The sequence below is a fragment of the Gammaproteobacteria bacterium genome, assembly GCA_016199745.1.
GTDB lineage: Bacteria > Pseudomonadota > Gammaproteobacteria > Acidiferrobacterales > Sulfurifustaceae > JACQFZ01.
In genome coordinates, this window is the sequence record JACQFZ010000056.1 from 57,672 (window position 1) to 173,014 (window position 115,343).

At 56.7% G+C, this 115,343-nt stretch carries 96 protein-coding genes (2 of these 96 cut by a window edge); 16 read left to right on the plus strand and 80 right to left on the minus strand.

Annotated elements, in window-relative coordinates:
• Nucleotides 1–241: the final stretch of an aminotransferase class I/II-fold pyridoxal phosphate-dependent enzyme gene (locus HY308_14960; GenBank protein ID MBI3899575.1), read on the plus strand. It extends 2,501 nt beyond the left edge of the window; the window shows 241 of its 2,742 coding nt (coding positions 2,502–2,742); its start codon lies beyond the left edge, outside the window; the stop codon is at nt 239–241.
• A 220-nt stretch (nt 242–461) separates the two neighbouring features.
• Complete coding sequence (locus HY308_14965; protein MBI3899576.1) at nt 462–1,424, plus strand: LysR family transcriptional regulator; 963 nt, start codon at nt 462–464, stop codon at nt 1,422–1,424.
• A 96-nt stretch (nt 1,425–1,520) separates the two neighbouring features.
• On the opposite strand, the gene HY308_14970 is transcribed toward HY308_14965, so the two are convergent.
• From HY308_14970 to HY308_15010, 9 genes are all read right to left on the minus strand, one after another.
• Nucleotides 1,521–1,676, minus strand: a complete 156-nt coding sequence (locus HY308_14970; GenBank protein ID MBI3899577.1) for a hypothetical protein — start codon at nt 1,674–1,676, stop codon at nt 1,521–1,523.
• Between the two features lie 138 nt (nt 1,677–1,814).
• Nucleotides 1,815–2,729, minus strand: a complete 915-nt coding sequence (locus tag HY308_14975) for a glutaminase (protein ID MBI3899578.1) — start codon at nt 2,727–2,729, stop codon at nt 1,815–1,817.
• Between the two features lie 211 nt (nt 2,730–2,940).
• A complete protein-coding gene (locus tag HY308_14980; protein MBI3899579.1) occupies nt 2,941–3,225 on the minus strand; it encodes a hypothetical protein in 285 nt (94 codons plus the stop codon).
• Nucleotides 3,226–3,303: 78 nt separating this feature from the next.
• Nucleotides 3,304–4,881: an amino acid ABC transporter permease/ATP-binding protein gene (locus HY308_14985; GenBank protein ID MBI3899580.1), complete on the minus strand. Its 1,578-nt coding sequence runs from the start codon at nt 4,879–4,881 to the stop codon at nt 3,304–3,306.
• Between the two features lie 113 nt (nt 4,882–4,994).
• Nucleotides 4,995–5,879, minus strand: coding sequence for an ABC transporter substrate-binding protein (locus HY308_14990; protein MBI3899581.1), 885 nt, complete (start codon nt 5,877–5,879; stop codon nt 4,995–4,997).
• Nucleotides 5,880–6,099: 220 nt separating this feature from the next.
• Nucleotides 6,100–6,480 carry an ectoine synthase gene (locus HY308_14995; protein ID MBI3899582.1) on the minus strand — a complete coding sequence of 127 codons (381 nt, stop codon included), beginning with the start codon at nt 6,478–6,480 and terminating at the stop codon, nt 6,100–6,102.
• A 338-nt stretch (nt 6,481–6,818) separates the two neighbouring features.
• Nucleotides 6,819–7,724, minus strand: a complete 906-nt coding sequence (locus tag HY308_15000; protein ID MBI3899583.1) for an ABC transporter substrate-binding protein — start codon at nt 7,722–7,724, stop codon at nt 6,819–6,821.
• Nucleotides 7,725–8,014: 290 nt separating this feature from the next.
• The gene (locus tag HY308_15005; GenBank protein ID MBI3899584.1) at nt 8,015–8,851 is read right to left on the minus strand and encodes an ABC transporter substrate-binding protein; all 837 of its coding nucleotides are present in this window, start codon (nt 8,849–8,851) and stop codon (nt 8,015–8,017) included.
• Nucleotides 8,852–8,936: 85 nt separating this feature from the next.
• Nucleotides 8,937–9,317, minus strand: coding sequence for an ectoine synthase (locus HY308_15010; protein MBI3899585.1), 381 nt, complete (start codon nt 9,315–9,317; stop codon nt 8,937–8,939).
• A gap of 178 nt (nt 9,318–9,495) precedes the next feature.
• Between HY308_15010 and HY308_15015 the strand changes: the two genes are divergently transcribed.
• Nucleotides 9,496–10,377 carry a LysR family transcriptional regulator gene (locus HY308_15015; protein MBI3899586.1) on the plus strand — a complete coding sequence of 294 codons (882 nt, stop codon included), beginning with the start codon at nt 9,496–9,498 and terminating at the stop codon, nt 10,375–10,377.
• A 27-nt stretch (nt 10,378–10,404) separates the two neighbouring features.
• Here HY308_15015 and HY308_15020 read toward each other — a convergent pair whose 3' ends face one another.
• A complete protein-coding gene (locus HY308_15020; GenBank protein MBI3899587.1) occupies nt 10,405–10,611 on the minus strand; it encodes a type IV toxin-antitoxin system AbiEi family antitoxin domain-containing protein in 207 nt (68 codons plus the stop codon).
• Between the two features lie 235 nt (nt 10,612–10,846).
• Nucleotides 10,847–12,304 (minus strand): IMP dehydrogenase, encoded by a 1,458-nt coding sequence (gene guaB, locus HY308_15025; GenBank protein MBI3899588.1) that lies wholly within the window; start codon nt 12,302–12,304, stop codon nt 10,847–10,849.
• A gap of 139 nt (nt 12,305–12,443) precedes the next feature.
• Between guaB and HY308_15030 the strand changes: the two genes are divergently transcribed.
• The gene (locus tag HY308_15030; GenBank protein ID MBI3899589.1) at nt 12,444–13,802 is read left to right on the plus strand and encodes an exodeoxyribonuclease VII large subunit; all 1,359 of its coding nucleotides are present in this window, start codon (nt 12,444–12,446) and stop codon (nt 13,800–13,802) included.
• A 63-nt stretch (nt 13,803–13,865) separates the two neighbouring features.
• Nucleotides 13,866–14,714 (plus strand): peptidoglycan DD-metalloendopeptidase family protein, encoded by an 849-nt coding sequence (locus HY308_15035; GenBank protein MBI3899590.1) that lies wholly within the window; start codon nt 13,866–13,868, stop codon nt 14,712–14,714.
• A 3-nt stretch (nt 14,715–14,717) separates the two neighbouring features.
• On the opposite strand, the gene HY308_15040 is transcribed toward HY308_15035, so the two are convergent.
• The 21 genes from HY308_15040 to HY308_15140 all read right to left on the minus strand — a co-directional run bounded on the left by HY308_15040 (nt 14,718) and on the right by HY308_15140 (nt 34,003).
• The gene (locus HY308_15040) at nt 14,718–16,877 is read right to left on the minus strand and encodes a serine/threonine protein kinase (GenBank protein ID MBI3899591.1); all 2,160 of its coding nucleotides are present in this window, start codon (nt 16,875–16,877) and stop codon (nt 14,718–14,720) included.
• A gap of 221 nt (nt 16,878–17,098) precedes the next feature.
• Nucleotides 17,099–18,475, minus strand: coding sequence for a ribosome biogenesis GTPase Der (gene der, locus HY308_15045; protein MBI3899592.1), 1,377 nt, complete (start codon nt 18,473–18,475; stop codon nt 17,099–17,101).
• A 34-nt stretch (nt 18,476–18,509) separates the two neighbouring features.
• Nucleotides 18,510–19,646 (minus strand): outer membrane protein assembly factor BamB, encoded by a 1,137-nt coding sequence (gene bamB / locus HY308_15050; protein ID MBI3899593.1) that lies wholly within the window; start codon nt 19,644–19,646, stop codon nt 18,510–18,512.
• On the minus strand, nt 19,643–20,278 hold the full coding sequence (locus HY308_15055) for a tetratricopeptide repeat protein (GenBank protein ID MBI3899594.1): 636 nt from the start codon (nt 20,276–20,278) through the stop codon (nt 19,643–19,645). Before HY308_15055 ends, bamB begins: the two co-directional genes overlap by 4 nt.
• 16 nt (nt 20,279–20,294) lie before the next feature.
• Nucleotides 20,295–21,563, minus strand: coding sequence for a histidine--tRNA ligase (hisS, locus tag HY308_15060; protein MBI3899595.1), 1,269 nt, complete (start codon nt 21,561–21,563; stop codon nt 20,295–20,297).
• A 31-nt stretch (nt 21,564–21,594) separates the two neighbouring features.
• Nucleotides 21,595–22,527 carry a DUF4115 domain-containing protein gene (locus HY308_15065; GenBank protein MBI3899596.1) on the minus strand — a complete coding sequence of 311 codons (933 nt, stop codon included), beginning with the start codon at nt 22,525–22,527 and terminating at the stop codon, nt 21,595–21,597.
• Nucleotides 22,528–22,533: 6 nt separating this feature from the next.
• Nucleotides 22,534–23,376 carry a type IV pilus biogenesis/stability protein PilW gene (gene pilW, locus HY308_15070; protein MBI3899597.1) on the minus strand — a complete coding sequence of 281 codons (843 nt, stop codon included), beginning with the start codon at nt 23,374–23,376 and terminating at the stop codon, nt 22,534–22,536.
• Complete coding sequence (rlmN, locus tag HY308_15075) at nt 23,291–24,397, minus strand: 23S rRNA (adenine(2503)-C(2))-methyltransferase RlmN (GenBank protein MBI3899598.1); 1,107 nt, start codon at nt 24,395–24,397, stop codon at nt 23,291–23,293. Before rlmN ends, pilW begins: the two co-directional genes overlap by 86 nt.
• A 29-nt stretch (nt 24,398–24,426) precedes the next feature.
• Nucleotides 24,427–24,858, minus strand: a complete 432-nt coding sequence (gene ndk / locus HY308_15080) for a nucleoside-diphosphate kinase (GenBank protein ID MBI3899599.1) — start codon at nt 24,856–24,858, stop codon at nt 24,427–24,429.
• Nucleotides 24,859–24,975: 117 nt separating this feature from the next.
• Nucleotides 24,976–25,296, minus strand: coding sequence for a non-heme iron oxygenase ferredoxin subunit (locus HY308_15085; GenBank protein ID MBI3899600.1), 321 nt, complete (start codon nt 25,294–25,296; stop codon nt 24,976–24,978).
• A 9-nt stretch (nt 25,297–25,305) separates the two neighbouring features.
• A complete protein-coding gene (locus HY308_15090; GenBank protein ID MBI3899601.1) occupies nt 25,306–25,656 on the minus strand; it encodes an SUF system Fe-S cluster assembly protein in 351 nt (116 codons plus the stop codon).
• 8 nt (nt 25,657–25,664) lie between these two features.
• Nucleotides 25,665–26,108, minus strand: coding sequence for an SUF system NifU family Fe-S cluster assembly protein (locus HY308_15095; GenBank protein MBI3899602.1), 444 nt, complete (start codon nt 26,106–26,108; stop codon nt 25,665–25,667).
• Nucleotides 26,105–27,373, minus strand: coding sequence for a cysteine desulfurase (locus HY308_15100; protein MBI3899603.1), 1,269 nt, complete (start codon nt 27,371–27,373; stop codon nt 26,105–26,107). Before HY308_15100 ends, HY308_15095 begins: the two co-directional genes overlap by 4 nt.
• Complete coding sequence (gene sufD / locus HY308_15105; GenBank protein ID MBI3899604.1) at nt 27,370–28,695, minus strand: Fe-S cluster assembly protein SufD; 1,326 nt, start codon at nt 28,693–28,695, stop codon at nt 27,370–27,372. The genes HY308_15100 and sufD overlap by 4 nt, the downstream gene beginning before the upstream one ends.
• The gene (gene sufC, locus HY308_15110) at nt 28,695–29,447 is read right to left on the minus strand and encodes a Fe-S cluster assembly ATPase SufC (GenBank protein MBI3899605.1); all 753 of its coding nucleotides are present in this window, start codon (nt 29,445–29,447) and stop codon (nt 28,695–28,697) included. Before sufC ends, sufD begins: the two co-directional genes overlap by 1 nt.
• Before the next feature lie 111 nt (nt 29,448–29,558).
• Entirely contained in the window at nt 29,559–31,007 is a 1,449-nt protein-coding gene (gene sufB / locus HY308_15115; GenBank protein ID MBI3899606.1) for a Fe-S cluster assembly protein SufB, read from the minus strand.
• A gap of 4 nt (nt 31,008–31,011) precedes the next feature.
• Nucleotides 31,012–31,479, minus strand: coding sequence for an SUF system Fe-S cluster assembly regulator (locus tag HY308_15120; protein ID MBI3899607.1), 468 nt, complete (start codon nt 31,477–31,479; stop codon nt 31,012–31,014).
• Nucleotides 31,480–31,568: 89 nt separating this feature from the next.
• The gene (gene iscA, locus HY308_15125) at nt 31,569–31,892 is read right to left on the minus strand and encodes an iron-sulfur cluster assembly protein IscA (protein MBI3899608.1); all 324 of its coding nucleotides are present in this window, start codon (nt 31,890–31,892) and stop codon (nt 31,569–31,571) included.
• Between the two features lie 24 nt (nt 31,893–31,916).
• Nucleotides 31,917–32,390 carry a Fe-S cluster assembly transcriptional regulator IscR gene (iscR, locus tag HY308_15130; protein MBI3899609.1) on the minus strand — a complete coding sequence of 158 codons (474 nt, stop codon included), beginning with the start codon at nt 32,388–32,390 and terminating at the stop codon, nt 31,917–31,919.
• 68 nt (nt 32,391–32,458) lie between these two features.
• Nucleotides 32,459–33,244 carry a serine O-acetyltransferase gene (gene cysE / locus HY308_15135; GenBank protein MBI3899610.1) on the minus strand — a complete coding sequence of 262 codons (786 nt, stop codon included), beginning with the start codon at nt 33,242–33,244 and terminating at the stop codon, nt 32,459–32,461.
• A 12-nt stretch (nt 33,245–33,256) separates the two neighbouring features.
• A complete protein-coding gene (locus HY308_15140; GenBank protein ID MBI3899611.1) occupies nt 33,257–34,003 on the minus strand; it encodes an RNA methyltransferase in 747 nt (248 codons plus the stop codon).
• Nucleotides 34,004–34,082: 79 nt separating this feature from the next.
• Here HY308_15140 and HY308_15145 point away from each other — a divergent pair, with 79 nt between their 5' ends.
• Nucleotides 34,083–34,889 (plus strand): inositol monophosphatase, encoded by an 807-nt coding sequence (locus HY308_15145; protein MBI3899612.1) that lies wholly within the window; start codon nt 34,083–34,085, stop codon nt 34,887–34,889.
• Here HY308_15145 and HY308_15150 read toward each other — a convergent pair.
• Together HY308_15150 and HY308_15155 are read right to left on the minus strand one after the other, a co-directional pair.
• Nucleotides 34,886–36,568, minus strand: a complete 1,683-nt coding sequence (locus tag HY308_15150; protein ID MBI3899613.1) for a hypothetical protein — start codon at nt 36,566–36,568, stop codon at nt 34,886–34,888. The two genes, HY308_15145 and HY308_15150, sit on opposite strands and share 4 nt — an antisense overlap.
• 164 nt (nt 36,569–36,732) lie before the next feature.
• On the minus strand, nt 36,733–38,388 hold the full coding sequence (locus tag HY308_15155) for a hypothetical protein (GenBank protein ID MBI3899614.1): 1,656 nt from the start codon (nt 38,386–38,388) through the stop codon (nt 36,733–36,735).
• A 709-nt stretch (nt 38,389–39,097) separates the two neighbouring features.
• Between HY308_15155 and HY308_15160 the strand changes: the two genes are divergently transcribed.
• Nucleotides 39,098–39,370 (plus strand): hypothetical protein, encoded by a 273-nt coding sequence (locus tag HY308_15160; protein ID MBI3899615.1) that lies wholly within the window; start codon nt 39,098–39,100, stop codon nt 39,368–39,370.
• A 20-nt stretch (nt 39,371–39,390) separates the two neighbouring features.
• Entirely contained in the window at nt 39,391–39,636 is a 246-nt protein-coding gene (locus HY308_15165; GenBank protein MBI3899616.1) for a hypothetical protein, read from the plus strand.
• Nucleotides 39,637–39,722: 86 nt separating this feature from the next.
• Here HY308_15165 and HY308_15170 read toward each other — a convergent pair whose 3' ends face one another.
• From HY308_15170 to HY308_15190, 5 genes are all read right to left on the minus strand, one after another.
• A complete protein-coding gene (locus HY308_15170) occupies nt 39,723–40,955 on the minus strand; it encodes a glycosyltransferase family 4 protein (protein MBI3899617.1) in 1,233 nt (410 codons plus the stop codon).
• On the minus strand, nt 40,939–42,249 hold the full coding sequence (locus HY308_15175) for a nucleotide sugar dehydrogenase (protein MBI3899618.1): 1,311 nt from the start codon (nt 42,247–42,249) through the stop codon (nt 40,939–40,941). The genes HY308_15170 and HY308_15175 overlap by 17 nt, the downstream gene beginning before the upstream one ends.
• Nucleotides 42,250–42,603: 354 nt before the next feature.
• A complete protein-coding gene (locus tag HY308_15180; GenBank protein ID MBI3899619.1) occupies nt 42,604–43,290 on the minus strand; it encodes a methyltransferase domain-containing protein in 687 nt (228 codons plus the stop codon).
• A 13-nt stretch (nt 43,291–43,303) separates the two neighbouring features.
• Nucleotides 43,304–45,349, minus strand: coding sequence for an alginate lyase family protein (locus tag HY308_15185; GenBank protein MBI3899620.1), 2,046 nt, complete (start codon nt 45,347–45,349; stop codon nt 43,304–43,306).
• 283 nt (nt 45,350–45,632) lie between these two features.
• A complete protein-coding gene (locus tag HY308_15190) occupies nt 45,633–46,454 on the minus strand; it encodes a hypothetical protein (protein ID MBI3899621.1) in 822 nt (273 codons plus the stop codon).
• A 412-nt stretch (nt 46,455–46,866) separates the two neighbouring features.
• Between HY308_15190 and HY308_15195 the strand changes: the two genes are divergently transcribed.
• Complete coding sequence (locus HY308_15195; GenBank protein ID MBI3899622.1) at nt 46,867–48,606, plus strand: hypothetical protein; 1,740 nt, start codon at nt 46,867–46,869, stop codon at nt 48,604–48,606.
• A gap of 22 nt (nt 48,607–48,628) precedes the next feature.
• On the opposite strand, the gene HY308_15200 is transcribed toward HY308_15195, so the two are convergent.
• From HY308_15200 to HY308_15265, 14 genes are all read right to left on the minus strand, one after another.
• On the minus strand, nt 48,629–49,777 hold the full coding sequence (locus HY308_15200) for a glycosyltransferase family 4 protein (GenBank protein MBI3899623.1): 1,149 nt from the start codon (nt 49,775–49,777) through the stop codon (nt 48,629–48,631).
• Nucleotides 49,777–51,072, minus strand: coding sequence for an O-antigen ligase family protein (locus HY308_15205; protein ID MBI3899624.1), 1,296 nt, complete (start codon nt 51,070–51,072; stop codon nt 49,777–49,779). The genes HY308_15200 and HY308_15205 overlap by 1 nt, the downstream gene beginning before the upstream one ends.
• A gap of 14 nt (nt 51,073–51,086) precedes the next feature.
• The gene (locus HY308_15210; GenBank protein MBI3899625.1) at nt 51,087–52,451 is read right to left on the minus strand and encodes a phenylacetate--CoA ligase family protein; all 1,365 of its coding nucleotides are present in this window, start codon (nt 52,449–52,451) and stop codon (nt 51,087–51,089) included.
• Between the two features lie 21 nt (nt 52,452–52,472).
• Nucleotides 52,473–53,783, minus strand: coding sequence for a methyltransferase domain-containing protein (locus HY308_15215; protein ID MBI3899626.1), 1,311 nt, complete (start codon nt 53,781–53,783; stop codon nt 52,473–52,475).
• Nucleotides 53,783–54,934: a glycosyltransferase gene (locus HY308_15220; protein ID MBI3899627.1), complete on the minus strand. Its 1,152-nt coding sequence runs from the start codon at nt 54,932–54,934 to the stop codon at nt 53,783–53,785. Before HY308_15220 ends, HY308_15215 begins: the two co-directional genes overlap by 1 nt.
• A 102-nt stretch (nt 54,935–55,036) precedes the next feature.
• Nucleotides 55,037–55,903 (minus strand): glycosyltransferase family 2 protein, encoded by an 867-nt coding sequence (locus tag HY308_15225; GenBank protein ID MBI3899628.1) that lies wholly within the window; start codon nt 55,901–55,903, stop codon nt 55,037–55,039.
• A gap of 2 nt (nt 55,904–55,905) precedes the next feature.
• Complete coding sequence (locus tag HY308_15230) at nt 55,906–56,826, minus strand: glycosyltransferase family 2 protein (GenBank protein ID MBI3899629.1); 921 nt, start codon at nt 56,824–56,826, stop codon at nt 55,906–55,908.
• Complete coding sequence (locus tag HY308_15235; GenBank protein MBI3899630.1) at nt 56,798–57,718, minus strand: polysaccharide deacetylase family protein; 921 nt, start codon at nt 57,716–57,718, stop codon at nt 56,798–56,800. The genes HY308_15230 and HY308_15235 overlap by 29 nt, the downstream gene beginning before the upstream one ends.
• The gene (locus HY308_15240; GenBank protein MBI3899631.1) at nt 57,711–58,946 is read right to left on the minus strand and encodes a glycosyltransferase; all 1,236 of its coding nucleotides are present in this window, start codon (nt 58,944–58,946) and stop codon (nt 57,711–57,713) included. The genes HY308_15235 and HY308_15240 overlap by 8 nt, the downstream gene beginning before the upstream one ends.
• Before the next feature lie 108 nt (nt 58,947–59,054).
• Entirely contained in the window at nt 59,055–60,011 is a 957-nt protein-coding gene (locus HY308_15245) for a glycosyltransferase (GenBank protein ID MBI3899632.1), read from the minus strand.
• Nucleotides 60,012–60,313: 302 nt separating this feature from the next.
• Nucleotides 60,314–60,871: a hypothetical protein gene (locus HY308_15250; protein ID MBI3899633.1), complete on the minus strand. Its 558-nt coding sequence runs from the start codon at nt 60,869–60,871 to the stop codon at nt 60,314–60,316.
• Nucleotides 60,844–62,340: a hypothetical protein gene (locus HY308_15255; protein ID MBI3899634.1), complete on the minus strand. Its 1,497-nt coding sequence runs from the start codon at nt 62,338–62,340 to the stop codon at nt 60,844–60,846. The genes HY308_15250 and HY308_15255 overlap by 28 nt, the downstream gene beginning before the upstream one ends.
• A 216-nt stretch (nt 62,341–62,556) precedes the next feature.
• Nucleotides 62,557–63,210, minus strand: coding sequence for an acyltransferase (locus tag HY308_15260; protein ID MBI3899635.1), 654 nt, complete (start codon nt 63,208–63,210; stop codon nt 62,557–62,559).
• 345 nt (nt 63,211–63,555) lie between these two features.
• Entirely contained in the window at nt 63,556–64,419 is an 864-nt protein-coding gene (locus tag HY308_15265) for a glycosyltransferase family 2 protein (protein MBI3899636.1), read from the minus strand.
• Nucleotides 64,420–64,548: 129 nt separating this feature from the next.
• Here HY308_15265 and HY308_15270 point away from each other — a divergent pair, with 129 nt between their 5' ends.
• Nucleotides 64,549–65,265, plus strand: coding sequence for an SDR family oxidoreductase (locus tag HY308_15270; protein MBI3899637.1), 717 nt, complete (start codon nt 64,549–64,551; stop codon nt 65,263–65,265).
• Here HY308_15270 and HY308_15275 read toward each other — a convergent pair.
• The 14 genes from HY308_15275 to HY308_15340 form a co-directional block, all read right to left on the minus strand.
• A complete protein-coding gene (locus HY308_15275; protein MBI3899638.1) occupies nt 65,209–66,582 on the minus strand; it encodes a DUF4910 domain-containing protein in 1,374 nt (457 codons plus the stop codon). The genes HY308_15270 and HY308_15275 overlap by 57 nt on opposite strands.
• Nucleotides 66,583–66,588: 6 nt before the next feature.
• Nucleotides 66,589–67,116 carry a dTDP-4-dehydrorhamnose 3,5-epimerase gene (gene rfbC, locus HY308_15280; protein ID MBI3899639.1) on the minus strand — a complete coding sequence of 176 codons (528 nt, stop codon included), beginning with the start codon at nt 67,114–67,116 and terminating at the stop codon, nt 66,589–66,591.
• Complete coding sequence (locus tag HY308_15285; GenBank protein MBI3899640.1) at nt 67,116–68,339, minus strand: class I SAM-dependent methyltransferase; 1,224 nt, start codon at nt 68,337–68,339, stop codon at nt 67,116–67,118. The genes rfbC and HY308_15285 overlap by 1 nt, the downstream gene beginning before the upstream one ends.
• A gap of 7 nt (nt 68,340–68,346) precedes the next feature.
• The gene (locus HY308_15290) at nt 68,347–69,093 is read right to left on the minus strand and encodes a polysaccharide deacetylase family protein (protein ID MBI3899641.1); all 747 of its coding nucleotides are present in this window, start codon (nt 69,091–69,093) and stop codon (nt 68,347–68,349) included.
• A gap of 77 nt (nt 69,094–69,170) precedes the next feature.
• Nucleotides 69,171–70,532 carry an ATP-binding cassette domain-containing protein gene (locus HY308_15295; GenBank protein MBI3899642.1) on the minus strand — a complete coding sequence of 454 codons (1,362 nt, stop codon included), beginning with the start codon at nt 70,530–70,532 and terminating at the stop codon, nt 69,171–69,173.
• Nucleotides 70,533–70,561: 29 nt separating this feature from the next.
• On the minus strand, nt 70,562–71,395 hold the full coding sequence (locus tag HY308_15300; protein ID MBI3899643.1) for an ABC transporter permease: 834 nt from the start codon (nt 71,393–71,395) through the stop codon (nt 70,562–70,564).
• A gap of 134 nt (nt 71,396–71,529) precedes the next feature.
• A complete protein-coding gene (locus HY308_15305; protein ID MBI3899644.1) occupies nt 71,530–72,588 on the minus strand; it encodes an SDR family oxidoreductase in 1,059 nt (352 codons plus the stop codon).
• On the minus strand, nt 72,585–73,895 hold the full coding sequence (gene lhgO, locus HY308_15310) for an L-2-hydroxyglutarate oxidase (protein MBI3899645.1): 1,311 nt from the start codon (nt 73,893–73,895) through the stop codon (nt 72,585–72,587). Before lhgO ends, HY308_15305 begins: the two co-directional genes overlap by 4 nt.
• A 7-nt stretch (nt 73,896–73,902) precedes the next feature.
• Nucleotides 73,903–74,676, minus strand: coding sequence for a glucose-1-phosphate cytidylyltransferase (gene rfbF / locus HY308_15315; protein MBI3899646.1), 774 nt, complete (start codon nt 74,674–74,676; stop codon nt 73,903–73,905).
• A gap of 74 nt (nt 74,677–74,750) precedes the next feature.
• A complete protein-coding gene (locus tag HY308_15320) occupies nt 74,751–75,659 on the minus strand; it encodes an AAA family ATPase (protein ID MBI3899647.1) in 909 nt (302 codons plus the stop codon).
• 29 nt (nt 75,660–75,688) lie between these two features.
• The gene (locus tag HY308_15325; GenBank protein MBI3899648.1) at nt 75,689–76,465 is read right to left on the minus strand and encodes a CpsD/CapB family tyrosine-protein kinase; all 777 of its coding nucleotides are present in this window, start codon (nt 76,463–76,465) and stop codon (nt 75,689–75,691) included.
• Nucleotides 76,466–76,608: 143 nt separating this feature from the next.
• Nucleotides 76,609–78,198: a hypothetical protein gene (locus HY308_15330; protein MBI3899649.1), complete on the minus strand. Its 1,590-nt coding sequence runs from the start codon at nt 78,196–78,198 to the stop codon at nt 76,609–76,611.
• Nucleotides 78,199–78,210: 12 nt separating this feature from the next.
• Complete coding sequence (locus HY308_15335) at nt 78,211–79,401, minus strand: hypothetical protein (GenBank protein ID MBI3899650.1); 1,191 nt, start codon at nt 79,399–79,401, stop codon at nt 78,211–78,213.
• An 18-nt stretch (nt 79,402–79,419) separates the two neighbouring features.
• Entirely contained in the window at nt 79,420–79,971 is a 552-nt protein-coding gene (locus HY308_15340) for a polysaccharide biosynthesis/export family protein (protein ID MBI3899651.1), read from the minus strand.
• 371 nt (nt 79,972–80,342) lie between these two features.
• Between HY308_15340 and HY308_15345 the strand changes: the two genes are divergently transcribed.
• The 4 genes from HY308_15345 to HY308_15360 all read left to right on the plus strand — a co-directional run bounded on the left by HY308_15345 (nt 80,343) and on the right by HY308_15360 (nt 89,682).
• Nucleotides 80,343–81,692 carry an undecaprenyl-phosphate glucose phosphotransferase gene (locus tag HY308_15345; GenBank protein ID MBI3899652.1) on the plus strand — a complete coding sequence of 450 codons (1,350 nt, stop codon included), beginning with the start codon at nt 80,343–80,345 and terminating at the stop codon, nt 81,690–81,692.
• A 959-nt stretch (nt 81,693–82,651) separates the two neighbouring features.
• Nucleotides 82,652–82,975: a ferredoxin family protein gene (locus HY308_15350; protein MBI3899653.1), complete on the plus strand. Its 324-nt coding sequence runs from the start codon at nt 82,652–82,654 to the stop codon at nt 82,973–82,975.
• Nucleotides 82,976–83,051: 76 nt separating this feature from the next.
• The gene (locus tag HY308_15355) at nt 83,052–85,934 is read left to right on the plus strand and encodes a PD-(D/E)XK nuclease family protein (GenBank protein MBI3899654.1); all 2,883 of its coding nucleotides are present in this window, start codon (nt 83,052–83,054) and stop codon (nt 85,932–85,934) included.
• A gap of 268 nt (nt 85,935–86,202) precedes the next feature.
• On the plus strand, nt 86,203–89,682 hold the full coding sequence (locus HY308_15360) for a UvrD-helicase domain-containing protein (GenBank protein MBI3899655.1): 3,480 nt from the start codon (nt 86,203–86,205) through the stop codon (nt 89,680–89,682).
• Between the two features lie 19 nt (nt 89,683–89,701).
• Here the strand turns inward: HY308_15360 and HY308_15365 are convergent, their stop codons facing one another.
• Both HY308_15365 and HY308_15370 read right to left on the minus strand, forming a co-directional pair.
• Entirely contained in the window at nt 89,702–90,874 is a 1,173-nt protein-coding gene (locus HY308_15365; GenBank protein MBI3899656.1) for a sensor domain-containing diguanylate cyclase, read from the minus strand.
• On the minus strand, nt 90,864–91,613 hold the full coding sequence (locus tag HY308_15370) for a thioredoxin fold domain-containing protein (protein ID MBI3899657.1): 750 nt from the start codon (nt 91,611–91,613) through the stop codon (nt 90,864–90,866). Before HY308_15370 ends, HY308_15365 begins: the two co-directional genes overlap by 11 nt.
• A gap of 305 nt (nt 91,614–91,918) precedes the next feature.
• Between HY308_15370 and HY308_15375 the strand changes: the two genes are divergently transcribed.
• Nucleotides 91,919–94,480, plus strand: coding sequence for an EAL domain-containing protein (locus HY308_15375; GenBank protein MBI3899658.1), 2,562 nt, complete (start codon nt 91,919–91,921; stop codon nt 94,478–94,480).
• Between the two features lie 55 nt (nt 94,481–94,535).
• On the opposite strand, the gene HY308_15380 is transcribed toward HY308_15375, so the two are convergent.
• The 8 genes from HY308_15380 to glgB form a co-directional block, all read right to left on the minus strand.
• Nucleotides 94,536–95,291, minus strand: coding sequence for a hypothetical protein (locus HY308_15380; protein ID MBI3899659.1), 756 nt, complete (start codon nt 95,289–95,291; stop codon nt 94,536–94,538).
• Nucleotides 95,292–95,346: 55 nt separating this feature from the next.
• Nucleotides 95,347–95,541 carry a hypothetical protein gene (locus tag HY308_15385; GenBank protein ID MBI3899660.1) on the minus strand — a complete coding sequence of 65 codons (195 nt, stop codon included), beginning with the start codon at nt 95,539–95,541 and terminating at the stop codon, nt 95,347–95,349.
• Between the two features lie 278 nt (nt 95,542–95,819).
• Nucleotides 95,820–100,919: a malto-oligosyltrehalose synthase gene (locus HY308_15390; GenBank protein MBI3899661.1), complete on the minus strand. Its 5,100-nt coding sequence runs from the start codon at nt 100,917–100,919 to the stop codon at nt 95,820–95,822.
• A 103-nt stretch (nt 100,920–101,022) separates the two neighbouring features.
• Entirely contained in the window at nt 101,023–102,837 is a 1,815-nt protein-coding gene (treZ, locus tag HY308_15395; GenBank protein ID MBI3899662.1) for a malto-oligosyltrehalose trehalohydrolase, read from the minus strand.
• A gap of 51 nt (nt 102,838–102,888) precedes the next feature.
• Entirely contained in the window at nt 102,889–105,009 is a 2,121-nt protein-coding gene (gene glgX / locus HY308_15400) for a glycogen debranching protein GlgX (protein ID MBI3899663.1), read from the minus strand.
• A gap of 66 nt (nt 105,010–105,075) precedes the next feature.
• Complete coding sequence (gene treS, locus HY308_15405; protein MBI3899664.1) at nt 105,076–108,426, minus strand: maltose alpha-D-glucosyltransferase; 3,351 nt, start codon at nt 108,424–108,426, stop codon at nt 105,076–105,078.
• Nucleotides 108,427–108,523: 97 nt separating this feature from the next.
• Nucleotides 108,524–110,539 carry an alpha-1,4-glucan--maltose-1-phosphate maltosyltransferase gene (locus tag HY308_15410; GenBank protein ID MBI3899665.1) on the minus strand — a complete coding sequence of 672 codons (2,016 nt, stop codon included), beginning with the start codon at nt 110,537–110,539 and terminating at the stop codon, nt 108,524–108,526.
• Between the two features lie 7 nt (nt 110,540–110,546).
• Nucleotides 110,547–112,475 carry a 1,4-alpha-glucan branching protein GlgB gene (glgB, locus tag HY308_15415; protein ID MBI3899666.1) on the minus strand — a complete coding sequence of 643 codons (1,929 nt, stop codon included), beginning with the start codon at nt 112,473–112,475 and terminating at the stop codon, nt 110,547–110,549.
• Between the two features lie 148 nt (nt 112,476–112,623).
• Between glgB and HY308_15420 the strand changes: the two genes are divergently transcribed.
• Nucleotides 112,624–112,974: an SPW repeat protein gene (locus HY308_15420; protein MBI3899667.1), complete on the plus strand. Its 351-nt coding sequence runs from the start codon at nt 112,624–112,626 to the stop codon at nt 112,972–112,974.
• 64 nt (nt 112,975–113,038) lie between these two features.
• On the opposite strand, the gene HY308_15425 is transcribed toward HY308_15420, so the two are convergent.
• From HY308_15425 to HY308_15435, 3 genes are all read right to left on the minus strand, one after another.
• Entirely contained in the window at nt 113,039–114,484 is a 1,446-nt protein-coding gene (locus tag HY308_15425) for a sigma-54-dependent Fis family transcriptional regulator (protein MBI3899668.1), read from the minus strand.
• Nucleotides 114,485–114,657: 173 nt separating this feature from the next.
• Nucleotides 114,658–115,164 (minus strand): DUF1772 domain-containing protein, encoded by a 507-nt coding sequence (locus tag HY308_15430; protein MBI3899669.1) that lies wholly within the window; start codon nt 115,162–115,164, stop codon nt 114,658–114,660.
• Nucleotides 115,165–115,174: 10 nt separating this feature from the next.
• Nucleotides 115,175–115,343, minus strand: the final stretch of a protein-coding gene (locus HY308_15435; protein MBI3899670.1) for an alpha/beta fold hydrolase. It continues 632 nt past the right edge of the window; only the last 169 of its 801 coding nucleotides appear in the window; the start codon falls outside the window, past its right edge — the gene reads right to left on this strand; the stop codon is at nt 115,175–115,177.

The following is a 115,343-nucleotide window of genomic DNA, read 5'->3' on the forward strand; positions in this document are numbered from 1 at the left end:
CGATGGGAGCCTGTGCCGCCACATCACGTTGACGGAGCTTGAACGGCAGGTGGCGCTGGGCGATACGCTCGTGTCAGCGGCGTTCGTGATTCCCTATCCGCCCGGTTTCCCAGTGTTGTTGCCCGGACAACTCATCAGCAAGGAGATCCTGGCGTTCATGGAAGCGCTCGATACGCGCGAAATTCACGGCTACCGCCCGGAAATCGGTTTTCGCGTGTTCACTGACGAGGCGTTGTCGTAATTGGTCCAATGACAAGGAAGTTTAATGAGCCACAACCTAACCTCATGCCTTGATGCGTTGCGGTGGGAGTGCCCTTATTGTGCGGCTTGCACTCTGCCACCCCCTTCCATATCGATCGGCAAGCGCTCGATCATGACAACAACACTGTTGGTGCCAGAAATTGTAGTCGCCGTGTGTGGTTCGTCGTTCCCACGATCGATTTGTTGATCATCTGCCACAAATGAGACACATAACTTTTCGCCAGCTTACGGTGTTTGCTTCGGTGGCTGCCAATCGCAGTTTCTCGCGTGCTGCCGAAGATTTGTGCCTCACGCAACCCGCCGTCTCGATGCAGATCAAACAACTGGAAGACCGGGTCGGTTTGCCGTTGTTCGAGAAAATGGGTAAACGCATCTATCTAACAGAAGCCGGGACCACACTGGCACGTCATGCGAACACCATTGCCCAGCAATTGCGTGTAGCAGAAGAAGACCTATCGGCACTGCGCGGGGGGCACGTTAGTCCGCTAAACATCGGCATGGTCAGCGCCGCGAAATATTTCGCGGTGCGCCTACTTGCCGATTTCTGTCGGCAATGCCCGAACATCGAACTGCGCTTGAACGTGCAAAACCGTGAACGCACGTTGGAATTGCTCGCCGACAATCAAATTGACCTCGCCATTATGGACGACACACCACAAGAAATTGACACGGTCGCCGAATCGTTCGCCGAGCATCCGTATTTCTTTATAGCCAACTACGATCACGCGTTGGTAAACAAACACCGCATATTACTGGAGACATTAAACTCAGAATTTTTCCTAGTTCGCGAACCGAAATCGGGAACGCGAATTCTCACCGATCGCTATTTTTTGGAAAATAATTTTCGACCCAAAGCAGTGTTGGAATTGGATTGCAACGAAACGATCAAGCAAGCGGTAATGGCCGGCATGGGAATCGCTTTTTTGTCGGCGTATGCGGTCGCGTTGGAGCTGCAAGTCGGTCGCCTGAGTCGGCTTAAGGTGATTGGCACACCGGTCGTTAGTGAATGGTTCGCTGTGCGTCGCACAGAAAAGCAGCTACCGCGGGTGGCGGAGACGTTCTGCCAGTTCTTGCATCAAGAAGGGAAACAGACAATGACGCATTTACTAAAAGGTAGATCGCATATCTTTAAAACCGTGTTCACTGATCAAGCGATCGGTTAATTCTTTGGCGACAAGAGAAGCTTCCGCTTAGGATTCACGATACTGCTTCGCCGCATCAAGCAATCAGTCCTTGAATGTCTGCAACAACTCGGAACTTTATTTGTGCTCCGGGTGCACGAAGTAATAACCGCGCTCGCTGCGCAGCGACAGATGGCAAGGTATAAGCAGTGTCCGTCCCGCCAATTCATGGGCGACTAGGAATCGTGGCACCAACGCCATTCCCGATCCTGCCCGCGCCGCTTCGATCAGCATGGAAAATAATTCGAAGCGCAGACCTTAAATCGACTCGAAAAGTGAGCTTGACCCGATAGATTGAATCAGGAATTGCTTGATAAGCAGATGCGCCCACATCGGGATTCCGGCGCGGTTGCGGGTAATTGACGACTGGACCTAAAAAATAGATCGTTGCGTCAGCGTGGTCAGCCATTCCAGCGCCTGCACGCCGGCTAGCGAATTGCCGCTGCGATCGAGGCCCGGGGACCATACACAAACCCCCATTTCGCCCGGCAATACTGCAACGATGCCACCGCCGATCCCGCTCTTGGCCGGCAGACCCACGCGAAAGACGAAATCGCCCGCCGCGTCGTATGTGCCACAGGTCAGCATCAACGCGCTCAAGCGTTTTGCCGAGCTGCTGTCGAGGATATGTTCTCCACTCCACGGCACGATGCCGCCGTTGGCGAGAAATGAAACGGCCCGTGCCAGGTCGACGCAATTCATTTCAATAGCGCACTGGCGACAGTAGGCGTCGATCACGGTGTCGACCGGGTTATGAAAGTTTCCGAAGCTTTTCATGAAGTGCGCCATCGCCGTATTACGATGCGCCTGTACGCGCTCCGACGATGCGACGTTCATGTTGTAATCCACCGCCGGGTTGGCGCTCAGGTGACGCAACAACTGCGCGAGCGTCATCTCCGATTGCACGAAGCGGCTGCATAGGATATCCGTGACGATCAAGGCGCCCGCATTTACGAATGGGTTGCGCGGCTTGCCGCCCTCATACTCGAGTTGCACGAGGGAATTAAACGCCGTGCCGGAAGGCTCACGTCCGACGCGATGCCACAGATCTTCGCCTAAAAGCTGAAACGCCAGTGCGCAGGCAAATAGCTTCGAGATGCTTTGAATCGAAAAGCTCTCAGCGGCATCGCCGACCTGGTACGTCTCGCCCGAAACGGTATAGAGCGCCATACCGAACTTCGTCAACGGCACGTCCGCCAGCGCGGGGATATAGTCGGCCACACGGCCTTGGTTCAGGGTCGGCGTGATATCGCGATGGATGGTATCGAGGATTTTCTGGTAGTTCACGATACGAGCGTTTCTTGTCGGCGGACGCACAGATCACGAGACGCGCCCATCATCTCCTGCATCGTGGACACAACAATGGTTGACGAACCTGAATCAAATAAGGGTTGGTACGACGGTATCGCTTTTGCGCGATATCGCCGTACTGCTCTTCGGTTGTCTTCGCCTCCGCCAGCAACCAAGCACGAACGGATTAGGTTCTCGGTTAATTCTTTCAAGAAGCGTCTTGATGCTCACCGCGACGCACCACCTGCATAGAGAAAATGGTGACTGGCCCAGCACGCAGAAGATTCATTGCAGATACAACCATCTCAGCCGCCCTTTCAAATGACACGGTTGAAGTGGGAATATCGAGAAGAAAATCCTCGCCATACACATACCCACCGTTCGTAAAATCGACTCGAAAAGTGAGCTTGACCCGATAGATTGCATCAGGAATTGCTTGATAAGCAGATGCGCCTACATCGGGATTGTAGATTTGCGCAATACTTGGATTCATTGGGTTGCTCCGGCGTGGTTGCGGGTAATTATCGAATGAGTCCGCGCGAGGTGTCGCGCACAGCCATGACTGGTGCGCTCAATACCGCGACTGTGCCAAGAAGTTGGCAATACGGGTGCCGGCCGGCGCTGCCAATAGTTCGTCGGGCGTTCCGTTAGCGACGACACGGCCCGCCTCCATCATCACCATGCGGTCGCTTACACTCAGGGCGAATCGCATCTCATGCGTCACAATGATCATCGTCATGCCTTCCTTCGCCAACATCTCGATGACTCGCAGAACCTCGCTGACGAGTTCTGGATCAAGCGCCGACGTGGGCTCATCGAACAGCATCACGCGTGGTTGCATGGCTAGCGCGCGGGCAATGGCCACGCGCTGCTGCTGACCGCCGGACAACTGGTGCGGAAACTTCATTGCATGGACCTTCATATCGACCTTTTCTAGCACGGTCAACGCCCGTGCCCTTAGTTCATCGTCATTACCCAGTGTGTGATAACAGGGCGCGAGCATGACATTTTCGAGAATGGTCTTATGCGGGAACAAATTGAAGTTCTGGAACACCATGCCGACATGTGTGACCTGCTGATGGAATTGCTCGGACAAGATGTATCCGTGGCGCGCATCTATCCACACATCGCCGTCGAGCCGAATGCAACCGCCATCGATGTCTTGAAGCGCGTTGATGGTTCGGATCAGTGTGGTCTTGCCCGAGCCTGAAGGTCCGATGATGCTGAGCACTTCGCTCGGCCCGACACTGACTGACACGTTATCGAGAACACACTTGCGCCCAAACGATTTGGACACACCTTCAACGGCGACCACCGGTCGATCCGGGGGAGCAGATCGTGGGCGCTTGCGCCTATCCGTGCCTTGCCATCCGGTCTTAGTCAGGACTACAGGTACAGACCCGTTGGCAATGGCGGGCCCATTAACAGTAGACTCGCCGGCTATAGGCATCTTCTCCATTTCCCCAGGGTTGCGCTTGGTGACGTCCAGCCAACGTTCCAAGTGGCTAACCAAATAGCTGAATACGCTGACGATGAAGACGTAGTACGCCGCCACCGCCAGCATCGTTTCAATAACTTTAAAATTACGGGTATACAGCCGCTGGCCAACCAACAAGATCTCGGCCAGTGAGATAACCGAGACAAGCGATGTCAACTTAGCGATCGTGACAAATTCATTCGCAAGCGACGGCAACGCTACACGCAACGCCTGCGGTAAAACGATGAGACGCTGGCGACCACCAAATCGAATTCCCAACGCCCGTGCAGCCTCATGCTGACCTTTGGGGATGGAAAGTAACCCACCACGATGAATCTCGGCGATGTAGGCGGTTTCACTGAGAACCATCGCGATGAGACCAGCCCAGAAAGGTTCCGATAGCAGCACCCCCATGCTCGGCAGCAGTTGCGGGAGGTTGTAGACAAAAATCAACAACACCATCAACGGCAAGCTGCGAAAGAACCAAACGTAGATCGAGGCCAAGGTACGCAAGAACCAGCGCTTCGAATCTTTGGCCAGTGCCACGAAGAAACCCAGCACAGTGCTCACCACCCAGGTAAGCACGCTTAGCCAAACTACAAGCAAAGTGGCTTCCCAAAAATCCTTGTACGAAAATAAACTCCAGACATACGACCAATCGAAGTCGACCATTGGGCTCTCTACTCGTTTGATCGAATCCTTGATCGGTTGGTAAGGAAAGGAACGTCACACCGGGACGGCCGGCGGCAACGCGTATGTTCTCGATACTATTTCGAGATAGATATTCACCGCATCATCTCGACGCATCTTGCTTTTATGGCGGCTTCATTCTCAGAGGAATGCAATTTCGACATCATCTTGAGACATCTCGTCATAGTGGCGTCTTTTTGCTTGTCAGCGTCAGCCATGACGGCGACCTCGAACTCATAAGCAGCAGGCGCGGACACGTTGTACTTCTTCAATAGCTTCTGGTAACCGCCACTCGCACGAAATTTGTTCAGCGCCGTTTGCAGCGTATCGAGAAGTTCCTTGTTCTGTTTATTCAGGCCGAGCCCGACCACTACCGGATACAGATTGCGATTGCTGCTGATGACTACGCGGCCATTTGTCTTTCGTACGGCGTCCCAGAGTACGGCCGAGTCTTCCAGTTGCACATCCACACCGCCGGACATAACTGCCTGCGTGGCCTCGGGCGATGTCGGAAACTCGCGCACATCGATGGTACCCCGCCCCACGCAACCCGTCTCTGACAACTTCTTCAGATCGGCGATCCAGGCCGCGCCCTTGATCGACGCAACTTTCTTGCCGCACAACTCCTCCGGCTCGACGGGCTTGAAGCTGCTGGTCTTGCTCACGGCGATGGAGACGCCGGTCTTCATATATGGGATGAAGTTGATCTGTAACGCACGATCCGACTTAACGTACAACGTCGAGGCGATGACATCGAACTTGTTACCTTTCACGCCGATGATCAGGTTCTCAAATCGGGTGTCCAGGACTTTCACTTTGAGTCCGGCTATTTTGGCCAATGCCGTCACCAATTCGAAATCGAAACCGGCGGGCTGCTTGTTGTCGTCGAAGTAGTTGTAGGGCGGATAGGTCAGGTCTGTACCCACTTGCAGCACACCGGGCTCAACCGTCGAGGTGGCGGCGCTCGCGGGGATGGTCATGCTTGTCAGTAAGACCAACGTGGCAATGCGGGCAATACGGCGCGCGGTGATGCTTGAATTTTCCATGGTATGTCTCCTCAGAAGTATGTGCTTCAAGAAGCATAGGTCTCCCTATCCCAAACACCGGTGAATTTTCGTGTTGAGTCCTGCGCGCACACCGATGCGGACAGAGCTTCAGCAGTAAAGCCATTGGCTTATCGATGTATAGCAGATGCCTCTCTCAGTAAGAGGAGCTCCCCTCTGCTTTCAAATTGTGTCGTTCGTGGCCTTCGATGGCGGGGCTGAAGACACTGATCAGGCGCATGTCAGTGCGCGCGCGCAAGTAGTGCCGATCGTGCTGATCGAGCGCATAGATAACACCCAGCCGGATCGGGTAACGATTGCCGGCCATGTCCTCTACTTCACCCTCTCCGGCAATGCAGTAACACGCTTCAAGATGGTTCTTGTACTCGAGCAACGATTCAGTGCCGGCTAATACGAGGGTCTCGGCGACGGCGAAGCCCATACCGTCGCCTTTGACGAGTAGCCGCCGGCTCTGGCCGTTGCCCCAGGCAACGTCCCGAACAGTGGCGGCGATTTCCTCGACAGATCGAACAATCATGGGGTGTTCCTTAACGGGTTTGTGGCCACCGCTGAGCCAACCATCACAACTCAGCTCAAGAGGTGTGATAAAAGTATGGACACAAATTTATCTCATTAAAAATGACATTTATTCGCTTAATTCGTGAGATAAATTCACTATTTGGCGTGTTGAACACGATTTATACCCAAGGGGCCTGGCAAACGCGTATATGCATACATATAGGTTGGCGGTGTTGCTCCGAGTGCCGTCAATATATTCAGCTGTTGCGGGGTATTGGTTAGGTCGTCGCAGTGAGTTTTTATTTTTGAAAAGCTGTCAAAACGGCCGACGCTAGCGCAAGTATTCTCGATACTGTTTCAAGGTACTCGCGTCATTATCTCGGCGCATCTTGCCGTCATAGTGGTTTTGCTCTCAGAGGCATGTAACTTCGACATCAACTCGACGCATCGAGTCAAAGTGGCTGCCTTTTGTTTGTCGGAACCGGCCGTCATAGCGACTTCGAACTCATAGGCAGCCGGCGCAGCCACGTTGTATTTTCTCAGCAGCTTCTGGTACTCACCGCTCGTACGAAATTTATCCAGCGCCATTTGCAGCGTATCGAACAGTTCCTTGTTCTGTTTATTCAGGCCAAGCCCCACTACAACGGGATACAAATTGCGATTGCTGCTGATGACCACTTGACCGCCGGTTTTTCGTACGGCATCCGCCAGCACGACCGAGTCTTCCAGTTGCACATCCACACTGCCGGCGATGATCGCCTGCGTGGCATCAGGAGAGGTCGGAAACTCGCGCACATCGATGGCCCCCTTTCCCAGGCAGGCAGTCTCTGACAACTTCTTCAGGTCGGCGATCCAGGCAGCATTCTTGATCGAGGCAACCGTCTTTCCACATAGATCCTCCGGCTCGATGGGTTTGAAGCTATTGGTCTTAGCCACCGCGATGGATACACCGGTCTTCATATATGGGATGAAATTAATCTGCTGCGCACGATCCGGCTTAACGTATAGCGTCGAGGCAATGACATCGAACTCCTTGTCTTTCACTCCGGTGATCAACTTCTCAAAACGGGTGTCCAGAAATTTGACTTGGAGTCCAGATATCTTGGACAACGCCTTCATGAATTCGACGTCGAAGCCGGCGGGCTGCTTGTTGTCGTCGAAATAGTTGTAAGGTGGATAGGTCAAGTCGATGCCCACTTGTAGCAGATCGTTCGTCGACGCCGCCACATTGACAGTAGTAATCGAAGTTGCGAGTAGGGTCATTGCGGAAATGCGAGCGATACGGCGCACCTTGGTGTTGGAACTCTTCATAAAGATATGCCTCCTCAGAACTCACGGCAGACGGTCAATTCAAGACGGACTACTCACCTCCTTATGGTTGACTCAACATTCCTGCGATTGAGTTCTCCAAATAACTTTCACCTCAAGGTCTGCACCGATGCTGGACACACATAAACTAAAAGGGGCGATGGCCTGCGCCATTGCCCCTTTACTACGACATCCCATCACACACAGCCACTACAACTTTCAAAAACACCTCTTCCTTGATGAGCTTACGGCGCGATGGCGGCCTGGAACTCGTGGGCAGTAGGTGCAGACACGTTGTACTTGGTTAACAGTTTTTGGTAGTCGCCGCTTGCGCGCAGCTTTTCCAGAGCCGCTTGCAGCGACTCGACCAGTTCCTTGTTCTGCTGATTCAGGCCGAGCCCGACCACTACCGGATACAGATTGCGATTGCTACTGATGACCACGCGGCCACCTGTTTTTCGCGAAGCATCCTGTAGCACAGCTGAGTCTTCGAGTTGCACATCGACACCCCCGGATATGAGTGCCTGCGTGGCTTCGGGAGAGGTCGGAAACTCACGCACATCGATGGCACCCTTGCCCACGCAAGTGGTCCCTGAAAGCTTCTTCAGATCGGCAATCCAAGCCGCGCCTTTAATCGAGGCGACCTTCTTGCCACACAGTTGCTCCGGTTCGGCGGGCTTGAAGCTGCTGGTCTTGGCCACAGCGATGGACACGCCGGTCTTCATGTATGGAATAAAGGTGACCTGTTGCGCACGATCCGGCTTGACGTACAGCGTCGAGGCGATGACGTCGAACTTGTTGCCTTTCACGCCGATGATCAGGTTCTCGAACCGAGTGTCCAAGAATTTCACCTTGAGTCCAGCCGCCTTGGATAACGCACTCATGAATTCGACATCGAAACCGGCGGGCTGCTTGTTGTCGTCGTAGTAGTTGTAAGGTGGGTAGGTCAGGTCCGTGCCCACTTGCAGCAGGTTGCCCTCGACCGTCGACGCCGCCATGCTGGCAGGAGCGATCGCACTTGCCAGTATCGCCAATACCGCAATGCGGGCGATGCGATGTACCTTGGTGCTGGAACTCTTCATGTATGTCTCCTCAACAATCGGTGAATTTTTCGTGGATGGAGTTCTGCTCGCACACCGATACGCACAGAGCTTCAGTAGGCGCGACTCAGTAAGAGGAGCTCCCCTCTGCCTTCAAATTGTGTCGCTCATGACCTTCAATTGCCGGGTTAAAAACGCTGATCAGACGCATATCAGTACGTGCGCGCAGGTAGTGCCGATCGTGCTGATCGAGCGCGTAGATGACGCCTGGCCTAATGGAGTAACGTTTGCCGGCCATGTCCTCTATCTCGCCTTCGCCGGCAATGCAGTAACACGCTTCGAGATGGTTCTTGTACTCAAGCAGCGATTCCGTGCCAGCTAATACCAGGGTCTCGGCGATGGCAAAGCCCATCCCGTCGCCCTTAACAAGCAGCCGGCGACTCTGGCCGTTGCCCCAAGCAACGTCCCGGGCAGTAGCTGCAATTTCCTCGACCGATCGAACAATCATGGGGTATTCCTTAAATGGGTGTTGTGGCTCACCAGCCAGATACCAATTCAGCTGAAGGGTGTGATAAAAAGTATGGACACAAATTTATCTCATTAAAAATGACATTTATTCGTCTAATCTATGAGATAAATTCACTGAAATTGGACTTCAACCCATCTGAGCCTGGAGAAACGACAGCATGAGCATGCCTTCATACAACGCGTTACGGGCCTTCGAGGCCGTGGCGCGTTTGGGCAATGTCGGTGCGGCGGCTGAGGAATTGCACGTCACTCAGTCGGCGATCAGTCACTTACTTCGCCAACTGGAAAGTTCGCTGGAGATGCGTTTGCTTCAGCGCAAAGGTCGCAAGGTTCAACCGACAGCTAATGGCGAACGTTTGGCGACCGGTCTATTGGAAGGATTTGCCCGTGTTCATGCCGCGGTGGACAGTGTCGCCCACCCGGTGCGAAGCAAGCGGCTAACCGTAGCATGTCTGCCGTCCGTGGCAGCACGCTGGATGGTGCCGAAGCTATCTGACTTCCGACAGGCACATCCTAATATCCAGCTGCACATTCACTACAGCAGCACGGCCTCGGCGATGAATGCCGACCTGGGCGCAGATCTGGTGATTACCTGGTTGGATAGTGATTATCACGGCAGCGGCCGAGCCTGGCGTCTGTTCGATGGCGCCACGTATCCGGTATGCAGCCCACTATACCTCGACCGATTCGGCAAAATTCGCGAACCCGCGGACTTATTGCGAGCCGAACTTCTACACGACGTAACTACCGCTAACTGGCGCGCTTGGTTTCGCACCCATGGGCTGAGTGCACCCGAGCATGAGAACGAGCCGGTGTATGAAGACTTTAACCTGATGAGCATTGCCGTACTCGCAGGCCACGGTGTCGCGCTTTCGCCGTTGGCATTGCTTAAACCGGAGCTTCAGCAAGGCATGTTGCTACGCTTGTTCGAAGCACCGGCGAACATACAACGCAGCTACTGGATAATTACGCCCGCTGAGCGGCGACCCGAGGCCGACGCGTTTGTCGAGTGGGCATTGGCGCAGGCTGCCGTGGGATAGCCTTTGCAAAACACCGGTAACATTAATCTATTCGCTGGCAAGCGCCGAGATCAGGCAAATAACGCCTTGGGGTATACGCGTCGCAACAGCAGTTAGATCGGGATTGCCAAGCTTCGGTAGATTGACAAGACGATACACACCCCTGCTAACCTTCCGGAGCCGGCCGGCATCCCGCAGTCCGTACAGAACGCGCGGATGGATGCCAAGCGCAATAGCGCGTGAGGTTCGCAGCATGCCGCCAATTGGTAACGAGGATTAATCCGCTACTTCAAGTAAAAGCTGGGATCTGTGAATCCGGTTCGATGAGGGGACAACGGTAAAACGCATGCTGGCCACACAACAACCGTCAGGCAACTATCACCAAGTGGAAGCTATACAGCGAGAAATGAAATGGATGTAGTGCAGTAACGCCTTCAGCATCGCGCCCCCAACTTTACCCTCTCCTAAGAAAGAGCCGGTCGAAAGAGCGCTACTCCCGCTGATAATTCGGCGCTTCCTTCGTCACCATCACATCATGCACATGCGACTCACGCACACCGGCATTGGTGATGCGCACAAACTTCGCCTTCGTGCGTAGCGCGTCGACGTCATTCGAGCCGGTGTAGCCCATCGCCGAGCGTAGGCCGCCGACGAGTTGGTGGATGACATTCGGCATCGAGCCTTTGTACGGGACCCGGCCTTCGACGCCCTCAGGGACGAGTTTGTCGCGTTGAGCGCCTTCTTGGAAATAACGGTCGCTCGATCCTTCGCCCATGGCGCCGAGCGAGCCCATGCCGCGATAGGTTTTGTACGAACGGCCTTGGTAAATCTCGACTTCGCCGGGCGATTCGTCGGTGCCGGCGAGCAGGCTGCCGACCATGACGGCATGAGCGCCGGCGCCGATGGCTTTGGCGATGTCACCGGAATAACGAATGCCGCCGTCGGCGATGATGCCGATATCACTGCCGGCGAGCGCTTGTGCGACTTCTGAGATGGCACTGAGTTGGGGAACGCCGACGCCGGCGACGATGCGGGTCGTGCAAATGGAACCGGGGCCGATGCCGACCTTCACGGCATCCGCACCGGCCTTCTGTAAATCGCGCGCGGCATCACCGGTGGCGATGTTGCCGCCGATGACGGGGACGTCGGGGTAATGCTTTTTAATCCAACGAACGCGATCGAGCACACCTTGCGAATGACCATGCGCGGTATCGACAACGACGACATCGACGCCGGCTTCGATCAAACGTTCGACGCGCTCTTCGGTATCGCCGCCGGTACCGACGGCAGCGCCGATGCGTAACCGGCCTTTCGCGTCTTTGACCGAGTTAGGGAATTCGGTCGACTTCTGGATGTCTTTAACGGTGATGAGGCCCTTCAGGCCGAACTTGTCGTCGACCACCAGCACTTTCTCGATGCGGTGTTCGTGCAGTAAGCGCTGGATCTCTTCACGGCGCGCGCCTTCGCGCACAGTGACCAGCTTGTTCTTCGGCGTCATGATGCGACTGACTGGCTCGTTGTAGCGCGTCTCGAACCGCAGATCGCGCGAGGTAACGATACCGACCAAATTGCCGTCGTCGGTGACCGGTACGCCGGAGATGCCGTGGGTACGGGTAAGTTCGAGCACTTCACGCACGGTGGTGTCCGGCGTGACCGTGATCGGATTGACGATGATGCCGCTTTCGAATTTTTTGACCTTGCGCACTTCGTCGGCCTGGCGTTCCGGACGCATGTTCTTATGAACGATGCCAAGGCCGCCTTCTTGCGCTAAGCAAATACCGGCGCGCGCCTCGGTGACGGTATCCATCGCCGCGGAAAGCAGCGGGATATTGAGGCGCAGCGTGCGTGTTAGGGAGGTTTTTAGCTCGACGTCGCGCGGTAATACGGTCGAATGGGCAGGGACCAGCAGGACGTCGTCGAAAGTTAACGCTTCTTGAATAATCCGCATGCGCTATTGTACGGATGGCACGGATTGTCGTAAACGGGGTGGTGCCACCAATAGCCGATTTCCGTGGTGCCATAGGGAGCGACAGTTGAGCAGAATGCCGGGCTTCTCCGCCGGCCTAATACGGATTATTTTCTACTTTATGGAATATACCGCCACCTTCCCCACCCCGCTGCGCGAGATCTACACGATTTCGCGCCTGAACCGTGAAGCGCGCGCCTTACTGGAAGGCAGCTTCCCGCCGCTTTGGATCGAAGGCGAGATCTCCAACCTGGCACGGCCCGCGTCCGGCCACGTTTACTTTTGCCTGAAGGACGCCACCGCCCAGGTCCGATGCGCGCTATTCCGCACGCAAGCGCGGCAGGCAGCGGTGCCGCCGAAGGAAGGCATGCATGTACTGGTACGTGCGCGGCTGACCTTATATGAAGGCCGGGGCGAGTATCAGCTGGTTGTCGATCATATCGAAGAAGCCGGCGAAGGCGCGCTGCGGCGGGCGTTCGAAGCGCTCAAGCTACGGCTGGCGCAGGAAGGCTTGTTCGATGTGGCGCGTAAGCGGCCGTTGCCGCGGCTACCGCGACGCATCGGCCTTATCACCTCGCCGACCGGCGCGGTGCTACACGACATCGTCACCACGTTGGGTAGACGATTTCCGGCGATTCCGGTGCTGCTTTACCCGGTGCCGGTGCAAGGCGAAGGTGCGGCCGCCCGCATCGCCGAGGCCATTCGCGTTGCCGGTACGCGCGCGGATTGCGACGTGTTGATCTTGGCGCGCGGCGGCGGCTCGCTCGAAGATTTATGGGCGTTCAACGAAGAAGTGGTCGCACGCGCCTTGGCCGCGTGTCCGATTCCGGTGGTTTGCGGCGTCGGCCACGAGACTGACGTAACGATCGCTGATTTGGCGGCGGACGTGCGCGCACCAACACCGACGGCGGCGGCCGAGCTCGTCAGCCCGGATCAACGCGCATGGGAGGAACAATTCCGCCATTTCGAACAGCGTCTGGTTCGGCGCATGCGCGATCTATTGCGCGAACGTGCGCAGAATGTCGATTGGCTGACGGCGCGGTTGGTGCATCCGCGCGCACGGCTCGAAAATCTGCGACATCGACTCGACAGTCTCACCCATCGATTGGTATCGGCGAAGTCGCTGCAATTGCACGACGTACGAGCAACGCTGCACGCTTTATCGAGCCGACTCGAACGCCAATCGCCGTTGCCACGACTGCGGGCGCGTCAGCTCCATTGTCGGCACTATGATGAGCGTTTGCGGCAGGCGTTGATTCGCCGCATGGAGCGTAGCCGCGAACGCTTAACGCATCTTGCGCGCGCACTGAACACGCTGAGCCCACTGGCAACACTCGATCGGGGCTATGCAATCGTGCGCGATGCGACCAGCGGAAAAATTTTGCGCGACGCCAGTACCGTGGAACCGGGCACCACGATTGAAGCACGATTGGTGAAAGGCGCGCTTATTTGTCGAGTTGAAGAACGGCGAGAGAAGTAGCACAACAACTGCCCTCGCCCGCTTCGCCGGGGAGGGAAATACATCTTGGTAGATTGAGCAAAAATGAAGCGATTAGCGATTGCGGTGTTCGCGCTGTTGGTCTCAACGAATGTCGTCGCGGAGTTGCCGCGGGCTGAACCGGTGCCAGGCGGTGTCGTCGTGGTGCATCTCGGATCGGCCGCCGCCGCACCGCGCGCTTACTTGGGCACGGACCGCGTTATGGTGACGCGGCATGACAACGAATGGCAGGCCGTGGTCGGTGTACCACTGACGTTAGCGCCCGGACTACACCAGCTCACCGTCAACGATAGCGACAACCAAACGCGCACGGTTGAGTTCACGATCCAAGCAAAAACTTACGGCGAGCAACATATACGGTTAAAAAACCCGCGTATGGTCGAACCGAACAACGACGACCTGCAACGCATCGAACGCGAGCAGACCGCAACCCGCGCCGCTTTTGCGCGTTGGACCGATGTGGAAACACCGCCGCTGCGTTTCGATGCACCGGCGCGCGGACGCATCAGCGGCATCTTCGGCACGCGCCGCTTCTTCAACGATCAGGAACGCCAACCGCACAGCGGCCTCGACATCGCCGGTGGCCGCGGAGCGCCGATAGTTGCGCCAGCCGACGGCACAGTGATCATGACCGGTGAGTATTTTTTCAATGGCCGGACCGTATTCATCGATCACGGCCAAGGTTTGATCAGCATGTACAACCATCTCGATCGCATCGCCGTCAACGACGGCGCGGTCGTCAAACGCGGTCAACGCATCGGCGACATCGGCGCAAGCGGCCGCGTTACCGGTCCGCATCTGCATTGGTCGCTGAGTCTTAATAGTGTGCGGGTCGATCCGGTGCTGTTTCTGTCGGACGACGCGTTGAAACAATTGGGACTACCGGGAAGATAATCGCTACGGCGTTTGCCACAAACGCACGCTCTGATCGCGCCCGCCGGAGGCGATCAGGGTGCCATCGGCGGATACCGCGACCGCCTGCACATAACCTTCGTGACCGTTCAACGTTTGCACCGGGCCGTCGGTTTCGAGATCGAACAGATAAACGCTGTTGTCGGCCGATCCAGCCACCAGCCACGCGGCATTCGGCCCGAACGCTAACGCCAATACCGAGTGATGCACGTCGGTAATGGTTCGCACCACTTTCGACTCACGCATATCCCATAAGCGAATCGTTTGCCCAGAATCGCCGGACGCGAGCCAGCGCCCATCGGGCGAGAACGCCAGCGCGAGCACGGCGTCTTTATGACCTTGTAACGTGTTCACTTCCTTGCCGGTTTGCATATTCCAAATGCGAATCACGCGATCGGCGCCAGCCGAAACCAAGCTGTCGCCGTTCGGTGTGAATGCAAGCGCGTTGACCTCGGCGCTATGCCCTTCCAACGTATGCAATCGACTGCCGGTTTTCACGTCCCAGACGTATACCATTCGATCTTTGCCAGCGGCGGCGACGGTGCTACCGTTAGCGGCAAAAGCAATACTGAACAACGGATAACCGATTCCTTCCAGCGCCCTTAGCTTCGCCGTCCGCACGTCCCACAAGCGCACTACGCCATCGACACTAGCGGCGGCCAAGGTTTTACCGTCCGCCGAATAAGCAATCGCATTGGCGGCATAGGTTTGCTTCAACGTCGTAACCAGCGAGCCGGTATCGGCCTCCCAGATGCGAATCGTTCGATCGTTACCGGCAGTCGCGAGGCGGCGTCCAATGGGGGCGAAGGCGACTGCCTGAATCCAATCACCGTGACCGGTGAGGACATAGCGCAACGTCGACGGTATTTTCCGTGGCGTCTGCGCGACGCCGGCTTTGGCAATCGGTTGCGCCGGTGCGATCGCCGCAATCGGCGGAGTCACGCTTGATGAGGACGCTGCTATTGGCAACGGCGGCGACGACGCGGCCTTTGTCGCTGTTTCATTTGTTGCCGCCGGGCTCAATGTCGGCGTTGGTGTCGGTACGGTGGGAAATTGAAAACCGGCGTTACTCAGCTGTGTTGATGCGAACCAACCACCGCCGCCCAACACCAACGCTAACAACAATAAAGCGCCTATACGTCCCAGGCTGACGCGCCGCGTCGGCTCTCGGTATTGCGCCTTGCTCGGACGCGAGCTCTTCGCATGGTCGCGCGTTACCGTCGACGTGGTGCTGGTATTGCTGCGACCGCGGCCAACGAACCGATCTTGCAACTCGCGCGCCGATTGCGGTCGATCTTTTGCATGAATCTGCATTGCCCAATCGACACATTCGAGCAAGCTCGGCTGACAGTTCTTGGCACCGGCCTGGACCGCGGACTTGAGCGGATCGACTTTGTAATCGAGCACGGCGCGGTAACGATCCAGCGCCTCGCCCGGACGTTTGCCAGTGACGCAACGGTACATCGTTGCACCGATGGCGTAGATGTCGGACCACGGACCGAGCTTGCCCTTGTCCGGATACTGCTCGATCGGCGCATAACCATGCGTCAACGCAATCTTGGTCCCGTGTGAACCATCGCTCATCGCTTGCCGAGCGGAACCGAAGTCGATCAACATCGGACTACCGTCTTGGCGCAAATAAATATTTTCGGGTTTGATGTCGAGATGCAGCAGGCCGGTCTCGTGCACCTCGTGCAAGCCATTCAGGATCGGGATAATGATGCGAAACAGTACGCGCTCATCCAACCGTTGCTGTGAGTTTTTTAAATGTTGGAACAGCGTTTGGCCTTTCTCGTACTCCATGACGGTGTACGCGGTGCCGTTCGCTTCGATGAAGCGCAATACACGGACAATATTCGGGTGCTTGAAACGCGCGAGTGCACGCGCTTCCTTCACGAAATTTTTCAGACCCCAGTGGTAATTCTTGATGGCATCGCGCGATGCGTGCGGGATAACGGTCGCGCTGTGTTTAGTACGGGTGGCGATTTCCTGCGGTAGGTATTCTTTGATTGCAACGTTCGCGCCGAGGGCGTTATCGTGCGCCAGATAGGTGATACCGAAGCCACCATGGCCCAGCACGGACTGAATGGTGTATTCCGCAACAGCCGATCCCGGCTCCAGCGCATTTTCGTGGTAGACGCTCAACCCAGCCCCTATTTAAGCCACAGCGTGTTTAACCATCCTCTGGGCGACGCGGCGGACATCCTATACCTCACCCACCCAAACGGTTCAGTCAGGGGTTAGCTCAATCTCGCCGCCCCTCCTCGGCCGGAAAGATATGCACAAATGATGCCTGTAGATGGTTTAGTCTAAAAACGAGACGGGTGCCTGCGGTCCTTTTCTTTTTATCTTCAGGCGCTAAGCGACTATCTGGGGCGGGATTTATGCCGCCGCGCGACTTTTTTCGGCTTACGGTCCCTGAACGGGTTCGCGCCCTCCTTACAGTCGATGCGCACCGGCGTACCGACGAGCTCAAATTCCTCGCGAATGACCTTTGCCAGATAGCGCCGGTAGGCCGCGGGTAGCGATTTCACCTGACTCCCATGCACCACCACCACCGGCGGATTCTTGTCAGCCTGATGGGCGAACTTGATGCGCACCCGGCGACCCTTGACGATCGGCGGGATAACGGCGGCGGTTGCCGTCTGCAACACTCGGTTGAGGCGATTGGTCGGCAGTTCACGGTGGGCCGAGGCGAACGCCTTATCGACCGAAGCAAATAATCCGCCTATTCCGCGACCGTGCAGCGCCGAGATGTAGTGCACTTCCGCAAAGTCGAGAAACGTCAGCTTGCGATCGAGCTCACGCTTGGCCCATTCCTTGGCATCGGCATCGCGCGTATCCCATTTATTAACCGCGAGAACCAGCGAGCGACCACGTTCTAAGACATAACCGGCGAGCGTTGCATCCTGCTCGCTGATACCGCTCTCGGCATCGAGCACCAAAATAATGACGTTCGCTTGGTCCAACGCCTGCAGCGTTTTAATGGCGGAAAATTTTTCGACGGTGTCGTGCACCTTTCCGCGGCGACGCACGCCGGCGGTGTCGATCAGCACATAAGATTTGCCGGCACGCTCGAGCGGCAAGGCAATGCTGTCGCGAGTCGTACCCGGCTGGTCGGAGACGATGACGCGCTCTTCGCCGAGCAAAGCATTGACCAATGTTGATTTACCGGCGTTCGGTCGGCCGACCACGGCCACCCGCGGCACATCGCTTTCGGGCGCCTCGGGCTCGAGCGGCAACAGCGCCAACACCTGCTCCATGAGGTCCGACATACCCTCGCCGTGCGACGCCGAGATCGCACAGGGCGCGCCCAGGCCCAACGCGTGGAACTCGCTGCCGGCAATATCAGGATCGAGGCCTTCGGCCTTGTTCACCGCGAGCGTGACCGGTAAACCCAGCCGACGTAATTCGTTTGCGATCTCGCGATCGAGCGGTAACACACCTTGACGCCCGTCGACCAAAAATACGATAGCGTTCGCTTCCGCCAACGCCTGCCGCACTTGCGACGCCATCAGCTCGCGCAGTAAATCGTTTTCGGCGTGCGTGCTCAACGGCTGGGCGATGCCGCCGGTATCGACGACGTAGTAGGGCCGGTCACCAACACGACCATCGCCGTACTGGCGATCGCGGGTCACGCCGGGCTCATCGGCGACAATAGCCGCGCGACTGCGCGTGAGGCGATTGAACAACGTGGATTTGCCGACGTTCGGCCGGCCAACGAGTACAACGACAGGTTTCATAGGCGCACTATTTGTTTTCGGCGCCGTCGGCGCCTTAGTTCGTCTGCGAGCGCAGCGCCGCCAACATACCGGACTGATCGGCGACGAAGAGCGTTTCGCCGTCGGTCACGGCAGGTCCGCGGATCGGTTCATGACTGATGCGATGACGCGCCACGAAGTGACCGTCGTCCGCCGCCAGCCAATGAACGTAGCCTTCGAAATCGGCGACGATGATGAAGCCATGATAGACCGCTGGCATGTTTAGTTCGCGACCACGCAGTGCTTCTTGCTTCCAAACGCTGGCACCGCTGACGCGATCGAACGCCAACACACGACCGACATCGTCGGTTAAATAAATATTTTTTCCGTCGCTGGCAAGGCCGGTATACGTCGATACATCGCGCGACCAACCGATAGCGCCGTTATGCGGATTAATCGCCGTCAGTTTGCCCTGATAGCTCGCGGCATAAATCGCGTCCGCAAACACTAATGGCGGAGCATCGACATCAACCAGGCGCTCTATTTCGTTGCGGCCGCGCGGCTGGCTGACCGCCGCTTCCCACAATGGGTGACCGTCGCGCAGCTGCAGTGCTACTAACTTGCCGTTAGCGAAGCCGGCGACAACGGAATCACCGGAGATCGCCGGCGTATCCGTACCACGTAAACTTAATGCCGGCTCGCTGCGCTCATCCAACCACTGCCGCTTGCCATCGGCGACGGCGAAACCGAATAACTTGCCATCACCGGTTTGCGCAACCACCACGTCGTTGCTCACAATCGGTGGCGCCAACACTTCGCTCGACACCGGTGCGTTCCACAATTGCTTGCCGGTCGCCTGCGCCAACGCGATCACTTGACCGCGGCGCGTGCCGACCAGTACCAAACCCTGGCCGACACCGACGCCGCTGGTCACGACCGTATTCAAATCGGTTTCCCACAAACGCTTACCGGAATCGATCGCCCACGCGCGTACCTGACCCTTCCGATCGACGGTGTAAATCACCTTGTCGCTGATGGCCGGCGTCAACGCGACCGCATCCTTGGTCTTGGCGCCGATGTCGGTCGACCAAACTTCTTTGACTTCTGCCGTCGGTTTGAAGTCGACTAGTTCGGTTGGCGGCTCGCGCACCGGTGCGGACGAACAACCGCCGATGGCGGCAACGAAAAGAGCGCCGACGAAATATTTTTTCATGGCTGCGGTTGTCCGATATCGTCGAGCTTCATGCTAAGCAGGCGATGGCTCGGTGTATCGACACCAACCTTGCTCAACGCCTCCTGATACGCCGCCCGCGCGTCGTTGTTCTTACCCTGCGCGAGCAACACGTCGCCCTTTAGTTCCAGATATTCCGCTTCAAAACCGGCGGCGCCGTCGACCTTCGCTAGCGCGAGCGCTTGATCGTATTCACCTTTAGTGAGATGCAGCCGGGCTAACCGCAGTCGCGCGGTGTGCACAACCGCCGCATCGGTGGCATTAGCCATCGCCCATTCGAGTCGCTGCTGGGCACCGGCGACGTCGTTCGTTTCAAAACTCAGACGCGCCAGCATCAACGCCGCCATGCCGGCATAGGGCGTGCCGTCATACTCCTTAACTAACTTCTCACCGTTGGCGCGGGCCGCATCGGTTTTTTTAGCTTGCATCTGCTGCACCATCTGCGCATAAAGATCAGACGCCGCCACTCGCTGGCTTTCCTTGTGCTGGCTCCAATATTTATTGCCGAACAACAACGCCAAACCAATCAGCACGCCGAGCAACAAGGCACCGCCGTAGGTCTTCCACCAAACTTTTAGTTTTTCAACTTCGTCTTGATCGGTATATGCAGCCAAGCTCTATCCCCTATCGCTATATCGTGGCTTGCGCGAAGCGCATCGCCAAATGATCGACTACTTGTGCCGGCGCAAACGTCTGCTGCCCGTCGCCACTGCCGCGCAAATCTTTTACAACGACGCGGTCGGGCGCTTCCAGCAACAACACATACCGTGCACCACTCTTGTCCGCCTGCTTGAGCTGACTTTTCAAGCTACTGTCGCCGCAATGACAGGCGACCCGCAAACCGCGATTGCGCAGACCTTCGGCCAGCCGCAAGGCATCGGCCACCGGTGCCGTTTCAAGCCGCGCCACATAAATCTGCGGCGCATCGCTAGGCACTTGGACGCCGGACTGGATGAGCAGTTCGATCAACCGCTCAACCCCAAGGGCAAAACCAAACCCCGGTGTCGGCTTGCCGCCCATCAGCTCGACCAAACCATCGTAACGTCCGCCGGCGCACACGGTCGCCTGCGCGCCGAGCCGGTCGGTGGTCCATTCGAAAACCGTACGCGTATAGTAATCGAGACCGCGCACGAGTCGCGAGTTAACCATATATTTGAGACCAGCGTCGTCGAGGAGTACCCGCAGTTGTTCAAAATGAGCGCGCGATTCGTCGTCGAGATGGTCCAGTAAGTTCGGCGCCTGTTTCAGAATTTCCTGGGTCGCGGCACTCTTGCTATCCAGCACCCGCAGCGGATTGGATTCGAGCCGCCGCTGGCTGTCTTCATCAAGCTGGTCGGTGTGGGCGCGCAAATATTGCACCAGCCGTTCGCGATAAGCGGCGCGCGCCGCCGGCGTACCGAGGGTATTGATCTCGAGCGTCAGATCGTTCAATCCCAGCGCCTGCCAAAACCGCGCCGTCAGCAAAATCAGCTCGGCATCGACGTCCGGTCCGGCCATGCCGAACGCCTCGGCGCCGATTTGGTGAAACTGGCGATAACGTCCTTTCTGCGGCCGCTCATGGCGGAACATCGGTCCCATGTACCAGAAGCGTTGTACCTGGTTGTACAACAAACCGTGCTCGATACCGGCACGTACCGTACCGGCAGTACCTTCCGGCCGCAACGTCAATCGATCGCCGTTACGATCGTCGAAGGTATACATCTCCTTCTCGACGATATCGGTATGCTCGCCAACGCCACGGGCGAACAGCTCGGTACGTTCGATGATCGGCAAACGTATTTCGCGATAGCCGTAGGCGTGCAACACCGACCGCGCCACGGCTTCGACGTGGTGCCAAAATCCTAAGACCTCCGGCAGGAGGTCGTTCATGCCGCGCACGGCCTGCAAGACCTGTTTCAAGCGAATACCAATCGGTGAAGAAATAGATGGGTTAACGACTACCTGGATCATCCAGCGTGAAACGCGCTACCGGACCGCGCTTGTGACGTTGTGCATCGTACGGTTTGCCGTTGTACTCCACTTGCACACCGTCGACGTTTCCGAGGAACACACTGATCGGTGGCACTCCTTGGACACTGACGACGCGTCCGCCACTGATCGTTTGATACAGCAGGCGGTGCTCTTCCGCATCGCGCACGTCCGCCCAAGAATCTTCCCGCACACGTAATACCACGCGTGCCAACGCAACGTTCGGGTTCGCCGGCGGTGGCGGCACTGCCGCTACTGGCGGCGGCGTAATTTTTTCCGGCGCTAGCGTAGCGGTAGTCGTCGTAGTGGTCGTCAACGGTATCTTCTCGAGCACCGGTGGCGCTGCTGGTTCTGGCGCGTTCACCGGTTCATTCGACGTCTCCGGCGGTAACACGTCCGTCGACGACGGTTGCGGCTGCGGCTCTACCGGCAAATCGGCAAACAAGTTCGACGGTGAGCTCGCCGGCGGCGGCGGCGGTGCCGGCGCGCCACGTGGTGGCGACTCTTCGCTGCCACTCCACCACAGCGCCGCTAAACCGACGACCAGTCCAACCACGACCACGGTACCGAGCTTGACCAAACTGTCGCTGCTCGTTATTTCCTTGACCGGCGCCGGCGCCACCATGTCGTTGCGTTGGGCGGCGATCGGTAACCGGTTAAAGGCATCAAGTAAACGCTCCGGCGAAACGCCGAGCAACACGGCGTAACCACGTAGGTAACCGCGCACATAGGTCGGCGCCGGCAGCTTATCGTATTCGTCGCGTTCGAGCGCCGTCAGACGCGCTAACGATAAATTGAGCGAACGTGCTACTTCCTCGATCGCTAAACCTCGATCCTCGCGTGCCTGACGCAACATCGCGCCCGGCCCTGTTCCGCTCGCAGTGTTTCGTTCCATAACGCCTCAGCCTTTCTTGTCTACCGGCTTTTGCAGTTTTAGTGCCTCGGGCGACGTCGGAAACTTCGAACGCAGCCGTAAGGCATAGCTCGCCTCGTCGTTCTTATGGCCCAGCAAGCGCTCTATTTGCACGGCGAGTATCAACGACTCCGGCGTATCTTCGGTCGCTTCTAAATAACGTTGTATGAATCCACGCGCCGCCAGCGTGCGGCCGGCGTCGAAACTAATGCGCGCCATGTGAAACAGCGACGGCGGCCGCCGCGGGTCGCTCTGCAATGCTTCACGAAAAAACGGTTCCGCCTGGGCGTACATCTTCCTGTTGGCGTAACAAAGGCCGGCGTTCTCATAAGCAATCGCCGGCGTCTTGTAGAGCGGATTGGCGACGGCACGCTTGAACAACTTCTCCGCTTCTTCGACACGACCGCGTTCGCAAAGGAAAGCACCAAAATTGTTTTGTGCCTCGGAATTGTTCTCGCGACTGTGCACCGCTTTTTGGAAATAGCGCTCGGCAGCTTCGTAGTCTTTGAAGCGCCATTGCAACAACGCCATGATGTTATTCGCCTGCGAATGATTGGGGTCGGCAGCCAACGCCTTGTCGAGACGCTCTTTGGCGAATTCGAGTTGACCACGTTGCAGAAAACTACTGGCGAGCTCGGCGTTCGTTTCCGCCAGACGCTGCTTTCTGGCGTCGTCTTCCGCCATCGATGCACAACCGACCGTAAGCGCCGCCAACAGAACGATTGTCAGTCGCGGCGCGCGCACGTTATTCCCCAGTGGCACGCGCCAGCCAACGCACACGCCGGCCGGTACGATCTTGAATACGCCCGGCCAGCTGGCCGCAGGCCGCATCGATGTCATCGCCACGCGTGCGCCGGGTAATGGTCATCAACCCGGCCTGCATGACGATATCGCGAAATGCATCGATCGCCTTCTTCGACGAGCGCTTGTAACCGGTGTGCGGAAATGGATTGAACGGAATCAAATTGACCTTCGACGGAACGTCGTGCAACAGCGCCACCAGTTCGCGGGCGTGCGTCACGGTATCGTTGACGCCGTCGAGCATCACATACTCGAACGTCACTCGCCGATGCGGATCGTTGGCGATATAACGCCGGCAAGCATCGAGCAATTCGGCGATCGGATATTTTTTATTCAGCGGGACGATCTCGGTGCGCAACTTGTCGTTCGGTGCATGCAATGAAACCGCGAGGCTGACCGACACTTCTTCACGCAGCTTATCGATCCACGGCACGAGCCCGGCGGTACTCACGGTAACGCGGCGACGCGACAGGCCATAAGACATGTCGTCGAGCAGCACGCGGATTGCCGTAAGCACGTTGTCGAAGTTGAGCAACGGTTCGCCCATGCCCATGAACACTATATTAGTGATGACACGATTGGCTTGGCCGCGCCCGCCGAGCAAACGATTCGCCTGCCACACTTGGCCGATGATCTCGGCAGCCGTCAAATCGCGATTGAAACCTTGGCTACCGGTCGAACAGAACGTGCAGTTCAAACCGCAGCCGACTTGCGAAGAAATACAGAGAGTGCCGCGTCCCTCTTCCGGAATGAACACCGTTTCGATGCAGTTGCCATCCGCCATCTCGAACAGCCATTTGCGCGTACCGTCAGCGGCCAGCTGATCGAGCTTGACGGTCGGCCCGGCGATGATCGCGGCGTCGACCAGGCTGGTACGCAAGGCTTTGCTCAGATTGGTCATGGCGTCGAAGTTGTCGACGCCATATTGATGTAGCCACTGCATGACCTGCAGGCCACGAAACGGCTTTTCACCGAGAGTGGCAAAGAAATCCTGCAAGCCCTGGCGATCCAGGCCGAGCAGATTAACCGGTGTAGGTGTATTCGGGGTCACGACACTCTCTATCTATCTGTATTACTGTATTAGCGTTTACGCGGAAAAATATCGCCGTTGTTAAAAAAATAGGCGATTTCGGTGCGCGCCGTCTCGACGGCATCGGAACCGTGAACTGCATTCTCCTCGACGCTGGTGGCGAGATCGGCACGGATGGTTCCCGGGGCCGCCTTCTTCGGATCGGTCGCGCCCATGATTTCACGATGGCGGGTAACGGCGTTTTCGCCTTCCAACACCTGCACCATGACCGGGCCGGATGTCATGAACTTCACCAGATCTTTGAAAAATGGGCGCTCTTTGTGCACCGAATAGAAACCTTCGGCCTGCTGTTGATTGAGCTGCAGCATCTTGGCCGCCACCACGCGCAGACCAGCGCGCTCGAAGCGAGCGTAGACCTCGCCAATCAAATTACGCGCTACCGCGTCGGGCTTAACAATAGAAAGAGTGCGTTCGACCGCCATGAATACTCCAGTTCTTAATGAAGAATTTGGGACAAAATGTGGAAAGAATTACAAATTTCTTAGTAATTACCGGTACATAGTGTAGCGTCTTGTTTATAGTCAAACAATCGCGCCGCCCTATTCCCAACGTGTATCACGCACCTGAATGCGACCCGCCTCGATGCGAACTGGAAAGGTCACAATCGGCTCGTAGGCCGGTGGCGCCGTCACTGCTCCCGTTTTAATACAGAAACGCGCGCCGTGCCGTGGGCAAACGATCTCGGTTCCCTCGATCGGCCCCCCGGTCAAGACGCCGCCATCGTGGGTACATACATCCTCGATGGCATAATACATACCAGCCAGATTGAAAACCGCCACCAATACACCGTCGACATCGACCACCCGATGCGTACCGGGTACCAACTCTTCGACCTGCGTCACATCCACCCAGTCCGACATGTATAAGGGCTACAACATCCCAAGCTGCAACAGCGCCGCTTCGGACATGCGCTCACGCGACCAAGGCGGATCCCATACCAGCTCGACGGCGGCATCTTTGACGCCATTGACGGCTTTCACCGCATTCTCGACGACACCGGGAAAGGTCTGCGCCACCGGACAACCGGGGGCGGTCAGCGTCATCTGCAAATGGACGTGTGCCTCGGCATCAATGCCGATGTTATAGATCAGCCCGAGGTCATAAATATTGACCGGGATCTCTGGGTCGTAAACGGTTTTGAGCGCGTCGATGATCCGCTCTTTTAGATCATCGGTCGGCTGAGTGACTGGGTCGAGCGCGCTTGTTTCATCAATTCCCATGGCGGCCCTCATTCCGTCGACACGGCGTCGACAGCATTGTCCAGCGCGGCGCGCAACGTGTGCCACGGCAAGGTCGCGCACTTTACCCGCGCCGGGTATTCGCGTACGCCTGCCAACACGCGCAGCTTACCGATTTCGGTCGGCTCACCATGCTGCGTTAATAAATCGAGCATGTCGCGAAACAACGTCTCGGCCTGCTCCACTGTTTTGCCCTTAATGCTCTCGGTCATGAGCGACGCCGATGCCGTCGAAATCGCACAGCCCGTGCCTTCGAAACCGACGTCTTGAATCACCCCGTCCTGCACGCGTAGATCGAGCTGCAATTGATCGCCGCAAAGCGGGTTGTAACCCAACGCATGCCGATTCGTCCCTTGCGGCTTCTTTTTGAAGTTCCGCGGCCGACGGTTGTGGTCGAGGATGACCTCCTCATACAGGGCACGTAAATCTGTCATGGACCAAACATCTCCTGCGCGCGGCGTATGCCTTTGACCAAGGCGTCGATATCCGCACGCGTGTTGTACATACCGAACGAAGCGCGCGCCGTCGCCGGCACACGGAAACGCTGCATCACCGGCATGGCACAGTGATGGCCGGCACGGATGGCGACGCCCTCGTTGTCGAGAATCGTGCCGATGTCATGTGGATGAATGCCATCGAGCGTGAAGCCGAGAATACCGGCCTTGTCGCGCGCCGTGCCGACGAACTTCAGGCCTTTAATATCGCGCACGGCATCGACCGCGTATGTCAGCAACTCGTGCTCGTGCGCGGCGATCGCGTCGAGTCCGATCGATGTCACATAGTCGATCGCCGCGCCGAGGGCGATACCGCCGGCGATGTGCGGCGTACCAGCCTCGAATTTATACGGCAGCTCGTTGTACTCGGACTTCTCGAACGTGACGTACTTGATCATGTCGCCGCCGCTTTGGTACGGCGGCATCGCCGTCAGATGGCGCTTCTTACCGTAGAGCACGCCGATGCCGGTCGGTCCGTACAGCTTGTGGGCCGAAAACGCGTAGAAATCGCAATCGAGTTGCTGCACATCGACCGTCATGTGCGATACCGCTTGCGCGCCGTCGACCAATACGAGCGCGCCGGCGTTATGCGCGCGCTCGATGATTTGCTTCACCGGATTGATCGTGCCCAAGGCATTGGAGCAATGGACCACGCCGACGAGACGTGTGCGCTCGCTCAGCAACTGCTCGAATGCCGACAGATCGAGCTCACCGGCGTCGCTGATCGGAATCACGCGCAACTTGGCGCCGGTCTGCTCACATAGGATCTGCCACGGAACGATGTTCGAGTGATGCTCCATGCCGGTGATGAGAATCTCATCGCCCGCGCGCAGGTTCGTCCGCCCCCAACTGCTGGCGACGAGGTTGATCGCCTCGGTCGTGCCGCGCGTAAAAATAATTTCTTGGTCGGAATCGGCATTGATGAACGTGCGCACACGGCTACGCGCCGCCTCATAAGCATCGGTCGCACGCTGACTAAGCGCGTGCACGCCGCGATGAACGTTCGAGTTGTCGCGACGATAGTAATCGGCAATCGCATCGATCACGGCGTTCGGCTTCTGCGTCGTGGCGGCGTTGTCGAGATAGATCAGCGGCTTGCCATGCACCTGCTGCTGCAACGCCGGAAATTCCGCGCGCACGCGTTCGACGTCAAAGCGATCATGCGATCGCCGCGATGTTTGTACACTCTTCGTGGCCATGCTCATATCAGCTCTATCTCCTTCAGTTGCCGTCCATGCAACAGCCGTGTCGTCAACGTCTGCTCCAATGCCTGGCGAATCGGTGCAAGCCGAAAACGGCGCAAGATATCTTCGGCGAACGCGAACGTCAGCAAATCACGCGCGGCCGCTTCGTCGAGCGCGCGCGAACGCAAATAAAACAGCTCGTCCGGATCGAGTTGACCGACGGTCGCTCCATGACCGCACTTCACGTCGTCGGCATAAATTTCAAACTCGGGCTTGGTATCCACTTCAGCGTCTTCCGACAGCAGCAGATTATTGTTCAGCTGCTGCGCATCGATGCGCTGCGCGTTCGGCTGCACGATCACCCGGCCGTTGAACACCGCACGGCTGCGCCCTTCGAGCACGCCTTTGTAGTGCTCGCGGCTAACGCCGCGCGGCTGCGCATGATCGATCAGCGTGTGATTGTCGACATGCTGGCGGCCGGCGATGACGTACAAACCATCGAGCAAGCACTCGGCGCTGTCCGCTACTACCGTCCGCAGATCATTGCGCACCAGCAATCCGCCGATATCGACGGCGTGCGATACGAACCGGCTGGTGGAATCTTGGCGCACATAGACACCACCGACATGAAATCCTTGGGCGCTCTCTTGCTGCAACCGATAGTGCTCGAGCGTCGCGCCGCGTTCGACGACGGCTTCGGTGACGGCATTGGTGAAGTAACGCGCGCCGTCGATGCCGATGTAGTGCTCGATCACCGTCACCTGACTGCCGGCTTCGGCGACGATCAAGTTATGCGGCTGTGCCAACGCGTCGTTTGTGCCGACGTACACCAGATGAATCGGCTGCTCGACCACCGTTCCGGCCGGCACATGGATGCAGGCGCCGTCTACGAGAAACGCGGTATTAAGCGCCGCCAACGGATGTTTATCGATCGGCGCGACTTGGCCGAGGTAAGCGCTCAAGCGATCGGGCGATGTCGCCAGCGCCTCGGCCAACGAGCCGGCAAATCCGTTCTTACCGAAACTCGGCGGATTGGAAAGCGCGGCGTTGTAACGTCCGTTCACGAACACCAACTGATGGGCCGTCTGCCCTGTCAGCAGCGATGCACTTAATTGTTCACGGGTTACCGTCGCCGCCAATGCCGGTTGGAATGCCTGGCGCACCACCGACGCTAAATTCGTGTACTTCCAATCTTCGTGGCGCGTCGTCGGAAAACCAATGGCATCAAAGCTCGTGCGTGCACGGTCGCGCAACGCCTGCACCCACGCATGCGCCTGCCCCGGCAATGCCGCACCGGCCATGGCCTCGAGATAAACCCGCTTGGCGTCGATCGGCGAATCCATTAAATCCTCGCCCCCGCCTCGATCCAACCATAACCGCGGCGTTCGAGCTCTTGCGCGAGCGTCTTGTCGCCGGACTTGGTAATGCGGCCCTGCGCCAACACATGCACGCGGTCGGGCACGATATAATTCAACAACCGCTGATAGTGCGTGACCAACACCGTCGCCCGATCCGGCGCGCGCAATGCATTCACGCCGTCAGCCACGGTCTTCAGCGCGTCGATATCGAGACCGGAATCGGTTTCGTCGAGCAACGCCAAGCGCGGCTCGATCACCGCCATCTGCAGGATCTCGTTGCGCTTCTTTTCGCCGCCGGAAAAACCTTCGTTGACCGAGCGGTAAAGAAGATCCTCTTTCATCTGCACGAGCTTCAACTTTTCTTTGACCAGCGTCAGGAAATCCATCGCATCGAGCTCTTCGAGCCCGCGGTGCTTACGCGCGGCATTAAGCGCGGCCTTCAGCAGGTACACATTGCTGACGCCGGGAATCTCGACCGGATACTGGAACGCCAAAAAAATTCCTTCGCGCGCCCGTTCTTCCGGGCTCAACGCCAACAAATCTTTGCCAAGATAAATAATCTCACCGTCGGTCACTTCGTAACCGTCACGACCCGCCAGCACGTACGACAGCGTGCTCTTACCGGAGCCATTCGGCCCCATGATCGCGTGCACCTCGCCGGCCTTCACCTCGAGGTCGATCCCCTTGAGGATCGGCTTGCCGTCGACGCTGACGTGCAGATTTCTTACCGATAACATCGTCACTCTCACTCCTAAATTAGGACTTGCCAGCCGTCCCTGGCGTCGCTGTATTGACTTCGTTAATCCCCGGCGCGAACACACGTTAAGTGTGTTCGCGAGTACTCCGGCTCAGCCGACAGAGCCTTCGAGACTGACGCCCAACAACTTCTGCGCCTCGACGGCGAACTCCATCGGCAATTCTTTGAACACTTCTTTACAGAAACCGTTGACCACCATCGACACCGCGTCTTCGGTCGATAAGCCACGCTGACGCAGGAAGAACAACTGGTCTTCGCTGATCTTCGAGGTCGTCGCCTCGTGCTCGACCTGCGCCGTCGGATTTTTCACTTCGATGTACGGAAACGTGTGCGCACCGCAACGGTCGCCCATGAGCAGCGAATCGCACTGTGTGTAGTTACGCGCGTTACGCGCGCTCTTTAAAACTTTCACCAAGCCGCGATATGCGTTCTGGCCGCGACCGGCGGAGATGCCCTTCGAGATGATCGTGCTGCGCGTGTTCTTGCCGATATGGATCATTTTGGTGCCGGTATCGGCCTGCTGGCGGTTGTTGGTCAGCGCCACCGAATAAAATTCACCGATCGAGTTGTCGCCTTCCAGCACCACGCTCGGATACTTCCAGGTGATCGCCGAACCGGTCTCGACCTGAGTCCAGGAAATGCGTGCGCTGTCGCCACGGCAGACGCCGCGCTTGGTGACGAAGTTATAAATTCCACCGCGTCCTTCTTCGTCGCCCGGGTACCAATTCTGCACGGTCGAATATTTGATGTGCGCACCTTTCAATGCCACCAGCTCGACCACAGCCGCGTGCAGCTGATTCTCATCGCGCATCGGCGCCGTGCAACCTTCGAGGTAACTCACGTACGCGCCCTCTTCGGCGACGATGAGCGTGCGCTCGAACTGGCCGGTCTTCGAGGCGTTGATGCGGAAATAGGTCGACAGCTCCATCGGACAACGCACACCCTTCGGAACGAAAACAAACGAACCGTCGCTGAAGACCGCGGAGTTGAGCGCGGCGTAGAAATTGTCGGTATGCGGAACCACCGAGCCGAGATATTTCTGCACGAGTTCCGGATGGTTGTGCACCGCCTCCGAGAACGAGCAGAAGATGATGCCGACTTCGGCGAGCTTGTCTTTGAACGTAGTCGCGACCGAGACGCTGTCGAACACGGCATCGACCGCAACACCGGCGAGGATCGCGCGCTCTTGCAGCGGAATGCCAAGCTTCTCGTAGGTCTCGAGCAGCTTCGGATCGACCTCGTCCAAACTCTTCGGGCCGTCCTTCTTGGTCTTCGGCGCGGAGTAATAGATGATCGACTGAAAATCGATCGGCGGATAATGGACGTGCGCCCATTCCGGGGTCTTCATCGTCAGCCAATGACGGTAGGCCTTGAGGCGCCACTCGAGCATGAACTCGGGTTCATTCTTCTTGGCTGAGATCGCACGGACGACGTCTTCGCTGAGACCCGGCGGCAACGAATCGGCGTCGAGGTCAGTGACGAAGCCGTGCTGATACTCGCGACGGATCAGATCTTCCACTTCTCGGTTCGGTGTAGCCATGACGTTAACCGTTTGAAACTACGTTGACGCGCCCGCCGGCGCGGCTGACCGGTAGACTGATAAAATTCCGCGGTGGCTCAGCCATCTCCGCCAAGGTGACACCGGCAAGCGCATGACGGACGGCGAGATTAATGCTCTGCCAATTAGTACGAATCGAACAGGACGACTCTTGCGAGCACAGCCCTTCGGAGGTACCGCACTCCGTCAGACCCACTCGGCCTTCGAGCGCATCGATAATTTCCACCACGCTGATCTCACGCGCCGGACGCGCCAAGGAATACCCCCCTTTCGCGCCCCGATGCGATACCACCAATCCTTCACGGGCTAAACGCTTCAATATCTTGCTCACCGTCGGCGCGGCGATCTGTATCTCAGTCGCGATCTCGCTGGCTGCGTGCAGCCGCGCTGATTCCCGCGCGAGGTAGGTCATTACCACCGTTCCATAGTCCGTTAATTTGCTCAGCCGCAGCATCGATCGAAGGGTCTCAAAGAATTCGGACTATTTTAGTACTGTATGCAGGCAAAGACCAACTAAATTGCTAAATCTTTCAGCGATGGGAACTAGATGCTGAAGCTCTCGCCGCAACCGCAGCGGGCTTTCTCATTGGGGTTATTGAAGCGGAAGCCTTCGCTCAACCCTTCGCGGGTGTAATCGATTTCCATGCCATCTAAAAACAAAAGATTCTTTGGATCGACGATGACTTTTACGCCGAAGCTCTCGAACACCTGTTCATCCGGCTCAATGGAGTCGGCGTAGTCCACAATATAGGTCTTACCCGAGCAACCGACCGTCTTAATGCCCAGTCGCAACCCTTCGCCTTTGCCGCGACGCGCCAAAAAATCCCGGACGCGGGTTGCTGCTTTCTCAGTTAACGTAATAGCCATTTCAATTTAAGCTCTTGCGATGTTTTATTGACGCGATAGCGCCGTAATCGGTATACGCGTCTCGCGCGCTTCTTGGCGTGACGCCACCTCTTGGACATGCGGACGCGACACTAAATCCGCCAGGGTAATTCCCGTCAGAAAGTCATGGATTCGGAAACTCAGCTCTTCCCAAAGTTGATGAGTAAGACACGGTTCATCACCCTGACAATTGCGTTCTCCACCGCAGCGCGTTGCGTCGATATTCTCGTTAATGGCCACAATGATCTGCGCCACCGAGATCTGCGACGGCGGACTCGATAAGCTGTAACCCCCGCCAGGACCACGAACGCTATCCACCAAACCACTTCGACGCAGCTTGGCGAATAATTGCTCTAAGTAAGACAGGGAAATTCCTTGCCGTTGCGCGATATCGGCAAGCGTGACCGACCCTTTTTCGTAACGCAGTGCCAGGTCTAACATCGCCGTAACCGCGTAGCGTCCTTTCGTCGTCAACTTCATCGCTTCGTCCTAGCGTCTACCTGATACCCTTAATTCTACATGCCTGATTAAATCCATCAACTATTAGCTTAGCCGGTCCTATCGTCCCAGCCGGTTTTTCCGTCGGTCTCTGGATCTTCTAGACTGGACACTTCGATCTGCGGTAGGTCCAAATTTACTTTTATGCCTGATTTTTCAAGGGTTTCGGAAAGGATCTTCATCTTCTGATCGATCAGATGTAGGTGGTCGAGCAAGCAATCGATGGCATGCGCGACGGGGTCAGCGACATGGCGCGCTTGGCCATACGCCTCGAAACCCATTTTCTTAGCCATTGCCTCACGCTGCTGCGTCTGGGCGTCAGTCGTCGCGAGGATGACGCGGCCCGGTATGCCAATCACGGTGGCATCAGCGGGCACATCTTTTACGACCACTGAATTCGAACCAACCCGGGCATTATTACCAATATGTATAGGTCCGAGGATTTTCGCGCCCGCCCCTACCACCACGTTGTTACCTAACGTCGGATGACGCTTTTCATTCCGCCAAGAGGTACCCCCCAAGGTTACGCCGTGGTACAGCGTGCAATCGTCGCCGATCTCAGCCGTCTCACCGATAACAACCCCCATACCATGATCGATAAACAAACCTCGCCCAATTTTGGCGGCGGGGTGAATTTCGACACCGGTCAGAAAACGAGTGAGCTGACCGAGGATTCGCGCCAACCAATGGAGGCGCCAGCCCCAAAGTCGATGGGCAACACGATGCAACACCAATGCGTGGATACCCGGGTACGTCGTTAATACCTCGAGCACCGAACGAGCCGCTGGATCGCGCCGAAAAACGCTTTGTATATAGCTACGTAGATTAGAAAACATAGGGTATTAGGCTCAATCCGTATTATTTATGTCAAGTTCTCGGCTCGACTGTTCCACTGCGGTTAAAATTCCACGGAGGATATTGACCTCATTACGGTCCAGCTGCGCCCGATTAAACAGGCGCCGCAACCGCCGCATGAGCAGGCGTGGATTTTCCGGGTCAATAAATTTAATGCGGGTCAGAACCTCTTCCATGTGGCGATAAAAAAGCTCGATATCTTCGATCCGTGCCGGTGGATCCGACGAAATAACGGGTGCTGTGTTTCCGCCAGTCGCCGTCCGATACACTTCGTAGGCAATGATTTGCACGGCGCAGCCGAGATTAATCGACGGATAATCTGGGTTTGTCGGGATATGCACCAACGCGTGGCAGCGGTCGAGCTCATCGTTTGTCAGCCCGGTCCGTTCTTGACCGAACATTACCGCCACCGGCCCACGTTGCGCCTCCGCCAGTAAACGAGTAGCGCAAGCTGCCGGATCCAGGAATGGCCAGCTGATGCGCCGCGAACGGGCCGATGTGCCGACGACGAAATGACAATCGCCGATCGCCTCATCAAGCCGTGCACAAACCTGCGCGCGAGCCAAGATATCGTCCGCATCGGCAGCCCGTGCTGTCGCCTCTGGGCCTGGATAATTCTCCGGTGCAACCAGACACAACTGTTCCAACCCCATATTTTTCAGCGCACGTGCGGCCGCGCCGACGTTACCGGGATGCGTCGGCCGAATGAGTACGGTGCGTATCGCTTTGAGTAATTCCATTGAAAAATCATCGCTTTTAACGTGCCGACGCAGCTTATACAATCCCGCGCTTTCGCGCCTTTACAATTCGAGACGTCCTATGCACCCGATGCTGAACACCGCGGTGAAAGCCGCACGCCGTGCCGGCAATATTATTATGCGGCACATTGATCGACTCGAACGCTTGTCGATCGAGAGTAAAGGACGTAACGACTTCGTGACCGACGTCGACCGCATGGCCGAGAACGAAATTATCGACATTTTGCGGCGCGCCTATCCGAGCCATGCCTTCCTCGCCGAAGAAAGCGGCAGTCAAACCGGCGACGACTTTTGCTGGATCATTGACCCGCTCGACGGCACCACCAATTTCTTACATGGTTATCCGCAGTTCGCCGTCTCGATTGCGCTGCAATATAAAGGTAGGCTCGAGCAAGGTGTGATCTTCGACCCCCATCGCAACGAATTGTTTACCACCAGCCGTGGTCAAGGCGCACAGATGAATGATCGGCGCATCCGCGTAAGCCACACCCACGACTTCCGCCAGGCGTTGCTCGGTACCGGCTTTCCGTTCAAGTCGGCGCAACACTTGGAGCTTTGGATCAAAGTATTTCGCAGCGTCGCCCCGGAAACTAGTGGCGTGCGCCGCGCCGGTGCGGCAGCACTGGATTTGGCGCATGTCGCTTGCGGGCGGTTCGATGGCTTTTGGGAATTCGGTCTGCGGCCGTGGGATATGGCGGCGGGGTGTCTCTTAATTGAAGAAGCCGGCGGGCTCGTCAGCGATCCGGCCGGTGGCCGCGATCACATGGCAACCGGGCTACTGATAGCCGGCAATCCGAAAATCCACCCGGAATTACTAAAGCAAATACGGCCGCATCTGCCAGCAGAGCCAATTAGCGCTTGGAATTAAGACCGAACGATGTCGGCATAAACGATTTGCTCGAACGAACCGGTGCGTTCGAGCAATCGCAACACGCTGACACGTCGCGGTTCTCCGTCTTGCTCGATCAGCTCGAGCTCATCGCCGACACGACAGGCACCGCGCGCCAACAATAATGTCGAAGGACGCCGCGCGACTTCAACCACTGGCAGTCGCAATCCCGGAAACCAATTTCCCGACGTACGTCCGGCGATGCGTACCGCCAATGGCGTAGCCACCGACGCCAACACTTCCACGCCGACTTCCAAGCTGCCGCTCTCGGGACTCTTGATCCAACGTATGACCGCAGCGCGCCAACGACCGATATCGCTCGGCTGTTGTACGCCCAGCAAATCACCAACGCGCAACGACGTAGCGGCATCGCCATAACGTGCGATCGACATGCCTTGCGGACTCACGTCGCGCAACTGCCACCGATCCACTCGATGATTTTCGTTAACGGGTGCCACATCGGCAGATGTGGTCCCTAATTCGGGCGCAATACCGTCGGCCTCGTCCAACTCAACAAACGCAACATCGGGCGCTTCGGCATCGCGTATCGGCGTTTTATTTTTCGGTAATCGCGCAGCATACATGGCAAACGGCCGCTGGCCGTTGGCGTAGAAATGGAGCGCGGCCAAACCGAGCGAAACAAAGACGGTACTGCTGCGCTGCTGGCGCGCATAACGGCGCCGCGCGCTATCACCCCAGGCACGTAGCATGCGCTGCAACAAATCGGCCCAGGTACTGTCGAGGCAATCAACGCCGAGACGAGAGGCGTCGATGTGCTCGCCCCGCTCCAGCGCACTTACCAGCTCTTGCAACGTATGCACTAATTCGCGTGCATCGAGTAGTCGCTCGGTATCACTCGATGTTGGCGCGTCGCGTGTTAACGGAACCGGCGGCGCATCGGCGGCGAGATCGATTAAAAATAACGCGCCGGCACCACGCTGTAGCGATACCGGCTGTACCCGCGCCTGCCGACCCCGCTGTAATAAAAATGCATGCACCTGTTGCGCGCCGTTGTGCGGCAATTGATACGGATTAACCAATCCCAACAGTAGCGCCTGCACATAACGTTCGCCGATTGTGGTCGATGCCGTCGTCGGATCACCTTCAAAGGTCAACGCCTCTTCTGCCAATTGCAACGATTCGGCAAGCCGATAGAGCTCGTGCATCTCGCGCCAAACACCGGGCGGACACGGCATATAAAGGAGATAAGATCGCCGCAACACCTCGCTCGAATGATGCAACGCCCGCTCGATACAGCGCGCGAATCGGGCTTTTTTACCGAACAACAAGCGCGTGCGACTTAGGTCGCGCAAACAACACTTGTAGCCGTAAGCCATCTCAATGTGGAGTTGACGAATAAACTCGGCGAGTTGGCGCTTTTTTACACTCAACGGCGGTGCCGCGTGTGCCAAATGTAAGTGCAGCCCCGCACAGACGGTGTTGACCGCCGGTTCGTACAACATCATCAACTCTAACCGCGTCTGCACCCGCAGATCGAGACGATTGATGGTATAGAGCGCTTGATAGATTTCACGGGCGGACTCGTTGCTGTTCGCCAGCGGCAATGCGTCCAGCCAAGCCTGGGCATATTTAGGATCGGTCTCGGCTACCCAGCCAGAGACACGGCGTGCAGGAACGGAGAGGACGGGACTATACACCGGTATTTTTCAAGCAAGACCCTGTTAGGCCGTTAGCAACGACTCTTTAATAAGTAGCCTAGCACACGGATTAAACAGTGCCGGATCCAGGGCGGATCCGGACGAATACGGCATGCATCCCCCGAATATTCCTTAATATATAAGGTAGAAAACGACGGTATTTATTACAGCCCGGCGCGCCGTTGTCCATGGTAGAGGCGCACTATCCGTAATCGGCCGTCGACCTTTTCTACATAAAAACTCAGGGAACCAGCAAACGTCTGTGGCTCCTCCTCGCCGGTACGTCGAACTTTGACGTCAAAGTTACCCCAGCCGTGCGCTTGGTTATCTTCCACTTCCCAATTGACGTGCCCCAGGCTGATTTGGCGTACGTCCGTTGTCCGGAAAAAAGTATCGTAGTCTTGGCGTATACCTTTGCGCGTCGTTTGATCGTTGGTACGCGCATTATCAGCGAATAAGCCGACGAACTGATCAACATCACCTGCCTCGTATACCTGCGCGAAACGACGCAATAAAATCGCCAATTCTTCTTGAGTGATATTCATCAACGCCGGCCGTGCCGAGGCCGACGCCGCCGGCTTTGTCGCGGTAGGTGCAGATAGTGCAGGCTCCTCATCCTCTGCCGGAACAGGTGCCGGTGTCGGTATTGGCGCCTCTTTAGCAACTGGTGCCACCGGCGCAACTTCGACTGGCTTTTCTATCTTGGCCACCACCGGCGGCGGGGCTACGGGGGCGGCGACCTCCGGCTTTATCTCCGGGGGTTTCACGGCGGGGACCGCCGCACGGGCGGTCTCCGCCTTGGCGGTTACCGCTTTATCCGCACTATTGGTTCCCTGCCGCACCACGGTCGACGAATGGGATTCGTCAACTTTTTCCTTGGCATTGTGCTCGCTGCTCTTCGGCGTCGACACCTCTTTCTTAGTCAACGTCGGTGGCGCTGGCGCGGGTACTTCTTGCGCCGGCGCGGCGCTCGGCAAATCAGGTGTTGCCGATACATCTGGCTCATAGGCCGTCGGCGGCGGCGCCGGCGTTGGAGCCGGCGCTTGTTCGGTAGGCGCAACCGGCGCCGGTGGCGCAGACGTCACCAACACATCCGGCCCATTTCTATGAATATAAAGGATCAGTGCAATCGCACCGACAACAAGTATGGTCGCCGTAAGCGTGATGGCTGTGGTCGAGAGCCGCTGTAGAAAGGTACCCTGAACAACCGGCGGTGACATACGCCCGGGATGCATATCGCGCTCGGGGGAAAAACGATCCGCTTGCGATACGCGCGGGCTCGATACGTCGTGCTCGTAGGTCGTAGGTTCGGTAAATGTCGGTGGCGGTGGCGGCGGTGGTGACACCCGAGCCTTCGGCTGTCTGAAAGGTTTTTCGGTGACCTTGCGCGACGATGGAGTTGTCGCTCGAGCAACGATAGCGACATCGCTCGCTTGTGCTAATTCGTTCGGCGTCCACGGATCGCTAGTGCGCTCATTCGCCACGCGCTCTTCTAACTCGGCGGCCAACTGCTCGATCGAGACTATGTCCCCATCGCCACCCTGGCCAGACGCTGTCGCTTTGGTCGCCGAACGCTTGACGATATCGTCCATACGCGCCAAATCGTCCAGCGCCATGTGCACTAACACGTCGGTGATTTCGCGCTCTGACTGCAGCGAGCCAAGCGACAACAACTTGTAGCAAACCTGATTTACGCCCGCTTCCGTTCCATCGGTAAAACGATAAATTTTTTCATACGCAGTGTTGCCGATGCGCACAGCCCATCCGAGCTCGCGCAAACGCCGCTCAACATACTCTTGGGTTTCTCCAGCAGTCATCATAAAACGTCCTTGCAACTAACCGTAATCAACTCGACGAAAGATAACATAGCGATCTACCCACATCATTGCGCCGAAGCCTGACAAATCGATAACGCTCGGGCAGCCAATACGATGACAAACTCCGCACTGTGCCTTGCTTTTTCCACTAAGCCGCTCATCCGTACCCCTACTACCTCTGTCTAAATCTCATGGAAATCCCTAATTGCAAATCCATAATCAGTTCACACCAGGTCGAGCTATCTCGATGGGTCAGCGCAAGGACGGCTTAAGACGGAGCGGAGGCAAGAGGCGTACCGCGCAAAACATTCGTATAGATCGCAACGCCCTCTTCAACTTTCACTCCACGTCTCAACAATAAAGCAATTTTGCCCCTTGCTCGACCGACACACTGACAGCTCGGTAACGGAAGTGCACTCGGCCACGAGTGCCTGATCGACCGCCCGCTTTTGGGCTTGGGAGGAATACAATGCGATTTCTTATCGCCGACTCCAGCCGCGCACTGCGTCAGCTCGCACTAGTTTTAACAACAATATTAGTGGTGGCTTGCGGTGGGGGCTCAGAAGATACGTCTTCTCCCGCATCGTCAAACAATTCCGATAGCTCGCCATCGCCGTCACCAACACAAACTCCTGCTACTACGCCGAGCCTAACCCCGGCACCAACACCTACCCCAGATCCGACACCTACGCCGGAGCCAGCACCGACGGACATGTTGCTGCAACTTAGCTGGCAACCGAACACCGATGTCATTGCCGGCTACCGCGTTTACTCCGGCCCAACGGTCGCTGGCGCCACAACACAGGAATCGGATCTCACCGTCACCGGCAATCCCAATTTCAATTCGCGTGCGCCGCTGGTTACCTATTACGCCGCGCGTGACCTCAATCTTAAGACCGGCGACACCGTTTGCTTCCGGCTACGCGCTTACAACGCCGCGAATGTGCTGTCGGCGTATTCACAAGCCACGTGCGGCACCATTTGACTGATCAGGGAGATCTCACAATGAAACGATTGACTGCACACTATCGCCTCACCGGTCGATTCAACCTTCGCCTGACGCTGTTCGCCGTCCTATCATTCGTGGCAACGCCGCTAGCGGCAGCGTTGGCGACAAATGATATCGCCGGACAACTGCGGGTGACGTCCACCACCATCGGTGCCGTCGAAGCCGTTGCCGCGATTATCGAGCCCACCCCACCGACAATGCCGGCGACAATATCACTGACCATGCAGCGCGTATCGTTGTAGTAGAACGCCGACCTCGATGAGCGCCGTACCGGCAAGCGATAAAAAATCGTTTGGCGGTCGCTCATCGGGCGAGCGGCCCGGCCGCATTACCGTGGTCGCGATCTCGCTTCCGCCGGCAACGGAAACCGGTACAACGCCTCGTAGGCACTCAGCAGTTTCGGTACTTCATACTTCCACTCAAGCTCGTTCTCAATTCGTCGGCGACCGTATGCGCCCATACGCTCGCGCTGTTCCGGTCGATCGAGCAAATAGACAATCTTCTCCGCCAAGTCGACCGCGTCGTTACCCTTAGCATATAACGATGCTTCACGCGCTGAGAACCAACCTTCGGTCAGCTCAAATTGAACGATCGGCTTACCAAGCGCCATGTATTCCATAATCTTGTTCATGGTCGATTTATCGTTCATCTCATTAGCGACGTCCGGGTTAACGCAGACATCGGCGGTGTTGAGCATCGCCAGCATTTCTGCATCGGGTACACGGCCGGTAAAGGTAACGTACTCGGCAACATTGAGCTGCTTAGCGTACGCCCGCATGTCCTCGAGCTCAGTCCCGCCACCGACCAATCCAAACTGGACGTCGTGCCGCCCCACGGTATGAACGAGGTACTGCACGGCACGCAACAGGATATCAATGCCTTCTTGCTTACCCATGACGCCGACATAACCGACCAAATACTGCCGACCACGCTTCAACGCCACCTCGGGCTCTTGAATACGCAAGCGTCGGAGATCCGGGCCACTACGCACGACATAGACATTCTCCGGCTCCATGTGACCGCGCTCGATGGCGATACGCTTATACGATTCGTTCGTAGCGATCGATACGTCGGCCGTCATGAAGGTCAACCGCTCCAGGCCGCACAACAGCCGGTAAAACAAATCCCGGCGGCCGAACTTCGCCTCGTACAACTCTGGATTGATATCGTGGTGATCAAACAAAAAGCGCTTACCAAACAACTTGAACACTAGACCAATGATAAAAATCGTATCCGGTGGGTTGCAGGCATGGATAACGTCGAAACCGCGCGCAAAGAATACACGCCAGGCCAACACGAACTGCCAGAACAACGCCACCGAGTATTCGATGGCGTAGCCGAGCGCGCCGGAAGCTTCCATCGGCAACGGGTGACGATAAATGTGGATACCATCGATAACTTCGCGCGGCGTGTCGTAACCCTTCGCACGCGGGCAAATAATCGACACGTCGTAACCCGCCGCCGCTAGTGTCGTCGCTTCCTGCCAAACACGCCGATCGAACGGTACCGGCAAGTTCTCGACAATAATGAGTACCGAGCGCCGCCTACCAACAGATGCCATCGTACCTGCCCTTATCGGCGTTTTCCGTGACCCGCACAAAATCGACCAATATTTGATCGTCACGTAGCTTTGCCGGTATTTGCCGAAACTCTGGATCGCCGTTACCGATGACAACGGTGTCGGCGAAATCGATCACCTGATCGAGCTCGTCGGTCATGAGGCGTGAGATATGCGGAATGCGATTGAGGATGTAATCGCGATTGGCACCGACTAAACCAGCAAGGCGCACATTTTTATCGTATAACCGTAAGTCATAGCCTTTACCGATTAACCGTTCGATCACTTCGACCACCGGACTTTCACGCAAATCGTCGGTACCTGCCTTGAAGCTGAACCCGAGTACGCCAATCTTGCGCTTGCCTTTATCGAGAATCATGCGCAAGCCGCGCTCGATCTGACGCTCGTTGCTCGGCAAGATGGCGTTCAAAATCGGCAAGTCGAGATCAAGCGTGCGTGCTCGATACGTCAACGCGCGCACGTCCTTCGGCAGACACGAGCCGCCGAAAGCGAAGCCGGGCTTCAGGTAATACGGCGACAAGTTCAACTTGGTGTCTTTGCAAAAAATATCCATCACCTTGTGGCCGTCGATGTTCAGCGCCTTGCAAATATTGCCGATTTCGTTGGCGAAGCCGATCTTCAACGCATGCCAAACGTTGTCGGTATACTTCACCATCTCCGCCGTTTCGATGTTCGTCTGAATCAACGGCGCGTCGATGTCGCGGTAGAGCTGCGCCACAACCTCGCCACTGCGCTCGTCGGTCGTACCAATGACAGTCTTGGGCGGATGATAAAAATCGTGTACCGCCGTCCCTTCGCGCAGGAATTCCGGGTTGATACAAACGCCGAAGTCGGTACCGGCGCGTTTGCGCGATGCCTCTTCGAGCGCCGGGATAACGACGTTGCGCATCGAACCCGGCAGCATGGTGCTGCGCACAACGACGATATGGAAGCCGCCTTTGTGCCGCAGCTCGACGCCAATTTCGTCGCATACACGCCGCACGTAGCTAAGGTCGAGGCCGCCATTGAGCTGGCTCGGCGTACCGACGCATATAATCGATAAATCGGTACCACGAATCGCCTGGGCGACATCGCTGGTAGCGCGCAGGCGCTTGTCGCGCACCGCTTGTTCAATCAAGGCGCCGATGTCTTTCTCAATAATCGGCGACCGCCCTTCGTTGATAAGCTCGACCTTTGCACGTGTCGGGTCGACGCCGATCACCTCGTGACCGTTCTTTGTAAAGCAACCGGCCGAGACCGCACCGACGTAACCTAAGCCAAAAATACTAATTCGCATGTCGCAATTCCCTTAAACGCGTTGCTGCTACTCCTCGGCGGACCTCACAACTCCATCACCCCTCGGGGCCGACATGACACCGATACTCGGCAATATCGTCATTTCGATGGAAGACCGTGGAAACAACAGAAGAGACAAGCTGCGCAACACAATGCACCAAATCTTATATTCATGACCTGCTCTAATTTTTGCTTTTTAGTAATCGACAGCATAAGGGAAAATAACGCGCGGATAGAGACGACAGAGAGTGTGGGGAAAAAACCCTACTGACCGCAAGAAACAAAGAAATACGGTGCTTGCCACCGTAATGACAAGCGCGCGGTGATAACGACTAAGGGAAACTCCTTATATAGTTCAGGATTTGATCGCCATAATTGATTTCGATAGCCCCATGAAACGCTCGCGTCGAATCTCGGCATCGGGGAACAACTCGCGCATATCACTGGTTCCGAGTAAATTCCAAGCGGGCGTAGTCCGCTTTATCCAATAGCGGTTGCTCAGCGCCAGCACTTTGAGTTGCATCGAGCGCGGCAAATAACCTACGAATGGCAACCACGTATGGCTTTCGACCGGAAACCACTTGTCCGGTGTCTGCACATAGTATTGCTTGCCGAGCCGGCGTATCTCATTAGCGAATTGGCGCTGGCGCCGATGCGCGCGCTTTTGAAATTCTTGGCCGTCGTGCATGGCCCAGACCTCCGATTTAGGCACCGTGACGTGCTCGATTACGGACGAGCAATACACGATATCGAAGAACCGATCCTCGAACGGCAACCGACCGGATTCCGGCATTTCCACCGGCACGAAACCGAAGCGTCGGTGTCCTTCCTCCAGACGTCCGAGATCGGAATCGGCGATATAGACGTTATTCGGTTGCGCGCCGGTGCCGGCCAACATCGCCGCCACCGCCGAACCGTCTTCCGAACCGATATCGAGAATACGTGTCGTCGAGCTGAGCGTGAACGCTTCGCGAAAAACGCTAGCGCGCTTAGCGCGCGCCTGCCGCCGCGCGGCCTGCACCATTGACTGTACAGCGCTCATTCCATCCTCCAATCTAAGAATTTGTTGAAAAATCCCACTCCTTGGACTCTTCAGCTCGCGGCGCCGCGAGCAAGCATTCGAGCGTAACGCTAAGGCGGACCGTGCCCGAGATCTGGTTTTGCCAAACCACTGTTGTCGTCGGTTGTTTGACGCCGAAACGGCGCGATACCCAACCTGCCGGCCGTGCATTGTCACCACGATAAAGCGTGGCAGTTACCGCGGCGTCGATAGGTGTCAGCAGCAAGCGCCGACCGTTCCGTTCGGCGATCACACGACCCTCATCGTCGAGCTGCACAGCGACGTCCTCGGCGAAATGCCAGAAGCGCTCGACCCGATGACGGCCACTGCATTCGATAATGTCGGTGAGTCGCAGACAACGGCGATGCTTCTCGAACACCAGCTCGCGTTTATGTCGTACGGGATCAGTCAGCCGACAATAACCGGTGTGGGCACCGCGCCAACGGTCGTTATCGACACCCGGCTGCCATGATTCGCAAGTGACATCAGCATGCTGGGTCCAGAGAAAACTGCCGCCGATTACCGATTGATCGGCACCGTCGATGCGCACGGTGTTATGCGCCGCCGTGCCACGAAAGTAATCGCGCCACTTGCGTTCGGTATGGTAAGCGTAGGTCCCCGGATCGATCAGAAACTCATTGCCGCCGATCGATAACGTGAACGCCAGCGCATCGGCATGACCATGCGCAGCAATACGCTGATAGCCAAGCGGTCCAGCGTCGGCAACGATGCGTACCTCTTCCGCCGTGTCGAAATCGCTGCCAAGAACGTAATAGCCGCCCTCCGGGAACGCCCGCGGCAAGGTACTCGCCGGCGATGTCGCCGGCACGCGCCTAAATGTCTGCGCGCCCTCCTCACCGAGCAGCCAGCGACTTTTGTCGTCGAACGTACCCGCCTTTGTTTTGAAGTCGCCTCGCTCGAACAACGAGGCGCCGGTCGCCAACAGCGAACGATAGGGACAGAACTCCGACACTTGCGGCAACGCCGTCACGTAGCCGTCATCGGCGTCGCCGATCATGGGCACATTGCCGCCAACGTCCATCAGTGCCGCAACGAATTCGAGCATGGTTTCCAATCGCTGCCAGTACTCGATCGGAAAATCGTCGCCGTTCTTGCGCCCAGCTAAACCAGCGAGCAGCTGGAAATCGAAAACGAATTGCTGATAGGAAATCGCCTGCTCGCGGTTCACACCGTCGGCACCGTTTTGCTGCAGCGTCTCACGCAGCAACTCACGACGCGCCGCAGCGCGCCACTCCGGCGTCTGCCGCCAAAACGGCCAAGTGGTCGCGCCGATATACAGGCCGGCGGCTTCGCCGATCAAATGATTGTTGGCCGATGAAAAGCGTGAAAAGTGGCCGCGAATAAAATGCTGATGGCGATAAATCGCCTGCAGCCATCGTTGCTCGAACGCCTGCCATTCCGGCTGCCGTTCCCGCTCCGGCGGCGAACCGATGAGTTGCCATGCCAAGCTCCAGTTAATCAACCGGATCGCTAACTCCAACGAGCTAGTCCAATTAGGGCCGCGCAAATACGGACACTGGGCAAACCAAGAATCGAGCTGGCGCTGCAAGCCTCGCAAATACCGCGGATCGGCCGTCAGGCGATAAGCCTGCGCCAACGTCACGAGGTGCAAATGCCGGTTCGGCTCCCAAAGATATTTGATATCGCCAACCTGCAGCTCATCGCGATAATCGAGCGTTTTTCCGAATGCCAGCGGCGCGACCCGATGACTCTTGGGATCACGATTCCACTCCGGCACGTCGCGATAAGTGTATTCACAATCGAAAACCGTCAGATGACCGGCAAGTATCCGATCGGCCGCGGCAACATAACGATCTGGCACAACCACGGCATCGACCGCCATAAACGCCGATACCGGGCGAATCTCGGGCGCTGGTACCGACTGCGCCGTCGCCACGCCGATCTGTTGCACCTGTGCACTGAGTTTTTGTTGCAGACGATAAGCGACTTCAGGCACAGACATACAGCGCAAGCGATTCCAATACCAGCCGACCGAACCTGCGGACGCGCCGGTACTCATCGCTCGCTCCATGCGCATCGCGCGCATAAGAACGCGGAAGATTTTAGCTCCATTGAATCAGCGGCACTCCTTACCGCACCCCCGCCTTTATTTTTATTAACGACTGTTTTAGTTGACGTAACATCGCGGCGAATCCATCGCCTCGACCATTTAGTTTTAATCATCGATTGCTATCGACTCCGCTGGAGTGTGGAACACGCTGTTTCGTTTGTCCATCGTCGACCACGAGTGGCATATGACTATTGCAGGTATGGCAACCATTGCCATGCAAGCAACGATGTCATTAGCTCGCTGGCTCATACAGCATGCAGAAGTGAAAGCCGAACCGGCCGATCACTTTCAAGCGCAAATCGGCCGTGCGCGCGAGCTGCGAGAAATGGCGCACTGACCGTTCCCAACCGGAGAACCGGAGACGTCGCTCGTTCAACAGACGTTTGCGCTTCGAACTGAACAGCAAATGCCGCACATACTTGCCAAGTCCCAGCGCCGTTGCTGAGCACATTAAATACGGTACACGATGCCGCCGAACAAGCTTCAACAAGCGCAACAATTGCGTGTCGTCCAGTGCGTATTCCATGCCCCAGCTCATCAGCAGATCGAAGCCGGCGAATGGAGCGGCTCCCTCGTCGATCGCAAGCACATTGAGCGCACTCTTCTCGATCCCGGCAAGCACCGACAATCGTGAACAACGATCGATCACATACGGATCAAGATCGGTGGCTACGTAACGCTTTTGCGGATATAACCGATGCAACACATAAGCCTGCGACATGTCACCGCAGCCAATTTCAAAAATGGAACGGTAACGATTGAAATCAAATACACGCGCGAGCGATATTGCGGCAACAACATTCATTCCTTCCGAGCTGAAGATGTAGCGCAGGTAGTTGTCGTCACTGTCGAACTGCGTACCGTCGGTGCCGAACGATGCTAATCCTTGACGACGAGTACGCGACCAATCATCGGCGGTATAAATCCCCTCACCCATGCCAACGACATTCGGATCATCCGAATAGCCAGGCGTTTTTAGGCTTGCTAACCAACCTGTCCATGGCTCGAGCTCACCTGCCAGCCGCTTGGCCAGCAGAATGGATGAGTGGCTCATAAACGACCACCCGTCGAGCTGTCATAGCGCGACATCCGCCGTTGTTGCATTATCGAATCTCCGATGTTCATATCGCGGTGATAATTAACGACCATCTATCCGCGCGGCGCAGCATACCGCTAAACCGGAAAATTAAATCGACGGACGGAACAGGGTGAAACATCCCTACTATTAACGAAGGAATATAAGTTTTGCGGCGACCGCACTTCCGTACCACTCACCCATCCATCGGGAAGGTGTATGGATTGCGTTTACGCAAGAATGTGCGGCTTAATTAGAAAAAACGGGAATGCTGTCGGACTATCGACCCGCTTATCGACTCAGCGATCGCTAATGTCTGACTTTCGTTGAAGCTATCCAGCCGCCAACCATAATCTGTCGGTAACTACGTCCAAATTGGGAAACCCACGGAATGCGTTTTCTCCGATGCACTACTGCTCTACTGCTTGCGTTCGGCGCCTCTTTTAGCGAAGCGGCCGATCAAAACGGCTACGTTGCGAAGTACGAATGCCGCGCCGGCGGCGCCTTTTGTAATGTCGATATCCAAGCGCTCACTAGCGCGGCTTGCCAACAAACTGTTACGACTGCCGATAGTAATTGGGACAAAATCACCCGCAATACCGGCAGCCGTTATTTCTGTATCGAAGCCGGCGATCATCGCGCCAAAGGTCCATTGGTGCTGAATTTCTCCGGTACAGCGACTGAACGCAAGGTGCTACGTTACTATCGCTCCGGCGACGACAACAACGAGCCATGGGCACAAGGCAGCACGCAGGCGAAGCTCATTCGCCTCGAGCTTAAAGATGCCCGCTATTGGCTCGTCCATCGCTTGACCGTTGCCGGCACTGAAATTGGCCCATCGGTGCAAACCGCGAAGGGCACAAACACCACCAATAACATTTTCAATCGCATTCTGGCCGAAGGCGGCGGTGGCGGTACCTGGGGCATCATCCGCCTCGGCGATCTGTCGAACAATTCCAATGTGCTTCAAAACTCGGTGGTGCGTAACGGTCACGTCGAACCCGGCGATGATGCCGGCTGCGTCGATATTCAAGGTGCATCCAACCTTTGGGTGGTCAACAACGAAATCTATAACTGCACGAAACAAATTTCGGTCGAGGAAAACGCGCCGGTACCGGGTGGTGTCATCGAGAACAACGACGTTTATTTAACGACGTCGTTCTATACCGACTGCCACGGCAACGACAACCCGAACGGCCCCTGCTCCAAAGCGGAAAATGGCATAGCGTTCAAGGCCGGCTCGCAGACGTCGACGCAGCCGGTGCTGGTAGTGCAGAACCGCATCTGGGGTCTGCGACCATCTGACACAGCCGCGTGCTGCGGCGGTGGCGCCGAGGGTCAGAGTATCTCCATGAGCGTAGGCGGCCCCGCTGGCGGCACACCGGGTACCGACTGGATGGTGATTCAAAACAACATCATTATGGACGCGCAGCACGGCATTACCGGCACTGGCTACGGTACGGCGACGCGTAACAACAACGTCAGCATCGTCGGTAACGTGCTGTACAAATTCAGGCGATATAATCCCTCGTTCGGCTCCGGCGCATTCTTGTTCGAGAACTTCTCTAAGACCGAGGTCTACTTGAACACGATCATCGATGCCACCGGTCCGCAAGGCTGGTCGTCGGTCGGACCTGAAGAGAGCAACGACTTGCGTTGTAACGCCATCGTTGCCAGCAATGCTAAGTCCGGCGCTTATAGCACCACGACCCAAGTCAATAACAACGCGTACTACGGTACACCTACCAGCGGCGAAAGCTCACTCGTATCGCTTACCGTCAAAACGGCAACCGGTGGTACTGCCTACCAAGCGGGAGATATTGTGCGCACCGCTGCGGCCAGTACCTGCACCGCGACGACCAACTCAGCTTGCTATCTCTACAAGGTGGTGACGGCGGGAACGAGTGCAGGGTCGACACCGGCTTATTGCACGAGCCTAGGCTGCACAATGACCGACGGCAGTGTCCGTCTGCAGGCGATCCGCGGCCCATACGAGTTCAAACGCCGGCTCCGCACCGGACCGGAGAGCTTCGTGATTCCGTATGCACGGGTCCATTCAGATGCAACCGAAGCCTTCGCCTGCCCAGCGACCTATGCCACCCGCACCGGCATTGGTATCGCCGACGACTGAGTGAGTCAGCTCGAACTAACCGCTACTCCCGCCTGGTATCACCCAGCGCGGGAGTCGCGTTTCTGATGTCCTTCAACGGATTCGTCAACTCCCGATACAACACTTCCACCTGCGGCAACACGATGTCCGCCGCATATCGTTGGCGTATGCGCAGGCGCGCCGCCTGCCCCATTCGCCCCCGCCGCAAAGGATCGTGCAGCAGCTGTCGCAACGCGCGCGTGAGCCCTTCCACATCGCCGGGCTGAATTAACAACCCCTGCACGCCGTCGTCGACCACTTCCGGAATACCACCGACACGACTGGCAACGACCGGCAAGCCGGCAGCCATCGCTTCCAACAACCCCATCGGCATCCCTTCGATATAAGAAGGTAACGCCCATATCGATGCCTCGGCTAACACGGCAACTTTTGCGTCGCCACTTACCCAGCCGCACAGCTCGATACGATCGCCGACGCCCTTGTCGACGGCATAACGTTGCAACGGCGCTGTTTCGCCATCGCCGACAAAGCGAAGCCGTAGCAATGGAAACTCGTTTGCAAGCACAGCGACGGCGTCGATAAGATCATAAATCCCCTTGTCACGATCGAACCGACCGAGAAATAAAACGACATTTTCCGGGTGGCGACGACGGTCGATCGCTAACAGCGGTTGCGCATTGACCGGATTAGCGATCACCGAAACGTTCGGATTTATGGTGACCCGCACTAACCGCCGGCGCCACTCTTCGGTCAACACAATAATGTGCGACACACGATCCAGCACGAAGCGAATGGCACGTTGACGCGGAGGCGGAGAACGTTCGAAGAAATCGATGAAGCCACCGCCGTGCAAATGGAACAGAATCGGCCGGCGAGCAACGTAAGCGAGCGCGATAAAGACCGACTTGCGCCAAAAGCTGGCGTTGGACGCGGAATGCACGTGTACCAACAACACCCGACGGCGCAGCAACAACCCGACGAAGCGCCCAAGCGCGGTCGCAGCGGTCAGCGCCTTTTGTCGAGCATTACCGTCCTGATGTGTCGGCAAATGCACCAGTGGCCAGCGTTCCGTTAGACCGGCGGCGGTGTAACTGTTGAGTACAGCAGCGATACCGCCCCTCGTGTGCGGTGAGGTGCCGAGCATGACGATGCGCCGTTTCCCGTGCACGGCCATAGCTGGCGTCGACGACATTAAGCGTTCAGCTTGGCGCGCGGGCGCACCGGCCGGATGACCAACGGCGATCGCGGCGGTGGCGGTGGCGGCGATTCCGGTATCGGCTCCACGCTCGGCTCTGTGCGGGTACGACGCATCTCGATGAACGCCATCATCATGTAATACGTCTGGCAAACGGCAATGCGATAAATGTAACTGTTACTGACAAACATCATAATGCTAGCTGCGATAAACACGGCCAAGAAGAAATAGCGCTCTTTATCCGCAACGCGCAAAATTGCTCGCAAGATCAGCACCTGCAACGTGCCATAAATAAGAAAGCCGATAATGCCGGTCTGCATCAATAGATCGAGCCAATCGTTATGGCTATCCAGCACTTCGTTCTCGCGCACGTGCATGGTCTGCGACTTGTTGCCGATACCGACGCCGGCGATCTTCTTATCGAGTGGCAAACCGAGAAAGATTTCAAAATTATGGTGCCAATATTGCGGACGACCGGACCCAAGCTCGCTGGTTTCGATCTTGCCCTGTTGCAGCAGGATGATATCGGGCAGCAATGCCGGCAACCATTTGGGCAGAAGCAATACGGCAATGACCGCGCCAGCGGCGCCCCCGAGAATCAAAAGGCGACGGTTGACGAAGAACAGATAAATCAGCGAAAAAATAATCAGTCCCAATATCGCCGACCGCGTTTGGCTCATATAAAGGCAGAAAAGCGCCAGTGCGCCAATACCCAGTAGCGCTACATTCTTGATGCCATAGGCCCGAATCGACGCCGCTTTCTCCCGCAACATAGAGCGGTAAAGCACGAGCACGAACAAAAAAAACACCATGCTATGGCCGAGACTGTGCGAGCCATAGTACGCACCAGACCAGCGCGAAACACCGGTCCAGAAACTGACATAATCGACGCCCCTGCCGGTGAGGATGAGCACCGTGCTAGCGATGATAGGCACGGCGAAACCCACGACCATCCATAGCAACATCGACTGATAGTCGTCACGACGAGTGATAACGTTTTTTACGATCGAGTAGGAAAACAACGGGATCAGCAGCTTGGCAACATCCCGAATGCGCGCCTCTTCAACGTACGCGAGATAGCACGTCAGGCACCAAACGGCAAACGCGACTATCAATAGATCGACGGAACTGAGCGAAAGCGTACGTCGATTGGCAGCCGTCGTTAGAAACACGACCGCTAACAATACGAACAGCCCTATTCCCGCCAAGTCGAATAGATTCTGCTGGCCGTATTCGATCGACGCGATCGGCCGCAACAATGCGACGATTTTGACTAAAAATAATTCCATCATCCCGTCATCCTCGATTACACAGTACAGATGACAGCGCGAAATTTGCCGTTCGCGCCGCGCGGGATGGCATCGACCATTTCGATGTTGATGCGCATCGATTCACCCAACCGAGCCTTAGCATTGGTAATTAATTTGTTCTGCTCGGCCACCGGCATTTTATTGAGCGGCACCACCTTCACCGTTACCTCGCCGAGGCTCGATTGGACTAACTGCGCCTCGACAATTCCTTGTATGCCTTTGAAGATATGATCGATCCGACCAATGGCACGACCATCGGCGGTCTTCAGGTAATCATCGGCGCGGCCGAGCACGCGCTTTATGCGCGGCAACCGGCGTCCGCAGGCACAAGCCGACGCCTCAAGCTCGACCTCCACCGTGTCGCGCGTGCGATAACGAATCAATGGCATCAATAAATTGTTGAAGCCGGTACCGACGAGCTCGTAGCGGCCATTTTCTGTGGGCACGAGCTCGGTCCAGGCATAGTCGCTGGCGAGATGGTAATTTCCTACCTCGCACGTCTGGATCAGTGCGACTCGCTCACCGTTGCCGTAATGGTCGTACACACGGCAACGCAAGCACTGCTCGATCAACGTACGATCCGCCTCGGTCAAATTCTCCGAGCTGGTGACGACCGCACGCAGCCGGCGACCACCATAGGATCGCCCGGTCGCTTGCAAAAATCGGGCTAAGTAAGCGATCGATGACGGGTACGCCTGGATTAATACTGGATCGAACTGCTCGAGCGCCGCGATATACGACAACGCCGTACTCTCGCGCAGGTGATACGACGACATCATCAACATGTTCTCGGCCGCGTTCTCGCGCCAGAACGGACCCTCGCTCTGCTTGAACGGCACCACCATATCGCCGCGAATCCAAGCGCGCCGATCGCCCACGCGAAATCCGGCCCACAGCAGCTGCCGCCAAACGAAGGCGTTTTCACGGATGACGGCACCGGGGTTTTGCAAAAGACACAACGGCGATCCGGTCGATCCACTGGTATTGATTTTTATCCCAGGGAACAATGTGTTCTTCGCTAACAGCTCTTTGCCTTCCCTAACCACGGTCGCTTTATCGAGCCATGGAATGGCAGACAGATCCTCGATAGTGCTCAAGGCACGTTCATCCAGACCGAGCTCGGCGAATCGACGACGATAAAACGGAACGTGCCGCACCGCATGGCACAAGATCTCCCGCAATTTCTGCTGCTGCAATTGCTGCAACTGCAGCGGGTTATACCATTGACTCTCGCTAATCTCCGCCAGCACACGTTGAAAGCGTGAACCTTCGCGCATCAGCATTCGCGCCCGCGCCCGTACCGATATCAGTCCTTCTTGCAGCCACAGCGGGCTTTGTTTGTATAACGCAGTGGTAAACATGGCTAACGACGCACGCTCAAATTAAACGAACCGTTCCGGCGCATCGACCAGCACGAACTGCCGTGCGAGCTCGGCGAACCGCTCCGGCTGCGACTGCTGTAACTCACGGACACCGTTGCCCGGCCAACCGGCGCCGTTCAACGTTATCGATTCCGGCAGGTAATCGGTCGAAAAGTGCCCGGCACTGACTACCGGCGAACGCTTCTGCAGATGAGCACCGCCATTCGTCGCGGTCGTTCGGTAAATCGGATTGACGATCGGGTTTTTCATGCGCGCTACCTGGCGATTCCACAGGCTGTCGTAACGGCGGAATACCGCCGCGTCATGGCTCGCTACTAACGATAAACCCGGCACCGGCCGGTTCAACTCGGCACTGGTGTATTCGCGCGCTAGATCGAGATTGCCGTTCTCGACGAATTCTTTAACCATCACGTCTTCCGGTACTAATCGATGCGGCACACCGTCGAACAAGCGGCGGTAACCGTCCGGCGTCAACGACTTGCCGAAACTCTGCGGTGACAACTTGCTGTGCAGATGCGCCAATACAAGGACAGCTTCGTGACGCGCCACGCGCCGGAATTCCTGCGTCAATGCCAATTTCGAATCCATGCAGTGCACTGCATCGGACGAGAACACCGAGGCAAAATAGCTCGACGAGAACGGCAGCGGATAATCGCCATCGAGGCAAACGAACGACGCCTCGCTGGCGAAGAATTTTCGCGCCATGTACAAGCAAAAGAACGAATGATCGGCACAAACGATCTGCCGCGCCGGTACGATGCGCGAGATCAAGAACGCGCCGTGGCCCATGCCGCAACCGAAATCCAACAGCGGTCCGTCGGTCTTCAACACGTTCAACAGCGGATACACCGGTAAGAACGTCGGCATGGAAAACCGATACACCTGCCAGTCGGCCCACAAACCGGTTTTGATGCGCGCCGCCATTGTTGCCAACGGCTCGTTACCTTCGGCAGTGATACGCTGGAGTCGACGTTTGGGCGCCATGAGCAAGCCGGCCGCCGGACTGAAACCGGTGCGATAAGCCGCACGAAACAGTTGGTTCACTGCCACCGCCGTCTTCTCCGGGTACGGCAGCTCTAGCGCCGTCGAGGTGGCATCCGACAACTTGCCGTCGCGAATCAATTGCACGATCGGCGCCCGCAACTCGTCGACCGGCAACCGCAAAATGCCATCGATAATCGGAAAATCGCCGGCTTCGCTCGTAACCCAACCGAACTTGATACCGGCAGCATCGGCGGCGCTAGTGCCACCGACGACGAACCTCGAACCGGTATACGGACAATGCAGAGTGTCCAGAAAATCCTGACGCATTACCTTTCTCCTACTATTTCTTTTAGGGCCGCGTTTACTTGCGCAATCCACGCATCGCGGCTGTATTTTTCGCGGATCAGTCGAGCGGCGTATCGACCCATTTCCCGCCGCCGAGCGTCATTACTTAACAATTCGGTCAGTGTCGACAAGAACGCCGGGGTGTCACCCTCGCGGATTAAGGCGCCGGCCTTCCCATCATCGATGACTTCGGCCGGGCCACCAGTCGCGAAAGCGATCACCGGCAGCCCATGCTTCATCGCTTCGAGCACAGCATACGGCGCGGCGTCGTTCAGCGCGGTGAAGATGCAAAGATCAGCCGCTGCGTAATAGTCATCGACATTCGTTACATACCCCGGCATGACGAAATGCTTATCCAACCCGGCCTCGTGGATCTGACCGGCAATCGACGCCCGCTCACTGCCGTCACCGAGAAAAACGAATGTGATCTCGGCATTACGCCGTACTACTTCCCGGCAGATCTCCAGCGCCAAGGCGTGGCGTTTCTGCCGAGTAAACGCCGCCACCATTAATACAACCTTGCCGGTCGCCGGTAATCCCAACTGACGGCGACTCGTCTGCCGCCGCTCGTCTTCGCTCGACGACTCCGCATGTGCCCGAATCGAATTCGCAATGGTGTATATCCGATTCTTTTTTGGCAACGTACGCGTAATGAAGCCGGAGACTGAAATGAAATAATCGATGAACAACAAATAAAAGAAACGTTTGATGAAAATGAAACGGGTGCCCAACGAATGCCAATGGGCGTTCCATATCGTCGTCTTGCCCCACAACTTGCCGAAGAACGCCGCCCAGAATCGCTCAAAGCCGAAATGCATATACAGTGCATCGATCCGATGTTGCTTGAACAAGCGGCGGAACAACAGAAAGTTGGCGATGATATTGGTCTTATGGATATCACCGACGATGTACGGAATTCCGGCCTCGCGCAATCGCGGCACGTAAACCGGTTCGCTCAAACAACGCTTGCTATCGGCATGCGATACTCGGGTTGCGCCAAAGGACATGGTCGGCACCAACCATAAGTATTGGATCGCCGCATCCGGTTTTTGGCACAGCTCGACGAACGACGCCTCGATCTCGCTGTAAGTGTCAGCGACGAAGCCCGAAATAAATAAAACCGTTTTTTTCATCTCGAAAAAACATTCCTAATTTGTTATCCAACGTTTCTCGAGTATCCCAAACGACGATCAAAACGCCATTCCTTTCGGCGAGCAGCGAGGTAACGTAATGACTCAACCTTGCCGTATATGTCGCCAAACCTTGTGGCCCATTACCGCCAGCACCGCGGCAATACCGCAACGCTTAACGGCATAAATGACCATCGCCAGCTTGCTGCGACGCTTATCCAGATAAGACATTAGCGTGTCGGCGAAGTAATACCTGAACCACCAATTACCGAAGAAACTTCGGTGCTTCTTTAAAATCGCGGTACGCGTTTCCAGCTCGGGGCCGGTTTTGTGCTTAGCCTCGTTGGTCATGCGCTGGTGACCGCCGTCGCTATACAACACCAACGGCTCCGCCACATAGCCGATGGAACAACATTGCGCTAGACGAATAAATGCGTCCCAATCCTCGCCCTGCCGTAATTGTTCATCAAACATCACCTTTTTCAGAATGCGAGTCTTGACCAGCAAGCCCGACGGATCGAACGGGTTGCCGCGACGCAGATCGTCGAGGGTAACGGTCGCACGCGGATGTAGCTTGATACGCGTGCCGTTAACCAATGCGCCGCACAGTACCGCATCGTATTGGCGCGCCATAATGAGCTGCTTCTCGATCTTGTCTTGGCGCCACTCGTCGTCGTCATCCAAAAAGGCGATGTACTTGCCGCGCGCGGCGCGAATACCGGTATTTCTCACCGACGGCAATCCGCGGTTTTGCGAATGTCGAATATAGCGGATACGCTCGTCGGCGATCGCGCGCACAACCGACTCGGTATCGTCCGGCGAACAATCGTCGATAACTAAGATCTCCAGATCGGCCACGCTCTGGCGGCGCACGCTCTCGATAGCGCGTGGCACGAGCTGCGCCCGTTTGTAGGTCGGAATGATGACGGTGACGATGGGTATTTTGCGTTTCGGTTTTTTTGTCGGGTTCATGGTTAAGTCGAACTCTGCATGCTGCCGAGTAAGCGGCCGGTCATGGCCTCTAATACGCTGCGAACACCGCAGCGCCGGACCAAATAACGAAGATGGCGAACCTTGTCGGTCCGATGGCGAATGCCGTAAAGCATGAAGCGGCACATATGTTTTCGGTACCAACGGTCACCGAAAAATTCCTTGTGCTTATGCAACATGCGTAACTCTTGCTCCAACTGCTCCGCTGTCAACCGGCCGATCTTGTTGCTAATACGTTCGTGATCGCCGTTATTGAAACGAACCAACGGCTTTTGTAGGTAACCGATGGTGTATTTCTGGGCGATGCGGATACATAGGTCCCAATCCTGGCAACGCGGCAGCGTTTCGTCGAACAACGTCTGTTTAACCACCTCGGCCCGCACCATTAGCGCACTAGTACCGCCACCACGCAGGAAGCCCTGCTTCAGCTCGTCGACGTCGACCACCGGCTTCCAATCGTGCTGTTCGCTCTCACGACTGATACCGACATTCATGCGGTACTTGCAAAGCACGGCGTCGTACTGCACCAGCGCCTGTGCCTGCTCCGCTGCTTTGGTCGGCTCCCACTCGTCGTCGTCGTCGAGAAAGGCGATGTGCTTTCCAGCGGCGGCACGTATACCGGTATTACGCGTCGCCGATCCGCCTTTGTTTTTTTCGTGCCGCAAATAGCGGATGCGGGCATCGTTGAAAGACTGAACCATCGCCGGCGTATCGTCGGTCGATGCGTCATCAACGACGAGAATCTCCAGATTCGAGTACGTCTGCTGCAACACACTATTGATGGCGCGCTGCAATAACGCCGAGCGATTACGCGTCGGTATGACGACACTAACTAACGGTAACTCCGTCGAATCGGCGACTGACCGATCGATCGACTCAGCGGTATCCAATATTTGCACGGACATGTTCCAGCTTTCCTTCGTTAACGCTCGATGCGCTATCACCGATGCGCGCCGCCCAGCGCTCGCACCACCCCCACAAACCACTGCTTTTTACCGCCAGCTCATGCGACCCGGCGGTATCGGACATGCGAATGCGCCGTAGCCGAAATGCATCCGTCGTATCGGTGTTGTAACCGCCGTCGATCGTCAGCGCGCATTCATAACCTGCGCGCTGCGCGCACTCCGCTTCGCGGTCGGTGTAGTCGCCGTTTGGATAGGCAAGCGCGTAGATGCGTAAGCCAAAACGATCCTCGAGCTCGGTCTTCGACAGTTGGATTTCTTCGGCAACACGTTCGTCGCTGCAACGCGGCAACAACGGATGGAACCGAGTATGACTTTGAAAATCGATCAACGGTTTCAACGCCTTGATCTCGCGCAACGATAACGCTTGTCGCTCCGGATACTGCTTCTGTTCGGTGAAGCCGGTCTCGGCTAGCAATCGATGGCGCTCGCTGTCCGGCACGCGTTTTAGTTGTTCGCGCACCTCGGCCGAGGTCGCCGCCTTCCACCAAAAATGACGCCAGGTACCGGCGATCTCGCTGCATAGGAAAATCGTCGCCGGCAACTTATGGCGCCGAAAAATACCGCGCAACAGATAATTCGCACGATGGCCGTCATCCAAGGTCAATATCAACGGTTTCGGCGGCAATGGCGTCGTCGGCTGCCGGCGCCAATCGAGATATTGGCGCAACGAAATGATGGAGTAATGTCGCCGCAGATAACGGACATGCGCTTCCAACACCTCCGGCCGCGGATCGTGATAACACAGGATCGACACGCGCCGGCGCTGCACCAACTCGCGCAGCAACAGCGGTAATCCGGTTATACGAAATAATAAAAACACGAACTCACGCACTGGATTCCTCCCTAGCAAATTTTTGTGTCAGCAATAACGCGCGTGCATTGCGTGCTTTCATAATGTCCGCGGACTTGTTCGCTGCTCGGCAATACAAGGCCACCAACTTGTCGTTCGAACGTTCAATATCGAAGTCACGTTCGACTCGTGCCCGCGCTGCCCGACCCATCGACGCGCGCAAGGACGGTTGATCGATCAACTCGATCAACCGTTGAGCCAATGCATCGACATCACGCTCGGGAACCAGCCAACCGGTAATGTCATGCTCGACCAGCTCGGGAATGCCGCCATGGGTCGTACTCAGTGCTGGCAACCCCATGGCCATCGCTTCCAACAGCACCACCGGAATACCCTCTTCGTCACCGTCGGCCGCGGTTACGCTCGGCGCCAAGAAAATATGCGCCGTCAACAGTAAACGCAGAACCTCGAGGTTCGACTGCGCACCAATCAAGTGAACATGCCTCGCTACACCGCGCGCACGAATCAACTGATGTAATTCCGCGCATAGCGGGCCATCGCCAACTACCGTATACCGTAGCCACCGACCGGCAGCGCGAGCCCGAGCTACCGCATCGATGGCGTACTGGATGCCCTTCTTTTCCACCAGCCGGGCAACGCTAACGACGTGCACCTCGCCGACCGGCGCCGCGTCAGCCGATTTCGGCGGATAACGGCAGTCGATCCCCGAGTAATGCACCTGGATTTTCGACGGGTCGCAGCCAGCATCGACCAAACGCCGCGCCAACGCCTTACTTACCGGCAAAAACAGCGCACCGCTTTCGAACAGCTGTCGATAAGCCGTGTGATAACCCGCCAACGCCTTACCGAGGTCGTAACCACGAAATGAGGTAACGACCGCGCCACTGCACGCACCCACATCCACCAAGTTCTGCGCCAACAGGCCGTAGGTACCGAATTGCGCATGCACCACGTCGTAGCTCGGCTGACCACGGCGGATCAAGCACAACCCGGCATACAACAGCCGTGGCACACCTACCCAACCGTTGCCACGCGCGCGACCGAAAATACGCGCTATCACCGCCGGTGCACGCCAACCAACAAATACCATCAGACCGAGCAGCTGTAAAAAACCGAACACTCGATTCGATGACGCACTGATCCGACGCGTACGCGCCATTAGCCGGTGACGTACGACCTCCGTCGGAATCGCGTCGATGGGACTGTCATCTGTTACGTAAATATCGACCTCATGACCACGTTCAGTCATACCGACTACTTGATGTACCACAAAGGTCTCCGACACCGTCGGGAATGAACTGACGATGTAAGCGATCCTTAACCGCATTCCTTGCGTTGAATTTTCCATAATGAATAATCAGTCGGCCCATGCGGGTAAGTGCAGTAACCACCGCTTGAGATCGCGCAACGAGCGGTAAGCCGCTGTGCTGGTCCAAGCCATACGCCAAGGCAATGTATGGCGTCGATCAAACATGCTATAGACCGTGGCATAAGCGCGTGCCCGCTCGATCGGCGAACGTATTGCGTTGGCACGGTGATAGCAAATATTAGCGAAGAATTTCTCACCGAGGTCGCGCACGCGCGGCTTCTGGTCTTCGGCGACCTCACACATCAGATTCAGCAGCTCGAGCGAATCCTCACACCACGACTGAACCTTCGCATAATGCGTAAATTGGCCGCGATGCCGGCGCGTCGCTGCCATCACTGGCGCAATATCGACCCATGGCATGCGTGCAGCAATTTTCACTTGGGCGATGACGTCCTGAAACAGATTGTGCCGCGATTGAAATCCGCCGATCTCCATCAAAGCGGCGCGATTAAATAACGTATTGCATAGATACAACGCCGTCCGGCCAGCGACCCAGGAAAGGAATAGATTCGTTAGCAACGGTTTGTCATTGAGATTCAATCGTTGCTCAATGGTTGCGCCCTGGGCATTAACCGTACGAAAACCAGTGCGAATAAGACCGAAGTCGCTACAACCGGCGGTGGCCCCTAAACAATATTGAACGAAATCAGTATCGATGAATTCGTCGTCTAATAGCAGCAAGAAATAGGTTCCGCGTGCCTGACGCAGACAAAAATTAAAATTCTCGTTCGGCACAATATTGACCGGCTGACGGAAATACCGAATCCGCGGATCGCGATAGCCGCGAACAACCGCTTGGGTATCATCGGTCGAACCGTTGTCAGCGACGATAATTTCGATATCGCTGTAAGTTTGTAGAAGCGCGCTTTCTAAGCAGGGACGAAGATACGTCGCCGCGCGATTGTAAGTAGGAATACCAATAGTCACCCATGGTGCTGAGTTCATAGATCCTCCTATGCTCGCAACATCATCCATCGGCTTCGTCGCAACAACTTGCAACTTTGCCGCAACAAATCGCGAACAAGAAGACCGCCCGTACTACCCGCCGCGTCGACCACGCTCGACCTCCCGTCCATATTTTTTACTCCGTAATTATCGTTAAACTGCGTTTGGCCTATTCTGCCAAAAACAGCCGAGTTATGAACGGCGGTTTTAGTGTGGGCTTACCCAGGGATGTTCCTCTTGCTCGCCAACAAAAGCAGTGATCCGGCGGGATATTGCCACAATATAATTAATGTATTTGTCTCCTATGCCTTTACCGCTTGCGACTGTCCGTTATAGAAACTCGCCGCCTGCCAACCGTGATTCGGCACCGAACGAAAAATAACCACGCCGTCCAAGCCGCGCAAATTCAGCGCCGCCACTTGTTCGGTTAGTATCGGTGATGATTCATGATCGACAAAGGCCGCGCCGTAACGCCGGCCGCCGACATCGAAAATAAACGGATTACGCGCCAGGAAGGCACTGACCGCGACGCTGTTATGCGCGATCGTTAAAGCAAACCACCGACCCGATCCCTCGAGCAGCCGCATACCCCACTTGTGCTTATAGCCGAGCACGCCGTCGCTGAGAAATGCGCGCGATGAGCCAACATACACGGAATGGGTTAAATAATGCTTATTCTCCAGCTGACCACTGAATAGCAGCGTTAACGGCGCACCGCTGTCACGTTCGCGCCCATCGATAATCCAAACCTCATAGCGCAACTGCTGCATTAGCCGATACCCCGAGCGCACTGCCCATCGCAGCAGCGCCATTCGCCGCAGCAACGCGTGCATCACGAGGTAGGCCCGTGTAGCCGCCAAGTGCCATGGAGCATGCCGACCCAGCGTCGAAGTTTGCGCCGATCACCCTCCGGATTGATCGGTTCGCTCAATACTTCCGGCCATAGTGTTTTAGTCATGCGTTTGAACAATGCATAGTCCGGACGTCGGCGAAAGCGTTCATCGACCGACAGAAATAGTGCTAACAATGACCGGCAGTTGAACGGTGTGTAGATGTCTCGCCAAGCGATGTCGAATTCGAGCTGCGTCATCGCCAACCAGTTGCCATGCCCCTGCTCCCACTCGAATAAGTCCAGCAGCGGAACGTTGCCGCGATCGCGGGCATCTTCCATCCACTCCTCGAAGCAACGCACCGCGTACGGGTGTTGCCCCATACGCTGACACTGCGCCAAATACTCGGCACGGATATGCGACGCACGTAGCAGCGGTAATTCCGACCGAAACGAGCAGCGGCCAACTTCCGCACCACTGCCGGTAACCGTGACTTTCTCGCGACCAAATTGGGCGAGGATCGCTTCAGCGTCGGCGCCGTAAATGTCGTGCGCCAAGAAGTTACTGCGCTTGAACAACCAGCTGAATTCCGGCGACATACTCGCATTCGCGCGAACGACGTCGTGGCGTACACCGAGCTTGGCGAGTAGCCGCGTCGGTACGACTAAATCGGCATTGGCATCCGCCATCCGCGCTTGCCTGACCGTGGCGCAACGAATACGGTCTTTGATGGCGCACGCCGCCGCCAATACCAAGCGGCTATCGCCACCGGCGGTAATAGAGAGCACCAACTCGAAGCGGGCGGCAACTGCGCGCATGCCACCGGCCAATAATGCCGAACCGCGCTCGACCGCCTCGTCCGCCGTTATCTCCGCCAGCTCAGCCTCCGGCCAATAGCGACGGACGGTGCCACTGTGCAGGTTCAAATAATGATTGGGCAACAAGTGGCGCAGCCCTTTTACCGGCGTACTGGCGCCCGGCCAGCGGTATTCGGGATGCGAACGAAACTCGTATGAATCTAAAAAATGCAACGCCGATTCATTCAGCGGCAACTTCAACAGGTCGATCGCTAAACCCGGCTGCGATACCACCCAAATGCCGTCGACGTCACTGCCAGATTCCGTATAGAACGCCTGCCGCAAACCGAGCGCGTCGTGGAATAAAAAGAGTCCATCGTCACAGGCAGCGATCAACAACCAACGTCCGCCTAAACCGGCGGTGCGTCGAGTCAACTCACGGATCGAATAACACCCCCGTATTAGCCGCGCGAGGATATGCACGTCATCGGCATCCGGCTCTGCCGGATCGACGATGAAACCGATAAGGCTGATCGACCGCGTTCCTTCGTACACCTGCGCGACCGGAAGCGTTGGGTGCGTCATCAGCCAGAGACCGCCGGTCAGATGATAACGCGACCATTCCGGCAAACTATCCAAGCACTTCGGTCCAAGCACGTACTGCCCGCTAAACAAAAATTCCGACCGAATGCCTTCCATCATCGTCACGACTCCATTCGTTGCGACACTCGTCGACAGTTCAGCGAGCGCGCCACGAAATACGCGCGATGCCTTCAACGTGGAACGATGGTAGCAAAATGACTACGAAGAATCGCCGAGTCAGCGAGTCAGGGATTTCGGAGAGATCTACCTAAGGGCAGTTCTGGATTCAGTCACAAGTAGCCCGATGGCAATGGTCTAAACGCAAAGCAACAGACATCACTTAAAAATAGTCGGCGTTTCGTTCGATACTTCGATCCAATCCTGTCGCAACTCGTCCCAACGCTTGATGATGCGCGCCGGCGTGCCGGCAACGATCGTGCGAGCTGGAACGTCTTTAGTGACAACACTGTTGGCGCCGACGATGACCTGCTCGCCAAGTGTGACGCCCGGCATCACCACTACATTCTGTCCAATCCAACTCCCGCGACCGATGACGATCGGCTCGATCTTCCACATCGGCTGATACTTGTATGGCTGATTGGCCGTTTTAAAACCGTGCATGCCATCCGACACCAACACGTTTGATGCGAACATAACGTCGTCTTCGATCGTCACCGAACACATGGCGGTAATCGTCAACAATCCGGTCGATGTCACACGATCACCAATGACGATTTTTGGCTGGAAGAATTGCAATGGGACTGGTTGGTTCGGATGCTGCATGACACTCGAGGGATAACGCAACTGCGCAATCAATAACGCACCGGGACCGATATGTACGTCGTCGCCGATGGTTATGCAATGCGGATTGGCGATACGTCGCGGTAATTCGATATTCAGTCGCGCCGGTTGATTAGCAAACTCCGGCAGGTCTGCCAATACTAAACGCTCGCTGGCGTCGTAGACACGCCGGAACAGCTTGACGATCATGCGCCGTAAAATTCTTTTTACGCCGGATGGGCGACCGCCACGATCGATGTTTGCCGGGGAACCTATATCAGGTATCTGTTGGCATGGAGGTAAAGCGATGGGAGGTTCCACACGCAATAAATTTTTCATGATCGTCATTATCATCACTTTCTTAAAATTCCCAAGGGTCAATGCGGCCCACTTGTGACCCTTTTTACGTCACCCACCACAGCCTTCGACATTTATACCGACTAAGCCTGGCGAAGACTCTCCGTGTCTTCACTATAGGCCACTCGGGGATGATGCGGATAGAAACATACTAGCGGAAGAAGCGAATTGCAGGTAAAAAACACGGCCAGCACGAGTTTAAAGCGACAATACTCGATACTTTATCGACCCATAAATCCGACCGGTGCGCCAACCCAAGTCCCACAGATAGCGTGCGCGAGTCTCCTCGTGCAGCAAATCCGGCGCAGCCCGAATCAGGTCGATCCACGCACGAATGCCGCTTTTGACGTCGAGCTTAGGCATCCCGAGCGGCCGGTAACGTTTATAAAGCAACACATTGTGCTCCGCGTAATGACACGCCTGCCGCAACAAGCGACCGACGGAGTCACGATAGCGAACGTGAAGAACGGCATCGGCAACCGGTGTCAGTGGTATACCGCGCAGCTGCAACCGCCAGCAAAAATCGGTATCGAACAACGCCAACATCGATTCATCGAAACCATTGACGGAGTCAAACGCCGCCCGCTGCACGCCCATGTTGCCGCAGCCGGCATGCGGCAAGAACGGCGGATGGGTGTATTGCTGGATACCGGTCGGCTGCGGATTGCGTCGGCTGCGTGCCAGCGGGGATTGATTGAGGCGGTGGATCTCGAACGGACCGGAGACAAACGCGTATTGCTGCAACGCCTGCCCCATCGCCGCCACCCACCCGTCGGCAACGACATCATCAGCGTCACAAAACGCGATGAACTGACTGGTAGCAGCGCCCACACCGACGTTCATCGCATAGGCCGCACCTTGTTTAGCAAGCGCATCAACGACCCGCAAGTTCGGTAAACGCTGTCGATAGCTCTCTGCAATCGCTGTCGATCGATCGGTCGAACGATTGTTGACGACGATGACTTCCCACGGTTCCGACCAACGTTGCTGCGCCAACGCTTCCAGCTGTTCGGCGATGGTAGTCTCGGCGTTATAGCAGGCAATAACGACGCTTAACTTCATGACCGCCTCCACACAAATCCTACCGCACGCGCGTTGACAGCGAAAAGGTGCAGCAGATAGCCTTCCGATCAAATAACATCCCAGAGTGCATACTCCCTCCCCCGAGGGAAACAACTTATTGCTATTAGAATGACCTCATTAAAAAGCCAAATTGCCCTCGTTACTGGTGCCGCCGGCGGCATCGGCCTCGCTATCGCCGAAGGTTTGGCGGCCAACGGCGCCAATGTCATTCTCGCCGGCCGCCAGATGGCGCCGCTGGAAACGGCACAACGTCGTCTCGGCAGCTCGCACACAGCGCTCGTCTGCGACCTGTCGATCGATACCGATCTACGGCAGGCGCGCGACGCCGTAGTTCGTCAATATGGCCGGCTCGATATATTAGTCCACAGCGCCGGCGTAATCATACCGGCACTGCTGGAGGCCACTACCGCCGATGATTTCGATCGCCATTACCGCGTCAACGTTCGGGCACCGCTCTTTCTGACTCAGGCATTGCTACCACAATTAAAACAATCGCGCGGACAAATCGTCTTCATCAATTCCAGCGTCGGCGTACGCATTAAAGAAGGCGTCGGCGCCTATGCGGCCAGCAAACACGCGCTCAAAGCGATCGCCGATACCTTGCGCGCCGAGCTCAATGCCGATGGCGTGCGTGTGCTGAGCGTATTTCCCGGTAACACCGCTACGGCAATGCAGCAAAAACTGCACGATGCTTTCGGCAAATCCTTCCAACCTGACACTCTATTGCAACCCGGTGATGTTGCCGCGCTGGTTATGAGCGCGCTGCAATTACCTCGAACTGCCGAAGTCACCGACATCCACGTGCGCCCGGCGTACAAAGCCTGACGCCGTCGCCGCGGCATCGGCCGGCGACTGCTCGATCAGCAAACCGGCCTGCGCGAGCACAGCAGCGACCGATTGCAATAAATCAAACTCCACACCGGAGCGCTCTGCCATATCGAGCAGCGAGTGCTTGCCGTCGGCCAGATTCAGAACCCACAACATGGCCATCTGCCTCGATGAATCGTGATTGTCGCCGCCGATAGCCTTATACAGACCACGCTTGCCGAGCTGCGGCTCGCATTTCGGGTTGGTTGTGACATAAGTCACATTGCGCTCCAGCAACTCAACGATGCGGCGATACACCGCGAACGATTCTTCGAGATGCTGTGGCCGGACAAAACTGAGATCGTCGGCTGACGTGTGATACTCTGGAAATGAACCGTGCGGCGAACGCATCAAGCAACCGACCGGCAGATCGAAGCCGGGCGAACAATACTGGCGCTCGTCATAACCGTAAGGAAAGAAACCTTGCACAACGAAAGCATGGCCACTGTGCTTCAACACATGCATGGCGGCGCGATCGATGACGGCATTACCGCGACGGCTTTTCTTGTAGGTAAAACCGCCGTGATCGCCGACGCAAGTCACCACTAAACCATGCTGGATCTGCTGGGCGCGATCTTCGTTTTGCGCCAACCAGGTAATCGAACCGATGGTGCCGGGGATAAATAAAAACCGATACGAATAACGCCGCGGTTGCGCCGCGACATAGGCGGCCAGCTGCGTCGCTAACACCATGCCCGATAAATTATCGTTGGCGAGCGACGGGTGACAGATATGACACGAGATCAGCAACTCGTCGGCGAGCTCGCCCGGCACGAAATACTCACCGTAGGTCAAATGCCCAGGCGCCAGCGTCGAGTCGATGACTACCTCGTATTCGTCGTCGGCCAACGATTGCAACAACGCGTCGCTCAGGCAAAAGCCCCAGTCTTCGCGGTAATAGGTCGTGCGATAAGGAATCCATTCGGGATAGTCGGGCAAGCTATGCAAATGCGGCCGCAACTCCGACAAGCGCATGCGCTTGTTGACCGGGCAACTGTAACTGACGACGTGTAAGTTCGATTGACGAAAGTCAACGATCCGCTCGCCGTTGCTGTTCTTGATATAGGCGTCGCGAATATTCCATTCTTTCGGCACCGTCCAATCGAACACCGTCGTGCCGGACGGTACTTCACGCACTTCCAGCGGTATGCGCTGCTGCAACAACCGCAAGCTCTCGCGTACACCATCACCGCTGATACTGCGGCAGATGGGAAACAGCTCGACCATCAATTGCTGCATTTCAAGGCCTACCGGTACGCGCGCGCTGTCCATCATCACACCTTAGGAAAAATCGACATAACTGCGATCGCGTTCGGAAATGTGCACGACCGCCACCGGCCAGACGATGCCAAACGCCGGATCGTTCCAGCGGACGCCGCGCGCATGATCGGGTGAATAAACTTGCGACATCTGATAGCAAACCTCGGTATCGTTCGTCAGCGTAATAAACCCGTGGGCGACTCCTTGCGGCACGTACAGCATACGGCGATTAGCGGCGGTTAATTCAAGCGCGAACCAACGCTTGAAGCTGGGTGATGACGGACGCAGATCGGCGATGACATCGTAGATGGCGCCCTGCGTGCACCGCACCAGTTTCACCTCTTCGTACGGTGACGCCTGATAGTGCAGACCGCGCAGCGTGCCCTGCTTGGTGTTATAAGAGATGTTGCATTGAGCGATGCGCGGGTCGAGACCGTTGGCCTTGAACTCGTCGTAACACCAACTGCGGGCGAAAAAGCCGCGCTCGTCTTGCAACGGCGTCAAGTCGATGATAACGGCGTCGCTGATCGGCGTCGCAGTAAACTTCATTACTGCACCGTTACGCTCGGGATGAATGTCACGAATTTCCCACCCCAATCACGCACCTGTGCCATCTGCTGCATGATTTCGTCTTTGAGATTCCACGGCAAGATTACAATGTAATCCGGCTTGGTTTGGTTAATCTTGTCCGGCCCATAGATAGGAATGCGGGTGCCCGGCAGATAGTGCCCCTGTTTGTGCGGACTGGCGTCGACCGTGTAATCGATCATGTCAGTGCGCACGCCGCAGTAGTTGAGCAAGGTATTGCCCTTGGCCGGAGCACCATAACCAACCACCGATTTCCCAGCGCGCTTCGCCTCGATTAGAAAATTCAGAATATCGCGCTTCGCTTCTGTCACCTTTTTGGTAAAGGCGCCGTAGAGCGCGAGATCGCCGAAGCCGGCGGCCTGCTCGCGCGCCTTAAGATCAAGCACATTGCGACCAACCGGCTTCGACACATCGCCGGTATGACAACCGAAAATGCGCAATGAACCACCGTGGGTCGGTAACTCCTCGACGTCGAACAACGTGATGCCGTGCTTGGCGAAGATACGCTCGACCGTGCTGAGCGAGAAATAGGAAAAGTGCTCGTGATAAATCGTGTCGAACTGACGCTCGTCGACCAAGCGCGCGAGGTGCGGGAACTCCATCGTAATGACACCACCGGGTCGGAGCATAAGCTTCATGCCGGCGATGAAATCGTTCAGATTCGGGACGTGCGCTAATACATTGTTGCCGAGCAGCAGATCGGCCTGCTTGCCTTCGGCGGCGAGATCGCGCGCGGTTTGTTCGCCGAAGAAACGCGCAACCGTCGGTATCCCTTTCGCTACCGCCACCTCGGCAACATTTTTCGCCGGCTCGATACCGAGCACCGGCACGCCGGCCTGCCGCATGTATTGCAGTAAATAACCATCGTTGCTGGCGATCTCGACGACCAAGGATTTCTCGTTCAAACCGAATCGGCGGACCGCCATATCGACGTAACGCTTGGCATGCTCCAACCAACTACTGGAGTACGACGAAAAATACGCGTAGTGGCTGAATATATTCTCCGACGACTGGAATTCCATCAGCTGCACCAGCAAACATTGATCGCAGACATAAGCGTGCAATGGGTAGAACGGCTCCATGGCACACACCTGCTCGCGCGGAACATATGAATTCGCCAACGGCGATAGGCCGAGGTCGACAAATGTTTGCGACAGCGTGTGATTACAAAAGCGACAGTTCATGGCTCCGTTACTCATTGGCTTCACCTTGGCGATATTCTGTTTTTATAAGTTTCGTAAAATATTCTTTGCTTCCGCGCCGCCACCAGAATTCTCGTTGTGGACGGCCAAGATGCATTAACTCCGGCACTGTGACGAATCGATATTGCCCGCTGAAGCGCTCGAGCAACTGCGCAGTCGCCTGGATGGTCGCATCGCGCGCTTCATAACGCGGTTCTTCGACGTCATATAACGAATCGTGCAAGAGTACGATGCTGCCGGGCTGCAACTGCGACGCAACCCGTTCAACGATCACTTCCGCACTGTCGTCGCGCCAGTCGGTCGCCGAAATACTCCAAACGATCGGGCACCAACGCAATCGCCAAGTATCGATGCGCGACGCCAGGTTTTGCTCGCCATACGGAGGGCGAAACAACCTATAGCGCGTCATGCCCGGCAATTGCTCGCACGCGCGCAATTGCCGGCGCCGCTCAGCTGCGCTGATCGCCAAAAACGGTCGATGATCCCACGAATGGCAACCGATCACATGACCGCGGTCGATGATGCGTTGGACCAACGCCGGATAGCGTTGCGCGCGACAACCGATTAAAAAAAAAGTCGCGTGCGCGCCTTTGCTTTCCAGCACATCGAGCAACGGCGGCGTCGATCGCGGGTCCGGACCATCATCAAACGTCAACGCGACTACCGGCTTATCGGTGGCTACGTTAGTGATGGTACCGACAACCTGGCGCGGTAAAAACGAGGCAGCGCGACGCACGTCGCGATACGCTCGTTTAATAAAAGGCGGCAACGAGGTTCTAAAACTGTTCCTCGGCAACACCACTTTCGGCGTAATCATAAAACGGTGTACAGCCCCCGCTCTTGGCTAACACCTTCAACGCGAGTCTCCCACTTGAGCATCGGTCGCACGACCCCGCCCAACTCGCCGGTCCAGTCGCCACGCGCCGTATCCTCGCCGATTCGGTCGGTCACGTTGAAGGCGATGACTTGTTGCTCGTAGTATTGATGCATATCCGGATTACTCTCCATCAGCGCGCAGGTCACAAACACCGTACCGCTGTTCAGAAAATTTCCGGGAATCCAAGCGGTACTGCGATAGCTGCCTTCCGGTCGCACCCGCCGCCGCCAGGTCCGATCTTGATCATGCGCCTCGAACAGCAGCACGCCTTCTTCATTGTAAAACAAATAATGCGGCATCAACGTTTGCCCGCCCTGAATCACGTCGTAATCCATTTGGACGCCGACGTCGCGGCGGATATCGGTGGAATCGACCAGCCGACCCTCGCGCGTCACTACGCGAATGCCGCGCAACCGCGCGACCTCGCCGCCCGGCGCCGTTTCTAGCGGCCATTCACGCGACGACGGCAAACCGACACCCGCGTTGAGATACTCGCTGACGATATCGTGCGCCGAACCGCTCATCTCGACGCGACCATCACCCAGTAGAATGGCGCGCGTGCATAACATGCTGACGGCGGCCATATTGTGCGACACGAACAAAATCGTCCGGCCATGACGACCGACTTCCTGCATCTTGAGAATGCATTTTTTCTGGAATGCCGCATCGCCGACCGCCAACACTTCGTCGACGATCAGGATTTCCGGCTCGAGATGAGCGGCCACGGCGAACGCGAGGCGAACGGTCATACCGCTGGAATAGCGCTTGACCGGCGTATCGAGAAAGCGCTCGATGCCGGAAAACTCAACGATCTCGTCGAATTTGTTATCAACCTCGCGCTTGCGCATGCCGAGGATGGTGCCGTTTAGATAAATGTTTTCCCGCCCAGTCAGTTCCTGGTGAAAACCGGTGCCGACCTCGAGTAGGCTCGACACCCGTCCCATGATATCGACACGGCCGGTGGTCGGCGGCGTGATGCGCGTCAAGATCTTCAATAGCGTCGATTTGCCGGCGCCGTTGCGGCCTATGACGCCGAGCACTTCGCCCTGCCGTACCTCGAACGAAACATCGCGCAACGCCCAAATGACGTCGGCCGGATCTTTCTCCAAATTCTTACGTTGATCGAACGAGACGTCACTGAACTGGTAGAGCGAACGATACTTACGAAAGTTGTTGACCGGATTTCTCAACAGGCCAAATGCGAGGGCCGCCAGACTGTCGTCGGCCTTCTTTTCTTTCGACCCAATGCGAAATAATTTGCTGAGCCCTTCGGCTCGGATAGCGACTTGGTTGCCCATACGTAATGGCCCCATGTTATTTGAACGTTTTATATGACGTCAGCGATTATGCGTTCCATCTTACGGAAATAAAGTGTCCCGCTCAGGAAAATCACGACACTTGTAATGACACCCGGGAAAATAAATTTCCACGGCATCTCCAGCCCCAATAGACTCGCGCGGAACCCTTCAATCACCGCCACCAACGGATTCATCGAATACAGCCAGCGATAGTCATCCGGAATCGCCGACGCGGTATAGAGAATCGGCGCCGTGTAGATCAGCATGCGAATCACGAACGGCATGGCAAACTTTACGTCGCGGAAGCGGATCGCCAGCGACGACAGCCACATACCAATGCCGGCCGGCACCATCATCATGAGCACGAGAAAAAACGGCAGATATAACAATTGCCAGGTTGGCGCCACCCGGTAATAGACCATGGCAATCGCGATCAATAGCAGCGCGATCGAAAAGTCGACCAGCTTGGCAATAATCGGCGTCAACGGAAAAAAGATTCTCGGGAAATAAACCTTACCGAGCATATGTTGTTCCGCCACCAAGCTTTGACTGGATTGCGTCATAGTTTCTGACATATAGGTCCACGGAACGATCGCCAGTGTGGCAAAAAGTACGTAGGGGATACCGTCGGTGTCGATGTGTGCAACTCTGCCGAAAATCACCGTGAACAGCGCGATCTGGATCAACGGATTCAAGATGGCCCACAAAAAGCCGAGAATCGTTTGCGCATACAACACTTTGATATCGCGCAATACCAAGAAATAGAACAAATCGACGTAGGCAGCGATCTCTTTGAAATCGATCCCTTCCAACCGGGCCGGTGGGCGAATGATCGTTACCGTGTCCTTGCTATAAGTTGTCATTCCACATCCTTAAATTTACAAACATTCGTCGGGCGCTACGTAAGATCGACATCGATTTGAAAAATCCGTCTCTCGCAAAGAGACCAAACTCCATCGAGACGATCGCGCCGTCGGTTTTCATATTGTTAGAATTTTTAGGCCGCCGATGCACGCTGCCATTCGAGCTGCTGATTCAACGCACCTTGCTCAATCAATCCCGATAACACTTTCAACCGAATCAGCGGCGAGCCGCGGAAATCGATGTCTTGAAAACGCATCGCCGCTAGGCCATCTTTCAATTCATGGATGGCAGCCGCCAGATCCACCTGCGGTTGATAGCGCGGTGCTAATTTCCGATATAAACCGAAGTTGACTTGATACGAGCGTTTGTCGGGCGCCGCATTTTTATTGAGCGAAACTCGTGTGCCCGGGATGGCCTTCGCTACTGCTTCAGCAAGCTGGGATACTTGATAATTCCATTCGTCGCTGCCGGCATTGACGGCAAGGAAAGCACCGCCGTTAGTGGCATCGCGGCTGATCGCCCAATCAATCGCCCGCGCCATATCACTCACATGAATCAACGGCCGCCACGGCGTACCGTCGCTCAATATATTGACTTCTTTACCGGCAAAGGCCCCGGCCACAAAGTCGTTCAATACTAAATCGAGCCGTAACCGATGGCTCATGCCGCACGCGGTCGCAAACCGCAGCGACGTAACGATAAAGCTGCTATCGGCCAATTCGCGAATGCCTTGCTCGGTTCCGGCCTTGGAACGCGCATAGGCAGTCAGTGGGTTCAACGCATCGCCTTCACTGCGCGGCCCACCGGCAGCGGCGCCGTACATACTGCAACTTGATGCAAAAACAAATCGGCGCACACCCGCCTGCTTGGCCAAGGTTGCGAGTCGAACACTTCCCGTCTGATTGATCGCGGATGTGACTTCCTCGAAGGTATTACCCATCGGATCGTTCGAGATTGCCGCCAAATGCACCACGGCATAGACGTCGGCAAACAATTCGAGGGGCAGTTTGCGAACATCGCCAAAATACTGGGCATCGAGTCCATGTTCCGGCAAGCAAACCGCACCCGTCAGACAATGCGCGAAGTAGCCCATATCGAAGCCGATCAGTCGCGCTCCTGGATAAGACCCGCGCAGCCGATCGATCAGACATGGGCCGACATAACCCATATTTCCCGTTATTAGTATTTTCATGACACCTTCTCTCTGGTTTGGGTCAGCAACCTCCGTCCGTAGACTTGCTCGACCTGCGTATTCGGTATCCGTTCTTTCCCTGCGGTATGAACGATAGACTGCAGCGCCACACGATTGAGCTTCTGCACAATCGTATCGGCCACGTAGCGGGCAAATGGCAGACCGCAGGTAAACGCCGGTGACACGGCGTTCAAGACATGCAACGAGCGATCGTCGCCTTCGACGACAAAATCCATTTCCAAGCGGCGCTCGCGAATATTCAGCAACTGTGCACGGATACCGGGACGCGCCCAGCGTCGGAAATTTTTCGGCTGCAGATCCGGCACCAGTTCGGCGGCTAGCGCCGCCATGCGCCGGCGTGAATACTTACCGAGCTCCTCGACCGCCAACCGCGTGAAATCGAAATTCGACGACACCAATAATCCCAACTGCCGTTTTACAATGTCGGCGAGCTCGCTAAAGCTGAAATTTGCGGCGCCACGATACTGCTCGCGCCAAAACGCCGGAATCGCGGTCGGGCCGATTTTGACGTGACCGTCGACGGTCAACGTGAAGTGCACACCGAGAAACGGGTTACGCAGATCCGGCACTGGATAAATATGCGTCCGCAGAGCACCGACTGGCTCATCGGAATAGAGGTACAGCCCCTTGAACGGGAGAATTCGATACGCCTGCGAAAAACCGAAATCGAGCGCCACGCGATCGGCATATAGACCGGCAGCGTTGACGATGTAACCGGCACCGTACGTGCCCTGACTCGTAACAATGCGCTCGTTACGCCGCCCGAGATAGCGCACACCGCATTCAACACGCACACCTTCAGCGCGCGCGTCTTGCTCCATTTGTCGTACCACCGCTGTTGGATCGACCGACGACGTCGTCGGCGAATACAGCGCGCGCTCGATCGTACGCGCACGCGGTTCGATCTTTTGCGCCTGCGCCGCCGTCACTGGTTCCACCTCGACGCCATTGCGCTGGCCGCGACGTAGTAGCTCGTCCAGCGCCGGCAACTCCTGCTCAGTGCGCGCTACGACTAGCTTGCCGCATTTATTAATTGGTAAGCCGCGTTGCTCGCAATACGCCGTTAGCTCACGATTACCATCACGCGTAAACTTTGCCTTCAGACTGTCGGCTGCGTAATAAAAACCCGCATGCAGCACGCCGCTGTTGCGGCCGCTGGCGTGCAGCGCACATGCCGATTCTTTCTCGAGTAACGTGACGCTGCAGTCGCCGAAACGCCGCTTCAATTCACGCGCGACGCTGATACCGATCACCCCGCCGCCGATGACGATGAAGTCGGTTACCATACCGGAATTACCAGTTCTTCCAGGGCGGATTGCCGCTCTGCCACTGGCTTTCCAGCACCTTTTTATCGCGTAGCGAATCCATCGGTTGCCAGTAGCCGTGATGGCGATACGCCGCCAACTGTCCATCCTGCGCTAATCTTTCCATCGGCTCGCGCTCCCAGACAGTAGCGTCGTTTTCGATATAGTCGATAGCACGCGGCTCAAGCACGAAGAAGCCACTATTGACCCAGGCGCCGTCGCCTTCCGGCTTTTCCTTGAACGTCTCGATCCGATGTTGTCCCTGATGCAGGTTGAATGCACCGAACCGCCCCGGCGGTTGCGCCGCCGTTAACGTCGCCAAAGCGCCGTGCTCTTTATGAAAACTAACGAGCGCGCGAACATCGACGTCGCTGACGCCGTCGCCGTAAGTCATGCAAAACGTCTCGTTGTCCAGATACTCGCGCACCCGTCGCAACCGTCCGCCGGTCATCGTGCTCTCGCCAGTGTCCACCAGCGTCACGCGCCACGGTTCGGCATGATTTTGATGCACTCGCATCTCGTTGCGCTGTAAGTCGAACGTAACGTTGGCGTTATAGAGGTAATAGTTCGCGAAGTACTCTTTGATGACGTTGCCTTTGTAACCCAGGCAAATGACGAAATCGTTGATACCGTGCGCCGAATAAATCTTGAGGATGTGCCAAAGAATCGGCCAACCGCCGATCTCTACCATGGGTTTGGGTTTCACGCCGCTTTCTTCGCTGATACGTGTCCCATAACCTCCCGCTAAAATTACCGCTTTCATAGTCTTAAATTAATTAATGAACAGTCCACATGCCTTAATCGCGCGCCGCCCATTAGGCGGCGCCCCTACCACTATTAATCTTTGAACTCGCGAAACTCTTTGAATTCTTTCTTCGCCGCGTTCAACTCCAATATCACACCGCTATCTTGAGTCGCTTTATCTTCGCGCACCGGAAAGATGCCGCCCTTGGCCTTTTCGCGCACGACATCGCATACCGTATCGACGTCGATCGAGCGCTTCTGCTCGGCAAAGCCGTACACCAATGCCGTATCGCACAATACGTTGATCAGTCGCGGAGTGCCGCCGGTGTAGTAATAAATGGCAGCGCAGGCCTTGGTGTCGAACAGGTTCGGATTACCGCCAACCAGCTTTAGTCGATGACGGATGTAGTTCCACGTCTCTTCGAGATTGAGCGATTTCAGGTTGTAATCGACGGCGATACGCTGCGCGAACTGGTGCAGCTCCGGGCGGCGCAACGTCCGACGCAAGTCGGGTTGCCCGACCAAGATCAGCTGCAATACTTGGTTCTTGTCGGCGTTGATGTTCGACAACATGCGCAGCTCTTCGAGCGCTTCCGTACTTAAGTTCTGCGCTTCATCGATGATCAATACCGTGCGCCGGTCCTGGTTATATTCGCGAACAATGTAATCGGCGAGCGTGTGATACAGCTCGACCTTCCTCTTATCGCGATATTCCAAACCGAAAGCGAGCAATACCCATTGCAGTAGCTCGCCAAAATGCCGATGCGTATTGGACACTAACCCGACGGCGATATCTTCACCGGCCTCTTCCAATACCTGCCGTATCAGCGTCGTCTTACCCGAACCAATTTCACCAGTAATTACCGTGAAACCAGCTTGGTTCAGAATGCCGTACTGCAGCATGGTCAAGGCCATGCGGTGCTTCTCACTCAAATACAAGAACGCTGGGTCGGGCAGTAGCGAAAACGGTTTTTCTTTAAAGCCGTAGAATGATTCGTACATGACACTTCTACCATCCTTCTATCGTTCGCTTAACTCGCGGATCGGTTAAGCACCGTACCAATCAGATTGTGATTGGCAGTGTGCAGCAGCTCGGCCGCACGCGCCACGTCATCTCGCAACGTCTTGCCTTCTTCGATCACCAAGAGCGCCGCATCGAGATATGGCGCAAATGCCAGCACATCATCGGTTGTCAGCACCGGCGGCAAATCGAACACCACCAAGCGCGATGGGTAACGCCGTTTTACTTCTTGCACTAACCGCAACATCATCGGCGAGGACAGCATTTCCGACGAGTTTTCGAGCGGTGCACCGCCGGGCAAAATCACCAGCCGCCGAATTTCCGGATGCACCAGAATCTCCTCGACCGGCGTGCCTTTCTGCAGATAATCACGTAGTCCGACGTTCGCCTCGAAGCCGAGATACGCATGGACACTGGGACGCCGTAAATCAGCATCGACCAGCAACACCGTCTGATTCGCTTCCAATGCCAAGCTAATGCTGAGATTGATAGCCGTCAGCGTCTTGCCTTCTCCCGGGCCTGGACTGGTAACTGCCAACGTACGCCAGCCATGCTGACGCATACGCTGCGCAACCTGCGTACGTAACACTTTGTACGACTGCGCAAATTCATCGGCGCCACTGCTGGCAATGATGCGATTTTGTCGTAACCAACCGGGATACAGGCTGACATTGCGAGTTTGGGTGTAACTAATCTCAGCCGGCACCAACGCGCGCTTGTGTAGCGTCAAGCCGACGCTGTGCCGCTCCTCGCGGACTTTTTGTATTGCTTTTGTAATCGGGTCCATAACCATTTACGCCCAACTGTTAATGCGTTGATGTTGGAATCATTGCTGCTAATCGTCCACTGTACTTGCGTCGCTTAGCTATCGCATCCGGGTAATTGCTGACTCCGTACAACGACATGTTGCCGCTTAGCAACGCTTCTCTGTCATGTTCGTCGTGGTGACGAATCGATGCCGTTGGGGATATAGGGGATCACCGCCAACGGCGGTGCCTTTAGCAGTCCAACGACATTGCGTACACCGCGAATGGTCCGATCCATATATTCGGCAATGCTCGCGTAACCGACGCCGAACCCGATTCCCAGTACTAATCCGAGCAATAAAAATGCGCGCCGGTTCGGGCTATGCGGCGCCGTTGGCATTTCAGGCGGCTCCAATATCGAATAACGTTCGCCGCGCTGGCCTTTTTCCAGCTCGAGCGCCAACTCTGCACCCATCAAGCTCTGTTTGATCTCACGATATTTCTTGGTAGCGCTCTCGTAGTCGCGCTGCAATACCAAGCCTTCCTGCTCGACCCGCGGCGTCTGCTCGACGCGGGCCTCGTAATCGCCAATTTTTTCGCGGGCGCGCACTTGCTGTTCGCGCATCGCCTTGATGCTCATATCGATGGAATCGATCTGTGTTTGCATCGTCACGTAAGCCGGGTTGTCCGGCTTCATGCCAAATCCACCAGTTTGGACGCGGCCTTTCTTCTTTACCTGTGTTTCTAGCGCGGCCACGGACTTTTTGAGCTTAACGACGTCCGGATGATCGTCAGCGTATTTTTCGCGCGCAACCGCCAGCTCGGCCTTGGCCTTTTTATATTCATCTTGAGCAGCAGCGCCGGTATCACTTATACCCATTTGCTTCTGCATAGCTTCGTATTCCCGGCGCGCACGAATGACGTCGGGATGATCTGGTGAATAGCTGGATGCCGCCGCTAAGTAGGTTGCCTGCAACTCGCGCAGCCGCCCGCCTGGACTAGTGCCGGTATTCGGCTCGACCAGGGCAAGTTGCGATTGCAGCTGTAACCGGCGTTCTTCCTGGTTCTGAATTTGATGATCGGCCTCTTCCAACTCACGCTGATTTCGTTCCAGCATCTGCATATTGAGGTTCATCTGCTCTGGCAAACGACCGCGGTTTTTCTCCTTGTACTCGGCAAGTTTGGCTTCCAGCTCATCGATGTGCTGCCGCAACCGCTTCTCTTCTTCACCAAGGAATGCAGAGGTGTGCGATGCCTTATCGGTTCGCACCTTACGATTTTCTTCGATAAATAATGTAGCCAGCTCCGCTGCGACCTTTTGCGCTGTTTCCGGGCTCGATGCATCGTAAGACACGTTCAACGCGACCGTCGCCATACCAGACGCACCGCTCTTCGGATCGGTAACGTTAGCGCTAACGGCCTCGATCTCGACGTTGTTGCGCATCTCATCGCCCATCGCATGACGCTTAGGACCTTCGCGTTCGCCCGCATACAGCCCAAGCTTATCGGCGATCTTCGCCATGTTTTCCGGCGTTAGCACCCGCGTTTCAATCACGTTGATACGTTGATTGACGTAACCGCTAACGGTCGACGGTACCAGATCAACCGGTACCTCTTGTTCAATCAACAATTTTGCAGTCGCCTGGTACGTGGTCGGAATGACGACAGCAAGTAAAACCGCCAGCCCAAACACCGTGCCGGCAACACGGAACATTTGTTTACGGCGACGACGCAAAACAACAAGGTAATCGTTAAGATGGGTAACGGGTTCCATAAATACGCTCGACTATAGGCTGTAGCTCAAACCCAAAAATATCGAATGGCTATCGGCAGAATCGGAATCGACGGCATATTTTTGCCAACGGACACGATAGCTACCGATAACCGATAAATTTTCTAGCCATTGCCAGCGCAACTGCGGAGAAATTTCGTAGTAGCGCCGATCCACCGTTGGATCTGTACCTTCGATGACTTGGTTCTTCAGGAGTTGCGCGTCGAGGACAAATTCAACGGTTTCCGAGGTCTTTTGCGTCCAATAAACGCGCACTTGGTCGGCGCGCACAACGCGACCGACGCCGCTCGGTGCGATATCGCGACTAATGACGCCTTCCAGCGACGAAATATCGGAATGCTGCTTTAGTCCGATGCTCAGTACTGTTCCGGTCGATGTATCGTCGGTTGTCGAATTGGTCGTGCGACTGGCACCGGCCGAGACCGAACCACTTAAATTTTCAGAGAAATTGCGGGTTGCACCGAGCAACAATCGATTCGTCTTCGATTCCGCATCGTTATCGGATTCATAACGCGAAGTGTTGACGGTTACGTTGAGCTCATCACGCTGCGATACTTTCCAGCCGTACGTTACACCGAACAATTGCTCGGTGTAATCGATCAAATCGGTATTCTCGGCGCTACTAAAATCGGCGCCGGTCCAGCGATAGTTAAAATTAACCGAGCTGCGCTCGCTAGCGAGCCAGTTCCAAGTTGGATTGAATACTCGATAATTTCGCTTTACTCGCGTATCGGTCGACAAACCCACGTCGACATCGTGCACGTCACCGGTACCAGCTGGTTTTGTAATGGTGGCGAACAACGATTCCCGTCGATACTCGCCATCGAATCCGAGCGTGCCACGTTCGGACGCCTGGTATTCGGAGTCAACTAGTAGACCTTGCTCGCTCTTATCGTCGACATCATCGCGGTTGTACTTAGTAAAACTGGCGCTACCGTTGACTTTCGCTTTCGATCGCTCCGTCTTGCGCTCGAGATCCAGGCGCCCGGCGAACACGTAACCGGTCGTCGACTCGCTGTCGCCGATGGCCAACCCGATGTTGTCATCGCGAATAGCGCCAACGTCGATACGTGGTTTTGCTGACCAATCCGCTGCTAATAACGGCGACGGCGCCACGCTCAATACCACTAACGAGCTGAGGCCGCTGGCTAACCTAGACGCTCGTCTCCATTTATTATCGTCCACCAAGAATCTCCCCACTTACTACGGCACAATAATGACGTCGCCTGACCGCAGCGTAACGTTTTGTTCGAGGCTATGGCCGCGTTTGACCTCGCTGTAATCGAACGGAATGATCGATTCCTTGCCAGCCTGCTTACGCACGATCTTTATGTCGGCTTCTTTCGCGAACGGAGTCAAACCACCCGCTAACGTCAACGCTTGTAATACATCGACATATCGACCGATTACGTATTCACCCGGCTTTCCGACCTTGCCGATCACAAATACCTTTAGACCCTTAATCTGCTTAACGGTCACGGTCACAACGGGGTCGGGCATGTACTTGCGCAAACGCGTTTTGATGTCATTTTCAAGCTGTGGTGAGGTCTTACCAGCGGCTTCAACATTGCCGATCAGCGGAAATGTCAACCATCCGTCCGGTTTTACCAGCACTTCGCGCTGCAAATCTTTTTCGTGCCATACGGAAATTTCGAGCAAATCTTCCGGGCCGATCTCGTACCCACCGGAAGTTTCAACCGTAGTAGCGGCGGACGTCTTTGCCGGCGTCTTAGAATTTTGCGCCTGCGCTTCCATCGGTACCGCGCAACCAACTAGCGACGCTGCCATTACTACAGCAAGCGCCACGCCTAGAAGTCGGCGAATGAAGTATGTAGGCATAGTCATCATTATCTCAATGTCATCGTTGTAAATTTGGCATCCGTGTTGCGATTGGCCAACGAAGTATCAACGAAGTCGAACATCGATGTCATCTGCAGACAGTGTGGTTATGAAACCACTACATATGTCAGGAAAATTTCCGCACGGGAGAAGCTACAATGCTTCCCGCATCGCCTTGCGCGATGAAAAAAATTTACCACGATCGCAAAACACAAAAGGCATTCGTCATGGGTATCGATAAGCTGATCCGAGTGGGACAGGGGAAGCTGGCGGCCTTTTCACAATTAATGGACGCCCTGTTCATCGCTTCAGCACTTTGGGTGGTCGTCTGGTCATACGGCTTGGAATGGCGCAACGATTACGGTACGGCGATCCTTTGGGCGGTCGGTCTCTTTATCTTCTTCGGCCACTTCTCCGACCTGTATCACTCCTCGCGCGGACTAACGCTGCAACGCGAATTCGGCCGCTTAATCGTCGGCTGGACCGCGGTGGTAATGACGCTGTTGTTGCTTGCTTATTCGCTGAAGACGTCACATGAGTTTTCACGTCGAGCATTCCTAACATGGTTTGCAATCACGCCGCTGATCCTGATTATTTGGCGTGGTTGGATGCGCATTATTCTCGGTGAGCTACGCCAGCGCGGTTTTAATTCACGTAACGTTGCTATCATCGGTGCACGCGATCTCGGCGCCTATCTCGCACGCACATTGCTCGATAGCCCGTGGATGGGCATGCGACCGGTCGGCTTCTATGACGACCGCCGCCCAGCCGGCACGCGACCGCTGGTGCGTGAGCCGCTCGAAGTCGTCGGCAATCTCGATGCGCTCGTTCGACACGCGCGCGACGGCAAAGTCGATAGTGTGTATATCACGCTGCCGATGAGCGCCGAAAAGCGCATTAAAACGTTACTGGCCAGGCTGTCCGATACAACCGTCTCCGTTCATCTAATACCGGACTTTTTCATTTTTGACCTGCTGCATTCGAGCTGGGGAACGCTTGGCGATATACCGACCGTTAGCATTTCCGACACTCCGTTCTACGGCGTCGACGGATTGACCAAGCGCGTGGAAGATATCCTGCTCGCCAGCATTATTCTCGTCCTGGTCACGGTCCCGCTCGTCGCGATTGCGATCGGCGTCAAGCTATCGTCGCCCGGTCCTATTTTTTTCAAGCAACATCGTTACGGTCTGCGCGGCAACCGGATTGAGGTCTGGAAGTTTCGTTCCATGACGGTGTGCGAAAACAACGAAGACAATATCGTACAAGCTAAGAAGAACGACGCCCGCGTTACGCCCTTTGGCGCGTTCTTACGGCGTACGTCGCTCGACGAGTTGCCGCAATTGATCAACGTGTTGCAAGGCACGATGTCGCTGGTCGGACCGCGTCCGCACGCGGTCATGCACAATGAGCAGTATCGCAAGCTGATCGATCGCTATATGTTGCGTCACAAAGTGAAGCCGGGCATCACCGGCTGGGCGCAGGTGAACGGCTGGCGTGGTGAGACCGATTCGCTAGACAAAATGCAGAAGCGTGTGGAGTATGATCTCGCGTACATTCATAACTGGTCGTTGTGGTTGGATGTGAAGATTCTCTTCTTAACGGCGTTTCGGGCGTTCAATGATCCGAATGCGTATTAGTTGTGAATATGAATCGCCCTCTTACGAGGGCGATGTGGGTCGAGGTAATAAAATGTAATCAGCGGGGTGCTCCGCCCCGCCGCCCAGGGTGACTTTTCTTTGCTGGTGGTCGCTCCTGCGCATCCTGCGCTCGCGACATTCGTACGTCCCTGTACAGCACCCGAAAAGGAACCAAAAGAAAGCACCCCCCGGGGTGGCGCAACGACTTCCTGTGCTTCTCACTTTTGGCGACTAACTATGTCTGGCACAGCCCCTCCCTGGGCTGAGCCAGATGCGCGCCTCCTGCGCGCTCGAGACCAAAAGCTCCGATGCTCGGAATGCGCCACACGGGGATTAACAGCAACTACCCATTCAACTCACCCCCCACCCTAACCCTCACCCGCTAGGGCGGGGGGGGAATGGATCGGTGGCAGCGGGTGGAATGCAACTAACGGCCTAGTCGTTTTTGCGTTTGCTTTTCATCCCCTCCCCTGCGCAGCGGGGGAGGGTTAGGGTGGGGCGGTTGTAGTTGCAGTTGCGGTTGTGGTTGCGGTTAATCCCCCGGTGGCGCATGCCCGAACCTCGCAGGGTTTTGGCATAGGCCCGATGGGGAACCGTCAGGGATGGCGTGTGCGAGAGCGCTGGCCTAAACCCGAGAAGCGTAGTGGCATGTTGGCGCCACTGGGGGGTACTTTCTTTTGGATACTTTTCGGATGCTGTACAGGGATGTACGAATGTCGTGAGCGCAGGATGCGCAGGAGCGACCACAAGCAAAAAAAAATATCCCTGGGTGCGGGACGGAGCATCCCGCAATTACATTTATTACTTCGACCCGCATCGCCCCAACGGGGCGATTCAAACCAAACCCCTTCACTGCAAGGGCAAGAAAATAGATCTTTGGATCACGCGCCGCCATTTCCACTTTTTGCATCGGTCCGTGTATCATTCCGCCCTCTTATATCTGATCTCGGAGCTCGACGATGACCTACGTGGTCACCGAAAACTGTATTAAGTGCAAATACACCGATTGCGTCGAAGTCTGCCCCGTCGATTGCTTTCACGAAGGGCCGAATTTTCTGGTAATCGATCCGGATGAGTGCATCGATTGCACGTTGTGTGTGCCCGAATGCCCGGCTAACGCGATCTTTGCCGAAGACGACGTACCCGAAGACCAGAAGCAGTTCATTAAATTGAACGCCGAACTGGCCAAGAACTGGCCGGTCATCACCGAGCAAAAAGATCCGCCGGCGGATGCTGCTGAGTGGGATACCAAGCCGGACAAGCTCAAGCACCTTGAACGCTGAGCCGACGCTCGCTTTATCCAGCGTCCAAGTCCCGCGCCGCCGCGCGCGGGCGTTCGGCGGTGCGGATGCACGCTAAGTGCATCCGCCCAGTCTTTACCTCACCCCTTACGGATCCGATCCGCTAGAAACCCTCGCCGTCTTGATGCTCGACCAGCATCGGGCGGAGCTTCCTGATTTAAGCCGACATGTGGCGCTGTTTCCGAGCGCCCATTCGATCGCCCGCTTCCGGCGTTTGCTGCTCGCTGCCGCACAGCGCTACGGCTATGACGGCCTGCTCGCGCCGTGGTGCGGCACGGTCGACACCTGGCTCACACAACAGACGACCGGCGATTACACCCGCATCGACGACACCGAGCGCGAGTTATTACTGCTCGAAGCACTCGAGCCTTATACCGATCTGCGTGCCCGCTTCGGTACCTGGCCGTTAGTCGACGCGTTATTAGCATTGTTCGATGAATTGAACGCCCATCGCCGTCTGCCGCCGATGAATGCGGAAGAGTTGATAACGCTGCTCGCTTCCGGTTATGGAATCGGCGACGAACACCCGGCGCCTTTGCGTGCCGAGGCAGAACTGGTCCATACCCTCTGGAACGCTTGGAACGAACATCTGCTGGCAAACCGTTGGCTAGATCGCGGCCTACAACGACTTGCTGCTTTTGCCAACCCGCCGGGGGAAGCGCCGCATCATATATATATGGTAGGGGTGGCCGAGCTCGCCGAAACCGAGGCGCAGTGGTTGCGGGCGCTGCTCAAGCAACGGCGGTTGACGTTGGTGCTCCATGGCGCCTGTCGGAGCGACGACTATCAACCGGATATTGCCCTCCTTCGCTGCCTAACTCGCCTTGAATTGTCATTGCCGGCGGCATCGTCTGAAAGCAGCGACTATTGCCGATTTCTCGACCAAATTTATTTGAATCAAACCGACTTAGCCGCCCGCGCGCAAAACTTTGCCGCGGAACATCCCCAAAGTCCGGCACTGGGTCGGCTCGGCTACTTCGAGGCCGGCGACTTCGAGCAAGAGGCGCGCGCCGTCGAATTGGCGATTCGCCGCTGGCACGCGCAGGGAATCAGCGACGTCGGTTTCGTTACGCACGATCGTAAGCTCGCGCGACGCGTGCGCGCATTGCTCGAGCGCGCCAATTTGGCATTACGCGATACCGCTGGCTGGGCGCTCTCGACCACCAGCGTCGCCACCGCGCTCATACGCTGGATCCAATGTATCGATCAGGATTTCGCCTATGGCCCGTTACTGGATCTGCTCAAATCACCGTTCGTTACCCTTGGCTTCGAACGTCCGGCGCTCGATCAGCTGATCGCCTGCCTTGAGCGCGACATCATTCGCACGCATAACGTCAACGCCGGCCTTGGTCGTTATCGTCAACTGGCGCAAAAAAAGCCTACCGACACGACACCCGCTCTACTGCAATTATTCGACCGCCTTGCCGACGCCGCCGCGCCGCTTGCCTTCGCCCGTCGCCATCAGGCGTACTCGCCGTTCAAATACCTCACGGCGTTACGCACCAGCATCGAAACACTCGGCTTGAAACAGAAACTCGAGCTCGACGACGCCGGCACCCAAGTGCTGGCCGTGCTCCAACAAAATCCGCGCGCCGGCGTCGGCCAAGGTCCGCGACTGACGTGGGCCGAGTTTCAACGCTGGTTACAACGCGAGCTCGAGCGTCGGCGGTTTCGGCCGCCGCTACCGGACGATGGCGTCGAACTGCTCGGCGTCGGCGAAAGCCGTTGCCGGCAATTTCAAGCGCTGGTGATTGCCGGTTGCAATCGCCAGCACCTACCCGGCACACCGCCGCTGTCGCCGTTCTTTAACGACGGCGTACGACGGCAACTGGGTTTACCGACGCGACCGGATCAACAACACGCACCGTTATATGATTTCCGTCGATTGCTGGAAGCAGCGCCACGCGTGCTTTTGACGCGGCGTCGAGAAGAACGCGGCGAAGCATTGATGCCGAGTCCATGGGTTGAGCGGCTGCTCGCGTTTCAGCGCTTGGCTTACGGTGTATCGCTGGACGATGACGAGCTCGCCGCCTTGCTCGCTGCGCCCACGACCCGCTTATATGTCCGCGATGCGCCGCTAGCCGCACCGGCCGAGGCACCGGCACCGTCGCTTGCGCGTACACGCCTGCCGGCCGTCATTACCGCCAGCGCGCATCAGCGCCTACTCGATTGTCCGTATCAATTTTTCGCGGCCGACGTCCTTGGCCTACGTTCGCTCGAGGCGGTCAGCGAAGACATCGAAAAATCCGAGTACGGTATGCGCGTGCACCGCATGTTACAGGCGTTTCATACCGGCGCGCCGGGCTTACCGGGCCCATGGCGCGGCCCGATCGACGCTGGTAATTGCACACAGGCCGGTACGCTGCTGCGCGACATCGCGCGCGTGGTGCTGGCTTATGACACCGACCGCCGATTGAGCGCACGCGGCTGGCAACACCGGTGGGATACTTTTATTCCGGTATATCTGGCGTGGCAGGAAGAGCGCGACCGCCATTGGCGTGTCGAAGCCAGCGAACAATTACTCGAGCGGCCGCTCACAATAGGCGATCGAACGATTACGTTGCGCGGACGTGCCGATCGCTTGGACCGCGGGCCGCAGGGCCTGGCAATTCTCGATTACAAAACCGGTTCGCTGCCCGACGCCGATGCGGTTGCCAGCGGCGAGCACACGCAGCTGCCGTTCTATGCACTGTTATCTGCTCAAGTGGTAACGGAAATAAGTTATGTAGGTCTCGGATCCGACGAGATAAACACCAAGCTCAGTCTTGAAGGTGAAAGCATTGCCGCGCTCGCCGCCCAGTGCGAATCGCGCTTGCGGGAATTGCTAACGGCATTGCAGCAAGGGGCACCGCTGCCGGCGTGGGGCGATAGTCGCGTCTGCGAGTATTGTCGGTTCGAGGGCCTGTGTCGAAAGGAGATGTGGAATGTCGATGGGAAATAAAATGACCGGCAAAGAAGAAGGCGGCCTTCCAGCCGCCTTTGCGATCACTGACCCTTGAGCCGACATCCCTGCCTGGGGCCTAACGTCCCTGCCGCACCCAGCCTTGGCTGCCAAATCACTTCCGTGTTGGCTTCCCTTGCCATAGAAAAACTATATGGCGCGCCGGTGGAAAAGCAAGACAGACTTCCCAAACTTGCCATTATGGCGAGCGAATCGCCAAACTTTTAAGTTTGCTTACAGGCAGTTAGCCGAATAATCGATTCTTCAGATGATGCAAGAAAAATCGCCGCCGGACAGCCGATCGGCTACCGACCCCAATCAAAATGCCGTGATTCACGCCGCCGCCGGCACCGGCAAAACCTGGCTGCTGGTCGGCCGCATGGTCCGGTTATTGCTGAACGGCGCCCGCCCCGGCTCGATCCTGGCGATCACTTTTACCCGTAAAGCGGCCGCCGAAATACAGTTACGCCTACGCCAACAGCTGTTGGCCATGTGCGAAGCAAACGACGCCGACCTTGCCCGACGGCTACAGGCACTGGGCGCCAGCAGTGCACCCGCCGATCTAGCACGTGCTCGTCGACTCTACGAAGAGCTGCTGATCGCACCGCACGAGTTGCGCGCCACTACATTCCACGCATTCTGCCAGGAACTCCTGAGCCGCTTTCCGTTGGAGGCCGGCGTTGCCCCCGGCTTCGAGCTAATCGAGCAAACCGCCGACATCGAAACCGCGGCGTGGCGCGCGCTAGAGGCAGACGTCGCTGAGCGCGGCGGTGTCCTTGACCGCGCCATCGACGAATTGCTGGAAGAGTGCAACGGGCTCAACAACACGCGCCGGGCGTTGACCGATTTTCTGGTGCATCGTAGCGACTGGTGGGCTTTTACCGAAGACCAAAGTGATCCGGTTGCCTTCGCCACCCGCACATTGCAGCAAGAATTGGGAATAGACCCGGAACGCGATCCTATCCAACAGCTCGCTGCCGATCGACGATTTCGCGAGCAAGTTGCCGCATACCTTCGCGGCTTCAATGGCCAGCCCGCCGGCCGGCATCAAGCGAACTTGGACTGCCTGCAGCAGGCGCTTGCGCCGGATCTCGAACCGCTAACGTTCTATCAGCTGCTTCGCCGCGCCTTTTTGAAGGTCGACGGCGAACCGCGGATATTCGCACCGACCAAGGCACTAACCCAAACGCTGGGCGCGGCCACGATCCAGATACTGCTCGAACAACATGGACAGATTCTCGATCAGATTCAGGCAACCGCCGACCAGCAATGTCGGCACAAAACGTTGAGCCGCAGCATCGCCTGGTATCGACTCGGCGAGCGTCTGTTGCAGCACTATCAACAACTCAAGCACGAGCAGGATTTACTCGATTTCGCCGATCTCGAATGGCTAACCTATCGCATGATCAGCCGCAGCCGCCACGCCGAGTGGGTGCAGTACAAGCTCGATCAGCGCATCGATCACTTGCTGGTCGATGAATTTCAAGACACCAATCCGACACAATGGCGCCTGCTGTTGCCGTTACTGCAGGAGATGGCCGCCGGCTCGAGCGAGCGCCAACGCAGCATTTTTCTGGTTGGCGACGAGAAACAATCGATTTATCGCTTCCGCCGCGCCGACCCGGAGCTCTTGGGGGTGGCCCGCGACTGGTTGCGCGAGCACACGTCGGCGCAGGTTTTTGAGCAACACATCTCGTGGCGCTCGTCACCGGCGATTATCGAGTTCGTCAACCTAATGTTCAACGAGCCATCGGTAGATGGCTTTGTGCTCAAAGATTTCCGGTCGCACGAAACGCATCATCTCGATCAATGGGGACACGTCGAAGTGTTGCCGCTGATTGCACGCGCTGCCGAAGCGGTGGTCGACGCCGCGCCGTTTCGCAATCCCCTGCAACAACCGCGCGTGCTGGAGGAAGATCAGCGGCATCAGCACGAAGGCAAAATCATCGCTACTCGAATTCAATCGCTAATCGGCCAAACGATTCCCGATAGGGGCAAAGCACGCGCCATCGGTTACGGCGATATCATCGTGCTACTACGCGATCGCACCCATGTGCGTGCCTACGAAACGGCGCTACGTGACGCTCATATTCCGTATGTTGGTGCCGGTCGCGGAACGTTTCTCGATGGCTTGGAAGTACGCGATATCGTGCAATTGCTGACGCTACTCATTACGCCATTCGACAATCTTGCTCTCGCTACCGTGTTGCGTTCGCCGATTTTCGGCGCCAGCAATGACGATCTCATGGCGCTAGCGGAGCTCGATCCCGACCGATCTTGGTACGATCGGCTGCTTGAATCGGCCGGTAACCTAGAAGACGCCAGTGCCCCGTTAGCACGAGCAGCGCGCCTGCTGCCACAGTGGCGCCAACGAGTCGATCGCATTCCGGTGCACGACTTACTCGATCGTATCTATTACGAAACCAATCTGCCCGAGCGTTATCACCACACCGCACCGCCACATCTGCGGCAACGCACGAATGCCAATCTGGTACGGCTGCTGGAATTAGCGCTCGAACTCGACAGCGGTCGGTTTCCCAGTGTGGCGCAGTTCTTGTCGCGATTGGCGGCGCTAACCGCGGACGACAGCGAATCGTTCGGGACCAGCGATGCCGGCGACCAAGTACGTATCCTTACCATTCACGCCGCCAAGGGCCTGGAAAGCTCGATCGTATTTCTGGCCAACTGCGCCCGCAACGCCGGCTCGCGCGAACGCGGCGTACGTGCGCTCGTCGAATGGCCGATCGACGATGCACGGCCGCGGCACTTTTTGTTGACGGCCGCCAAAGACAACGCCGATCGCCTATCGTGCCAAGCACTGGAACGGCAGGCAGCAGCGGCGTTACGCGAAGAAGCGAATCTGCTCTACGTCGCCGTCACGCGCGCGCGGCACATGCTGTTCGTTTCCGGCTGCGAACCGGGCAGCCGCGGCGGTAAAACCGGAGACAGTACGCGCGGCTGGTATGGCTTTATCGAACGACGTCTGCAATCGCTGCCGAGCGATTCGACGACTTGGCAGCTGACGTCGATACGGCAACGCGACGGCGACACGATCTTCAACATCTACGGATCGCTGACGCAGGGAACAGTGCCGGCAACATCGGTCAAAGCGGCGCCGACCGCAGCGATCGTCGTGACGATCGATCCAGCCCTCACCCATCCATTCGCATTAAAAATACGTTCGTCCACGATCGTGCAGCCGAGCCACGTCGCCGAACCGACGCCGAACGACGACGATAACGGACCAGACGTAGCCGCGCTGTCCGAGGCGAAGCAACGCGGCATCGTCATTCATCGCATGCTGGAACGGCTGACCACACCGCCGTTCGATCGTGCGGCCATACGCAAAAATGTATGGGGTGAATTTTCCGAGAAATTACCGGGAGACTGGCTCGAGGCAAGTTGGCAAGAAGCATGCGCGGTGATCGACGCACCATCACATCGCGCATTCTTCGATATCGCTGAATTTCAAGAAGCGCGCAATGAAGTTTCAATTCTTTATCATGCAAATGATCGTGATATATCAGGCGTGATCGATCGATTGATTATTCGCAAACGCGATTTGGTATTGATCGATTACAAAACGCAACGCCCAGCGACTGGCGATATTGCCGCGCTGGCGGTGCAGTATGTTCCGCAGCTTAAGCTCTACGCCCATGGATTACGTCGACTCTGGCCCGGCCGAAATTTGCTAGCGGTTTTGATATTCACCGCCAGTTGTCGCTATTTCGAAGTGGACGTCGATTAGCTGGAAAGTCTGGTCAAGTCTATTTAGCGTCGGACGTCATCTCGCTGGCCGCCACTGCGACGCGATTACGGCCCGATTGCTTGGCCGAGTAGAGCGCGCCATCGGCTTGCTCGAATAGCCGAGCCGCCAGTGGTGTCGCCGCATCGTTCGTCGGCACATCGAGACAAGCGACGCCGATGCTGACAGTAACGGGGATGGACCTTTGACCACTGATCGCAAACGGATGATGCGCCACGCTGTGGCATAACCGCCGGGCAATCGCCGCGCCCTGCTCCACGGTCGTATTCGGCAACAACAACATGAATTCTTCACCGCCGTAACGGGCTAACAAGTCGACACCGCGTAGATCGCGCCCCAGCAATGCGGCCACCTGCTGCAGCACCTGGTCACCGACTTGGTGACCATACTGATCATTCACTGCTTTGAAATGATCGATGTCGGCCAACATGTAGACCAGCGGCTCGCGCCGGCGCAACCAACGTTCGATCTCTTCGTTAAGGCGGCGCTCAAAGAATCGCCGATTAGCGACCTCTGTCAGCGGATCGACGAAACTATAAACCCGCAGGCGCTCATGATGAACCGCATTGTCGATGCACATAGCCGTCACCGCCGCCAAATGCTCGAGTAAGTCGGTAGCAACGTCGGGCGTGAAATGACCGGTATCGATACTGCCCTGATTGAGCGCGCCGATCAGTTGACCGCGCAATACTAACGGTGCCAGCGCGAACGAACCCAGTGGTCGTGGATAAGTGGGGAACAACAACGCCTGCGTGTCGCGATCACTGACGTCCAAACGCGGACGCCGTGAATCGCCGAACAAACGCTGCAATGACTCTTGGGAAATGCTGATGAACGACTCGACGGCGGTAACACCATCGGTAGCGCCTTCACCGCGGCCGAGCAACCGCGCCATCTCGTACTCGGGATCGAAACACGCCAAGCTGACACAATCGACCCGCGGAAAGGTGCGCGGTAATTCGGAAACGATCACCGACACCAGCTCGCGCAACGAATGCGCGCCGATCAACGCCAACTCTATTCGATGGAACCCACCCCAAATACGTTCGTTATCGCGCAGCTGCTGTTTGAGTTGCGCCAACTCGCTCGTGAGCCGGTCGCTTGCAAAAAGTGCCGACCGGCCCGCCGCTTTCGCGGGAATATTTTTTGTCGGTGGCTTCCGATCAAGAGCCATTCTTGCTCGCGGCTGGCGCCGGAGCGAGGCCGAGCATCGCGAGTAGTTGCGGTACCGGTGCGTAACCGCCCAATTGCCTGCCATCATCGAAGAAGATCGCCGGCGTACCGCTAATACCGAGGTGCCGACCGAGCTCGTATTCTTTATCGACTGGGTTTGCGCAAGTCTTGCGTTCGATTTCACCGCCCGCTTTGGCGATACCTACCGCCTTGACGCGATCCGCTGAGCACCAAACCGATACCGCCTTATAGTACGACTCCGTATTCGGACCGGAACGCGGGAACGCTAGATAACGGACTTTGACGCCGTGCTTATTGAGTTCCGGCACATCGAGATGAAGCTTGCGGCAATAAGCGCAATCGACATCGGTAAACACCGTGATCGTGCGCTTCGGCTGCTTCGGTCCCATGACAATCATGTTTTTCTCGCCGATCGCGTCGATTAAACGGATCGCCGTCTTTTCCCGCCATGCCGCCGTTAGATTCGTGCGCGTAGCTACGTCATAAAGGTCGCCGGCCAAAAGATGCTTACCGTCGGCGCTCACATAAACGATCTGCAAACCGTCCTCGACTTCATACCAACCGGGAACGGGTGACGGCCGCATCGTATCGACCGAAAAACCGGGCATAGCTTTGGTGATTTTTTCCTTTATGGCGGCGAAATCGGCGTCGGACGGCGTTGCCGCGGCGGCCAAGGAAAACCAGGAGAACGATATAGCAAGTAACAAAAAACGAAGCATGGTGTGTTTCTCAGTAGCGGCGGCACAACGTGTGCCCCATGGGACAAATAATACTAACGGCCTCGGAACAAAACCAGGTAAGTCAATGAATTAGTCGCCACCACGAAGTTGCATCCGCCTGTCGGCTGATCGCCACAGCGTGTCTAACGTTTATCGCATCGATTCGTCGCGCCTCGTCGTCGGGATACTGGCGGTTTTCGATGCCGACCGGCTAATCGATCCGTTAAAGAACAGCGACTTGGCTGGCCAGCGGCGGGCAAGTTCATACGCTATATTTTTTGAACAGACGCCATAAAACAACTACCTTGGACCAACTACCGAATAGCATCGTCGCCACCCACGAGCGACCGATACATCGATTTGCCGCTTGGATCGGCTGGAGAAGCATCAGAGGCCGTTACCTCTATGCGGCATCAGCCTTTATCCTGCTGCTTATCGGTGCCGCTTGGGTTGCCGACGTGCGGGTACAACATACTTCTTTACGCAGTGATTCCAACACCGTCGAACGTAACACCATCCGCCGGTCGTTACGCGCCATTACCGATGATCTGCGGAAAATGGAATCGGCATTACACGAATTTCTCCTGGTCCCGGCCGCCAACGATCGTACTCGGGTGGAAACACAGCTCAACAATGCCCGCCTCGAAGTCAATCGGTTGATAACTGCCAGCTGGATCGACCAAAACGAAAATACACATGTCACATTAAAAAAGCTGATCGGCGATTTACAACAACTCAGCGAGGAAGCCGATCGACTTATGGCGACGCGCGCGTCGCTGGGCCGGACCGCCCTGCCCAATGTCGATACTGTGTTGCCGCTACTACACGACAACTTTCGACCTTTGTTAATTAAATTATGGGATGGCTTAGAAGCGCTCGAAGCAAGCGTCGAAATACGCTCCGTCGAAGACATGTCGGTGTTGGCGCAAACAGCCGATGAATTGTCGGGGGCGATTTGGCTGCTGGTAGTCGCCGGTACCATCGTCACCTGCATCGGCTACCTCTTCTTCGAAATCAACATCCGCCGGCCATTGGCTCAGGTAGCGAGCGCGCTGAAGGCCGAAGCCGATGGTGTTGCCACGGTACTGCTCACACACGGTTCGACCGAAGAAACGAACGATCTAATAACAGCGTTCGACCGCATGCGCCATCAGGTGCACTCGCGCCAAAAACGCCTCGAAACCATTCTCGACAATGCCGCCGAAGGCATCATTACCTTCGACAGCAGCGGCCTGATCGAGCGCTTCAACAAAGCCGCCGAACGACTATTCGGTTACAACGAAGATGAGATCGTCGGTAAGAATATCGAGTTGTTAATCCTGCCCGACGTCGGCGAAAAGCGGAAGGGCTACGCGCAGCACTTCATCAGGACGAAGATGCAGCAACTAATCGGTCAGGAAGGCGAAGTTACCGGCCGTCATAAGGACGGCAGTACATTCGCCATGGCACTCAAAATAAGCCGTATCGCGCTCGACGGAAATGAGCTCTACACCGGCCTAGTCGCTGACATCAGCGAGCGTAAGGCCATGGTCGAGCATCTGAAAAATATGGCCGAGCACGACGGTCTCACCGGCCTTTACAACCGCACCTATTTTCAGCAGGAGCTGGAACGAGTGGTCGAGCGTGCCCGCCGCTCACAGAGTTCGAGTAGCGCCGTGCTGTACGTCGATCTCGACAACTTCAAATATGTGAACGACACCCTCGGCCACGCCGCCGGCGATCAATTGCTGATCGAAGTCGCCGGCATCCTGCACAAACGCTCGCGCAAGAGCGATCTCATCGCCCGCTTCGGCGGCGATGAATTTACCGTGTTGCTGTATGACACCACGCCGGAGCTGGCGTTGTCGGCCGCCGAATCGTTCCGCAAGAAGCTAGCGAACTATAACTTTCGGCATGAGGGCGAACAGGTCGATATCGGTTGCTCGATCGGTGTCGCCGCCATCGGCCCCGACACCACTTCCGCCGAAGAAGCGTTGTCACACGCCGATGTCGCTTGTCATCTGGCGAAACGTAATGGCCGCAATCAAGTACACGCATTCGTGCCGTCGGATGCCGACAGCGTCGCCGCCATGTCGCTCGACATGGGTTGGTCGCGTCGCATCAAAGAAGCCATCGAGCACAACCATTTCACGCTCGCGTGCCAGCCGATCGTAAACGTAGCCACCGGCGATACCGATGCCTACGAAGTGTTAATCCGGCTACTCGACGAAGCGGGTAATCTCATCATGCCGTCCGGCTTCCTGCCGTCGGCCGACCGCTTTGGGCTGTCGACTGAAATCGACAAGTGGGTCATTAAAAACGCGATTGAAACGCTCAGGGATCAGCGAGCACAACTGCCCGGTCTGCGCTACTCCATCAACTTATCGGGGCAAACGCTAAGTAATCCAACGGTGTGCGATTTGATCCAGCAAATTCTCTGGGAGACGGAGCTCGATCCCAGTGCGTTGACATTCGAGGTAACCGAAACCGTTGCTATTACCGACATGTCGACAGCGCAGACTTTCCTATCGCGCCTGCGTGAGATGGGTTGCCGTACCGCGCTCGATGACTTCGGGTCGGGCATGTCGTCGTTCGCTTACTTGCGTGATTTGCCGGTCGACTACGTGAAAATCGATGGTCGATTTGTACGTAATTTGGCATCGAATACGGTCGATCAAGCGATCTTCAGAGCGATCAACGACGTGGTTCATGCTTTCGGCAAACAGACCGTGGCCGAGTTCGTTGAAAACGAACGCATCTATGAAATCGTCAAAGAGTACGGTGTCGACTACGCGCAAGGTTATTATTTGGGCCGGCCGGACGTGACCGTGCCATGCCGAGCGATCGCCGAACGTCTCGGGCAAACGCCGATCTGTCACATCCGTTAACAAAGAAAACCCGCGGCCGAACGGCCGCGGGCGAAATCAACTCCGAGGGGTTTCTTTAGCGAGCGCAGCGGAAGCCGAGCCAGCTGAAACCGGTACCGTTGTAAGAAATGTCATTGAACAATTGCACAACACCTGCGGTACCAACCGTGGCTAGCTTCTGACCGATATAGCCGGCCGCGGCCGGACGGCTGTCGTCCGTCGGATTGTCGCTGGCCTTCTTCTTGATCGAGCCCGACAGCAAGTTGTCGATCCATTCGGCGTGGCCGTCGGTGATATCGGTCAAGTTGCCGGTGGCACGCGCGGTGATCCATTCACCCGCCGTCAGCAAGCGCTTACCGGCGTTAGCGCAGGCAATCGCTGCTTGGCCGTACGTGAGCGTATTGTTCACGGCCGATCCCGGCGTGGCGCGGCTCTGCGCCACCACATCGGCGCAACCCGTGCCTTCGATGGTGCACGTCCCTGGAATCGCCGTCACTGCAGTCGCACCATCACCCGGCGCGCTCCAAAGACTGGCGGGATGCTTGTCGACGCAGATCGAACCGACACGCACCATCTCATCGCTGGCGTTGTTACCGGTACACGCAGCACCGATACCACCTTCGAGGGCGGTAATACGCGTGTTGTTATCGTTGATTGCTGTCTTCAGATGATTGAGTTTGGTATTAACATCCGACGAGCTGATCGTCGAACCGGCAGAGTAGTTGTAGTCATCGCTAACGTTAGCGGCAAAAACGATCACCGCACTCGACGCGATACCAAGAACAATGCCACTCGTCCAACCCAAAGAAAACCGTTTATTCGTCGCTTTCATTGCAACTGCTCCTTCCTCGTTGTCATTGAAATGTTATTAGTCAACTTACGTCGGGTTAGCTGCCCCACTTGCAGTTATCCCACTTCGAGCTATCCCAGACGCAGGCATCGGCCGACCCACCACCACCACCGCCGCCGCCGTCATCACCTCCACCACCGCCGCCCCCACCGCAAGCTGTCAACAACGCGAGCAGCGGCATCAGCAACAGACCGCTGATCCACTTTCGCTTAAGGTTGATGATTCGCCACATGAACCAAACCTCCACATAGTTTTACCTACATTGATATATCTCCAACGCATCGCCGAAAAAGGCGCGCGCGAAGCGATCCGCGCCGCAAACGCTGCGCGTGGGCACTCGGCAAACTAACCGACACATGCCCTTTTACTTACTAATGTTGTGTGCCTAACAGCGAAGCGAGCGTAGCGTGGGAATTTACCCCGGCGCAATCAGGGTTAGCCCAGGGTGACAATAAGCGTTATCACTGAAACAACAGAACTGCGCGAGATGCAACGGCGAATACTCACAGTTTATTTACGCCATTCAAGCAATGCCACTGGAAAGTTTGCGAGTACAAGTGCCGCCGGTAACCAATACTGCGCCCCGCGACGTTCGCTATTGATAATCTCGCCGGTCAACAGGTTCAGATAGGCACCTTCGGCCGGTGCTTCGATCCAAGTGTCTGCCCAGATCTGACCGAGCGGCGGCATCGTATCGGCCTGTAGACCCATCAACCAGCGCGATGCGACCGTCATCACCATTTCCGACGCTTGGCGGCGCACGAAAACACCGAGGTGCTCGGCGCGTGCCCCATCGACCGCTAACGGTACGTATTCGCCTTGGCGGTACAACGACGCGTGCGTGCGGCGATAATTCAACACTCGCCAAGTCAGGTAGAGTTTGGCGCGACCGTCGGCCAACGTGTCGAGCAATGCGCGCACCCGAGCGGCGTCGGCCACTTGCAGTTGTTCTTCCAAATCTGCTAACAGTCGATCGCGGCGGACGTAATCGACCGGCCGGCGATTGTCCGGATCGACCAAACTGAAATCCCACAACTCGTTGCCTTGATAAAAATCCGGAACCCCGGGTGCCGTTAGCTTGAACAGCACCTGCGATAAGCTGTTATACAAACCGCATGGTACTAACCGGCGCACGAACGGTAAAAAATCCTGCAAGAACAAATTTTGACCGGCGGCGAGCAGCTCGCGCACGAACTGTTGCATCGCCTCCTCGTAGGCGAGGTTCGGATTGATCCAGCTGGTATGGACCTTCGCTTCCTTCACCGCCTTAACGGCATAGGCTTCGATGCGCTGGCGAAAAACATCGAGGCCATCCGCATCCAGCTCTGCCAGCGGCCAAGCACCGACCAATGTCTGATACAGCAAATATTCATCGTTGCGATCGGGAACTACGCCGTCTTCGATCTTGCGCTTCTTGCCGCGATTGATACGGCCCCAACGCGTGACGGCGGCACGCCACTCGCCCGGCACCTCGGAGATCACGTCGAGGCGCGCGCGTACGTCTTCGCTGCGCTTGGTATCGTGGGTCGAGGTCGCCAACATCGAATGCGGATATCGCCGAGCTCGGTCGATGTTGGCGCGATGAAACGCGGCCATCGACACGCCGAAACGGCGTGGATCACCGCCGACCTCATTGAGCGCAACGAACCGGTGATACGCGTAAAACGCCGTGTCTTCCAACCCCTTTGCCATCACCGGCGCCGTGTATTGTTGAAACCGCCGAGTGAAATCGATTGCGCCGTGCCGGTGTGACTCCGGCATTTGCTCCATTCCTTCCAGCAATAAAATCCGCCAAACGAAATCGAACACGCTCACGTCGGCTTCGGCGCTACGCTTTTTCGCCTGGCTGATGGCCCATTCGATGTAGCGTCGGTCTTCGGGCGAAACATGGTCGCCGCGAATGTAGGTGCGATACACCGGGAACGACGCCACTACCTCGCGCAACGTGTAACGCAGTGCGTTGAGCGTAAAATCGCGCGCGTGCCAATCGGATTCCGACAGCCGATTGAGGTGGTACGCCAACACATTGAGCTCGCTCGACAACGACAAGCGCATGATTAGACGCTTGCTCTCCGCCAGTAGCTGATCGAAATCGACAACCCGACCGATGAAGCGCGTATAGATTCGATCGAGCTCTTCCTCGGCATCGGGATGCACGAACACGCCGTTAACGAGATTGACGAACTCGTAACCGGTCGTGCCGTGGATCGGCCAATCTTCCGGCAGATACTCGTGACTCGCGAGGATCTTCTCGGCAATAACGTATAGGCCATCTTCACTCGCCGCTTCGATACCGGCCGCTTTGGCCGCCTGCGTGACGAAGCTTTGCAATCGTTGATAGTAATTGAGCGGATCGTACAACCCGTCGGGATGATCGATGCGCAGACCGTTGACCTTGCCTTGTGCCACCAGGTCGCTGATCAACCGATGCGTGCTGTAAAACGTCTGCGGATTCTCCATGCGCAACGCCGCCAGATCATTGATATCGAAGAACCGCCGATAGTTGATCTCGTCCGAAGCAACGCGCCAGTACGCCAACCGATACGCCTGTTGTTCGAGCAATTCGTGCAACCATTCGAGCCGGCCGGAGTCGCCGTTATACATGCCGACGATACGCTCGATATGCCCGCGGACCGTCGCCTCAGCCGCGCAAAGTTCCGCCAGCCGCTTCTTATGCATTTCCTTATCGCGCTGCCGCTCCGACAACCGTTCCTGCTGGTGCTCCTCTCGCCCCGGCAGGTGGCGAAACGCGGCCATCAAACTCTGATACTCCAACAACCGTGGATGATCCGGCACTGCTAACGCTGTCGCTAAGCGATCGAGCTCTCGCTCCAATACCAGCGGATAGGTTTCGGGATCGAGCGGAAAGCGGTGATTGTAGTAGCGCACTTCGAAGGCGCCGCTGGCGAAATCCGCCGCCAACGTCAACTCGCCGCGCTCGATGACTTCGCCGTAGTGATCGCCCAACACCGGCAACAACACTTTGCCGTGCAACTCAGGCTTCAACGGATACCAGTCGATGTCGAAAAATGCGGCGTACAACGACGCCGGTCCATTTTCGAGCACGTCGAGCCACCATTGATTGTCGCTGCCGATGCCCATGTGATTGGGCACGATATCGAGCACCTGCCCTAACCGATGCGTCCGCAGTGCGGCGATGAATGCGTCGTAGTCGGTTTCCGAGCCGATCTCCGGATTAAGCGCGTTGTGATCGACGATGTCGTAGCCGTGACGACTGCCCGGGCGCGCCTTCAGGTATGGCGAGGCATAACAGTGGCTGACACCAAGACGCTGCAGATACGGCGCCAAGCGCTCGGCGTCGCGAAACGTAAAATCTTTGTGAAACTGCAGCCGATACGTAGCGGTTGGAATCGCGCCCCCGTAATTACGGGGGCGCGTCGTAGGGCGCGCCGCACCTCCAGGGCCTCGACTCCGACGGAGAACCTCGAACAATGCGCGTGCCGGCGCATCGTTAATCAGCGGTTCGATATCGAGCGCGAGCTTGCGACACCAGTTCGGATGTTCGTCCACCGTGCCCGGCAGATTCGCCTGACATAGCTCGCCGATCACATCTTCGAGCTGCAACATGACGACTTTGGACGGACTGCGTGCCAGATATTCATGCACGGCTCGTGCAAGTTGCGGCGTCATTTCCGGGCTCGATGCTGGATCGACCGTTGCGCCTTCGGGCAACAACCCTTCGCGTTGTAACGCGATCAGCAAACGGGCACGGTCTTGCGCACGCTGTAGGATTTGTTGCTCACGCTTCTCCGCCGACGGAAACAAATTCAGCCGTTCACGCTCGAACAAATCTTGACCTTTCCACCAGCCGGCCAACGTCGGTAAATCGTGCGTCGACACCGTCGCCAACGCCCGCTCGGGATACGTCGCCGGTGGTTTGAAATCGCCCTGATCGTTGCGCTCGAAGTAGAACAACCGATAGGACAACACATTCATCGGCGCCAGTGTCGCGCGCACCTCATCCGGCACCGTGCCCAAATCTTCGCCGATGACTAGGCAGCGGTTGCGATGGCTTTCGAGCGCGAGAATTCCGAGCATATCGCGGAACGGATATTCGACGTAGGCGCCGTCCTTAGCGGTCCTGCCTTCCGGCACCCAGAACAAGCGCATGAGACCCATGACATGATCGATGCGCAATGCGCCGCCGTGGCGCATATTCGCCCGCAGCGTGGCAATAAACGGCGCATACGCCGCCTCGCGCAAACGCTGCGGCACCAACGGCGGCAATCCCCAATTCTGACCGAGCAACGCCAACTCATCCGGCGGTGCGCCGATGCTGATTTGACGCGCGTATAACGACTGCCAAGCCCACGCTTCGGCACCGCCACGATCAATGCTGACCGCTAGATCTTGATACAAGCCGACGCCCATGTCGTGTTCATAGGCGCGCCGGCCGATGCTGCCGAGTTGCTGATCCGCCTGCCACTGCAAGTATTGAAAATATTCGATACGCACGCGCTCGCGTTCGGCGAAGCGCGCCACCGCCGGTGCATCCGGCGTGCGGTACTCCTCGGGCCATACCGGCCAACCCCAGCGCTGCGAATCCTGCCGATAAAAATGTTCCTGCAACGCTTCGTACAGCGTGTGCCGATATAGCCACTCGCCGCCCTGCGTCTGAAATTTGCGGAACGCCTGGGCGCGTACGGTGTTGCGTGCGAGGTGATGATCGCGAAAATGTTGGTAGAGCCGTTCCAGCACCGGGAACTTGACGGCGGCGACTGCCGGATAATCGACAAAAGCTTGTGCTCGCAATTGCTGCAACCGCTGCTGAAACTCGCCGGCATATACCATCTGCTGCGCCGTCGCACATTGCGCAAACTCGGCGATGCCCTCGACGTCGAGATACAGCACATTGACGAACAACCGACTCGACGGGCTGTACGGACTCACGTGCTGCGGATTGTGCGGATAGAGCGCATGCAACGGATTCAAACCGATGACGGCCGCACCCTGCCCCGCCAAATTCTCGACCGCCGCCCCCAAATCGGTGAAATCGCCGATGCCCCAGTTGCGCGATGAACGCAATGCATACAGTTGAATCGCCGCACCCCAGATACGACCGCCGTCGGCGACTGCCGTCGGCACGTAGCAAGCATCGGGCGCGACGATGAGCACCATCGTCTCCGATTGCCCACCCGTTTGAATTTCCAATCGATGATAACCGAGCGGTAATTCCGGAATCGGCAATGCATAAGCGACGCGTTCATGATCATCGATCGTCGCGCGTTCAACCACCGTGAGATCGGTAGGATGTACCTCGCCGCGCTGCTGATCGCCGTTCTCGATCGTCAACGTGTACAAAAAACGCTGGGTCGTTTCTTCTTGCGCCAGGCGCACGATCGCCGCTCGCTGCGGTCCACTGTCGGTCGTTCGCACCACCTGCACCGGCGCCAACCGGCGGTGCCACGACGCTGCTTGCAACTGGGCAATGGCGGCATCGACCGATGTACGCGTCAGATCGATACCCATCGCTACCACGAACGCCTGAATGACGTCGGGCTCGGTATCGTGGCGATTTCCCCAAATGTCGTAGTACCGCGGCTGAATACCGCAGAGTCGGCAAAGTGCGAGTAAGCCTGGATCGTTCATACAATTATGTCGAGTTTCGTAAATCGTAATGACGGAACGTGCCGTCCTTCAGTTCAATACGTAGTCATCTAATTGTCATCCGCTGAAGACGAGACGACCTGACTCACTTTTCTTCTAACCACCATATCACCGACCAGGGTGGCAGCCGGTCTGGCGACGATTCCGCCGCACCGGGCATATATCTATATAAGATACGGCCTTTACGGGTGCCGACACCTGTCAACACGCGGCCGCTCAAATTGGCGATCAAACATAAACGCGATCCATCGACTAAGGCCCATTGCACGGTTAATCCCTGAGTTCCTAACACTTCGAAACTCGCACCCGCATCCATCAACTGCGAAAGTCGCGGCACAATTTCGCGTGCACGCAGCGCCAGCACATCGCGATGCCATACCAGCCAATCGACAGCCTCAGGCCGGCCAAGTTCTTCCCAATTCAGCACCGCTTCGACGAATGTGGTCGCGACGGTGGGATCGGGAATACGTGCACGCGCGGCCGGATCGCTGAATTCCGGAAAGCGCGCAAATTCCTTGCGCCGGCCTTCGGCAACGGCGGCCGCCAGCTCCGGACCGAAATCGCAGAAAAAAGGAAACGGCGTGCGCGCTGCCCACTCTTGCCCCATGAACAACATCGGCGTTGCCGGGGCCAACAAAAATACCGCCGACACCGCCCGCACACGCTCCAGCGTGGACAACGCGGTGATTCGTTCGCCGAAGGCGCGGTTACCGATTTGATCGTGATTCTGCAAGAACGACACGAATGCCGCCGGCGGTAAATCCGCCGACGGTTCACCGCGCGGGCTGCCGTCACGAAAGCGCGACGGCTCACCTTGATAGGCGAAACCCTCCGTCAAACAACGCCCGAGTCGCGCCAACGGCTTATCGGCATAATCGGCGTAGTAACCGCCCGACTCGCCGGTCGCGATCACGTGCAACGCGTGATGAATATCGTCGTTCCACTGCGCCGTGTAGTACTGCGGCCGACGCGACGCATCGCGTTGCAGATAATGTGCGGCGTTGTCGTCGTTTTCCAATACGAGATGAATTTGCCGGCGCGCGCCGGGTCCGCGCGCGACGGCTTGCGCGAGCTCCGTCAGAATATCGGGGCTACTGTCATCGGCGATGGCGTGCACGGCGTCGAAGCGTAGACCGTCGAAGTGATACTCCTCGAGCCAATAGAGCGCATTATGAATGTAGTAGTCGCGGACGACACGACTACCGGCATCGTCGAAATTGATAGCAGCGCCCCAAGGCGTGTGATGACGCTCGGTGAAAAACGGCGCGGCGTAACGATGTAAATAATTTCCGTCGGGGCCGAAGTGGTTGTAAACCACATCGAGAAATACCATCAAGCCGAGACGATGCGCCGATTGAATCAGTGCTTTCAAATCTTCGGGCCGACCGTAACGACTATCCGGCGCGAACGGTAATACGCCGTCGTAACCCCAATTGCGTCGTCCAGGAAAATCGGCGAGCGGCATCAACTCGATCGCCGTCACCCCTAAGTCACGCAAATGCATCAGTCGGGTCTGCACACCGGCATAACTCCCGGCAGCGGTGAAACTACCGACGTGCAATTCATAGAGCACTGCTTCTTCCCATGGCCGGCCGCGCCAATCGTCGTCTTGCCAAACGAAAGTACGCGGATCGATCAGCTCGCTCGGACCGTGAACATCGTCCGGCTGAAAACGCGAGGCGGGATCGGCCACCGACAACTCGCCGTCGATCCGATAACAATAACGATCGCCGGCGATCGCTTCCGCGGTCACGGCATACCAACCGTCGCCGGCGCGCTGCATCGGCCGCCGTGTTTCTTCAACGCCGTGCCATACGCACAACTCCACCTCGCGCGCACTGGGCGCCCACAGACTGAAGCGAGCGGCGGCATCGCCGATCAGCTCCGCGCCGAACGGCATCACATGCTGCCGTTGCCGATACGAAACCTTACCCATATCAAACTCCTAGCGTTATGGCACTTGCTTCAACAACACCAACGACCGACCTTCGAGCGGATAAATCTCGCCCGCTGCATGCCGCTGCGTAAGGCGTTCGCTGGCGAATGTGTCGATCGCAACTTCCCAGCCGGTGAAACTAGCGAAGCTCGGCAAGGTGAAGCTGATCGTCTCGTGATAAGCATTGAGCAACAATAGAAAGTCGTTATCCTGTAACGGTCGCCCGCGTTCGTCCTGTTCGTGGATCGCCTCGCCGGATAAAAATAATCCGAGGCAAGACGCGTTGGCGTTGGACCACTCCTCATCGGTCATCTCGCCGCCGTCGGGACGCAACCAAATGATGTCCTTCTTGCCGATACCCTTGATGTCGCGCCCTTGAAAGAACGAGCGCCGATGAAATACCGGGTGCGTCCGCCGCAATGCGATGAGATTGCGTGTGAACGTCAATAGCTCTTGGTCCTCCGGCTTAAAATACCAATGCAGCCAGCTGATCTCGTTGTCCTGGCAATAGGCGTTATTGTTTCCCAATTGGGTGTGACCCATTTCATCGCCGGCAAGCAACATCGGCACGCCTTGCGACAGGAACAGTGTCGCCAATAAATTGCGTTTCTGGCGCAACCGTAGCTCTTTAACTTGCGGGTCGTCGGTCAGACCTTCGGCGCCGCAGTTCCAGCTGAGGTTATGATCGCTGCCGTCGCGGTTGTCTTCTTGATTGGCCTCGTTGTGCTTGCCGTTGTAGCTGACGAGATCGTGCAGCGTGAAACCGTCGTGCGCGGTGACGAGATTGATGCTGGCATATGGCTTGCGCCCGCCGCGCTCGTACAAATCGCTGGAGCCGGAGATCCGATACGCGAGCTCGCCGATCTGTCCGCCGTCGCCCTTCCAATAGGACCGAACGGTGTCGCGATATTTACCGTTCCACTCGGTCCAACCGACCGGAAAATTTCCGACCTGATAACCGCCCTCGCCCAAATCCCACGGCTCGGCGATCAGCTTCACCTGCGACAACACCGGGTCTTGATGGATGATGTCGAAGAACGCGCCCAATCGATCGACTTCGTGCAGCTCGCGCGCCAATGCCGAGGCGAGATCGAAACGGAAGCCGTCAATGTGCATCTCCTGCACCCAATAACGCAACGAATCCATGATCAGTTGCAGCACACGCGGATGGCGCATGTTGAGCGTGTTGCCGCAACCGGTGTAATCCATGTAGTAGCGCGGATCTTCGGGCGAAAGCCGATAGTAAGACGTGTTGTCGATGCCGCGGAACGACAACGTCGGCCCGAGCTGATTGCCTTCGGCGGTGTGGTTGTAAACCACATCGAGAATGACTTCGATGCCGGCCGAATGTAATCGCTTCACCATGGTCTTGAATTCGCCGATGGTGCCCATCGCCGAATAGCGCATATCGGGCGCGAAGAAGCCGATCGAGTTGTAGCCCCAGTAATTACGCAATCCCTTGGCGACTAGCAGTCGATCGTCGGCGAACGCATGCACCGGCATCAGCTCGACGGCGGTAATGCCGAGACGTTTGAAATGATCCAACACCGGCTCGGTCGCCAGACCGGCATAGGTGCCGCGCAAGTGCGGTGGCACATCGGGGTACAACGCCGTCAGGCCTTTGACGTGCGCTTCGTAGATCACCGTATCGTGCCAAGGCGTATGCGGCGAACGATCGTTGCCCCAACTAAATGCAGGATCGATCACTTTGCACTTCAACATGCCGGAAGCGTTGTCGCGCTTGTCGAACGAGAGATCCGCTTGCTTGGCGCCGACGCGATATCCGAAATGCGCGTCGCTCCATTTGATGTCACCGACGAGCACCTTGGCGTAAGGATCGAGCAGTAACTTATAAGGATTGAAGCGAAATCCTTCTTCCGGCTTGTACGGTCCATACACACGATAGCCGTAGAGCTGACCGGGCCGTATCTCCGGTAAGTAACAGTGCCACGCTTGATCGGTTTGCCATTCCACCGGTACGCGCGCGATTTCGCGCCGGCCTTTCGGATCGAACAAACAAAGCTCGACCTTTTCTGCGTGTTCGGAAAAGAGCGAGAAGTTAACGCCCTCTCCATCCCAAGTCGCGCCTAATGGGTATGGCTGGCCGCGCCATACCGCGATCTTGTCACTCAACATTCCTTTGCATTCCTTCGTTTTTAGAATAACAAAATCGTTGCGCCCCGCCGGAACGTCGTCGGCAGCCTACACGGAATGCAGTTCGGGAGATATGGTCGGCGCGCGATCACCCAGGAATGCCAACAGACCGCGCACGGGAATATCGACCCACGCCGGTCGATTGTCGAGCTCATAACGCAACTCGTAAAGCATCTTCTCGACGATGAAAAGTTGGATCAATGCTTGCGCATGTGCCGGCTCGCTGGGTAACGCCGCGGCACCGGTAGCGGCCTCGCGGTAACCATCGAGCAACCGCTCGCGTACCGTCGCTTCCCAATCGCGCGCCAACGGTTCGAGTACGGCATAGTCATCCGGACGCTCCGCCGTCAATCGACGCAATGCGTGATACGCCGCGTAATTAAACGAGCGCAACACGCCGGCGACATCGCGCAACGCCGAATGCTTGGCGCGGCGTTCGGCCAACGGCCGCGCCGGCTCGCCTTCGAAATCGGTGATAACAAAATCGTTTTTAACGAGCAACACTTGACCGAGATGTAAGTCGCCGTGATAACGCATTTTGAGCACCTCGATCGGCGGCGGTACGCCGATACCAGCGATCAATTCAGCTTCGCGTTCGAGCAAACGATCAACTAGGGATTGCGTCACCGCGCCCAAACCGTCGCGTCGCTGTTTCAACTTGGCAAGAGTGCTGGCGACGTCGGTCTGCACACGACGCCACCATCCCTCGTATTCCGCCGGCTCGACTCGTTCCGGCTCGAATGCCGGATCACCATGCGCACGTGACAACGCCTGATGCAGCTCGCCGATGCGCTGTCCGAGCGTACGCACCAGCGTCATATATAAAGTGTTGTACGCCTGCTGCTGCAGACCTTTGTCTTCTCCCTGCTGACTACGCTGCGCCTCCAGATGGCGCTCGAGAAAACCGATGGTATAAACCCAACCGTCGCCTTGATTGGCGATATAACCTTGCAACAGTGCCAACGTGGTGTGGCTGCCGTTGGCGCTGCGGAATTCGAGATAACCGGCAAGCGGCGGAATGTGCGCGAACGGCGAGACTTCGGTCAAAAACCGACCGATCTCGAGATCCGGATTCACACCCTCTTCGAAGCGCCGATACACTTTAAGAATTAATCGATCGGCCAAGATAACGGATGAATTACTCTGTTCAAGTCCGAGCGACCGTACCGGCAGGGCAGCGACGTCGCCGACTAAGCGTTCGAACACCGCCGTCGCCGCGAAACGCATGCGCCCCTGATCGAACGCCAATTCCTGCCGCAAACCCATGGCACGCACCAACGCCCGGCAAAAATCGTCATGCGCCAGCGCATCGACCAACACGCCGACGCGCGGACCGCGCCGCACTCGCGCCAACGCCCGCGGCAACAGCGGACGCACGTGCTCGTCGGTGATCTCGCCCCAAACGATCGACAACGGCAGGAAGTAACTACCCTGCGAATCTGTCGTCACCGTGCGCACCAACGCGATCAGCGCGCTGTAGGTCGCCTCGCCCCATTCCGCCGAAGCGATCAGCTCGGCGCGCTCGAGCGACTTGCCCTTCTCCGAATACCAACGCTGACCAACAATGAAACGCGGCAAAATGTCGCGCTCAAGCGCACGCCGCAACTTCTCCGCCATCGGCCGCTGAATCCGATCGGTCTTGCCAACGAGATCCGGATACAGCGAGCGCCAACCGGCGAACATCACCAGCCACGGCAATTCGAGCGGCGGCAACATCTCTTGGTGCCAACGCGGCACCTGGGCGTCGGCCGATAACAGAAACCAATAGAAACCGTATCCGGGCAACGTCAGCAGGTACGGCAATTCGCCGATCGGCGGAAAGGTCGTACGTCCAAGCATCTCCACCGGCACACGCGCTTTGTAAGCCGATAGGTCAAGCTCAACCGGCTGCGCCGCACGCGACAGATTAGACACGCAAAGAATGCTCTCGCCGTTGTACTCGCGCAGATAGGCCAAAATCTTGCGATTACCTGGCCGTAGAAAGCGCAACGTACCGCGGCCAAATGCCTTATGCGCCTTGCGTACCGCAATTAGGCGCTTCATCCAGTTGAGCAGCGAATAAGGATCGCGCGTCTGCGCTTCGACGTTGACCGCTTCATAGCCATAAATCGGGTCCATGATCGGCGGCAGATATAGCCGCGCCGGATCGGCCCGCGAAAAACCAGCGTTACGATCCGGGCTCCACTGCATCGGCGTGCGCACACCGTTGCGATCGCCCAAAAAAATGTTGTCGCCCATACCAAGCTCGTCGCCATAATAAAGAACCGGGCTACCGATAAGCGACAACAACAAATTGTTGAGCAGCTTGATGCGCTCGACGTCGTTGTCGACCAACGGCGCCAACCGCCGACGAATGCCGAGATTCAAGCGCATGCGCGGGTCGTTGGCGTAGACCTGGTACATGTAATCGCGTTCGTAGTCGGTAACCATTTCGAGCGTGAGCTCATCGTGGTTGCGCAGAAAAATCGCCCACTGGCAGTTGTCCGGAATATCCGGCGTCTGCTCCAAGATTTCACCGATCGGATGGCGATCCTCTTGCGCGACCGCCATGTAAATGCGCGGCATCAATGGAAAGTGAAACGCCATGTGGCACTCGTCGCCGTCGCCGAAGTACGAGCGCACGTCTTCCGGCCACTGATTCGCCTCGGCCAAGAACATACGGTCCTTATGGCGCGCATCGAGCTGCGATCGAAGCTGTTTCAGCATCTCATGCGTTTCCGGCAGGTTCTCGTTGTTCGTACCTTCGCGCTCGCACAAATAGGGAATGGCGTCGAGACGCATGCCGTCGACACCGGCATCCAACCAAAAGCGCATGACTGCAGTAACCGCGCGCACGACTTGCGGATTATCGAAGTTGAGATCAGGTTGATGCGAAAAGAAACGATGCCAATAATACTGTCGCGCTACCGGGTCCCATGCCCAATTCGATGTCTCGGTATCGCGAAAGATGATGCGCGTGCCGCTATATTTCTTGTCGTCGTCGCTCCAGACATAAAAATTGCGCCGCGACGACCCGGGCGTCGCCCGCCGCGCCGACTGGAACCACGGATGTTGATCGGAGGTGTGATTCAGCACCATCTCGGTGATGACTCGCAGACCGCGCGCATGCGCTTCGCGCACGAACTCGCGGAAGTCGGCCATCGTGCCGTAATGCGGATGGACGTTACGATAGTCGGCGATATCGTAGCCGTCATCGCGCAACGGCGACGGATAGAACGGCAGGATCCATATGCAATTGACGCCAAGGTCGCGTACGTAATCGAGTCGCTCGATCAATCCTTGAAAGTCACCGACACCGTCGCCGTTGCTGTCGTAAAACGCCTTAACGTGTAGCTGATAGATGACGGCGTCTTTGTACCATAAGGAATCGTCGTCCAGGCTTGAGGATTGTTGCGACATGCTTAACGCCGTCCCTGCGAAAACCTAGCGCGCCTGGCTGTCCGTGAGGGAGTGGCGCTGTGTTCTACAATTTTCTGTCTGTTCACGTATCCCCTTTTCACAAGTAGTAATCAAAATCCCGCTCCGACCGCGCCCGCCGGCGCAGCCGAAAGATATGCGCCGGTACGACATGCGGATTGAGCTCGATGTAATTGTCAGCGCCGCTCCAGAGATAACGCGCGTCCGACAACAAATCGTGCGCCTGGAACGACTGCGCTGGATCGAGCCCGAGATCAGCCAGCGGCAAATGTACCCAACCCGATTGCACGTGATGCGGATCGAGATTGACCACCACCAATACGGCGTTGCTGCGGTCGGCGCTTAGCTTGCTGTAACAAATCAGCATGTCGTTATCGATTGCATGGAACCGCAGATTGCGATCGCTGTGTAACGCCGAGTTCTGCCGGCGGATGCGATTCACGCGAGCGATAAAATCGTTCAGGCTGTCGGGCCGCGTCACCGGCCAGACGCGGATTTGATACTTCTCGGAATCGAGGTATTCCTCGCTGCCCGGCTCGCGCGACCGCGCTTCGCTAAGCTCGAACGCCGGGCCGTAGATTCCGTAATTCGCACCGAGGGTGGCTGCCAACACCAAGCGCGTCATGAATGCCGGCCGGCCGCCGAGCTGCAGATATTCATTCAGAATGTCGGGCGTGTTGGGCCATAGATTCGGCCGAAAATATTCGCGCAGCTCGGTCTGCGTCAGCTCGGTGAAGTAATTCGTCAATTCCCACTTGGTATTGCGCCACGTGAAATAAGTGTACGACTGTGAGAAGCCGATCTTCGCAAGTCGATACATGACCGACGGCCGCGTAAACGCCTCCGACAAGAAGACGACCTCCGGCTGACGCTGCTTCACCTGATCGATCAAATATTCCCAAAACGCGAACGGTTTGGTATGCGGATTGTCGACGCGAAAAATACGAATGCCCTGCTCGATCCAAAAGAACACGACCGACGTCAACTCTTCCCACAAACTTTTCCAGGCGTCGGTTTCGAAATACAGCGGATAAATGTCTTGATATTTCTTCGGCGGATTCTCGGCGTATTGCACGGTACCGTCCGGTCGTTGCAGAAACCATTCCGGATGTTCGCGCACGTACGGATGATCAGGCGAGCATTGAAACGCCAGATCCAACGCCACCTCGAGCCCGTGCTTGGCGGCGGCGGCGACGAACCGCTGAAAATCGTTGAGCGTACCGAGCTCGGAATGGATCGCACAATGCCCGCCTTCGCTGGCGCCGATCGCCCATGGGCTGCCGGTGTCACCCGGCGCGGCGGTCTCAGTGTTGTTCTTGCCTTTGCGATGGGCACGGCCGATCGGATGAATTGGCGGTAAGTACACGACGTCGAAGCCCATGGCCGCCGCGGCCGCGAGTCGCGGTTCGCAGTCGACAAAACGACCGTGGCGCGTTGCGTCGTCAGTGCACGAGCGCGGAAAGAATTCGTACCAGGCGCTAAAGCCGGCACGTTCGCGGTCGACGACGACACTGAGTTCGGGCTGGTAAAGCGTCGCCACGCTGCGATCCGGGTAGCGCGTCATCAAGCTCAACAGTTCGTCGCTCAATGCCGTCGTGCTGCGTGCGGCAGCGCTGCCTTGGCCGCGCAGGATACCGACGAGCTGCGCCAAGCGCGCCGCATCGGCACCACGTGCGCGCGCCGCCACGGCCTCGGCTAAACGCGCACCCATGAGGAACGGTACTGTTAAATCTTGTTCGGCACTGATGCGTTTTTGCAGCTCGCGTCGCCAGGTAAGAAAGCCATCGACCCAACCGACGGCGGTGTAGTCGTAGCGGCCGACTTCATCGACCACGAAGCTCGCCGACCAGCGATCGTTACCGAGCGCACGCATCGGCGTCTCGCTCCACAGCTCGTTGCCGTGTTTGCGATAGCGCAGCACGCAGACGATAGCCTCGTGACCATCGGCAAACGCGTCGAGTTCGACGTCGACACGATCGCCGACGATACGCTTAATCGGATAACGGCCACGATCGACGCTCGGCGTTAGGCGGTCGATCACGACCCGCTGGCGTCCGACAGCTCCGGTCGGGGTAAGACTCCCTGGGTCGCGCATGCTTAGCCTATGACGGCGCCAACACCAACACGCCGAGCGGCGGCAATGTCAGCGATAGCGAATAGCGATGTCCGTGCGCCGGGATCGGCGCCGCTTCGACACCACCGAGATTACCGAAACTGGCGCCGCCGTACTGCGGCGCGTCGCTGTTCAAGCGCTCGCACCAATAACCGTTGCTCGGCACGCCGATGCGATAATTATGCCGCGGCATCGGCGTGAAATTGCAGATCACCAACAGCTCATCGTCGCCGCCGCGCCGTAGAAAACTCACCACCGATTGCTCGGCATCGTGAAAATCGACCCACTCAAAACCGGCATGGTCGTGATCGAGCGCGTGCAACGCCGGTTGATCGCGATAGAGCCAGTTCAGATCACGCACCCATTGTTGTAAGCCGCCGTGCCGCGAATCGTTGAGCAAGTGCCAATCAAGGCTGTTGTCGTGGTTCCACTCGCGCCATTGCGCGAACTCGTCGCCCATAAACATGAGCTTCTTACCCGGGTGCGTGTACATGTAGCCGAATAGCAGCCGTAGATTGGCGAACTTTTGCCAATCGTCGCCTGGCATCTTGCCGATGAGCGACCCCTTACCATGGACCACTTCGTCGTGCGACAACGGCAGCACAAAGTTTTCCGAGAACGCGTACCAGATACCGAAGGTCAGCTGGTTATGGTGATACTTGCGATACAGTGGATCGCATGCCGCGAAGTCGAGCGTGTCGTGCATCCAGCCCATGTTCCACTTCAAACCGAAACCGAGACCGCCGATGCTCGTCGGCCGCGTCACCATCGGCCAAGCGGTCGATTCCTCGGCGATCATTTGTATGTCGGGCTGTTCGCGGTAGGCGGTCTCGTTCAAGTGGCGTAGAAAAACAATCGCCTCCAGATTTTCCTTGCCGCCGCGCGCATTCGGAATCCACTCGCCGGCTTTGCGCGAGTAATCGAGGTAGAGCATCGACGCGACCGCGTCCACGCGTAATCCGTCGATGTGATATTTGTTCAACCAAAAAACGGCGCTGCTTGTGAGAAAGGCGCGGACTTCGGCGCGGCCATAGTTAAAGATGTAACTTTTCCACTCCGGATGGAATCCTTGGCGCGGATCGGCATGTTCGTACAGATGTGTGCCGTCGAAATAGGCAAGGCCGTGGCCGTCGCTCGGAAAATGCGACGGTACCCAATCGAGAATGACGCCGATGCCGCGCTGGTGCAGCCGATCGACCAAATGCATGAAATCCTGCGGCGTGCCATAACGGGACGTCGGCGCAAAATAGCCAGTGGCTTGATAACCCCACGAGCCGTAAAACGGATGCTCCGTTACCGGCAGAAACTCGACATGGGTGTAACCCATTTGCGCGAGATAATCCGGCAGCTGCTCCGCCAGCTCGCGATAACTCAGCGAGCGATTGCCCTCTTCCGGCACGCGTCGCCACGAGCCGATGTGTAATTCGTAAATCGCCATCGGCGCCGATAAAGCGTTGGCGTGCCGGCGCTCGCGCATCCAGTCGTCATCACTCCACTTGTAATCGAGCGGCCACACCACCGACGCAGTACCGCCGGGCTGCTCAAAGCAACACGCGAATGGATCGGCTTTGTCGATGCGGAAATCGTGGTAGCGGGAAATAACGTGATACTTATATGACGCCCCCGCTTTAACGCCGGGCACGAACCCTTCCCAAATACCGGATTCATCACCGCGCGGACGTAACGGCTGCGCCGCTGGATTCCACTGATTAAAGTCGCCGATGACGGCGACCTGCGCGGCATTGGGTGCCCACACGGCAAAACTAGCACCGTCGACACCATCGTGCGTCACTAAGTGCGCACCGAATTTCTCGTAGAGTCGAGTGTGGCTACCTTCACGAAGCAAATAAATGTCGTACTCGCTAAAGCGGCTACGACGAATGTGCTCCGGCAATTTTATTTCCCCTGCTTCCTGCATTTCTTTCGACTCCCCGACGAACGTTGTTGGAAAATACCGGATGTTCCCGAGGACAGCAAATGCGTAGATGCACTGATATAGGAACTCGATGAAGCAATGGCGTGTCTCAATAACTGTCGAGTATTCATGCAACCTACTGGAGGCCTACATGAAACAGAGACGATGGCAAGACGGATTGATACTGGTTCTTGGAATATGGCTGCTTATTTCGCCGTTTATTCTCGGCTATGCCGACCATATGGTCGCTGCCCGCAACTCATACATTCTCGGCATCGGTGTCGCGATATTCGCCATCATGGCGCTGCGCGATCCGCGCAGGTGGGAAGAATGGGTCAATCTTGCGCTAGGTGTGTGGCTAATAATCTCGCCATTCGTACTGCGGTATTCGCACAACTCCACACCCACGTGGAATCATGTGATCGTAGGATTGCTAATCGGCGCGGATGCACTGATGGTGATATACGGACCCAATCTTCAGCGGAAGCGGATCACCAGTTAACAAAAACAGAGTACTTGGCAGGTTTCCCCTTTCCAGCCATGGAGAGGGGAAATGATTCCAGTTCTTAGTTCAACGTCGCCGACGGCGGCGTAACTTCTCGATCGCGCGAACCTTCGCCGCGAACGCCGTATTTTCGTAGCTTCTCAATCAGCGTCGTGCGTGGCAACTTCAACAAACTGGCCGCATGTGCGACCACACCACCGGCCTCGCTTAACGCCTGCATAATCAGCGAATACTCGATATTGTTGAGATGCTCTTTCAGATCGAGACCGCCGGGCGGCAGCTTGACCGTGGTCGCCACGGCGCGCTGATTGTCGTCGATCGACAGTTCCGGCGTCGCTGGCTCCGGTTCACGATAGCGCGCCGGCAAGTCAGCAAGCTCGACCATGCCATTGGGAAATAAAATCGCCAGACGTTCAACCAGATTCGCCAACTCGCGCACATTACCCGGCCAACGGTACTGCTGCATGGCATTCATCGCCGCCGCCGAAAAACGCACACAAGTGTGACGCTCGCGCATCAATCGCGCGTTGAGTTCGGCCACCAGCAGCGGCAGATCTTCGGTGCGCTGACGCAGCGGCGGCATGTTAATCGGAAACACATTCAATCGATAAAACAAATCTTCGCGAAATCGCCCTTCTTGAATACTGCGCTCGAGATTACGATGCGTTGCCGCAATCAAACGCACGTCGGCGCGAATGCTGCGGTTACCGCCGACGCGCTCGAACGTTCGTTCTTCGATTACGCGTAACAGCTTCACCTGCATCGCCAGGCTCATGTCGCCAATTTCGTCCAGGAACAACGTGCCGCCTTCAGCCAATTCGAAGCGTCCTTGACGCGTACTAATGGCGCCGGTAAATGCGCCCTTCTCGTGGCCCATCAATTCGCTTTCCAATAACTCGCTCGGGATAGCGCCGCAGTTGACGGCGAGGAACGACTTGCCGCGACGCGGCGAGTGATAGTGCAGATTGCGAGCGACGACTTCTTTGCCGGTGCCGGATTCACCGAGAATCAGCACGGTCGCATCGGTCGTCGACACGCGATCAATGAGCTCGCGCACATGCCGCACGCCTTCGCTCTTGCCGACCAGGGCGCGGAATAATTCCGGGCTGCGACCGCTGGCGACTCGTTGTTCGAGCGCGTACTCCACAGCCTGCTCGACCAACCGTTGCAGCGGAATACCAGCAACCGGCCATTCGAACACGCGCACGAAGAATCCGACGCCCTGCTCAGGCATCAACGGCACCGACCGATCGCGGCCGTGATACAACAGCACCGGCAGTTGCGGTCGCCATTCGCGCAGCGCGTCGTACAGGCCGAGCTGTTCCGCCGGCCCTGGACACGGACCGAGCAACACTGCGTACACGTGCTCGCTGTTCTCGATGCGATAACGCCATTCGTGCGGACTGCAAAGCATCACCGGCCCGCAGTTCAACGATTCTAAAAGTCCTTTTAATTGCTGCCGGCGCCCATCATCGGCGTCGATCAAAAGCAGTCCCTTCCCGGATATATCCAAGGTTCCCCCTTCAGTCGCGATTGCCTTACAGACCCTGAGCCTATGTCATTCAGCATAGTCCAGGGCACGAAAATTTCCCTTCTGCCGGGTAAAAATATGCTCGGGCGGCCGAAATCGGGCTGCTGCAAAGGCGGCAGCCACTCGTTTTCCCGGAAAAATTGGCTCTGCTAGCGACGGAAGCTGGCGGCGGTTCTGACAACCAACGCCGCCAACGACAGGAGGAATGCCGTCAACGAGGTCACGACGCGTACTCCATTCGCGCGATTCCAAGCGTCGCGGGTAGCCGCCCAATCGTTCGGTACGGACGACGGGTGCCACGACTCAACATAATAATTGAGCGGAATATTTACCTTGATGGTGAACACAATGACACCGGCGATATAAATAACCGCCGCCAGCGCCACTAACCAGAACGCCACCGTTCTGACGTGCCGATAATTAATCAACAAGGCGACCAGCGGCGCCACGCCGCCGCCGAAGAAAAACAACAGGAACATGCCGTTGTTTCTGACATGCCGGTTAAACAGCGACTGCACGATCGCGTAGGTTTGTCCGTCCACCTCGCGCATCGCCGGGTTGACGCTGAAAGTGTACGTCCAGAAAAATCCGGCCATCACACCGAGCATAATCGCCGCCAGTGCGATCGCACTGTTTTCCACATCAGTCGTTTTCATTTCTGCCGGTTCAACGCTGGATCGTCAAAGCGTTTCCCGCCGTGGATCGATACTGCGCCAGGATATCGCGGATCGCCGTAATGACCACCTCGGGCTTGTCCTGCTGAATAAAATGTCCGCTATCGATCCACAACTGACGGCTACCTGGATAGAGCCGAACGAAGTCCGTTTGTTTTTCT

What these genes read in the sequence shown, in the direction of transcription:
- HY308_15245 (MBI3899632.1), bottom strand. Translation starts at nt 60,011, where the DNA reads ATGAACTCAGCACCATGGGTGACTATTGGTATTCCTACTTACAATCGC.
- HY308_15365 (MBI3899656.1), bottom strand. Translation starts at nt 90,874, where the DNA reads ATGGCTCTTGATCGGAAGCCACCGACAAAAAATATTCCCGCGAAAGCG.
- HY308_15325 (MBI3899648.1), bottom strand. Translation starts at nt 76,465, where the DNA reads ATGGACCCGATTACAAAAGCAATACAAAAAGTCCGCGAGGAGCGGCAC.
- HY308_15285 (MBI3899640.1), bottom strand. Translation starts at nt 68,339, where the DNA reads ATGAACTGTCGCTTTTGTAATCACACGCTGTCGCAAACATTTGTCGAC.
- HY308_15180 (MBI3899619.1), bottom strand. Translation starts at nt 43,290, where the DNA reads ATGAGCGCTGTACAGTCAATGGTGCAGGCCGCGCGGCGGCAGGCGCGC.
- glgB (MBI3899666.1), bottom strand. Translation starts at nt 112,475, where the DNA reads ATGCAGGAAGCAGGGGAAATAAAATTGCCGGAGCACATTCGTCGTAGC.
- sufC (MBI3899605.1), bottom strand. Translation starts at nt 29,447, where the DNA reads ATGTTATCGGTAAGAAATCTGCACGTCAGCGTCGACGGCAAGCCGATC.
- HY308_15330 (MBI3899649.1), bottom strand. Translation starts at nt 78,198, where the DNA reads ATGGAACCCGTTACCCATCTTAACGATTACCTTGTTGTTTTGCGTCGT.
- HY308_14980 (MBI3899579.1), bottom strand. Translation starts at nt 3,225, where the DNA reads ATGAATCCAAGTATTGCGCAAATCTACAATCCCGATGTAGGCGCATCT.
- HY308_15215 (MBI3899626.1), bottom strand. Translation starts at nt 53,783, where the DNA reads ATGCGTCAGGATTTTCTGGACACTCTGCATTGTCCGTATACCGGTTCG.
- iscR (MBI3899609.1), bottom strand. Translation starts at nt 32,390, where the DNA reads ATGAAGTTGACGACGAAAGGACGCTACGCGGTTACGGCGATGTTAGAC.
- HY308_15005 (MBI3899584.1), bottom strand. Translation starts at nt 8,851, where the DNA reads ATGAAGAGTTCCAGCACCAAGGTACATCGCATCGCCCGCATTGCGGTA.
- HY308_15000 (MBI3899583.1), bottom strand. Translation starts at nt 7,724, where the DNA reads ATGACCCTACTCGCAACTTCGATTACTACTGTCAATGTGGCGGCGTCG.
- rfbF (MBI3899646.1), bottom strand. Translation starts at nt 74,676, where the DNA reads ATGAAAGCGGTAATTTTAGCGGGAGGTTATGGGACACGTATCAGCGAA.
- HY308_15225 (MBI3899628.1), bottom strand. Translation starts at nt 55,903, where the DNA reads ATGAACCCGACAAAAAAACCGAAACGCAAAATACCCATCGTCACCGTC.
- HY308_14970 (MBI3899577.1), bottom strand. Translation starts at nt 1,676, where the DNA reads ATGCTGATCGAAGCGGCGCGGGCAGGATCGGGAATGGCGTTGGTGCCA.
- HY308_15230 (MBI3899629.1), bottom strand. Translation starts at nt 56,826, where the DNA reads ATGTCCGTGCAAATATTGGATACCGCTGAGTCGATCGATCGGTCAGTC.
- HY308_15175 (MBI3899618.1), bottom strand. Translation starts at nt 42,249, where the DNA reads ATGCGAATTAGTATTTTTGGCTTAGGTTACGTCGGTGCGGTCTCGGCC.
- HY308_15305 (MBI3899644.1), bottom strand. Translation starts at nt 72,588, where the DNA reads ATGAAAATACTAATAACGGGAAATATGGGTTATGTCGGCCCATGTCTG.
- rfbC (MBI3899639.1), bottom strand. Translation starts at nt 67,116, where the DNA reads ATGAAGTTTACTGCGACGCCGATCAGCGACGCCGTTATCATCGACTTG.
- HY308_15380 (MBI3899659.1), bottom strand. Translation starts at nt 95,291, where the DNA reads ATGAAAGCGACGAATAAACGGTTTTCTTTGGGTTGGACGAGTGGCATT.
- HY308_15020 (MBI3899587.1), bottom strand. Translation starts at nt 10,611, where the DNA reads ATGCTGCGAACCTCACGCGCTATTGCGCTTGGCATCCATCCGCGCGTT.
- HY308_15295 (MBI3899642.1), bottom strand. Translation starts at nt 70,532, where the DNA reads ATGGGCAACCAAGTCGCTATCCGAGCCGAAGGGCTCAGCAAATTATTT.
- HY308_15145 (MBI3899612.1), top strand. Translation starts at nt 34,083, where the DNA reads ATGCACCCGATGCTGAACACCGCGGTGAAAGCCGCACGCCGTGCCGGC.
- sufD (MBI3899604.1), bottom strand. Translation starts at nt 28,695, where the DNA reads ATGGATTCGCCGATCGACGCCAAGCGGGTTTATCTCGAGGCCATGGCC.
- HY308_15300 (MBI3899643.1), bottom strand. Translation starts at nt 71,395, where the DNA reads ATGACAACTTATAGCAAGGACACGGTAACGATCATTCGCCCACCGGCC.
- HY308_15100 (MBI3899603.1), bottom strand. Translation starts at nt 27,373, where the DNA reads ATGAGCATGGCCACGAAGAGTGTACAAACATCGCGGCGATCGCATGAT.
- HY308_15220 (MBI3899627.1), bottom strand. Translation starts at nt 54,934, where the DNA reads ATGAAAAAAACGGTTTTATTTATTTCGGGCTTCGTCGCTGACACTTAC.
- HY308_15035 (MBI3899590.1), top strand. Translation starts at nt 13,866, where the DNA reads ATGAAGCGATTAGCGATTGCGGTGTTCGCGCTGTTGGTCTCAACGAAT.
- HY308_15030 (MBI3899589.1), top strand. Translation starts at nt 12,444, where the DNA reads ATGGAATATACCGCCACCTTCCCCACCCCGCTGCGCGAGATCTACACG.
- HY308_15170 (MBI3899617.1), bottom strand. Translation starts at nt 40,955, where the DNA reads ATGGCATCTGTTGGTAGGCGGCGCTCGGTACTCATTATTGTCGAGAAC.
- HY308_15275 (MBI3899638.1), bottom strand. Translation starts at nt 66,582, where the DNA reads ATGATGGACAGCGCGCGCGTACCGGTAGGCCTTGAAATGCAGCAATTG.
- treS (MBI3899664.1), bottom strand. Translation starts at nt 108,426, where the DNA reads ATGTCGCAACAATCCTCAAGCCTGGACGACGATTCCTTATGGTACAAA.
- HY308_15155 (MBI3899614.1), bottom strand. Translation starts at nt 38,388, where the DNA reads ATGATGACTGCTGGAGAAACCCAAGAGTATGTTGAGCGGCGTTTGCGC.
- bamB (MBI3899593.1), bottom strand. Translation starts at nt 19,646, where the DNA reads ATGAAAAAATATTTCGTCGGCGCTCTTTTCGTTGCCGCCATCGGCGGT.
- der (MBI3899592.1), bottom strand. Translation starts at nt 18,475, where the DNA reads ATGAAACCTGTCGTTGTACTCGTTGGCCGGCCGAACGTCGGCAAATCC.
- HY308_15430 (MBI3899669.1), bottom strand. Translation starts at nt 115,164, where the DNA reads ATGAAAACGACTGATGTGGAAAACAGTGCGATCGCACTGGCGGCGATT.
- HY308_15185 (MBI3899620.1), bottom strand. Translation starts at nt 45,349, where the DNA reads ATGAGTACCGGCGCGTCCGCAGGTTCGGTCGGCTGGTATTGGAATCGC.
- HY308_14995 (MBI3899582.1), bottom strand. Translation starts at nt 6,480, where the DNA reads ATGATTGTTCGATCTGTCGAGGAAATCGCCGCCACTGTTCGGGACGTT.
- HY308_15255 (MBI3899634.1), bottom strand. Translation starts at nt 62,340, where the DNA reads ATGATGGAAGGCATTCGGTCGGAATTTTTGTTTAGCGGGCAGTACGTG.
- HY308_15345 (MBI3899652.1), top strand. Translation starts at nt 80,343, where the DNA reads ATGGACGCCCTGTTCATCGCTTCAGCACTTTGGGTGGTCGTCTGGTCA.
- HY308_15420 (MBI3899667.1), top strand. Translation starts at nt 112,624, where the DNA reads ATGAAACAGAGACGATGGCAAGACGGATTGATACTGGTTCTTGGAATA.
- HY308_15265 (MBI3899636.1), bottom strand. Translation starts at nt 64,419, where the DNA reads ATGAAGTTAAGCGTCGTTATTGCCTGCTATAACGCCGAGACTACCATC.
- cysE (MBI3899610.1), bottom strand. Translation starts at nt 33,244, where the DNA reads ATGTTTTCTAATCTACGTAGCTATATACAAAGCGTTTTTCGGCGCGAT.
- HY308_15205 (MBI3899624.1), bottom strand. Translation starts at nt 51,072, where the DNA reads ATGATGGAATTATTTTTAGTCAAAATCGTCGCATTGTTGCGGCCGATC.
- treZ (MBI3899662.1), bottom strand. Translation starts at nt 102,837, where the DNA reads ATGCCGTTCGGCGCGGAGCTGATCGGCGATGCCGCCGCTCGCTTCAGT.
- glgX (MBI3899663.1), bottom strand. Translation starts at nt 105,009, where the DNA reads ATGTTGAGTGACAAGATCGCGGTATGGCGCGGCCAGCCATACCCATTA.
- HY308_15015 (MBI3899586.1), top strand. Translation starts at nt 9,496, where the DNA reads ATGAGCATGCCTTCATACAACGCGTTACGGGCCTTCGAGGCCGTGGCG.
- HY308_15240 (MBI3899631.1), bottom strand. Translation starts at nt 58,946, where the DNA reads ATGACTGAACGTGGTCATGAGGTCGATATTTACGTAACAGATGACAGT.
- HY308_15120 (MBI3899607.1), bottom strand. Translation starts at nt 31,479, where the DNA reads ATGCTGCGGCTGAGCAAATTAACGGACTATGGAACGGTGGTAATGACC.
- HY308_15160 (MBI3899615.1), top strand. Translation starts at nt 39,098, where the DNA reads ATGTTGCTGCAACTTAGCTGGCAACCGAACACCGATGTCATTGCCGGC.
- HY308_15350 (MBI3899653.1), top strand. Translation starts at nt 82,652, where the DNA reads ATGACCTACGTGGTCACCGAAAACTGTATTAAGTGCAAATACACCGAT.
- HY308_15085 (MBI3899600.1), bottom strand. Translation starts at nt 25,296, where the DNA reads ATGTCGGACTGGGTGGATGTGACGCAGGTCGAAGAGTTGGTACCCGGT.
- iscA (MBI3899608.1), bottom strand. Translation starts at nt 31,892, where the DNA reads ATGGCTATTACGTTAACTGAGAAAGCAGCAACCCGCGTCCGGGATTTT.
- HY308_15095 (MBI3899602.1), bottom strand. Translation starts at nt 26,108, where the DNA reads ATGACAGATTTACGTGCCCTGTATGAGGAGGTCATCCTCGACCACAAC.
- HY308_15320 (MBI3899647.1), bottom strand. Translation starts at nt 75,659, where the DNA reads ATGTACGAATCATTCTACGGCTTTAAAGAAAAACCGTTTTCGCTACTG.
- HY308_15390 (MBI3899661.1), bottom strand. Translation starts at nt 100,919, where the DNA reads ATGAACGATCCAGGCTTACTCGCACTTTGCCGACTCTGCGGTATTCAG.
- HY308_15360 (MBI3899655.1), top strand. Translation starts at nt 86,203, where the DNA reads ATGATGCAAGAAAAATCGCCGCCGGACAGCCGATCGGCTACCGACCCC.
- HY308_15195 (MBI3899622.1), top strand. Translation starts at nt 46,867, where the DNA reads ATGCGTTTTCTCCGATGCACTACTGCTCTACTGCTTGCGTTCGGCGCC.
- HY308_15340 (MBI3899651.1), bottom strand. Translation starts at nt 79,971, where the DNA reads ATGGAAGCGCAGGCGCAAAATTCTAAGACGCCGGCAAAGACGTCCGCC.
- HY308_14985 (MBI3899580.1), bottom strand. Translation starts at nt 4,881, where the DNA reads ATGGTCGACTTCGATTGGTCGTATGTCTGGAGTTTATTTTCGTACAAG.
- HY308_15260 (MBI3899635.1), bottom strand. Translation starts at nt 63,210, where the DNA reads ATGATCGTCAAGCTGTTCCGGCGTGTCTACGACGCCAGCGAGCGTTTA.
- HY308_14990 (MBI3899581.1), bottom strand. Translation starts at nt 5,879, where the DNA reads ATGACCATCCCCGCGAGCGCCGCCACCTCGACGGTTGAGCCCGGTGTG.
- HY308_15370 (MBI3899657.1), bottom strand. Translation starts at nt 91,613, where the DNA reads ATGCTTCGTTTTTTGTTACTTGCTATATCGTTCTCCTGGTTTTCCTTG.
- HY308_15140 (MBI3899611.1), bottom strand. Translation starts at nt 34,003, where the DNA reads ATGGAATTACTCAAAGCGATACGCACCGTACTCATTCGGCCGACGCAT.
- HY308_15065 (MBI3899596.1), bottom strand. Translation starts at nt 22,527, where the DNA reads ATGGAACGAAACACTGCGAGCGGAACAGGGCCGGGCGCGATGTTGCGT.
- HY308_15200 (MBI3899623.1), bottom strand. Translation starts at nt 49,777, where the DNA reads ATGTCGTCGACGCCAGCTATGGCCGTGCACGGGAAACGGCGCATCGTC.
- HY308_15270 (MBI3899637.1), top strand. Translation starts at nt 64,549, where the DNA reads ATGACCTCATTAAAAAGCCAAATTGCCCTCGTTACTGGTGCCGCCGGC.
- HY308_15385 (MBI3899660.1), bottom strand. Translation starts at nt 95,541, where the DNA reads ATGTGGCGAATCATCAACCTTAAGCGAAAGTGGATCAGCGGTCTGTTG.
- guaB (MBI3899588.1), bottom strand. Translation starts at nt 12,304, where the DNA reads ATGCGGATTATTCAAGAAGCGTTAACTTTCGACGACGTCCTGCTGGTC.
- HY308_15190 (MBI3899621.1), bottom strand. Translation starts at nt 46,454, where the DNA reads ATGAGCCACTCATCCATTCTGCTGGCCAAGCGGCTGGCAGGTGAGCTC.
- pilW (MBI3899597.1), bottom strand. Translation starts at nt 23,376, where the DNA reads ATGCGGCCTGCGGCCAGCTGGCCGGGCGTATTCAAGATCGTACCGGCC.
- HY308_15165 (MBI3899616.1), top strand. Translation starts at nt 39,391, where the DNA reads ATGAAACGATTGACTGCACACTATCGCCTCACCGGTCGATTCAACCTT.
- HY308_15010 (MBI3899585.1), bottom strand. Translation starts at nt 9,317, where the DNA reads ATGATTGTTCGATCGGTCGAGGAAATTGCAGCTACTGCCCGGGACGTT.
- lhgO (MBI3899645.1), bottom strand. Translation starts at nt 73,895, where the DNA reads ATGGTAACCGACTTCATCGTCATCGGCGGCGGGGTGATCGGTATCAGC.
- ndk (MBI3899599.1), bottom strand. Translation starts at nt 24,858, where the DNA reads ATGGCGGTCGAACGCACTCTTTCTATTGTTAAGCCCGACGCGGTAGCG.
- HY308_15410 (MBI3899665.1), bottom strand. Translation starts at nt 110,539, where the DNA reads ATGCGCGACCCAGGGAGTCTTACCCCGACCGGAGCTGTCGGACGCCAG.
- HY308_15090 (MBI3899601.1), bottom strand. Translation starts at nt 25,656, where the DNA reads ATGGGAATTGATGAAACAAGCGCGCTCGACCCAGTCACTCAGCCGACC.
- HY308_14965 (MBI3899576.1), top strand. Translation starts at nt 462, where the DNA reads ATGAGACACATAACTTTTCGCCAGCTTACGGTGTTTGCTTCGGTGGCT.
- sufB (MBI3899606.1), bottom strand. Translation starts at nt 31,007, where the DNA reads ATGGCTACACCGAACCGAGAAGTGGAAGATCTGATCCGTCGCGAGTAT.
- HY308_15210 (MBI3899625.1), bottom strand. Translation starts at nt 52,451, where the DNA reads ATGTTTACCACTGCGTTATACAAACAAAGCCCGCTGTGGCTGCAAGAA.